Genomic DNA, 113,081 nt, shown 5'->3' with positions numbered 1-113,081 from the left:
CCACCGTGCAGAGCCTCGCCGACAGCGCGAGCCGCATCAGCGTCGTCGTCGACCTGATCCAGACCATCGCCTCGCAGACCAACCTGCTAGCGCTCAACGCGACCATCGAGGCCGCGCGCGCGGGCGAGGCCGGCCGCGGTTTCGCGGTGGTTGCCTCCGAAGTGAAGAGCCTGGCGAGCCAGACTGCCAAGGCGACAGACGAGATCCGCACCCAGATCGCCAGCATGCAAGAGGTCACGACCTCCGCGGTCGGCGCCATCCAGGGCATCGGCCGGATCATCGGCGAGATCAACGACGTCACCACGACGATCGCAGCCGCGGTCGAGGAACAGGGCGCCGCCACCCGCGAAATCGCCCGCAACATCCAGCATGCGGCCGGTGGCACCAGCGAAGTCTCCAGCAACATCGTCGGCGTCTCCACCGCGTCCGCCGAAGCGGGCGCTGCGGCGAGCGACGTGCTGAGCGCCTCGGACGCGCTCCGGCGCGAGGCCGATATGCTGCGCGGGGAAATCGACGCGTTCCTCAACGACATGCGGGCGGCCTGATCGTCAATCCGGGGCCCTCGAAGAGGCGACCCCGGAATCCCGCCCCACGATCTCCGGATTCTCAGGTGCGCAACCGCGCACCAGAGCTCGCGCTCACGCGCGCCCGGAATGACGGCGTTTTTTGGCGACTTCAAACCGAGAGGCGGAAAATCACGGCCGGTATGACGGCCATGCGGCGGCCGCCAGGCGTCCTTTTTCGGCTGGCGCCCTGCGCGCGCTGGGTTTAAGCGGGTAGCATGAGCTCAAAAACCGACATCGCACAGTCCTCGGCCGAGGCCCTGCGCTACCCTTGGGAACAGCACCCCGGCCCCGAAGAGGTCGTGGAGGTGCGGCCCGGCGTGTTGTGGGCGCGGCTGAAACTGCCGTTCCGCCTCAACCACGTGAACATCTACCTGCTCGCCGACGGCGACGGTTATGCCATGGTCGATACCGGATTCGGCAACGAGGAGACGATCGAGGCCTGGACCAGGCTGTTCGACGGACCGCTGAAGGGCGTCAACATCACGCGCCTGATCGTCACCCACTCCCACCCCGACCATGTCGGCCTCGCCGGGTGGATCGTCGAGCGCTTCAACTGTCCGCTGGTGATGTCGCAGGTCGAATATCTGCAATCGGTCTATCACCAGAACCGCGGCACCGAAGAACGGCGCGAGGCGCAGCGGCTGTTCTTCCGCCGTCACGGCATGGACGAGTCGCTGACCGAGAAGCTGCTCGGGCGCGGCCAGGATTACCTCAAGCGCGTCTCGGTGCTGCCGCCGTCCTACCGCCGCATCTCGCATGGCGACGAGGTCGTGATCGGCACGCGCCGCTTCAAGGTGATCACCGGCGGCGGCCACGCGCTCGACCAGGTCATGCTGTATTGCGCCGACGACAAGCTGTTCCTCTCCGCCGACCAGGTGCTGAGCAAGATCTCGCCGAATGTCAGCGTCTGGGCGGTCGAGCCCGACCAGAACTCGCTCGGCGAATACCTGGCCTCGCTCGCGAGCCTCACCACCACCCTGCCCTATGATCTGCTGGTACTGCCCGGCCATGGCGTGCCGTTCTATGGACTGAAGACCCGCATCAAGCAGCTCGCCGACCATCACGAGGAGCGCTGCCGCCTGATCGCGGAAGCCTGCCGCGAGATGCCGCAAACCTCGCGCGCCTTGGTGCCTGTCGTGTTCAACAAGCACGTGCTGGACGAGCACCAGATGGGCTTTGCCGCCGGCGAACTCGTCGCCCACGTCAACTACATGATCGTCGAGGGCCGGCTGACGGCCGAGATGCAAGACGGCGTGCTGCAGTTTCGGACGACGTGAGGGCGCCAGCTCACTTCATGTTCGCGATCGCGTGCAGCGCCGCGACGTAGCCGAACGGTCCCAGCCCGCAGATCACGCCGGTCGCCACGAACGAGATCCTGGAGTGCCGGTGATATTCGTCGCGGGCGTGGATGTTGGAGATGTGGACCTCCAGCACCGGGCCCTCGAATGTCTTGATCGCGTCCATGATCGAAACCGAGGTGAAGGAGAGACCGGCCGGGTTGATGACGATGGCATCGGCATCCTGCCGCGCCGACTGGATCAGATCGACGAGCACGCCCTCATGGTTGGACTGGTGGAAGGCGAGCTTGAGCCCGAGCTTGGCGGCGGCGTCCTCGCAGCTCGCGTTGACCTCAGCGAGCGTCGTCGTGCCGTAGATGTGCGGCTCGCGGATGCCTAGCATGTTGAGGTTGGGACCGTTGAGGATCATGACACGTTTCATCGGGGCTTCCTTTCGCATGGGCTGACCGGCGTGCCGCCCCAGCCGGGCAAGGCTACGGCATCGGTGCCGCCAGTTTGGCCATCGTGGATGGAGCGCACGCGATGGACAAAATGTCCACGGCAGCCCTGCCTCCCCCGGTCACTCCGGTCGCGGCCGGCAGTCCCGTGTTAGGCGCTTGATCCAAATCAACAATCGCCGCCGGACCGGCGGTTATCAATTGGCACGCTCGCCTTGCCTCAAATGTGTGCTGGCGCATAGACATTGGAGCTCGAAAAGCTCTAAAAAATGAGCGGCCGTCATGGCCGGGTTCCGTTGCGGGTTTTGCCGATGGATTACAACCAGTTCTTCAATTCCGCTCTCGATCGTCTCCACACTGAGCGGCGCTATCGCGTGTTCGCCGACCTCGAACGCACGGCCGGCCGGTTCCCGCACGCGGTGTGGCACTCGCCCAAGGGCAAGCGCGACGTCGTGATCTGGTGCTCCAACGACTATCTCGGCATGGGCCAGCACCCGAAGGTGGTCGGCGCCATGGTCGAGACCGCGACGCGCGTCGGCACCGGTGCCGGCGGTACCCGCAACATTGCCGGCACGCACCATCCGCTCATCCAGCTCGAAGCCGAGCTCGCCGATCTCCACGGCAAGGAAGCCGCGCTGCTGTTCACCTCGGGCTATGTCTCGAATCAGACCGGCATCCCGACCATCGCAAAGCTGATTCCGAATTGCCTGATCCTGTCGGACGAGCTCAACCACAATTCGATGATCGAGGGCATCCGGCAGTCCGGCTGCGAGCGGGTCGTGTTCCGCCACAACGACGTTGCGCATCTCGAAGAGCTGTTGAAAGCGGCCGGCCCGAATCGGCCGAAGCTGATCGTCTGCGAGAGCCTCTATTCCATGGACGGCGATGTCGCGCCGCTCGCCAGGATCTGCGATCTCGCCGAAAAGTATGGCGCGATGACCTATGTCGACGAAGTCCACGCCGTCGGCATGTACGGCCCGCGCGGCGGCGGCATCGCCGAGCGTGACGGCGTCATGCATCGCATCGACGTTCTCGAGGGCACGCTGGCAAAGGCGTTCGGCTGTCTCGGCGGCTATATCGCCGCTAGTGGCCAGATCATCGACGCCGTGCGCTCCTACGCGCCGGGCTTCATCTTCACCACCGCGCTGCCGCCGGCGGTCTGCTCGGCTGCAACTGCCGCGATCAGGCACCTGAAGAGCTCGAACTGGGAGCGCGAGCGCCACCAGGACCGCGCCGCCCGCGTCAAGGCGATCCTCAATGCCGCCGGCCTGCCTGTCATGTCGAGCGACACCCATATCGTACCGCTGTTCGTGGGCGATCCCGAGAAGTGCAAGCAGGCCTCCGACCTCCTGCTCGAAGAACACGGTATCTACATCCAGCCGATCAACTATCCGACCGTCGCCAAGGGCAGCGAGCGCCTGCGCATCACGCCCTCGCCCTATCACGACGACGGCCTGATCGATCAGCTCGCCGAAGCGCTGCTCCAGGTGTGGGACCGCCTCGGCCTGCCGCTGCGCGAGAAGTCGCTGGCAGCGGAGTAGGCCCCCTGCCACCCTCCTCTGGATGGCGGGGCGGACCGCATTTGAGATTTTGCAGAGGTCGTCATGCCCGGGCTTGTCCCGGCCATGACGCTGTGGAGGCCGTCGGTGCTCCACAAGCCCGCATGTAGCGTCCCCCTGTCCTCCAGTAAGTAAGGGCCACCTCCCGGCCGCACCTTAACGACAATCCCGGTTCCTCCCCCGGCGCGGCATTTCGCTGTCGCTTGCGACCGCCCAACGCGCTAGGTTTGCAGGGAAAATGAGCTCGGGCGCCGCCAGCGCCCAGGGAGAAGCACGCTCACCATGCTGCACGACTGGGGCGTGATCGCCGCCGCGTTCGGTTATATCGGCTTTCTGTTCCTGGTGGCGAGCCATGGCGACCGCCGCTCGCCGGCCGGGCGCGGGCGCGGTCGCGCCTCCGGGCTGATCTATCCGCTGTCGCTGGCGATTTACTGCACCTCCTGGACCTTCTTCGGCTCGGTCGGCTTCGCCACCCGCACCTCGACCGACTTCCTCGCGATCTATCTCGGCCCGATCCTGATGATCGGGCTCGGCGCCGGCGTGTTGCGCCGCGTGATCCAGCTCGCCAAAACCCACAACATCACCTCGATCGCCGACTTCATCGGGGCCCGCTACGGCAAGAGCCAGGCGGTGGCGGCGACCGTCGCGCTGATGGCGATCATCGGCTCGGTGCCCTACATCGCGCTCCAGCTCAAGGCGGTTGCCTCGTCGCTCGAAACGATCCTGAGCGAGGACCAGGCCTTCTCCCACATCCCGATCGTCGGCGACGTGGCGCTGATGGTGACGCTGTCGATGGCGGCCTTCGCGGTGCTGTTCGGCACGCGGCAGACCGACGCCACCGAGCACCAGCACGGCCTGATGCTGGCGGTCGCGACCGAATCCATCATCAAGCTGATCGCCTTTCTCGCCGCCGGCATCTTCGTCACCTTCTGGATGTTCTCGCCACATGAGCTGATCGAGCGCGCGATGAAGACGCCGGAGGCGGTGCGCGCGATCAACTACTCGCCGTCGATCGGCAACTTCCTGACCATGACGCTGCTGTCGCTGTGCGCGATCATGCTGCTGCCGCGCCAGTTCCACGTCAGCGTGGTGGAGAATTCCTCCGATGCCGAGGTCGGCCGCGCGCGATGGCTGTTCCCGCTCTACCTCGTCGCCATCAATCTCTTCGTGATCCCGATCGCGATCGCCGGCCTCGTGACCTTCCCATTCGGCGCCGCCGACCCCGACATGTACGTGCTGGCGCTGCCGATGGAAGGCGGCGCCGATCTGCTCAGCGTCGTCATCTTCGTCGGCGGCCTGTCGGCGGCGACCGCGATGGTGATCGTCGAATGCGTCGCGCTCTCGATCATGGTCTCGAACGACCTCGTGGTGCCGCTGGTGCTGCAGCGTCGGCCGGAGGGGCGCGCCGGCGGTGCCGATTTCAGCGACTTCCTGCTGCGCTCGCGGCGGCTCGCGATCTTCGCCATCATGGTGATGGCCTATTTCTACTATCGCGCGCTCGGCAATACCCAGCTCGCGGCCATTGGTCTGCTCTCCTTTGCCGCCATCGCCCAGCTTGCGCCGAGCTTCTTCGGCGGGTTGCTTTGGCGGCGCGCGACCGCGCGCGGCGCCATCGGCGGCATGCTGGTGGGCTTTGTGGTGTGGCTCTACACGCTGTTCATGCCGAGCTTCATGGATTCCTCGACATCAGGCATCATGCTGCTCCAGCACGGCCCGTTCGGCATCGAGGCGCTGCGGCCGCAGGCACTGTTCGGCGCCGACCTGCCGCCGCTGATGCACGGCGTCATCTGGTCGCTGTCGCTCAACATCCTGACCTATGTGCTGCTGTCGCTGGCGCGCCAACCGTCGTCCATCGAGCTGTTGCAGGCCGATCTGTTCGTGCCCAATACGCTCGCACCGATCTCCCCGAGCTTCCGGCGCTGGCGCACCAGCATCACCGTGCAGGACATCCAGACCACGGTGGCGCAATATCTCGGACCCGACCGCGCGCGGCATTCCTTCGAGGCATTCTCGGCGCGGCGAAACGTGCGGCTGGAGCCCGGAGCACCTGCCGATTTCGAGCTGCTGCAGCACGCCGAGCACCTGATCGCGTCCTCGATCGGCGCGGCCTCCTCCCGCCTCGTGATGTCGCTGCTGCTGCGCAAGCGGACGGTCTCCGCCAAGGCCGCGCTGAAGCTGCTCGACGACTCGCACGCGGCGCTGCATTTCAACCGCGAGATCCTCCAGACCGCGCTCAACCACGTGCGCCAGGGCATCGCCGTGTTCGATGCCGATCTGCAACTGATCTGCTCCAACCGGCAGTTCGGCGATCTCCTCAACGTTCCCCCGCATCTGATCCAGTTCGGCACGCCCCTGCGCGAAATCCTGGAATTCATCGGCGTCGGCGATCCGGACCATCCGCTCGAGAGCGAGGCCCTGCTGGAGCGGCGCCTCGCCGCCTACACCACCGACAGCGAGCCTTATCTCGAACGCCTGCCGGAACGCCACATGGTGATCGAAGTGCTCACCAACCACATGCCCGGCGGCGGCTTCGTCATCACTTTCACTGACGTCACGCCCACTTTCGAAGCCGCGGAAGCGCTGGAGCGCGCCAATGCGACGCTAGAAAAGCGCGTGCGCGACCGCACCGAGGAGCTGACGCGGCTGAACTCCGAGCTGGCACTGGCCAAGAGCGCGGCGGAAGACGCCAGCATCTCCAAGACGCGTTTCCTCGCCGCCGCCAGCCACGACATCCTCCAGCCGCTGAACGCGGCGCGGCTCTATGTCACGAGCCTGGTCGAGCGCCAGCACGAAGGCGAAGAGACGCGGCTGGTCGAGAACATCGACGAATCGCTGCAGGCCATCGAGGAGATCCTCGGCGCGCTGCTCGACATCTCCAGGCTCGATGCCGGCGCGATGACGACCTCGATATCGAGCTTCAAGATGGCCGATCTGATGCGCTCGCTGGAGATCGAGTTCGCGCCGATCGCGCGCGCCAAGGGCCTGGAGCTCGCCTTCGTGCCCTGCTCGCTGCCGGTCGAGTCGGACCGGCTCTTGCTGCGGCGCCTGCTCCAGAACCTGATCTCGAACGCGATCAAGTACACCCCGCGCGGCCGCGTGCTGGTCGGCTGCCGCCGCCGCGGCAGCTCGCTCAAGATCTGCGTCTACGACACCGGCGTCGGCATCCCCCCGGTCAAGCGCGGCGAGATCTTCAAGGAATTCCATCGCCTGGAGCAGGGGGCGCGGATCGCGCGCGGCCTGGGGCTGGGACTATCGATCGTCGAACGGCTGGCACGCGTGCTCAAGCACGGCATCGCCATCGACTCCAATGCCAGCGGCGGCTCGGTCTTCTCCGTGACGGTGCCGACGGCGAAGGCGATCACCCATACCGCGGCCGTGACCAGCGCGACGCCGTTGGCGCGCACCCCGATCTCGGGCGCGCTGATCGTCTGCATCGAGAACGATGCGGCGATCCTCGACGGCATGCGCACGCTGCTCAAGGCCTGGGACGCCGAGGTGATCGCGGTCGCCGACCCAGAAGGCGCGATCGCCGCAATCGAAACAGCCGGACGACGCGTCACCGGCCTGCTCGTCGACTATCACCTCGATCGCGGCAACGGCATCGCCGCCATCCGCGAGATCCGCCGCCGCTTCGGCGACACCATCCCCGCGATCCTGATCACCGCCGATCGCAGCCCCGCCGTGCAGGTCGCCGCGCGGGACGAGAAGATTGCGGTGCTCAACAAGCCCGTGAAGCCGGCTTCGCTCCGTGCCCTGCTGGGTCAGTGGCGCACACAGCAGATGGTGGCGGCGGAGTGAGTCGCGCGGGTCAGTAGTCGGTCGATAGGCCGAGCGCGCGCCACCTCTCCAATTCCTCGAGACGAAGCCTGTCCGCCGCCGCAATGGCGTTCACGGCGTCGCTGCCGAGCGCAATCCGCAAGGGGTGGGCGATCCATGTCGACGAGCTTCAACATGACGGCTGCAGCCTTGGCCGGGTCGCCGGGCTGGCGGCCATCGTAATCGCGCTGCATCCTGCCGCTGATGACCCACGTCTTCGACATGACGGTCTCCGGATGGCCTCAGGGCGCCAGGCGCGTGAAGACGTAGTCGCGGCTCCTGGCGCGAGCCTCGTGGCAGGCGAAGCAGGTGCGGTGCTGGGCCTCGTCCACCGGCCTGCCGTTGATGAAGCGGCCGAAACCCCAGCCGCCGGTGGCAGCGTATTTCTTGGAATCCTTGACCATCACCTGGACCGTGGTGGCGGCGCCGGGAATGGTTGCGGATGCGAACTCCGGCGATTGCTTCCGCTTCCAGGCGCGCTTGACCAGAATGGTGCCGTCCGGGAACGGGAGTTTCCCGGCCTGATAGGCGTCGATTGCGGTCTGGTTGCCGACCACAGCGCGAAGCTCGTCGAGCGGCGCCGCCTCCTCGGCCGGCGCGACCAGCTCCCACTGCTTGTAGCCCGACGGAATCGTGACTCCGAAGATCGGCGACGCATCCGCCGCGCTCTGATCCGCCGGCCCCTCTGCGGAGGCGATCGTGACCAGATACGGCACGCAGGTCAGGAGCACGACAAGCAGGACCACCGTCAGCACGATCATCGTGGCATAGAAGGACTTCTTTTTTTCAGGTTCGGTTGACGACATGACGTTCTTGAAGCAGGGATCAACGGGGCGATCCTCGATCCAGACGGGCTGGACCGAGGGGGCTGACAGATGCTCAGGCGCCGTCGGCCTCGATGACGGCCTTGGCAAAGGCTTGTGGCGCTTCCTGCGGCAGATTGTGGCCGATGCCGCCGGTGATCAGGCGAAACTCGTAACGGCCCGAGAATTTCCTGGCATAGGCGCTCGGGTCGGGATGCGGCGCGCCGTTGGCGTCGCCTTCCATCGTGATCGTCGGCACCTCAATCTGCGGAGCCGCCGCGAGCTTCCTTTCGAGATGCTCGTACTTCGCCTCGCCCTGGGCGAGCCCGAGCCGCCAGCGGTAATTGTGGATCGTGATCGCGACATGATCCTTGTTGTCGAGCGCCGCCGCGCTGCGATTGAAGGTGGCATCGTCGAACTTCCACTGCGGCGAGGCGAGCTTCCAGATCAGCTTGGCGAAATCGTGCGTGTACTTCTCGTATCCGGCGCGGCCGCGCTCGGTGGCGAAGTAGAACTGGTACCACCATTGCAGCTCCGCCTGCGGCGGCAACGGCGCACTGCCGGCAGCCTGGCTGGAAATCAGATAGCCGCTGACCGACACCAGTGCGCGGCAGCGGTCGGGCCACAGCGCGGCGATGACGTCCGCGGTGCGCGCGCCCCAGTCGAACCCGGCGACGACGGCTTTCTTGATATCGAGCTTGTCCATCAGCGCGATGATGTCGACGGCCATCGCCGCAGGCTCGCCGTTGCGCGGCGTCTCACTCGAGAGGAAGTGCGTCGTGCCGTAGCCGCGCAAATAAGGGACGATCACGCGATAGCCGGCCTTCGCCAGGATCGGCGCGACATCGACAAAGGCGTGAATGTCGTAGGGCCAGCCGTGCAGCAGGATCGCGACGGGACCGTTCGAGGGCCCCACCTCCGCATAACCGACGTTGAGAACGCCGGCGTCGATCTGCTTGATCGCGCCGAAGGACGCATTCGATGCGGAGGATCGCAGCGGTTCCGTCTCGGCACGTGCGAGATCGATCACGCCGAGACCGACGGCGACGGCTCCTGTGGCGATGCCGAGAAACTGGCGGCGGTGCTCATCGATGATCTGCTTCATGGTGTTGCTACCTCGTGGTGGTTGATGATGCTGCGTCAGACCAGCGCGACCTTGACTTCGATGTTGCCGCGGACGGCCTTGGAGTAGGGGCAGGATTGATGCGCTTCATCGACGATGCCCTGTGCGGTCTCGCGATCGAGACCCGGCAGGCTGACATTGAGGCGCGCCCGGAGGGCATAAGTGCCTTCATCGAGAAGAAGATCGATTTCCGCATCGATCGCACTTTTCCCAGGAAGCACGATTTTCCGCTTGCGGGCTGCCGTTTCCATCGCGCCTTCGACGCAGGCCGACCAGCCGGCTGCGTACAATTGCTCGGGATTGGTGCCGATGCCTGCGCCACCTGGGGGCGAGAGCTTGACGTCGAGCGACCGTCGGAACTGCGCGACATGCCGTCGTGCCGCCCGCCGCTGGTGTGCGTCCTGGCCGTGTAGAGCAGTTTTGCCGCTTGCGTCATGAAGGTCTCCTTGCCGTCGCACAACTGACTATCAGCGGTGCGCCCGGGAGACGCGTTTAGACTTGTGAGAAGTTGTGAGGCCGGCGGAGAACCTGTTACGAGGCCTACCCCGCACTTCAACTCTTCCTCGAACGTGCCGCGGCCGGCGGCGCGCAGATCGCGCTCGACGATGCCAACGCCGCGATCATCGCGCGGAGAGCTGTTGCGGATGAAGGGCAAGGTCCTCCTGTCGTCGCCGCAGCCCGGGGCTGAGCAAGCAGAGGTCTACCTGATGCAATCCCTTGGTTTGAGCCGCCGCCAAGGCGCCACAGCCTGGGAGCTGCACGCCGCGATCGATCTCGGCGGACTATTTGCCGAACGCGGGCAGCGCGAGGATGCGAGGCGATTGCTCCAATCGTCCCTCGAGGACTTTGCCGAGGGCTCCGAAACGGCGGATATCAGAGCGGCCAACGTGCTTCTGACCACACTGTAGGGGCCTCACCCCGTCGGCGTGCCCTGCGTCCACTGGCCGCCGGCGATCTTTGCGGCGGCAATCACGGCCTGGGTGCGGCTCTCGACGCCGAGCTTTTGCAGGATGGCCGAGACATGCGCCTTGATCGTGGCCTCGGAGACACCGAGCTCGTAGGCGATCTGCTTGTTGAGAAGGCCCTCCGACAGCATCATGAGGACCCGGACCTGCTGCGGCGTCAGCGTCACCAGGCGGTCGCGCAGGCGCGTCATGTCGGGGTCGGCCGCGGCGGACAGATCGGTGTCGGCGGGAACCCAGACGTCGCCTTCCATCACCTTGAGGATGGCGTCACGCAATGTGTCGACGCCGAAACGCTTTGGAATGAAGCCGGACGCACCGAAATCGAGCGAGCGGCGGATCGTGGCGCTGTCGTCAGACGCCGAGACGATCACGACCGGAATCGCCGGATATTGCGCGCGCAGATAGATCAGACCGGAAAAGCCGGAGATCCCGGGCATCGAGAGGTCGAGCAGGATCAGGTCGACCTCGGAGGTCTGTTCCAGCAGCCCGGTCAGGTCCTCGAAGGATCCGGCCTCGTCGATCCTGGCCGACGGGAGAACACCTGCCACCGCCTGTCGCAGCGCATCGCGGAACAAGGGATGGTCATCGGCGATGACGAGATGGGTGTTTGCATTGGCTGTTGCAGTCATCTGTTCCGCAGGCCGACGAAAGATCGGGAAAGAATATCAACTCGTTGCTGATCAAGCAGCAATTGACGATTGTTCACTGACTGGAGCCGTCTTGCAAGGCAACCTTCCGCCCGCAGTCGCAAGGCAGTTAATCACAGGCGCGAACCGGTTGATGCTGCAGCGCAAAAAGCCGCTGACAGGTCTCATCAATCCCTGAACAGCAGGTCTCGGGTCAAATCATCGATCACGGTGACCGCTTGAAGCGCTGCCCTCAATCGCTCGTGGTCACGGGCCGACAATCGCTTGACCAACACCGCATTGGAGGGCGGCGTTCCCTGCGCCACATCCGCGATCTGTTGCGACACGATCAGCTCCAGAAAGACACCATGGGCCTCGTCGAGCGCATCGAGATCGGTCTCGCCACGGCCAACCACGGCCTTCACACCCGCGAGTCGCTGCGATGTCGACCGGCCCATCACATGGTAGCGAATCGCCATCGCACGCGCTGCAGCGACCAGGCCGAACAGCCCTGCCGCCTTGAGGTCAATGCGACCGCCTTCAGTGCGGATGCCGCCGAAGAATTTCAGGCTCGCGGGGACGCTGATCCCTTCGACCAGAAGCTTGGCGAATGCGACCTGCCCCTCGGCTGCCGCGAAGGCCGCCTGCCTGACGGAGACGGCGAGGCTGCCGTCGCCATGAACGGCCCGGAGATCGAAGAAGATATCCACCGACAGCAGATCCTTTGGACTGGAGCGCCAGACCCAGTGCTCGATGCGGTCCCGCCACGTTGCAACAGAGCCGCGCCAGGGCGGGTTTTTCGCCATGACGCCTCCCCTGCAATAGGGCACACCGGCCTCGTGCAGAATATCTGCAACGTGCGCTCCGAACGCCTCAAACCAGCGATCCTCGTCGCCTCCCGGCTCGCCTTGCTCGAAGATCACGGCATTGTCCTGATCCATCGCCAGCAGGCTTTCGCCGCGTCCGGCAGACCCGAGCACGATCAGCGTGTATGGCGTTGGGGGGTCGCCCTCGCCGCGTTCCCGCATGAGCCGCTCGGCAATCACAGCGGCCTGACGGGTGAGGGCGCAGAGCTCGCTGGAAATCACGTCCGCAACCTGGCGGCCGGACAATCCTTCCGCCAGGAGCACCTCAGCAACCCGCGGCAGCTTCGCCCAGGCCAGCGCCAATGCCTGCGTATCCGCGGCATCCTCGATCTCGTCCCCGAGCGATATGGCCTCCCCTGCCCGCAGACGCAGCAGGTCCCGCGCAGACAACGCACCAACCACCCGGCCGGCCTCATCGATAACGCCGAGATGACGGGTCTTGAGGCGATTCATCCGGCCAATCGCGCGATAGACGAGCGCGTCCTCGGGAATCGACGCCAGCGGCCTGCTCATGATCCGGTGCACCGGCAGCTCCAGCGCCGGGGCACCGAGCCGGGCGATCGCCCGCAGCACGTCGCGCTCGGTAACGATCCCGGCCTCGACGGCCTTGACGTCGTCTGCGGCCGCATCCGGCGCGCCGACGTACACAGCCGATATTCTATCGCTCGTCATTCGCGCCAGGGCGTCGCCTACCGAAACGTCCGCACCGACGAAAATGGCGGGATATCGCATGATGTCGCGGTTGCGGTGGCGATAGGCATAGGCGTCGAACCGCTTCAGCGTTTGTTCTGCATCGATGCGGGCTGTCGCTTCGACCGCCTCGATCCAACCCATCCGCACCTGATCGTCGAGCACAGCGGTGAGCGCGCGACAGACCCGCTCGGCCTCGGCAACGGTCCGGATGCCGTGCTCGCGCAGCCTCGGCAGCAGCGCCAGGAAGATCCGCGCCGTCGTGATCGCATCGCCGAGGGCGGAGTGCCGACCGACCACGTCGATACCAAGCCAGCTTGCGAGATTCCCCAGCTCGTATCCGCCAAGGTCCGGCGCAACGATCTCCGCGAGCAGTCTGGTATCGAGCGTTCGAGGCCGGGTCCATGGCAATCCCGCCAGATCGCATTCGCGCTTCAGGACCGCCAGATCGAAACCGATCATGTGCCCGATGACGACCGCCTGGCCGAGGAACGCCTCGAAACGCGGCCAGACATCCACGAACAGCGGCGATTCAGCGACCGTGGCATCATCGATGCCGTGAATGCGCGTCGTCTCGGCGGGGATCGGTTGATCGGCCGGCCGCAGCAATTGAACGAACGAACCGCCGTCCACCAGCTTTCCGGCCGACAGACGCACGCCGGCAAGCTCGATCACCCGCGCCTTGCGCGGATCGAGCCCGGTCGTTTCGGCATCGATGACAACGGCGTCGAGCGACAAAAGCGGGGCAGCACCACTTGTCGTATCCATTGTCCTCCCTCGGAAGGCCCGGACGGTGCGATGCCGGCCGGCAAGCCGGGCATTGGCAGAGGCCGGGCGATCCTACGCCAGCAGCGTGTTGGTCACCGCAGCCGCATCGATGCGATCGACCAATTCGTCATGGATGTTGCACAGGCTGACGCGCAGGTAATTGCGTATCGTCTCGAAATCCCGTCCGCGCAGTTTTTCGTGGATCGGCATCATCGCAAAATAGGTTTCCGCCAGCGGCTCGGGAATGTCCATCACGCGCTTGGGCGCATGCCCGCCAACGAGGTCGAGCCGCTGCTCCAGCTCGCGCCGGGCCTGAAACCAGCCATCCTCGCCGATCGACGGCGGCACTGGATAACGGTCGAAAACCGAGAGGACGACGAGGATCATCTGGTCGAGAACCGCCCGGCGCTGCATGCCGGCATGTGGGCGCAATACCCCCTCGACCATCTCGCCGACCATCGCAAGCCCGAGCGGATAAGCCTGCCAGCGCGAGCGTTCGACGGCTAGTGCAAACCCTTCCTCGGCAAACAGCACCTTGGCGTAGTGGCCGGCGCGGGCACGCGAATACTCGTAGATGCCCTTTTGCACGATGAACGCCGACTGCGCATCGATGAAGTCCGCAAGCGCCTCGCGGTCGCCAATCGGCGGCCGGGGACGAAAGAATTTTTGCAGCAGCTTCATCGCAGTCCGATCCTGCCAGACGGAATCGCCGTGCTATCCCGCGCTCGCAGCGCCCGAATTGTCAACGGCCGCAACGCTGTTCGCATCCGCAGCATCGGTTCCCTCCGAAAGTATTATAAAGGCCTCGGCACTCCTGATGTTAGCCTCCGACATTCCAAATTGGCGAAAGACCGGTTGGAAGGCGGCACGGGGGGGCCGCAGCGACGGGTATGCAACCCCTCGATTCCTCCGGCTCGCATGCCGGAGTGCTGACAGAGGAAATGCAGCCCATGCCTGACTCCCACAATCTCAGAGAACGCGAAGAAGCCCACTGGCGGAAGACCTCGCGCCTGATGCTGATCAACCTCGGCATCTGGTTCTTCTTCGGATACGTCATCCACATGTTCGTGGTTCCGCTCAACACCATCCAGTTGCCGATCCTTGGCTTCCCGCTCGGCTTCTATATGGCCGCGCAGGGTTCGCTGATTGCCTTCGTGGTCATCCTGTTCGTGTTCGCCAGACAGCAGGACAAGATCGACCGAGAATTCGGCTTTGCAGAAGACGACTAGGGGGGATTGAACATGGCTACGCAGGCCTCAACCGGCGGCTCCGACTTTCTCAGCAACCTTGGGCGGATCTACGGCTTCTACACCGGTGGATTCGTCGCGTTTGTCCTTCTGCTCGCCGTCCTCGAGATGATCGGGGTGCCGAACAAGGTTCTAGGCTACCTGTTCGTGTTCTTCACGCTCGCGGTCTACGCCATCATCGGCATTCTGTCGCGAACGGCACAAGTTTCGGAATACTACGTGGCGGGCCGCAGCGTGCCGGCGTTCTACAACGGCATGGCAACCGGTGCCGACTGGATGTCGGCAGCGTCCTTCGTCGGCATGGCGGGCACGCTGTTCCTGCTCGGCTATGACGGACTTGCCTGGGTGCTCGGATGGACCGGCGGCTTCGTGCTGGTCTCCATCCTGATCGGGCCCTATCTGCGCAAATTCGGCGCCTATACGGTGCCCGACTTTCTGTCCTTCCGTTATGGCGGCAATTTCGCCCGGGGGCTGGGCGTTATCGTGCTCGTCGCCTGCTCGTTCACCTATGTGACGGCGCAGATCTACGGCACGGGCATCATTGCCTCGCGCTTCCTTGGAATGCAGTTCGAGCTCGCAGTTTTCGCGGGACTGGTCGGCATCCTGGTCTGCTCGATGCTGGGCGGCATGCGCGCGGTGACCTGGACGCAGGTGGCCCAATACATCGTGCTGATCATAGCCTACCTGACACCGATCGTGATCCTGTCGACCAAGATCTACGGGATACCGATTCCCCAGCTGACCTATGGACACGCGATCGCGGACATCACGGCACGCGAACAGGAGATGCTCGCCAACGGACTAGCGGCGGCGGCAAGCCTCAAGCCGCACATTCAGCCGTTCCTCAGCTATAGTCCGCTGAACTTCTTTGCGATCATCCTTTGCATGATGGTCGGCACGGCCTCGCTGCCGCACATCCTGATGCGCTACTTCACGACACCGTCGGTGCGTGAGGCGCGGCAATCCGTGGCCTGGTCGCTGCTGTTCATCTTCCTCCTGTACTTCTCGGCGCCTGCCTACGCGGCGTTCTCGAAGCTGGAGGTGTACACGAACATCATCGGGCGCGATCTGTCCGCGATCAGACCCTGGCTGTTCAGCTGGGGCGAGCTCGGGCTGATCCAGATCTGTGGCAAGAACGCCGTCAACATCGACGCCGTCATTGCCGCGTGCAAGGCCGTTGCCGGTCACCCCGGTGTGGTCCGGCTGCAGGACTTCGTCATCAACACGGACGTGATCGTGCTCTCGACACCGGAGATCGCTGGGCTTCCCTACGTGATCTCCGGCCTCGTCGCGGCCGGCGGCCTGGCTGCGGCTCTGTCCACCGCCGACGGACTGCTGCTCGCGATCGCCAATGCATTGTCGCATGACGTCTACTACAAGATGATAGATCCGAACGCGCCGACGGCACGCCGGTTGATCATCGCGCGCGTGCTGCTGCTGGCGGTCGCCGTCGTTGCTGCGGCGACGGCCGCCACCAAGCCCGGGGATATCCTGGCCATGGTCGGCTGGGCGTTCTCCCTGGCGATGGCCGGCAACTTCCCGGCGCTCGTGATGGGCGTCTGGTGGAAGCGCACGACGTCCGCGGGCGCGGTCTGCGGCATCATCGCCGGGTTCGGGCTCTGCCTGTTCTACCTCGTGACCACGCGCTATTTCCCGGGCGCGGGCGTCAAGTACTTCGGCATGACGTCGCTGCTCAATCCGGCCACCGGCGCACCACTCGTCGACATCGCCAAGGCCATGGCGTTGCCCAACGCGATGGAGAGTTGGCCGACACTGGCCCACCCGCTGGCCAACAAGGTGGGGTGGTTCAACCTCAGCAACATCGCCTGCGGCTTGCTGGGTGCGCCCTTCGGCTTCGCCGTGATCATCATCGTGAGCCTGCTGGGACGGGCGCCGTCGCGGGAAATGCAGGCCTATGTCGACGAGATTCGCAAGCCGCGAGGCCGCACGGTGCTCGAAGAGAAAACGACCTGAGCGGATCGGATAGATTGCGACAAACGGGGCCTTGCGAGGCCCCGTTTTTGTTTGCGACCGGTGGCGCTCGCTTGCCCCGAACCGCCTGCCTTGACATTGTTGCGTGCGAAGGCTGGTGCAGAATGCCCGATGGCCCGGGCGGAGCGAGCGGCCCTCGCAAGACCATACTGCTTCCAGAGCGACGCCCGGAGGAGGACAGATTTTGGACATTGCCGACTCGTTCGCCAGATACTGGTATTTTCACCTGCCGAACTTCGTTCTGGCTGCTCTGATGTACACCATGCTCGGCCGCTTCCTGCTTGGCCTCTTCGTCGACGCCGACTCGCCAAACTATATCTGGCGCTTCTTCTGCCGCTTCACCGATCCGGTGCTCACCGCTATCGCAACCGTCACGCCGAAGGCAGTTCCTCCAGCCGTCGTGTGGCTGTTCGGTTTTGTCTGGATGTTCTGGTTGCGGATCGCGCTCCACTACACATTGCTCGCGCTCAATCTCGCGCCGCGGCTTGCGGGAGGAGGATCATGAGCCGCAACTTCTACCTGATCGGTATTTCCTTCTTCGGAATGATCAATGGCCTCTTCAACCAGCTTTGGCTGATCTTCGCCTTGCTCTATGTCCAGCCGCTTGCAGGCCCGCTTCTGTTCGGAAGCGTGTCGCTGATGCTGATGTTCGCCTCGCTGATGGTCTCGACCGCTACCGTCATCCTGGGCGGCATTCCCGCCGCCATCTACGAACGCGTCACCGGCGCCCAGGAGTCCAACAACGTCTCTCTTTGGATCTGGCTGGCCGGCACGGCGATTCTGGCGCTACCGGCCGCCGGTAATTTCATCAGCATCGGCCTCTGAACCGGGGGCAGGAACCATTGAAGGCAGGCCCCGCAGGGACTACCCTAAGCCGCATCTCAATCATCTCGATCTCAATGAGCCAGGTGACGGAGTCCCTCCTCATGGAAGAAATGCGCCGCATCGCCTTTGAAACGGTCCTGCGCGCGTGCGGATTTGCCTCCCTCGCCATATTCTGCGTCATGATCGGCCTTTCGTTTCTGCCGGGCTCCGCGTTTCAGGCGGGAGGCTTTCTGAGCCTGATCATGACACTGGTGCTTCTCCTGAAGGCGGAGGAAGCGCGGACCAAAGACCACCGCCGCACCGAGATGTGGCTGTATCTTCCAAAAGACAGGCGCCCGCCTCAGCCGCATGCACAAAAAACAGTCTCAGCGGTGATGCGCGAGACCTATCTGGTGTTTGCATACTGGTCTGCGCTGGTGTCCGTTGTGATGTGGATTGTCGCGGTGGGCTTTTCCGTCCTTGGACTTTAGTTTGAGGCTGCAGACCCCACGGTATTTCGTTCCCGCGGCTCCGCGATTTCCCGTCCGATATCTCCACGGCGCCCCCGATTCGCGTCGAAAGTACTATTGGGCCGGATGCGGTAGGCATGTAATTGCTCGCCCTCGATTGGTGGCGCGCCCGCGTGGCGCGGATCGGTTCTTGAAAAGAAAACAAGCGGGAGCGAATCGGATGACGACAGTAACTGCAACATCGGCACCATCTGCCGGGGCCGGCATGACGAAGGACGAACGGTTCGTCATTCTCGCCTCCTCGCTCGGTACCGTGTTCGAGTGGTACGACTTCTATCTCTACGGTTCGCTGGCAAGCATCATCGGCGCGCAGTTCTTCTCGGCCTATCCGCCCGCAACCCGCGACATCTTCGCGTTGCTGGCATTCGCCGCCGGCTTCCTGGTCCGCCCCTTCGGCGCCATCGTGTTCGGCCGCATCGGCGACATCGTCGGCCGCAAATACACCTTCCTCGTCACCATCCTGATCATGGGTCTGTCGACCTTCATCGTCGGTCTGCTGCCCAACGCCGCGACCATCGGCATCGCGGCGCCGATCATCCTGATCATCTTGCGTCTTGCCCAGGGTCTGGCGCTCGGCGGCGAATACGGCGGTGCTGCGACCTACGTCGCGGAGCATGCGCCGAACGGCAAGCGCGGCTACTACACCTCCTTCATCCAGACCACCGCGACGCTCGGCCTGTTCCTGTCGCTGCTGGTGATCCTGTTCACTCGTTCCGCGCTCGGCGAAGCGGACTTCGCGGCCTGGGGGTGGCGCATTCCGTTCCTGGTGTCGGTGCTGCTGCTCGGCGTCTCGGTCTGGATCCGGCTTCGCCTCAACGAATCGCCGATCTTCCAGAAGATGAAGGACGAAGGGAAGGGTTCGAAGGCGCCGCTGACGGAAGCCTTCGGCAACTGGCAGAACGGCAAGCTCGTGCTGCTCGCCCTGCTCGGCGGCGTGATGGGCCAGGGCGTGGTCTGGTACACCGGCCAGTTCTACGCGCTGTTCTTCCTGCAATCGATCCTGAAGGTTGACGGCTATACCGCCAACCTGCTGATCGCCTGGTCGCTGCTGCTCGGCACCGGCTTCTTCATCGTGTTCGGCGCGCTCTCCGACAAGATTGGCCGCAAGCCGATCATTCTCGGCGGCTGCCTGATCGCGGCGCTGACCTTCTTCCCGATCTTCAAGATGATCACCACCAACGCCAACCCGGCGCTGGAAAAGGCGATCGAGCAGACCAAGGTCGAGGTGGTGGCCGATCCCGCAGGATGCGGCGACCTGTTCAACCCGGTCGGCACCCGCGTGTTCAGCGCACCTTGCGACACCGCGCGCGCCTTCCTGTCGCAGTCGTCGGTCAAGTACTCGACAACCTCCGGCGCGGCCGGGTCAGGCGTAAAGGTCGTGATCAACGGCAAGGAGCTGCCCTATACCAACGCCAAGGACAGCAACCCGGCGGTTCTCGCCGCGGTGCAGGCGGCTGGCTATCCGAAGGCGGGCGACGCCGGCATCGTGAAGATGGCGCATCCGTTCGACATCTTCCGTCCGCAGGTGGCAGCGATCGTCGGCCTGCTGTTCATCCTGGTGCTGTTCGTCACCATGGTGTACGGCCCGATCGCGGCGATGCTGGTCGAACTGTTCCCGACCCGCATCCGCTACACCTCGATGTCGCTGCCCTACCACATCGGCAACGGCTGGTTCGGCGGCCTCTTGCCGGCGACCGCCTTCGCCATCGTGGCCTCGACCGGCGACATCTATGCCGGCCTCTGGTATCCGATCATCTTCGCGTCCATCACCGTCGTGATCGGTTTCTTCTTCCTGCCCGAGACCAAGGACGTCGACATCAAGGCGACCTGATCGAGGCAGCGCTCGACGACACGAACCGGCCGCGGTCTCCGCGGCCGGTTTTGTCTTGTGCGCCTACTGATTGCTGCCGATGAATTGCAGCACGATCTCGCGGCGGTGCGGGCGGCTGCGATGCTCGACCAGATAGATCGCCTGCCAGGTGCCGAGCGCGAGCTTGCCGTTCAGGACCGGCACATGAAGCGAAGTCTGCGTCAGCATGGTCTTGATGTGCGCGGGCATGTCGTCGGGTCCCTCGGTGTCATGGGTCCACCCGGCGTTCTCCGGTGCGAGCCGTGACAGCGCCGTGGTGAGATCGACCAGCACGGAGGGATCGGCGTTCTCCTGAATCGTGAGCGAGGCCGAGGTGTGGCGGACGAACAGCGTCAGCGCGCCATCGCGCGCGTGAACGTCCTTGACGAACTTCGTCGCTTCCGCGGTGATATCGACGAAGGTTCGCCCGGGCGTCGGCACCGTCAACAGGGCGGTACTAATGGCCGTGGCCTGCACGGTCGATGGCACCGAACGCGTCAGCTGTTTCTCGGACATCATTCAAACTCTCAAATCTTGCCCGACACGTCCTTCTGCACGCGGTTGGCCATGTCGATCAGCCGCCGCCAGGCCCTTTCCAGGAACGACATCACGCGATCGACGTCCTGGTCGCTCGGCAGCGGGATCTCGATTTTGCGCTCGCCCGGGGCAACCTTGGGTTCCGCCTTCTTCAGCGGGTCGGATTTTGGCAAAGCCTCGTCGATCTTGCCCGACACCGTCGGTCCGGCCGCGAGCTGTCCCTTCAGCCTCTCGACCTCGGCCTGGAGCCTGCCGATCTCGGCGTCGAGTGCGGTCCGCTCGTCGGGCACCGCGTAGCAGGCCCAGCCGGCGTCGTTCTTGGTGCAGGTCGATACCGTGCCGGTGCGAGTGTCGAGCCGCAGCACGCCCTCGGCGATGGGCGTCATGCTGTAGCGACCATTTTCGCCGTCGGGCGCGGATTGCGCGGCCACGAGGCCGCCGCTGACGACCATCACCGCGACGGCCGCGGCAAGCCATGATGCTGTGGATGACGTCGCTGGTCTCATCGCCCTCTCCGCCACGGTGCAGATGCCGCTTCAATTCTACACCCGCGCCAGGCAATCCGCCGCCAAAACCCGCCCCCGAAATCAACGAACGCGATGGCTTCTTTGATCCAGGCAGCAGGGCGAAAGGACAGCTGCATCCGCCGATCGTGAGGAGACCTGCTGCGGTGCGGCGTCACGCTGTGTGCAGCGCTGCCGCGCACGCCGATATCATCAAATAAATCAGCCACATAACCGAAAGCGACGCAATCGTGACTTGGCTTGACTTGATTATGGGCCATCAGTATGGTCCGCGCGGCTTTTGAGGGTGACGGGCGCAATTTCCATTCAGCCGCAGCGTTTCGGGTCTTCGTTGCATGACACAGGGCACGGGACACGGCGAGGATGGAGATCGCGATAAATCGTCCGAGGAAGCCGCGCTTTCCGAACGGCTCGGAAGTCTTGATCAGCGGTTGTCCGAATTTCGCGACCGCCGGACCAGGACCGAGCAACCCGCAGGTGACGGTGGAGACAGAGCGGCCAGAGCCTCGGCGATGGCGCTTGGTTTCCGGTTATCCTCGGAGTTGATCGCCGGCGTCGCTGTCGGAGCGGGGATTGGCTGGGGGTTCGACCGCTTGCTGTCGACGTCGCCCTTCGGATTTATCGTGTTCCTGCTGCTGGGCTTCGTGGCTGGCGTGGTGAATGTGGTGAGAACGGCGGGCGCGGGTCAAAACAGGCGCGGCGATTCGCAGCGGATCCCACCAGGAGAGGAATGATCGTGCCGGCCTCGCCGGCACGGGCCGGCCCGGCCGGCAGACCGAGACCCGCCGGCATTGCCCGGCAGACCAAGAGATGCCGCGCTGATGAAAATCGATCCGATCCACCAGTTCAACATCGAGCCTCTCTTCACCCTGGGCCACATCGGCAATCACACGATCGCCTTCACCAATTCGTCGCTCTACATGCTGGTGGCGGTGGCGATCATCTCGATCCTGATGCTCGCCAGCGGCACGCGGCTGGTTCCCGGGCGCCTGCAGTCGGTCGCCGAAATCTCCTACGAATTCGTCGCCTCGACCATCCGTTCGACGGCCGGCGCGGAAGGCATGAAATTCTTCCCGCTGATCTTCTCGCTGTTCATGTTCATCTGCGTCTCGAATCTGGTCGGCATCATCCCCTACACCTTCACGGTGTCGAGCCACCTGATCGTCACCGCGGCGCTCGCGCTCCTGGTCTTCTTCACCGTCCTGATCTACGGCCTCTACAAGAACGGCCTGAAATTCTTCAAGATCTTCGTTCCCCACGGCGTCCCCATCTACATCCTGCCGCTGGTCATGTTCATCGAGATCCTGTCGTTCTTCCTGCGGCCGGTCTCCCACAGCGTTCGTCTCTTCGCCAACATGCTGGCCGGCCACATCGCGCTGAAGGTGTTCGCGGGCTTCGTCGCCATGCTCGGCTTCTCGCTCGGCGCCATCGGCTGGATCGGCGGCGTGCTGCCGCTGGCGCTCACGGTCGCGCTGACCTCGCTCGAGATCCTGGTCGCGTTCCTCCAGGCCTATGTGTTCGCGATCCTGACCTGCATCTACCTCAACGACGCCATTCATCCGGGACACTGAGCGGTCCGGGGAATTTCCACCCACAACCCCATCTTTCTTCCAAGGAGTCTAAAATGGATCCGGCAGCAGCAAAACTTATCGGCGCGGGCATCGCGTGCATCGGCATGGGCGGTGCGGGCGTCGGCGTGGGCGTGATCTTCGGCAACTACCTCGCCGCAGCGGTGCGCAATCCGTCGGCCGCTCAGGGCCAGTTCGGCAACCTGATCTTCGGCTTCGCCGTGACCGAAGCGCTCGGCATCTTCTCGCTGCTGATCGCGCTGCTGCTGCTGTTCGTTCCGCTCTGAGGACGACGTTTTTCGCGCCGTTCCAGTCCTTGGAACGGCGCGTGTGACAGCAACAGGAGAACTCCATGGCTGAGAGTCATGGCGGCGCGAAAGGTCCGGCGGCGGGCGCTCACACCGAGGCTGACGGTGGTCACCACGGTGGCGGTTTTCCGCCGTTCGAGAGCAGCAGCTTTGCTTCACAGCTGGTGTCGCTCGCGATCTTCTTCGTCCTGCTTTACGTGATCGTGTCCAAGCTCGCCCTGCCGCGCATCGGCGGTGCGATCGAGGCGCGTCAGAACAAGATCGAGGGCGACCTCGCCGAAGCGCAGAAGCTGAAGGACCAGTCCGACGCAGCGCTGAAGGCCTATGAAAGCGAGCTCGCTTCGGCGCGCACGCGGGCGCAGGCGATCGGCAACGAATCCCGCGACAAGGCGAATGCGCAGTCGGAAGCCGAGCGCAAGGTGCTGGAAGAACAGTTGGCGGCCAAGCTCGCCGGGGCGGAGAAGACCATCGCCTCGACCCGCGCAGCCGCCATGAGCAACGTCCGCGGCATCGCGGCCGATGCGGCAGGTCAGATCGTGCAACAGCTCACCGGCGTCGTTCCGGACGCCGCGTCGGTCAATGCCGCGGTCGATGCGTCCTTGAAGGGTTAGTCGAGATGTTCTTCGAACCTGAATTTTGGGTCGCCGTCGCCTTCGTGATCCTGATGGTCGTGTTCGGCTATCTCGGGGTCTTCAAGACGGCGATGACGGCGCTGGATCATCGCGCCGAACGCATCAAGGCCGAGCTCGACGACGCCGCGCGCCTCAAGCAGGAGGCGGCCAAGGTGCTCGCCGACTACAAGTCGCGCAGTGCCATGGCCGAGCGCGAGGCAGCCGACATCATCGCCAACGCCAGGGCCGAAGCCGAGCGCATCGCGACCGAGGCCAAGGCGAAGATGGAAGACTTCGTGGCCCGCCGGACCAAGACCGCGGAGAGCAAGATCGCGCTCGCCGAGGCCCAGGCGCTGGCCGACGTCCGCGCCGCAGCCGCGGAAGCCGCTGTCCAGGCCGCTTCCACGATCCTGTCGCAGTCGGTCAGAGGCCAGGTCGCCGACGACCTGCTCGCCAAGGGCATCAACGAGGTTCGGCAGAAGCTGAACTGAGGGGTGCGCTCTCATCAATCAAAAAGCCGGCGCGATGAGCGCCGGCTTTTTGTTGTCTGAACGACCTCGTGTCCCGGACGCGGCGCGGCATGCAATGACGCGACGCTGAGCCGGGACCCAGTTATGTCGCGGCGTGGGCCCCGGCTCGCAGCGCACCGCTGAAGAAGCGCTGCGCTGCGTCCGGGGCAAGAAGCCTCACCCTACTTCTTCTTCCGCGCCTTCGGCTCGGGCGAGAGCGCCTGCGGGTCGAAGCCGACATAGAAGATGTAGGAATCGGCATCCTTGGCCGAGGGCACCGGATAGCTCAGATCCTCGGCGACAAAGGTGAAGGGCACGCTGCCGCCCTCCGACATCGCGACCGTGGTCCGGTAGGCCTTCGAGGCGATCACCTTCTCGCCGACGCCGCCCTGCACCACCGCGATGCGCAATGGGACGTCGACCGTAGCAGGCGCACCGGCGGGACCTGCGATGACGCGGCCCTGGATTCCGATCCGGGCGGTGATGTCGCCGCCGCTCCGGGCGCATTCGCGCGCCATTTTGGTGATCGTGGCCTGGAAGCGGATGTCGTTACCGACGGCCTGCTTGCCGTTCGCACCGACGGCATAGGTAGAAGCGCCGGCGCGCACGGTGACCTGCGGGCAATCGACTTCGTCGTCGGCTGGCTGGCCGGGCGCGGGCGCCGGATTGGGCTGCGCCGGCTCGTCCGACTTGCCGCCGAACAGGCTCTTGAAGCGGTCGCTCAAGGATTGGGCCGCCACCGGCGAGACGCACACGAGCGCAACTGACAGGGCCAACGCGACCGCTGTCCCCCGCCGCAGCGCCTTCCGCGATGACCGAAGCTCCTTCACCATCGACACCCATACTCCATCACGAGATCCGGACCCAACCACCGGCCGGCCCGCGCCGTTATATCGTCAAAATCGGCGAACCCAAGGCAGCAAAAAGGTGGCAAGCAGGGAGACCTTGCCCTCACGGAATGGCAGCTCAGCCGCGGAAATCCTCGTGCAGCAGGCCGAACAGCAGGTGGTCCTGCCAGACCCCGTTGATGCAGAGATAACGGCGTGCGAGGCCCTCGCGCGAGAAGCCGCACTTCTCCAGCACCCGGATCGACGGCGCATTGGTGGGGATGCAGGCGGCCTCGACCCGGTGCAGATTGAGCTCGCCGAACAGCGTCGGCAGCAGCACCCGCAGCGCGGCCGTCATGTAGCCGCGATGGGCATGAGGCTGGCCGACCCAATAGCCGATGGTGCCGGCCTGCACGATGCCGCGCCGGACATTGGCAAGAGTGATGCCGCCGACCAGGGCGCCGTCGAGCTCACGGAAGATCAGAAAGGGATAGGAGCGGTCCGCGGCAATGTCCTCGGAATAGCGGCGCAGGCGGCGCCGGAAGCCGGACCGGGTGAGATCGTCGGACGGCCAGATCGGCTCCCAGGGCGTGAGATAGTCGCGGCTGGTTTCGCGCAAATGAGCCCATTGCAGGAAGTCCGACATTTGCGGCGCGCGCAGCAGCAGCCCGTTGCCGCGCGGCGCGAGGGTGGCGGGTCCACTGGATGGCAGGCGAAAGAGGGCCATGGTGATGCTTTCCGGGGCTGGGCTCCCTAGCACAGCTCCTAATGCAGCCGCGCCTTGGCGCGCGCCCGGGTCAATCCTTCCGCAAAAGATACTGCCGTGTCCAGACCCCTGCCACTGCCCAATGCGACAACGGCGGGCCGGCTCCGCGACAGCAGCGCACGCGCCGCGTCCCTCGTCGATTCGATGCTGACGGCATCGATCCGGGCCACCAGTTCCTGCGCCGTCTGCGGCCGCCCATAGGCGAGCACATGCCGGGCAAGCTGCTCGGCACGGGAGGAGCAGCTCTCCAGGGCCATCAGCAGGCCCGCCTTCATCTGCGCCTTGGCCCGGGCGATCTCGGCCTCGGTCAGCGTCTCCACCGAATCATTCATGATATCGACCACGACCTCCATCATCTCCGGCGCGTCGGCCGGGTCGGTGCCGGTGTAGAGGCCGAAGAAGCCGGTGTCGGTATAGGGCGCGTGGAAGGTGTAGATGGAGTAGCAGAGGCCGCGCTTCTCGCGCACCTCCTGGAACAGTCGCGACGACATTCCGCCGCCGAGGATGTTGGTGAAGACCTGGAGCGAGAACAGCGACGGGTCGCTCTGCGGCACGCCTTCCAGCGCCAGCGTCAGGTGCGCCTGCTCGAGCTCGCGATGCACCACCTTGTTACCGCCCTTGCCGAATTGAGCGGTTTGCGGCTTCGGCCCCGGCGTCCCCTCGAAGCTGGCAAAGCGTCTCTCGACCTCGGCGACCACCTGGCTGTGATCGACCGCGCCGGCCGCCGCCACCACCATATCGGGCCCGCGATAATGCGTCGAGAGATAGCCGCGCAGCATGTCGCGGTTGAAGGCGCGCAGCGTCTTGGCCGTGCCGAGCAGGGAACGGCCCATCGGCTGGTCGGGATAACAGAGCTCGTTCAGATGCTCGAACACGACGTCATCGGGCGTATCCTGCGCGGCACCGATCTCCTGCACGATGACGTTCTTCTCGCGCTCCAGCTCGTCGGGCTCGAAGGCGGGATTGGCGAGGATGTCGGCGAGCACGTCGAGCGCGAGCGGCACGTCGGCCTTCAGCACCCGCGCGTAATAGGACGTGGTCTCGGTCGAGGTGCCGGCATTGAGGTCGCCGCCGACCGCCTCGATCTCCTCGACGATCTCGCGCGAGGAACGCTTGGTCGTGCCCTTGAACGCCATGTGCTCGAGCAGGTGCGAGATGCCATGCTCGTTCGGCTTCTCGTCGCGTCCGCCGACGCCGGCCCAGACGCCGAGCGCCGCAGTCTCGAGATGGGGCATCTCGTCGGTGACGACGGTCAGGCCGGAGGCAAGTTTGGTCATCTCGACGCTCATCCGGCAACTCCTTGCTTTGCGGCGCGGCTGACCGACAGCACGAACCGCTCGACCTCGGCCTGATCGTTCTTCATCACCCTCATGTGTTCGGATTTGGTCATCAAGCCGTCGAGCCAGGCCGGCAATTGCGGCCGCTGGCCGCAGGCCGCCTCGACAGCGTCGGGGAATTTGGCCGGATGGGCGGTGGAGAGCACGATGCTCGGCACCCTCGTGTCGGTGGTGTCGCGGTCCGCGACGGCGAGCGCCACCGCCGTGTGGGGATCGACCAGTTCGCCTGCTTCGCGCCAGGCGGCGCGGATCGCAGCCGCAGTCTCGGTCTCGTCGGCGCGCCCCGCATCGAACTCCTCGCGGATCGCGGCGAGCGTCGCATCGGGCAGCACGAAACGTCCGGATTGTTTCAGCGACTCCATCAGACGACGCACGCCTGCCGCATCGCGCCGGCTCGCCTCGAACAGCAGCCGCTCGAAATTGGACGAGATCTGGATGTCCATCGACGGCGACGCCGTCGCGTGCACCTCGCGCACCTCGTAGATTCCGGTCTTCAGCGTCCGCGCCAGGATGTCGTTGACGTTGGCGGCGATGCGCAGGGTCCGCACCGGCAGCCCCATGCGCTTGGCGACGTAGCCGGCGAAGATGTCGCCGAAATTGCCTGTCGGCACGACGAAATCGACCGCGCGCGCCGGCGCCCCAACGGCAACGGCGGAGGTGAAATAGTAAACCACCTGGGCGACGATGCGCGCCCAATTGATGGAATTGACGCCGGATAGCGAGGTCGCGTCGCGGAAGCGGTGGTTGTTGAACATCCCCTTCACGATCGCCTGGCAATCGTCGAAGGTGCCCTCGATGGCGAGCGCATGGACGTTGGCCGCGCCTGTCGAAGTCATCATGCGCCGCTGCACCTCGGAGATGCGGCCGTGCGGAAACAGCACGATGAGATCGACATTCTCGAGTCCCGCAAAGGCTTCGACCGCGGCGCCGCCGGTGTCGCCGGAGGTGGCGACCACGATGGTGGTGCGCTGGCCGCGCTTGGCGAGCACATGGTCCATCAGCCGCGAGATCAGCTGCATCGCGACGTCCTTGAAGGCGAGCGTCGGACCGTGGAACAGCTCCAGCACGAACTGGTGCGGCGACATCTGGCGCAGCGGCACCACCGCGGGATGGCGGAAGGTGGCATAGGCCTCGTTCGCCATACGACCAAGCTCGGCATCCGCTATCTCGCCGCCGGCGAAGGGACGAATCACATCGACCGCGACCTCCCAATAGGGGCGGCCGAAGAAGCCGGCGATCGTCTCGGTCGGGAGCTGCGGCCACGTCGCCGGCACATACAGGCCCCCGTCGCGGGCAAGCCCGGTCAGCATCACGTCACAGAAGCCGAGTTCGGGGGCCTCGCCCCGGGTCGAGATATAACGAGTCAAACTGCCCTCCAAAGGCCGGGCCGAACCGAGGCTCGGCCCTTAAGCCTTTGATTTTACGAAATTACTTGATAACAGCCAGAGGCTTTGGGCCACCATAAAGTGTTTTGCGGCATCGGGAAACCGCTTCCGACGCTCCCCCCGCCCAATGAAAAAGGGCTGCGGCATTGCCGCAGCCCTTCTCTTGGAAGGTCTGTCGTTGTGTGCAGACCGGTTTGCTTCGTCGGGGTCGCGCCCGTCAAAACTGTTCTGGCAAGCTTTCGTCGCCTGTCACGAAATCGTCAAGGGGCAAAACCGTGCCGGCCGAAAAGTTCCTGTTTTTCCCGACTCGCTTCGGGCGCCCGCTGGTACAATGCAGCCGGAGACATAGTTCGAACTGCTACTTTTTCCCTAAATATTGTCTGATGCAGGAACGAATACTGGCCCGGCCCATTGTGTCCGCGGATGGGCGTCAGCCCGTTGCCCATGCATTGCCCGGCCAACGGCGGCGTCGATCCGTCGACCGAACCGCTGCATTCTGGAGCAGCCGGTTCGGTCGCTGGCAGAAGGTCAGTTCATCCCGATTTCCACTGCGATCCGGATCAAGTCGGAGTGGTTCTTGGCGCCCAGCTTCTGCTTGAGCAGGGATGTGGTGTTGGCCACGGTCTTGTAAGAGATGCCGAGCGCCTCGGCGACCTCGACGATCTTGTCGCCGCGTCCAAGCAGGCGCAGGATTTCGAGCTCCCGCGGCGTCATCTGCGAGGCCGGATTGGCTTTGATGGCCGCACCGGAAAACGTCACGGCCTCGGCGAGTTGCGGCGAGATGAAATTGTCGCCCGCAACCACCTTGCGCACCGCTTTCAGCAGGATCCGGGGATCGTCGCCCTTGGAGACATAGCCCTGCGCCCCGAGCTCGACTGCCCGCACCACGAAGGCCGGATCGTCGTTCATGCTGAACATGATGATCTTGGCGTCGGGATCGTCCTTGCGGATGCGTCGCATCAGCTCGAACCCGGAGACATCGGGCAGGCTGATGTCGATCACGGTGACGTCGGGCCGCTTGTTGACATAGGCGCGATGCCCGGATTTGGCGTCGCTCGCCTCGTCAATGCGAATTGAATGGTCGGATGCGAACAGGGTGCGGCAACCGGACAGCACCACGGGATGGTCGTCGACGATCAGGACCCTGGTCGCCAGCTTGGCGGTATCTTGCATCGCGCACTCTCTCGTTTTTCGACTCATAGACCGGCGGGAATAAATGGAAAGGGTAAATCCCGCCGATGCGCGTTAGAATTGGCCTAATGTGGCAACGACTTTCGTTCAGGACGCAACTGTTTCTTCCGCTCGGCGCCAGCTTTCTGGCGGCGCTGATCCTGGCGGGCGTGCTGCTCCAGATATTCGCAACGGACCAGTTGGCGGCGGAGAACGAGCCGAGACGGCGTTCGACTGAGGCCATCGCCGCCGCGCTCAACGACACGCTGCGCACATCGGACAATCCACGGCGGACGCTCGACGCCTTTGTCCACTCTTTGGACACCTCCTCCGATATCCAATTCCACGCCTTGGATGCGGGTCCCGCGCCGTCACCGAAGGACGGCCTGCACAAGCCGCATGGCGTGCCGCAATGGTTCATCGACCTTCTCGCCACCCCCGACATGGACGCGGCATCCCCGGTGATGATCGACGGCAGACGTATCGGCGATATCGTATTCCTGCAGGACATGTCGGCCGATCTGTTCGAGAAATGGATCGGCTTTCTCGCGCTCACCAGCCTGGTCGCCGTGCTGATGGTCCTTACCGGCACGATCGCCTATGTCTTGGCGGGATCGGTCCTGCGCCCCCTGCAAGATCTCGGCCAAGGTCTCACGCGGATACGACGGGGCGATTACACAACACCGATTCCGGTCGCGGGTCCGCCGGAAATCCGGCAAGGCTGCGAAGAGGCGAATGCGCTGGCCGTAACACTGGCGCAACTGAGTCAGGACAATCGCGATCTGATGCACCGGCTGGTTTCGCTCCAGGACGACGAGCGGCGCGATCTCGCCCGCGAATTGCACGACGAACTCGGACCGCTGCTGTTCAGCATCCGTGCCGGCACGATCGCGCTGGTCGAGGCGGCACCGCCGGTGGGACATTTCGGTAATTCCGCACAGGACCTGCTGCAATCGGCCGAGGCGCTCCAGCAGACCAATCGCCGTATCCTCGACAGGCTGCGGCCGCTCTATATCGAGGAGCTCGGCCTTTCGACCAGCGTGCAGACGCTGCTCCGGACTTTTCGCAATCAGGCACCGCACATCATCCTGACGGACACGATCGACGCCGATCTGAACGTGATCGACGGGCCGTTGGCCCAAACCGTGTATCGGCTGATCCAGGAGGCGCTGACCAACGTGCTGCGCCATGCCAACGCCAGCAACGCCCATGTAAGGGCGACGGTCGCCGGCGAGACGCTCGCGATCGAGATCTCCGACGACGGCGGCGGCTTTCCTGCGGCCAACGTCTTCGGCCGGGGCTTGACCGGCATGCATGAGCGCGTGCGCGCGCTCAGCGGATCGCTGTCCCTGTTGCGCCTGGATGAGCGAACTTACGTCCGCTGCCGTCTTCCTGTCGAGACGGCGCGGGACGCGCCGTCAGCAGGCTAAAGCGTGATCCAGAAGAATACGCAGCGGCTTTCCGAAAAGATCATGCTTGAACGACAACCTAAAGCGCGATGACGATTCATCCCAATCGCTTCGCGCTTTAGCATACGCAGCCATCATGCGCGTTCTGGCGCGCGGGCTCGCATACCGTGCTGCGGATCTTGCCTTCCGGGCTGAAACGAAACGAGGCCTGAATGCGCAGCGCGCCGGCGACGGAATATTCGAGATCGACGCCGTGGGGCGCCGGATGGATTTCCTCCAGCCCGAAACCTACCGACGAGAAGGCGCTGAGCCGCGGCTGCCAATAGGCTTCGAGCTCGCTCCGTCCCTGATATCGCTGCGTGCCGTTGCACATGCATTCGAGCTGGGCGTCGTCGGCATAGAGATCGAGCAGCGCCGTGAGGTCGCCCTTCCGGCAGGCGTCCACCCAATCGACGATAATTCCCATCTGGTCGAAATCGCTCACGCCGCAATCCTGTCTGCCGCGGAAAGTACCAGCGGCTTAGGACCACACTCGTGAATATGCGCTGAATAATAAACCCCGGGCGATACCGGGTTCCCTCAAGCTGGTTCCGGATAAGCTCAGCTCTGCCGCCGGCCTCTTGCCCACACGGCGAAGGCGATCAGAACGGCGCCGGCAAGCGTGAACCAGGTCATGGCATATTGCAGGTGATCGTCCTTCAGATTCACGTCGAGCGGTCCCGGGCGCGGAATGCCATTCGCGGGCGCGGGATGCTCGAGATCGACATAGAAGGGCGCGACCGTCCCCCAGCCGAGCGCGCTTGCGATTCCCAGGTGATCGCGCACGAACCAGAGCCGCTTGTCGCGATTCTCCGCCGGCGTCAGCCAGCCTGGCGCCTCGGGAAAGCGCAGATAGCCGGTGAGCGCCACCGGCTGGCCCGTGACGAGCTTCTTCACCGCGCGATCCTCGACACCACGATCCTGCATCGTGTTCTCGACGAAGCCCGCATCGATCACGACCGTCTCGCCCGTGGGTAGCCGCGCCGGCAGAAACGCCCAGGTGCCGGGGCCGGAGGCGTCCTTGCGCACCGCGGAGCCGGAGGAATAGACCATCGCATCGGGCAGGGCCGCGTAGGTGGCGGTGAAGCTGACGCGGCGGAATTCATCGCGAGCAGGATTCAGCGCGGTCCACAGCGCCGGCGGCGGCAGTGCGACGGGCGCCGCCGCAAGCCGCTCGGTGAGTGCCGCGATCAGCTCGTGCTTGGCGGTCCGGCGCTGCAACTGCCAGACACCGAGCGCGACGAACGCAGCCGTCAGGAACAGCGTGAACAGCGCGAAGCCGCCCACGCGGGCCCTGCGGGCCTTGCGCGCGGGCTCGCTCATTTCGCGCGGTCGACCAACCGGCCCGGCGCCGCCTTGTGGTGGAACTGCAGCGCGATCAGCAGCGATTTCATCGCACGCAGCGGCAACAGCGTGGTGGCGAGGATCAGCGGCAGCCAGAGCGCCGCATGGAGCCAGAACGGCGGCTGGTACTTGACCTCGACGACGAGCGCGCAGCCGACCACGATGGCGCCGGCAAGCATGATGATGAAGATCGCCGGACCGTCGCCGGTATCGATGAAGGCGTAGTCGAGGCCGCAACGGTCGCACGCGGGCGCGAGCGTCAGAAAGCCCGCATAAAGCTTGCCCTTGCCGCAGCGGGGGCATTTGCAGGCAAGCCCGCGCATCGCGCTTTGCAGGACGGTGGTTTCGGGCTGGGGTGTGCCGGCGGTGTCGTTCATGATGGCGGACCCTATCACAGTTTTCGCCGAACTTTCGGCGGCCGGCAAGCGAAAGGGCGGCCCTGCGGCCGCCCTTTCTGATCGGTTCGATGCGACTTAGAGCATGATCCGGAAATGTGCGAAGCGGTTTTCCGAAAAGATCATGCTCAAACAAGGACCTAAGGCGCGATGACGATTCATCCAAATCTCATCGCGCTTTAGTGCGCTGCGTGGGCCATGGTCTCGGCGCCGCGTCCCCAGACGTAAATGCAGAGGAACAGGAACAGCCAGACCACGTCGACGAAGTGCCAGTACCAGGCGGCGAATTCGAAGCCGAGATGCTGCTTCGGCGTGAAATGGCCGGCATAGGCGCGGAACAGGCAGACCAGCAGGAAGATGGTGCCGACCAGCACGTGGAAGCCGTGGAAGCCGGTCGCCATGAAGAAGGTCGCGCCGTAGACATTGCCGGCGAAGGAGAACGCCGCGTGGCTGTACTCATAGGCCTGCACGCAGGTGAAGAGCGCACCGAGCACGACGGTGAGGATCAGGCCGTACTTCAGGCCCTGGCGGTCGTTCTCGAGCAGCGCGTGGTGCGCCCAGGTCACGGTGGTGCCGGAGGTGAGCAGGATCAGCGTGTTCAGGAGCGGCAGATGCCAGGGATCGAAAGTCTCGATGCCCTTCGGCGGCCAGGTGCCGGGGACCGAGCAGGCGCCGGGCTGCGTGCCGAGGCCGCAGCCGAACACCGCATCGCGCGTGGCATGGACGGCGTCGGCCGGAAACAGCGCGGCGTTGAAATAGGCCCAGAACCAGGCGACGAAGAACATCACCTCGGAGGCGATGAACAGGATCATGCCGTAACGGTGGTGCAGCTGCACGACGCGGGTGTGGTCGCCCTTGTACTGGGCTTCCTTGATCACGTCGCCCCACCAGCTCGCCATGGTGTAGAGCACGCCCACGGTGCCGACGCCGAACACGATCGGCGCGGCGGAGAACATGTGATGCATCCAGGCGATCGCGCCGACCGCCATGATGAAGGCCGAGAGCGAGCCGACGGCCGGCCAGGGAGAGGGATCGACCAGGTGATAGTCGTGATGCTTGGTGTGCGCCGTAGCCATTCCGTCTCTCTCCTCAATCCCGTGCCTGTCAGGCACTTATCCCCTTGTTTCCAACCGCCTGGGCGCGAACCCGGCGGTCAAAGATTTCCCTTGCGTTTGTCGTCCTCGCTGGCGGCGAGCGGCTTCACCGCGGGGTCGCGCACCGGATAGAACGTGTAGGACAGCGTGATCGAGCTCAGCCCGTCATTCTCGTGGTCGTCGACGATCGAGGGATCGACGTAGAACACGACCGGCATCTCGCGCTTCTCGCCGGGCGCCATGGTCTGCTCGGTGAAGCAGAAGCAGTTGATCTTCTGGAAATAGGAGCCGACCGTCAGCGGCGCGACGTTGTACGCAGCCTGGCCCGCGGTGGTGCGCGCGGCCTGGTTGGTCACGGTGTAGAAGACGGTCACGACCTGGCCGATATTGACCTCGATCTCGTCCTGCTCCGGCTCGAACTTCCAGGGCAGGCCGGGCGCGACGTTGGAATCGAAGCGTACCGATATCCTCCGCGCGATCGGGCCGGTGGCCGGCGCAGAGGTCGCGACCTGCGTCGTGCCGTTGAAGCCCGTGGCACGGCAGAACCAGTTGTAGAACGGCACCGCTGCGTAGGACGCGCCGACCATCAGCGCGACCACGCCGCCGCAGATCGAGGCGACCAGCGCGTCGCGGCCAAGACCACTGAAACCAAGGCCGCCGAGACGGCCCTTCGTGGCCGTCCGGTTCTGATCCCGCGATATGGTCGGCTCGTGATCCATGTTACCTACATCGGCCGCACTAGCACTGCCGGTCCCTTGACCATGGTGACGGCGAAGAACAGCACCACGAGCACACCGAGCGCGAGCGCGATTGCGATCGAACGCTGACGACGGCTCTTCTTCTGCGCCTCGGTGAGGACGATTCCATCTGGCTCGGGTTTGTCAGCCATTCCCGCCTCATGCGCCCCCAACCATCGGAGCAAGCGCCCGGTACACGACCTCGGCCAGCAGGGTCGCGAACAGCGCGAACAGATACAGGATCGAGAAAGCAAACAGCTTGCGGGTCGCGCGCAGCGACTGGCTGCGTTCGCGACGCATATAGACGTTGATCGCGAGCGCCAGCATGCCGGCGCCGAGGATCAGCGAGACGATGCCGTAGACGGCATCGAAATAGCCGAGCGCCCAGGGCGCCGCGGCGACCGCGATCAGCACGATGGTGTAGAGCAGGATCTGGAGGCGGGTCGCGTCGGGGCCGGCGACGTTGGGCAGCATCGGAATGCCGGCCCGCGCGTAGTCGTCGGAGCGAAACAGCGCCAGCGCCCAGAAATGCGGCGGGGTCCAGAAGAAGATGATGGCGAACAGCAGCAGCGGCTCGACGTCAACCGTGCCTGTCACCGCAGCCCAAGCCACCACCGGCGGCAGCGCGCCGGCGGCGCCGCCGATCACGATGTTCTGCGCGGTCCAGCGCTTCAGGCACATCGTATAGATCACGACGTAGAAGAAGATGGTGAAGGCAAGCAGCGCGCCGGCGATCCAGTTGACGAGGATGCCGAGTGTCATCACCGAGAAGAAGGCGAGGGTCATGCCGAACGCCATGGCTTCGGGACGGGTGATGCGGCCGCGCGGGAGCGGCCGGTTCGCCGTGCGCGACATCTTGGCGTCGATATCGCCTTCGAGCGCCATGTTGAGCGCCCCGGAGGCGCCGGCACCGACCGCGATGCAGAGCAGCGAGGTGATCGCCAGCACGGGGTGGAAATGCCCGGGCGCCATCGCCATCCCGACCAGCGCGGTGAAGATGACCAGCGACATCACCCGGGGCTTGAGCAGTGCCAGATAATCGCCAACCTCCGCTTCGGAGATGCGGGGATTGATGTCGATGGCGTTTTGATCGAGGACGGACACTTAGATCTACTCGCTTCGTTTCTAGCGCCGCGGCGCCCGTCTCGGGCGCCGCGGGGGATTGCTTACTGCACGCGCGGCAGCACTTCGAACTGGTGGAAGGGCGGGGGCGAGGACAGCGTCCACTCCAGCGTGGTCGCGCCGGCACCCCAGGGATTGTCGCCCGCCGGCACCTTCTTCATGAAGGCGTCGATCACGCAGTAGAGGAAGATCAGGACGCCGAAGCCGGAGATGTAGGAGCCGAGCGACGAGATCAGGTTCCAGCCCGCGAACGCGTCGGGATAGTCGATATAGCGGCGCGGCATGCCCGACAGGCCGAGGAAGTGCTGCGGGAAGAACACCAGGTTGACGCCGATGAAGGTGACCCAGAAGTGCGCTTTCGCGAGCCCCTCATTATACATGTAGCCCGACATCTTCGGGAACCAGTAGTACCAGCCCGCGAAGATCGCGAACACGGCGCCGAGCGACAGCACGTAATGGAAGTGCGCAACGACGTAGTAGGTCTCCTGGAGCACGCGATCGACACCGGCGTTCGCCAGCACGACGCCGGTGACGCCGCCGATCGTGAACAGGAAGATGAAGCCGACCGCCCAGATCATCGGCGCCCGGAATTCGATCGAGCCGCCCCACATCGTGGCGATCCAGGAGAAGATCTTCACGCCGGTCGGAACCGCGATGACCATCGTGGCCGCGACGAAGTAGGCCTGCGTCGCCGAGGACATGCCGACCGTGTACATGTGGTGCGCCCAGACCACGAAGCCGATGCCGCCGATCGCGACCATGGCGTAGGCCATGCCGAGATAGCCGAACACGGGCTTGCGCGAGAAGGTCGAGACGATCTGGCTGATCATGCCGAAGCCGGGCAGGATCAGGATGTACACCTCGGGGTGACCGAAGAACCAGAACAGATGCTGGAACAGCACGGGGTCGCCGCCGCCGTCGGGCGCGAAGAACGTCGTGCCGAAATTGCGGTCGGTGAGCAGCATGGTGATCGCACCGGCGAGCACCGGCAGCGACAGCAGCAGCAGGAACACAGTCACCAGGATCGACCACACGAACAGCGGCATCTTGTGCAGGGTCATGCCCGGCGCGCGCATGTTGAAGATCGTGGTGATGAAATTGATGGCACCAAGGATCGACGAGGCGCCGGCCAGATGCAGCGACAGGATCGCGAAGTCGACGGCGGGGCCCGGATGGCCGGAGCTCGACAGCGGCACGTACATGGTCCAGCCGGCACCGACGCCGTTGGCGCCCGGCTCGCCCTCCACGAAGGTCGACATCAGGAGCAGCGCGAACGACGCCGGCAGCAGCCAGAACGAGATGTTGTTCATGCGCGGGAACGCCATGTCGGGCGCGCCGATCATCAGCGGCACGAACCAGTTGCCGAAGCCGCCGATCATCGCGGGCATGACCATGAAGAAGATCATGATCAGGCCGTGCGAGGTCACGAACACATTGTAGGTATGTGCCTCGTGGAAGATCTGCACTCCCGGGTACATCAGCTCGGCACGGATCGCGATCGACATCGCGGCGCCGATGACGCCGGCGATGACCGCGAAGACGAGGTACATCGTGCCGATGTCCTTGTGGTTGGTCGAGTAGACGTAGCGCCGCCACCCGGTCGGATGGGCGTGCTCGTCATGTCCGTGGTCTTGCGCGTGATCGCCGTGTGCCGCTGCGCTCGTTGCCATATTCAAATCCTGCCTTGCGTCCCATTCGGACCTTTGGAGGTCCCGCCCTCTTATCGCTTTCAGTCCCTCAAGCCGTCACCCGACGCTCACTGCGTCGGGCCGGCCGCGGAGGCGTAGGTGCTGGTGCCGCCGCTCGCAAATTTCTTCTTGGCCGCCTCGACCCAGGAGGCGAACTCCTGGTCGTCGACCACGCGGATCGCAATCGGCATGAAGGCGTGATCCTTGCCGCACAATTCCGAGCACTGGCCGTAATACATGCCGGTCTTGGTGGCCTTGAACCAGGTCTCGTTCAGTCGGCCCGGAATGGCGTCGATCTTGACGCCGAAAGCCGGCAGCGCGAAGGCGTGGATGACGTCCGCGCCCGTGGTCTGGACCCGAATCACCTTGTTGACCGGAACCACCATCTCGTTGTCGACGCCGAGCAGGCGAGGCTGCTTGTCCTGGGCCATCAGCGAGTCGAACTCGAACTTGCCGTTGTCGGGATAGGCGTAGGACCAGTACCACTGCTTGCCCGTCGCCTTGACGGTCAGGTCCGCCTTCGGAATGTCGAGCTGGAGGAACAGAAGCCGGAACGACGGCACCGAGATGCCGACCAGGATCAGCACCGGAACCAGCGTCCAGGCCACCTCGATCAGCGTGTTGTGGGTGGTCCGCGACGGCACCGGATTGGCCCTCGCGTTGAACTTGATGACCACGATCACCAGCAGCGCCAGAACGAACAGCGTGATCAGGGTGATCAGCACGAACAGGAAATTGTGGAACCAGACGATATTGTCCATCACCGGGGAACCGGACTGCTGCAGCGTCCACTCCCACGGCGCCGGCTGTCCGAGCTCGGCGAATGCCGCACCACCCGTCCCCAGCGTGATGCCAGCCGCCACCAAGGCGATGGTGGCCAATCCCAGCAATTGCCGGCCCACCCGACCCATCGACATCCTCATGCCGTTCGCGCTCCCCTTAACGAAATCACCCCAAGTGCATTCCCCTATTTCCGGGAAACGCTTATTCGATCCGCCAGTCCGACAAACCGCCACGCAAGAATACCTCTAAGAGGAATTGGGGCCAGATCGCTAGAACGCGAAATCAAGCCTCTCAAACCATAATTCTTGATCTATCGCAATGCAGTCTTGAGCTCGGTCTGTCAGCCATCACCGGCAAGATATTTCCTAGCAACATCAAACAAAAATACCGTTTCCCGGGATGCCGCGGCTTGACAGCGGAATTGCCCGCGGTAGGCACTGGCGGATGGCTGCGCAGAAGCCTGATTCGTGCCGGCGGCGGCGGCGCGAGGCGGCGCGGAATTTGCTTGGGAATCGCCTTCAAGACGCCGTCATTCCCGTATCAGTCCGCCAGATTGGCCTGCCAAGCGCGAGCGACCCAGGCGAGCAGAGGGACCGACCCGATGGGGCTTTCGAGATCGATGGCAAAGCCGGCTAGCGGCCTCCCGGCGCTGACCGCCCTCCTGACTGCGATCGTCCTCCTGGCGCTCCCCGGCCTCGCCCATGCGCAGGGCGCGGTCCGCTCCGTCCATGGCGACTGGCAGATCCGCTGCGATACCCCGCCCGGCGCTCAAACCGAGCAATGCGCCCTGATCCAGAGCGTGGTGGCGGAAGACCGCTCCAATGCCGGCCTGACCGTGATCGTGCTCAAGACGGCCGACCAGAAGAGCCGCCTGATGCGCGTGGTCGCCCCGCTCGGGGTCCTCCTGCCCTCCGGCCTCGGACTCAAGCTCGACAACCAGGACGTCGGCCGCGCCGGTTTTGTCAGATGCCTGCCCAACGGCTGCGTGGCGGAAGTGGTGATGGACGACAAGCTGCTCGGCCAGCTGCGCAGCGCCAAGACCGCGACCTTCATCATCTTCGAGACCCCCGAAGAAGGCATCGGATTCCCGCTCAGCCTGAACGGGCTCGGCGAGGGCTACGACAAGCTGCCGTAGCGGCCGATGGGGCACCGGTGAGCGATCCTATTGTTTCCGTAATGTGAGGCTTGGCGCCCTCGCGGAACCGGTCCGAAACCACTATCTTGCCCCACAGCCCCCGATAATGGACGGACGCATGACCAACCCTGCAACAACTTCCCTGCTCGACCGTGCCAATCTCGACCGCGACCAGGTTCGCAGTGAGGTCGCGCGCGGGCTTTCGGGCGCCGACGACGGCGAATTGTTCCTGGAATACAGCCAGACCGAAGCGCTGATGTTCGACAATGGGCGGCTGAAGCAGGCGACCTACGACACCTCGCAGGGTTTTGGCTTACGCGCGGTCAAGGACGACGCGGTTGGCTACGCCCATTCCTCCGACGTGTCGCTGCCGGCGCTGATTCGCGCCGCCGACGCGGTCGCCGCCGTGCGCGGCGGCTACTCCGGCAGCTTCGCCGCGCCGCCTCCGCACACCAATGTGCGGCTCTATGGCGATGACAATCCACTCGATGCGCCCGGCTTCGAGACCAAGGTCAAGCTGCTCGCCGAGATCGACGCTTACCTGCGCGACAAGGATCCGCGGGTGCGGCAGGTCAGCGTCAGCCTGGGCGCGACCTGGCAGGTCGTCGAGATCCTGCGCCCCGACGGCGAGAGCTATCGCGACATCCGTCCGCTGGTGCGCGTGAACATTTCCGTCGTCGCCGGCCAGGGTGACCGCCAGGAGAGCGGCAGCAAGGGCTATGGCGGCCGTGCCGGCTATGCCGAATTCATCGAGAGCAGATCCTGGCGCGAGGCCGCCGACGGCGCGCTACGCGAGGCGCTGGTCAATCTGGAATCGATTCCGGCGCCGGCCGGCGAGATGGACGTCGTGCTGGGCGCCGGCTGGCCCGGCGTGATGCTGCATGAAGCGGTCGGCCATGGCCTGGAGGGCGACTTCAACCGCAAGAAGACCTCCGCCTTTGCCGGACTGATGGGCCAACAGGTCGCGGCCAAAGGCGTCACCGTGGTCGACGACGGCACCATCGTCTCGCGGCGCGGCTCGTTGTCGATCGACGACGAGGGCACGCCGACCAACCGCACCGTGCTGATCGAGGATGGCATTCTGGTCGGCTACATGCAGGACCGCCAGAACGCGCGGCTGATGAACATGAAGCCGACCGGGAACGGCCGTCGCCAGGGTTACGCCCACGTGCCGATGCCGCGCATGACCAACACTTACATGCTCGCGGGCGACCGCGATCCGGCCGAGATCCTCGCCTCCGTGAAGAACGGCGTGTTCGCCGCGAATTTCGGTGGCGGCCAGGTCGACATCACCTCGGGCAAATACGTGTTCCAGTGCACCGAGGCCTACAAGATCGAGAACGGCAAGATCGGCGCACCGCTGAAGGGCGCCATGCTGATCGGCAACGGGCCGACCGACCTGCATCGCATCCGCATGATCGGCAACGACCTCGCGCTCGATACCGGCATCGGGACCTGCGGCAAGAACGGCCAGGGCGTGCCGGTCGGTGTCGGCCAGCCATCGCTGCTGATGGAGCGCATCACGGTGGGTGGAACGGGCGCATGAGCGTGGAAGACAAAGTGACTGTCACCCCCAAGCGGAAAAGCAGCGGCTGGGGTGGGCAACTCGTGCAGCTCGCCGGCATCGTCGCCGCGGTCTTCATCGCCAAGGGCGCGCTCGCCGAGCCGTTCTACGTGCCGTCGGGCTCGATGGAGCCGACGCTGCTGATCGGCGATGCGCTGCTCGCCTCGAAATTCCCCTATGGCTACGGCACCTCGTCGCTGCCGATTCAGATCAGCCTGCCCGAGAGCGGCCGGGTGTTCGCGGAGACGCCAAAGCTCGGCGACGTCGTCGTGTTCCGCTGGCCCGGCGATCGCTCGCAAGCCTGGGTCAAACGCGTCGTGGGGCTGCCCGGCGATCGCATCCAGATGCGGCAGGGCCAGCTCTTCATCAACGACCGTCCCGCCGAGCTGAAGCCCGACGGCGTCGGCGCCGCCGAGGACGACCATGGCGGCAGCGAGCCTGCCTATCGCTACGTCGAGACGCTGCCGAACGGCGTCTCGCATCTGATCTTCAAGATGCGCGACAACGGCCCGCTCGACAACACACCCGAAGTGACGGTGCCGGCCGGGCATCTCTTCGTGCTCGGAGACAACCGCGACAATTCCGCCGACAGCCGCGTGCCGCTGCGCGCCGGCGGCGTCGGCCTGTTGCCGATCGACAATCTGATCGGCCGTGCCGATGCCGTGCTCGGCTCCTGGGATCTCGGCATGCGCGGTCAGCCGGTATGGACCTGGCTGTCCGGGTTCAGGCTGGCACGGTTCTTCACCGCCGTGCATTGAGCGGAAGTCTCTCCCCTTCACGATGAACCGTGACGAATTCCTCACGCTTGCCCTGAGAAATCCCGTCAACGCTGCGATCATCGAAGAACTGGCGGCATTCGATCTGCCCGATGCATGGCTGGTCTCGGGATGCCTGGTGCAGACGGCGTGGAACGTCCTCACCGGTCGAACCGTCGACTACGGCATCGCCGACTACGACGTGTTCTATTTCGACGCCGATACCTCATGGGAGGCGGAGGACGCGGTGATCCACGCGCTGCATGCGCGGCTCGGTCATCACGGCGTGAAGATCGAGGCCCGCAACCAGGCGCGCGTGCATCTTTGGTATCCCGGCAAGCACGGCCTGCCCTATCCGCCCCTGACGCGCGCGATAGATGGCATCAACCGCTTCCTCACGCGGAATACGCAGATCGGAGTGAGATGCGCGGGCGGGGATTTCGACGTCTATGCGCCTCACGGATTCGACGACGTCGCGCGGCTGATCGTAAGGCCCAACCGCGCGCCGAATTTTTCCGCCGCCAATTACGGGGCGAAAGCCGCGCGATGGAAGGCACTGTGGCCCGAGCTCACGGTGATTGCGGCAGAGTGAGCAAAACTCGCCTGTCCCGGACGAGGCGCGTCGCGAAGCGGCGCGGCGCAGAGCCGGAGATTGCGGGACCGCAACGGCCCCGGTTCAGTAGCGCATCACCCTGTGCTGCGCTACGCCCGGGGCACGACTACGAGCATCACCGCACCACGCCCGACGTGAATCCGGCCTTGCGGCGCGGCGGCTTGATCTCCTTCTTCAGGAAACAGCGCGCCTCGCGCCCGGTGTAGCCGGGGCGGGCATAGGTGAAGGCACGGCATTTGTTGTCGGCGGTGCAGGCGGCCTTGCAGGCCTCTACGCTTTCGCCGTCCTTGAGCTCGAAATTGCGCAAATCACCACCCGGGCGGTCGATCGACGTCTCGACGCCCTCGACGCGCGGCTCGATCACGCCGGCGCCGCGCACCCCGGAGATGCAGCAACTTCCCGGCACGCGCGGCGGCACGGTGTTCTTCAGCCAGCAGACCGCCGAGCCGCCTTCGACGTCGGGATAGCTGAAGCTCCAGGAGCGGCAGCGGCGATCACGCTCGCAGAGCAACGCGCAATCCTCGGGATCGCCCGACGTGACCGGCGTGCTGAAGTAGTCGCCGCCGGGGCGATCGAACGCCGTCTGGGCAGGCGCCGGCACGCTCGCAAATGCAAGCGAAAGCAGCGTCACACATGCCGCGACGCTGGCCATGACGGCCCCGGACAGGCGGCCCTTCCTCATCGGAACAGCTTTCGAGTTATTGACGACGCTCAGGTTTTTTCGGCCGGCCATTTGATCGCCGCAAACCTGTATGGGCGATGAACGGCTCAAATCCCGATCGTTGGCTTAAAGGTCTAAAGCATGATCCGGAAAAGTGCGCAGCGGTTTTCCGAAAAGATCATGCTCAAACAATAACCTAAAGCGCGATGACGATTCGTCCTCATCTCATCGCGCTTTAGAACGCATACTCCGCGTAGACCGGTTCCACGGAGCCCTTCCAGGGACCGTTGAACTTCTCCAGCATCTCCTCCGCCGGCGTCCGGCCGGAATCGATGATGCGATCGAGCGGCTCGAGGTGTCGGGTCTCGTCGCGGCCAAGCTGGTCGATCCGGCCGCGCCGGCGCAGGCCGGCATGTGCCAGAACGAGGCACTCCTTGGCGATCTCGAACAGGTAGCGGTCCTTGATCCGCGCCTTGAAGCCGAAGCGCGGCACGTCATCGCGCAAGGCCTGACGCTCATGCGCGGTCCAGTGCTTCACCATGTCCCAGGCGGCGTCGAGCGAAACGTCGTCGTAGAGCAGCCCCACCCAGAACGCTGGCAGCGCCGGCAGGCGGCCCCACGGACCGCCGTCGGAGCCGCGCATCTCGAGATAGCGCTTGAGCCGCACTTCCGGGAAGATCGTCGAGAGATGGTTGGCCCAGTCCGACAGCGTCGGACGCTCGCCGGGAAGATTGTTGTTGCGGCCGTCGAAGAACGCGCGGAACGAGGAGCCCGACACGTCGATGTACTCCTCGCCGCGCTTGACGAAATACATGGGCACGTCGAGCGCGTAGTCAACATAGCGTTCGAACCCCATGCCGTCCTCGAAGGCCCACGGCATCATGCCCGCGCGCGCGTTGTCGGTGTCGCGCCAGATCTCGGACCGGAAAGAGAGGAAGCCGTTCGGCTTGCCCTCGGTGAACGGCGAATTGGCGAACAGCGCAGTCGCGACCGGCTGGAGCGCGAGCGAGACGCGCAGCTTCTTGACCATGTCGGCTTCGGAGGAGAAGTCGAGATTGGTCTGCACGGTACAGGTCCGGTACATCATGTCGAGGCCGTACTGACCGACCTTCGGCATGTAATTGGTCATGATCTTGTAGCGGCCCTTGGGCATCATCGGGATTTCGGCGCGCGACCAGGACGGCGTCATGCCGAGCCCGAGGAAGCCGATACCGAGCGGCGTTGCGATCTCGCGCACCTGTGCCAGATGCGCCATCAACTCGCCCTGGGTCTGGTGCACGTTCTCGACCGGCGCACCGGACAGCTCGAACTGTCCGCCGGGCTCGAGCGAGATCGCGCCGCCACCGGTGACGTCGTAGAGGCCGATGATGTTGCCCTTCTCCATGATCGGCTCCCAGCCGAGCAGGAGCTTCATGCCTTCGAGCAGCGCGCCGATGCCGCGTGCACCTTCGTACGGCACCGGACGGTGGCCTTCGAGCGTGAACGGCGTCTTCTCGTGCTCGGTGCCCATGCGGAACTCGGACGGGTCCTTGCAGCCGGCCTCGAACCACGCGACGAGTTCGTCGCGTGACTGCAGCGGCGTCATATCGATCTGGTCTCGCGCCATATCAAACTCTAATCAAAAGGCGCTTCGACCGAACGCGCGCGGTGACAGGGATGGCCCGCGAACCCACCGGTTGCGCGGACGAGCGGTTTGCCGCGCGATCATCGCGACGGCATGCTTTCGTTGACGCCCGCGGGCGGCAGTTTCACCTCGCCGCACGAGCAGCCCAGGCGATCGAGCAGATTGCTGAGCTTGACGGCGTCGGCATCGGACAGTTTCGAGCCGACATATTTCTCGATCGCAGCCGAATAGGCGCCCCACATCCGCTTCTGCAACTCGCGGCCGGCTTCCGTGATCTCGACGAACTGGCCGCGCTTGTCGACCTTGCATTCGCGCCGCGAGGCCAGGCCCTCGTCGACCAGGCGGTCGATCAGCCGCGAGGTGGAATATTGCGGGATCAGCATCTGCCGCTCGAGTTCGACCGGCCGCAGCTCGCCCGAGGGCGCCCGCGACAATTCGAGCAGCGCATCATACCAGGCCAGCGGTGGGAAGCCGGCCTTCTTCAAGTCCTGCTCGACGCAATCGAGCACGCGGCTCTGCACCCGCATCAGGCGGATCCAGGCAGCCGTTGCCTCGGTCGATGGTTTGCGTTTCATGGTCCCGCTCAAGTTCGTCGCCCGTCTCTTACTCCATTTGATGCACCTGCATCAATCTTGACTATTTCAAGCAGGTGCATGTAGTTGCTCTTTCGGCCGAACCAAGCATCAGGCGGAATTCCGCGAAACCGCAGGATTCGACCGGTGCCTGCTCGCCGTCCCCCTCATGGCCCTCCCGTCAGCCGGCCTGCCCTATGAGATGGTCGAGGTCGAATCGGCGCCAAGAAGCTCGAAATGGGCGAGGACTGTCTGAAGCTGACCCCTGGGGGCCAAGTCCTGCGCCGGGCCTCGACAGCGGTGAGATCGTGACCGAAGGCCCGGTGATTGTCCAGAAGATCGCCGTCAGGCCTCGGCCGAGGCGCTGGCGCCGGCCCGCGACAGTTCCGGGCACCACAAGCTGAAATCCCTCACCTCCGAGCTGCGCGGAAGCATTGGTCCGCCGCTCGCAGAGAAGGACAGGCGAGGCGACGAAGACTCGGATCGATGATTCGGCTCACTGCCTGCACCATTCGCTGAATCCGAATATTTCGCGATGCACTGACTTCAATTTTACGAGCATTGTCTGGGTTAACAATAACTCTGCGTTGTGCACTCAGCGGCCCTCGCCATCCTTGTGAGAGCACGCCACTTGGCTCAGCTTCAGCGCGGGAACACGACGCGGACCACTGGACCGGGAAGCAATTGTGACGGCTGTACTCCTTCTCCTGCTCGCGAGCGCAATCATTGGCCTGGCGACGGGGCTCATCTTCCGAGTCTGGACCCTGTTGCTGGTCTCGCCGGCGACCGCGATCGTTACAGCAACGGTCCTTCAGACCTCAGGCTTTGGATTTTGGACGGGCGTTCCAATCGTCGTCGGCTGCCTGGTTGCCGGCCAGCTCGCCTATTTGGCGGCGACGTTCTACCTGTACAGAGGCGAGCTCTCAATGCAGGACGACATCGACGGCGAGCCAGGCGAGCACGGCCATCGCGATATCAAGAAGGAGAACGAGTAGGACCAGGCCGAACCACGAGGGAATTTTCCTGCGCCGCCGGAGGAGCCCGCGGCGTCGCCACGACCGACCCAGAAGCAGCAGGGGGGCGTATCTTACCGCAACGCCGGCTGCGCTGTCTTGAGACACCGTGGGGATCATTGCGGGACACCTTCAATGCCAATGGGCCATCCGGGGGAACATCAGCAAGAGCGATGCCAGGGCGGAGCGTGGCTGCGGCAGGAATTTGGCGTGGATGATCCAGCCCTTCTTCATCGTGAACCATGCGATCGGCGACGACGTCGAAGGATCATCTCCAAGAGACAGTTGCCTCATGAATATGATCGTCCTCATGACCGCTGGTGCGCCGCTCGCGATTCTCGGCCTGTCGACGCCGGTCGCGCCGCAGCGCGATTGCATCTTCATGATCCATCCGCAGATCACCTCGGCCGCGTTCGAGAGCAAGGAAGGAAAGATCGTCTTTCCGGACCGGCCGACCGAATATCGGTGCAGCTACGCCAAGACGAAGCGCGGCGCAGACATCGCTTTCACCAACCAGAACGGCTGGCGTTTTGAAGTGCGCATCGGCCGCGGCGACGAAGGCAGCTGGAAGGCCAGTCTCGCCGGCGAGACCGTATCGGGGCGTGCATTCTCGCCGTCCGGCGACGGAAAATAAAAAGGCCGGCAATGAGCCGGCCTTTTGTCTCTGCGTGCCCGGATGGAGCGAAGCGCAGTCCGGGCAACTGCATCCGGAGACGATCTGTCCCGGATTTCGCTCACGCGTCATCCGGGGCTACAGGTCTCTCTCAGGCCGCCGCCTTCTTCGGCGCGAAGCGGCCGTAGAAGGTCTCGCCCTTCGCAGCCATCTCCTCGAGCAGCTTCGGCGGCGTGAAGCGCGAGCCGTATTTCGCCTCGAGCTTGCGGCAGAGCTCGACGAATTTCTTCGTGCCCATGAAGTCGATGTAGGACAGCGTGCCGCCGGTGAACGGCGCAAAACCGAACCCGAGGATCGAGCCGACATCCGCCTCGCGCGGATCGGTGATGACGTGGTCCTCCACCGTCCGCGCGGCCTCGACCGCCTGCACCACCAGGAAGCGCTGCTTCAGCTCCTCGATGTCGAGCGTATCGGGGTCGAGCTGCTTCGGCTGCAGCGCTGACAAGCCCGGCCACAGGCTCTTCTGGCCTTTGCCCTTCTCGGGGTAATCGTAGAAGCCCTTGCCGTTCTTGCGGCCGAGGCGGCCCTGCTTCTCGACCATCTCCACCATCAGCTTCTTCTGATCGGGATTGATGGCGTTGGGACCGAGATCAGCCTCCGTCGCCTTCATGATCTTGAGGCCGAGGTCGAGCGCGACTTCGTCCGACAACGAGAGCGGGCCGACCGGCATGCCGGCCATCTTGGCGCAGTTCTCGATCATCGCCGGCGGCACGCCTTCCAGGAACATCTCGTTGCCTTCGGCGACGTAGCGGCCGACGCAGCGGTTGGCGAAGAAGCCGCGAGAGTCGTTCACGACGATCGGCGTCTTGCCGATCTGGCGGACGTAGTCGAGCGCGGTCGCAAGCGCGACATCGCCGGTGTTCTTGCCGAGAATGATCTCGACCAGCATCATCTTCTCGACCGGCGAGAAGAAATGGATGCCGATGAACTTGCCCTGGTCCTTGAAGCCCTCGGCCAGCGAGGTGATCGGCAGCGTCGAGGTGTTCGACGCGAAGATCACGTCCGGCTTCAGATATTGCTGCGCCTTGGCGAAGGTGTCCGCCTTCACCTTGCGGTCCTCGAACACGGCCTCGATGACGAGGTCGACATCCTTCAGCGCGGCGTAGTCCGCGGTCGGCGTGATGCGCGCGAGCAGCGCCTCGGCGTCACCAGGCTTGGCGCGGCCCTTCTTGATCTGCTCTTCGATCACCTTCTGCGCATGCGCCTTGCCCTTGTCGGCGCTCTCCTGGTCGCGGTCGATCAGGACGACGTCGAGGCCGGCGCGGGCCGAGACATAGCCGACGCTGGCGCCCATGAAGCCGGCGCCGATCACCGCGATCTTCTTCACCTTGGTCGGCGGCACGTCCTTGGGACGGCGCGCGCCCTTGTTGAGCTCCTGCATCGACAGGAACAGGCTGCGGATCATCGCCGCCGCTTCCTTCGAGCGCAGCACCGAGGCGAAGTAGCGCGACTCCACCCGCAGCGCGGCGTCGATCGGCAGCTGCAGGCCCTCATAGACGCAGCTCATGATGGCGCGCGCGGCCGGATAATTGTCGTAGGTCTCGCGGCGGTAGATCGCATTGCCGGCGGGGAACATCATCATGCCGGCCTTGGAGAACACCGGGCCGCCAGGCAGCTTGAAGCCCTTCTCGTCCCACGGCGCGACGGCCTTGCCGCCGCCCTTGATCCAGTCCTTGGCGGCCTTGATGAGATCGGCAGCGGGAACCACGGCGTGGATCAGGTTCAACGCCTTGGCCTTCTCGACCGTGACGGGATCGCCCTTGAGCAGGATCGTCATCGCGTCCTGCGGCGGCACCAGGCGCGGCACACGCTGCGTCCCGCCGGCACCGGGGAACAGGCCGACCTTGACCTCGGGCAGGCCGAGCCGCGTCTTGGGATTCTCGGCGGCCACGCGATAATGGCAGCACAGCGTGATCTCGAAGCCGCCGCCGAGCGCGAGGCCGTTGATCGCGGCCGCCCACGGCTTGCCCGACGTCTCGATCGAGCGCAGCACCAGCGAGAAGCGGCGGCTCTGGTCGAACAGCATCTGGTTCGCCGCGGTCTCGCCCTGCTCCTTGAACACCTTGGCGTAGGCCTGGTTCATGCCTTCAAGCATGGAGAGGTCGGCGCCGGCGCAGAACGCTTCCTTGGCGGAGGTGATGACGACGCCCTTCACTGCCGCATCGGCGGTGGTCGCCTTGACGATCGCCTCGAGCTCATTGGTCGAGGTCTCGTCGAGCACGTTCATCGAGCGGCCCGGGATATCCCAGGTGACGAGCGCGATGCCGTCGGAATCGGTTTCAACCTTGAAATTCTTGTATGACATGCTGGTTGCTCCCTACCCTTAGACGCGCTCGATGATGGTCGCGGTGCCCATGCCGCCGCCGATGCACAGCGTGACCAGGGCGGTGGACTTGTTGGTGCGCTCGAGCTCGTCGAGCACGGTGCCGAGGATCATCGCACCGGTCGCGCCGAGCGGATGGCCGAGCGCGATGGCACCGCCATTGACGTTGATCTTGGCGCTGTCGATGTCGAAAGCCTGGATGTAGCGCAGCACGACGGAGGCGAAGGCCTCGTTGAGCTCGAACAGGTCGATGTCGGACTTCTTCATGCCCGAGCGCGCGAACAGCTTTTCGGTGACGTCGACCGGACCGGTCAACATCATCGCGGGCTCGGAGCCGATATTGGCAAACGCGCGGATTTTCGCTCGCGGCTTCATGCCGTACTTCGCGCCCGCTTCCTTGCTGCCGAGCAGCACGGCGCCGGCGCCGTCGACGATGCCCGATGAATTGCCGGCGTGGTGCACGTAGTTGACGCGCTCGATCTCGGGATGCGACTGCACCGCGACGCCGTCGAAGCCGCCCATCTGCGCCATCATGGTGAACGACGGCTGCAGCTGCGCCAGCGACTGCATCGTGGTCGACGGACGCATGTGCTCGTCCTTGGCGAGGATCGTGAGGCCGTTGATATCCTTCACCGGCACCACCGACTTGTCGAAGCGCCCCTCGTCCCAGGCCTTGGCCGCGCGCTGCTGGCTCTGCACGGCGTAGGCGTCGACGTCGTCACGCGAGAAGCCGTATTTGGTCGCGATCAAATCGGCCGAGACGCCCTGCGGCATGAAATAGGCCGGCACCGCGATCGAGGGATCCATCGGCCATGCGCCGCCGGAAGCGCCGATGCCGATGCGGCTCATGGATTCGGCCCCGCCGCCGATCACCAGCTCATGCTGACCGCTCATGATCTGCGCGGCGGCGAAGTTCACGGCATCGAGGCCGGAGGCGCAGAACCGGCTGATCTGCACGCCGGGCACGGCATCGCCGAGACCGGCCTTGAGCGCGGCGAAGCGCGCGATGTCGGAACCGGCTTCACCGACGGGATCGACCACGCCGAGCACGACGTCGTCGACCGAATCTTCGGGAAGGTTGTTGCGGTCCTTCAGCGCCTTCAGCGGCACGGTGGCGAGCGCGAGCGCCGTGACCTCGTGCAGCGCGCCGTCCGCCTTGCCGCGGCCGCGTGGGGTGCGAACGTGGTCGTAGATGAATGCCTCAGGCATGACGCCCTCCTGATGTGATGTTTGAAAGCTATTGGGAAACGGCGGCGGGAGCAGGCCTCAGAAGGCTTCCGCCGGCAATTCCATGATGGTGGCGCAGCCGGCCTGGATGCGCGCGAGATTGGCCGCGGTCTCCGGCAGCATCCGCTCCATGAAGAAGCGGCCGGTGACGAGCTTGGTCGAGAGATAGGGCGTCGCCCCGCTCTCGGCAATCTTGGCCTGCGTCACCTTGGCCATCTTCGCCCACATATAGCCGAGCGCGACGAAGCCGAAGAGATGCAGGTAGTCGGTTGCGGCAGCGCCGGCATTGTCCGGCTTCGCCATCGCATTCTGCATCAGCCAGGTGGTGGCCTGCTGGAGGTGGCCGAGCGAGGTGGAGAGCGGCGTGATGAAGGGCTTGAGCGCCTCGTCGCCGCCATTCTCCTTGGCGAAGGCCATGACCTCGCCGAAGAAGGCCATGATGGCGCGGCCGCCGTCGCGCGGCAGCTTGCGGCCGACGAGGTCGAGCGCCTGGATGCCGTTGGCGCCCTCATAGATCATCGCGATGCGCGCATCGCGCACGAACTGCTCCATGCCCTGCTCGGCGATGTAGCCGTGGCCGCCATACATCTGCTGCGCCTGCACCGCGTTGGCGAAGCCGTAGTCGGTGAGGAAGCCCTTCAGCACCGGCGTCATCAGGCCCATGTGGTCGTCGGCGGCCTGGCGGTCCTTGGGATCCTCGGAGCGGTGGGCGACGTCGCTCTTCAGCGCGGTCCAGATCACGAAGGCACGTGCGGCCTCATTGAAGGCGCGAATCGACAGCAGCGTGCGGCGCACGTCGGGATGCACGATGATCGGATCGGCCGGCTTGTCCGGCGCCTTGGCGCCGGTGAGGGAACGGCCCTGGATGCGCTCGCGGGCATAGGCGACGGCGTTCTGATAGGCGACCTCGGACTGCGCGAGGCCCTGCACGGCGACGCCGAGACGGGCCTCGTTCATCATCACGAACATGCCCTGCATGCCCTTGTTCTCTTCGCCGATCAGCCAGCCGGTGGCGTTGTCGTAGTTCATCACGCAGGTCGAATTGCCGTGGATGCCCATCTTGTGCTCGATCGAGCCGCAGACGACGCCGTTGCGGGCGCCCACCGAGCCATCGGCGTTCACCAGGAATTTCGGCACCACGAACAGCGACACGCCCTTGATGCCTGCGGGTGCACCCTCGATGCGGGCGAGCACGAGGTGGATGATGTTGTCGGCGAGATCGTGCTCGCCGGCCGAGATGAAGATCTTGGTGCCCGTGATCCTGAAGCTGCCGTCGGGCTGGCGCACCGCCTTGGTGCGGAGCATGCCGAGGTCGGTGCCGCAATGCGGCTCGGTGAGGTTCATGGTGCCGGTCCATTCGCCGGACACCATCTTCGGGACGTAGGTCTTCTTCTGCTCGGGCGTGCCGTGCACCAGCAGCGCCGCGGTCGCGCCCATGGTCAGGCCGCCATACATCGAGAACGCCATGTTGGCGGAAATCTGGAATTCGTTGACCGCCTGGCTCAGCGTCACCGGCAGGCCCTGGCCGCCGTATTCGGTCGGCGCCGACAGGCCGAGCCAGCCGCCCTCGACGACCTGCTTGAACGCTTCCTTGAAGCCTTTCGGCGTGGTGACGCTGCCGTCGTCGGCGCGCTTGCAGCCTTCGAGATCGCCCACACGATTCAGCGGCTGCAGCACCTCTTCGGCGAGCTTGGCGGCTTCGCCGAGGATCGCCTCGCGCACGTCGCTCGACGCGTCGGAGAAGCCCGGCAGATTGTCGTAGCGGTCGATCTGGAAGACGTCGTTCAGCAGGAAGTTCACGTCTTCGACGGGGGCTTTATAGATCGGCATGGGGTTCTCCCGGCATGGGCCTTGAAATGATGTTCGTGCGGTTCCCGCGGCGCGTTTGCCCGCGAGCTTAGCGGGTTCGGCAACTCAGGGCAGTGTCATGATTGGGCAGCCAGCTGCTCGGCCATCAGACGGTGCAGCATGTTGATCGCCTTGAGCGGACGCACCATCACCTTGAAGTGCGTGATGCGTCCCTCGCCGTCGAAGCTGATGATGTCGACGCCGTTGATCTCGATGCCGTCGATCATGGTCTTGAATTCGAGCACGGCGCCGCGCTCGTTCCTCCACTCACCCACATAGGTGAAGGTCGGACCGCCGAGCACCTGTTCGGCACTGGAGAGATATTTGAAGGTGATGTCGCGCCCGCGCTGGGGCGTGTGAACGACGGGACTTTCGAACACGGCATCGGGGTGCAGAAGATCCCAGAGCGCGGTGCGGTCATGAGACTTCATGTAGGCGTACCAGGAATCGAGGCCGGTCATTCTCGGGTGCCTCCCTAAAGGGCTTCTCCAGGAGCCTTGGCAAAAAACGCGAAAACAACCCCATGCACAGTAGCGAGAAGGTTGATTCCGCTGGGTTTTCGGGACGGATCTTTCGCCCGGCCCTTCAGCCGCCTCATATGCACATTGACGCATATGCGCCGATGCGCATAAAGTCAAGCCATAAGGTCGAGAGAACAGGAGGCCGGTCATGGCACTGGGCGACGCGATCCTCGCATGCCTGACGGAACGTCCGATGACGGGCTACGAGCTCGCCAAGACGTTCGATTCCTCGATCGGCTTCTTCTGGAAGGCCGACCACCAGCAGATCTACCGCGAGCTCTCCAAGCTGCGCGACCGCGGCTACATCCAGGGACGCGAGGTCGTGCAATCGGGCAAGCCCAACAAGCTGGTTTATACGCTCACTCCGGAGGGTCGAACAGCGCTGCGGCACTGGGCCGCGCGGCCAAGTACACCGGCCTCGACCAAGGACGACCTCCTGGTCCGCCTCCACGCGCTCGACAGCATCGACATCGAGCCGCTGCGCGCCGATTTGATGGCCCGGCTCGAGCACCACCGCGACCGCCACGCCAATTACGAGCGTATCCTGAAGAAGCGTTTTCCGGACGGCACGGCGGAGGGCAAGCTCGATCTTGGAAACCTGCTCCTGCTCCGCTTAGGGGCCCGGCACGAGCAGATGGTGGCCGACTTCTGCGAGGAAGCGCTCGAGGCGCTGTCGGCGATGAGCGGCAAGGCCACGGTGGTGCCGATCGAGGATGGCAAGCGCGAAGGGAAGGGGTGAGGAGCCGGGATTGCTGCGTCATGGCCGGGCTCGTCCCGGCCATGACGACCAGCGGTGCTAGTCACCCCGAGTTCCCCGCCCAACTTTAAGACAGCGGCGACGCGTTCCTTAACTCGTTATTTACCGTAACAGGAAAAAGTCGGTTTTCGAGGCAGACGACCCGCGCCAAATTCGATTGTCTTTGCAACCGGGGCGCGTGGGGAGGCTGGAGGCGCCGGGTGGGGCGCCGGAGTCGGAACCGGACAGAGTCATGAATTCGCGCGTATCGTGGAGTGTTGACGGCATCGACCCATCCGTCCGGGAGCGGGCCGAAGCTGCTGCGCACAGAGCCGGCATGTCACTCAACGATTGGCTGAACTCCACGCTCGGCGAGGCTGCCCCGCCGAACTTTCGCGGACCCTACGACCAGCGTCCGCAGCACATGCCGAGCCAAGGACCCAGTCAGGAGAGCCGCGAAGTCGCGGACATCCACCAACGGCTCGACGCGATCACCCAGCAGATCGAACGGATTTCCAAGCCGGCCCCGCGTCAGGACGTCTCGCGCGAGCAGGGCGTCGCGCGTCAGCTCAACGATGCGATCTCGCGGCTCGATGCGCGCCTGTCGCAAATCTCCCGCCCGCAGCGGCAACCGCAGCAGCCGCAGGCCCCACGCCCCGCCCCGGTCGACACGCGCCAGCGCCAGGCCGACGCGGTCGAGCGCGCGGCCGCGCAGGTCTATCGCAGCTCACCGCCCCTGAGCCCGGCTTCGTTCGACGTCGCGGTCGCCGAGATCACCGCGCGCCAGAGCGAGCTCGACGGCTTTGCGCCCAGGCAGATGCCGCCGCGTGCCGCGCCGCCGCTTGCGCCTGCCGCTCCTTACGCGCCGCCCCTGGCGCCGCCGGCGCCTGCCTACGCGCCGCCGCCACCGCAGCCTGGACCGGATTTTTCGTCGCTTGAGCGCCACCTGCTCAAGATCACGAGCCAGATCGAGTCGTTGCAGCGTCCCGACAATACCGAGCAGGCGATCAACGCCTTCCGCAGCGAGCTTGCCGAAATCCGTGCCGCCATCACCGAGGCGATGCCGCGGCGCGCGATCGAATCGATCGAGAACGAGATCCGCTCGCTGCACCGTCGCATCGACGAGACCCGGTCCAACGGCACCGACGGCCAGGTCCTGTCAGGCATCGAGCATGCGCTGTCCGACATCAAGCAGGTGCTGCGCACGCTGACGCCGGCCGAGCAGCTCACCGGCTACGACGAGGCGATCCGCAATCTCGGCGCCAAGCTCGATCTGATCCTGCGCGCCAATGACGATCCCTCGACTGTGCAGCAGCTCGAAGGCGCGATCTCGGCGCTGCGCGGCATCGTCTCCAACGTGGCTTCCAACGAGGCGCTGGCACGGCTTTCCGAGGACGTGCAGCTGCTGTCGTCCAAGGTCGACCAGATCACCCGCGCCTCCGGCCACGGCGACAGCTTCGCGGTGCTGGAGCAGCGCATCGCCGCGCTCACCGCCGCGCTCGAAACCCGCGAACGGCCTCAGCCATCCGAGAGCACCGAGCACCTCGAAGCCGCGATCCGCGCGCTGTCGGACCGTTTCGACCGCATGCAGGTCGGCAGCGATTCCGCGTCCACCTTCGCGCATCTCGAACAGCGCGTCTCCTATCTGCTGGAACGGATCGAAGCCGCCTCCGATCCGCACAACGGCAATTTGAGCCGCGTCGAGGACGGGCTGCACGACATCCTGCGGCATCTCGAGCGGCAGCAGGCGACCTATGCCGCGCTGGCCGAGAGCCGCAACTCCGCACCGCCCGCAGATTCCGGCATGGTCGATCTCGTCAAGCGCGAGCTCTCCGACATCCGCTTCAGCCAGGCCGAAACCAACCGGCACACCCAGGACTCGCTCGAGGCCGTCCACAGCGCGCTCGGCCACGTCGTCGATCGCCTCTCGATGATCGAGGGCGATCTGCGCGCGGTGCGCACCGTGCCGGCGCCGCAGCCGATGCCGATGGCCGCTCCGATGGAGTCGGCGCCGCTGGCGCGCGAGCCGCGGCCACAACCGCAGCAGCCGAAATACGATCCGAAGCCCGAGCTGCCCAATCCCGCCGCCGCGCAGGGTGCGCAAGCCTCCTTCGTCGCCGCGCCGCGCGAATTCCACGCGGCCGCGCCGGTTGCGCCGCCGCCGGTGCCCGCAGCACCGCAAGTCGCCCCACCCTTGCCGCCGCGTGCGATCAGCGAAATCCTGGAGCCACACACCGCGCCCGCGAGGGCCGCGCTCGCGCCGGAATTGCCGCCGGATCATCCGCTCGAGCCGGGCACGCGGCCGGGCGGACGCCTCGCCACGCCGTCGGAGCGCATCGCCGCCTCCGAGAGCGCGATCAGCGGAATTGCCACCGCGCCGAAAGAGCCGGTGTCGTCGTCGAGCTTCATCGCGGCCGCACGCCGCGCCGCGCAAGCCGCCGCGGCGCAGCCGGAAAAGACCGGCCGCGCCGCCAAGGCAGGGGCTGACCGGTCCAAGGGCAAGGACGGCGGTTCGACCATCACCTCGAAGATCCGCTCGCTGCTGGTCGGCGCGAGCGTGGTCGTGATCGTGCTCGGCACCTTCAAGATGGCGATGAACCTGCTCGAAGGCGGCAGCCCGCCGCAGGCGCCGCAGGCCATGGACGATACGTCCACCCCGCCCGCGCCGCTGGCCCCGCCGCCCCCGGTCGAGACCAAGCCCGCCACGCCCGAGCAGATCACGCCGTCGATGACGTCGCCGACGCCGATCGGACGGCAATCCCAGAACAATGCCGCGCCGGCGCAAACCGCCATTCCGGGCAACTCGGCCTCGGTCGAGATCCCGCCGGCCCCTGCCGCGGCCCCGCCGGCCTCCAGCGACGTCACCGGCGCGCTGTCGGGCACGAGCCGCACCAGGCTCGGCCTCGTCCAGGTGCCGCCGAGCGAGAGACTGCCTGACGGCATCGGCGGCCCGGCCTTGCGCACCGCCGCGATGAAAGGCGATGCAACCGCGGCCTACGAGATCGGCGTGCGCTTTGCCGAAGGAAAGGGCGTCGCCACGAATTACGACGAAGCGGCGAAGTGGTACGACCGCGCGGCGCAGGCCGGCGTGGTGCCCGCGATCTTCCGCCTCGGCACGCTCTACGAAAAGGGCCTTGGCGTGAAGAAGGACGCCGACATCGCCCGCCGCTACTACACCCAGGCCGCCGAGCGCGGCAACGCCAAGGCGATGCACAATCTCGCGGTGCTCGACGCCGACGGCGGTGGGCGCGGCGCCAACTACAAGAGCGCGGCGCAGTGGTTCCGCAAGGCGGCCGACCGCGGCGTCGCCGACAGCCAGTTCAACCTCGGCATCCTCTATGCCCGCGGCATCGGCGTCGAGCAGAACCTCGCCGAATCCTACAAATGGTTCAGCCTGGCGGCCGCGCAGGGCGATGCGGACGCAGCCGGCAAGCGCGACGACGTCGCCAAGCGCCTCGACCCGCAGTCGCTCGCCGCCGCCAAGCTCGCGATCCAGACTTTCAGCGCCGAGCCGCAGCCTGACGATGCCGTCAATGTCTCAGCGCCCGCCGGCGGCTGGGACACCGCGCCGCAGGCAAGCGCCAAGCCGGCGCCGAAGGCCGTCGCGACCAAGCGCTCGGCTTCGGCGGCGAATTAGGTTTTAGATCCGATCAACGTGCCGCGGACTCGGTACACCTCTCCCGCTCGCGGGGGAGGTCGACGCGCGAAGCGCGGCGGGTGGGGGTTCTCTCCTCTTGGGGAATCTGTCTGCGGAGACACCCTCTCCCCAACCCTCCCCCGCAGGCGGGGGAGGGAGCGCACCTTCGGTGCCGCAACCATCGTGTCTCCTTCAGGCTCTCTCCATCACCATTCACCACGCGCGAAGTTCCCGGTCCCTCCCCGCTCCGAATTCCGCTATTGAGGGGCGCGGCAATCGTTCCGTCCTTTCCGCGAGCATTCCGCGTTCGTCGATCCGTCTCGCCGGTGCGTGGTTCAATGCAGCTCTACCTTCCGATCGCCGATCTGCCGGTCAACGTCTTCCTGGTGCTCGCCATGGGCGCCGCGGTCGGCTTCGTCTCGGGCATGTTCGGAATTGGCGGCGGCTTCCTGATGACGCCGCTGCTGATCTTCATCGGCATCACGCCGGCGGTGGCGGTCGCTTCCGTCGCGAGCCACATCGCGGCCTCGTCGTTTTCCGGCGCGCTGTCCTACTGGCGGCGGCGCGCGATCGATCCGGCGCTGGCAAGCGTCCTGCTCTGCGGCGGCGTGACCGGCACGGCACTCGGCGTCTGGACGTTCACGCAGCTGCGCGCGCTCGGCCAGCTCGACCTGATGATCGCGCTGTCCTACGTCGTGCTGCTCACCACCGTCGGCAGCCTGATGTTCTCCGAAGGCCTGCGCGCGTTGATGCGGACCCGGCGCGGCGCGCTGCCGCCGCGACGCACGCACAACTGGATCCATGGCCTGCCGCTGAAGATGCGGTTCAAGCGCTCGAAGATCTATCTCTCGGTGATACCGGTCGTGGTGGTCGGCATCGTGATCGGCTTCATCGGCGCCATCATGGGCATCGGCGGCGGCTTCATCCTGGTGCCGATCATGATCTATCTGCTCAGGGTGCCGACCTCGACGGTGATCGGGACCTCGATGGTGCTGACGCTCGTCACGATGCTGTTCGCGACCATGCTGCACGCCGTGACCAACCACCTCGTCGACGCCGTGCTGGCGCTGATCCTGATGGTCGGCGGCGTCACCGGCGCGCAGTTCGGCGCCCGCGCCGGCCAGAAGATCCGCGGCGAGCAGCTGCGGTTGCTGCTCGGCCTCTTGATCCTCTCGGTCGGCGTCCGCTTCGCGATCGAGCTGGTGATCCAGCCCTCGGATCTCTTCACCATTCGCGAGCTGGGAGTGAGCGGATGACGCGCACGCTTCTCGCCATCGTTCTCGTCCTGCTGCTCGGCGACGCTGCGCGGGGCGAGCGGCTGATCGTGTCGGTCTCCAACCACCGCGTCACGGTGACACCGAACTATTCCGGCGAGGAGCTGGTGCTGTTCGGCTCGGTCGAGAGGGACGCCACGACGCCGGCCGACCGCACGGCTTACGATCTCGTCGTCACCGTGAGGGGCCCGCGCGCCGACATGGTGACACGGCGCAAGGAGCGCACCTTCGGCATCTGGATCAACACCGACTACCGGCAGTTCCTGCAGGTGCCGAGCTATCTCGCACTGTTCGCCAACCGCCCCTTCGACGCGATCACCTCGCCCGAGATCGCACGGCGGCAGCAGATCGGGCTCAACAACGTGCTGCTGACGCAGCGGGTCGGCGGCGACTACGCCGACGTGGTGCCGAACGATGCGTTCCGCTCGGCCTTCATTCGCTTGCGCACCCAGCGCGGCCTCTATCGCGAGGATCCGGGCGCGGTGACGTTCCTGACACCAACGCTGTTCCGCACCGGCATTCCACTGCCCGCGGAGGTGCCGATCGGGACCTATGAGATCGAGATCAAGCTGTTTGCGAACGGCGCATTCATCGGCAAGACCGAGACCGCGTTCGAGATCGTCAAGGTCGGCTTCGAGCAGTTCGTCGCGACCACCGCACGGCACAACGGGTTTCTGTACGGTCTGGCCACGGTGGCGATGGCGCTGATGACGGGCTGGATGGCGTCGATCGTGTTCAGGAAGGATTGATGGGCGCATACTGCCTCGTCGCCGTCATGCCCGGGCTTGTCCCGGGCATCCACGTTCTTGCGCACGGCAACGAAGACGTGGATGGCCGGGTCAAGCCCGGCCATGACGAAGACCGGGCTCACGACGCCGCCTTGGCCGGCCGCGTCACCAGATAGATCCCGAGCGCGACCGGAATGATGCCGAGCAGGTCCCGCGCCTCGACGTGCTCGCCGAGCACGAGGAACGCGAACAGCATGCCGAGCGGCGGCATCAGGAAATGATAGGCGCTGGCGGCGGTGGCGCCGCACACCTTCAGCAGATGAAACCAGAGCCAATAGGCCAGGATCGAGCCGCCGAGCACCAGGAACGCGAAGGCGCCGATCAGGCTCGGCGTATAGTCGATCGCATGGATATCGGCGAAGGTGAGCGCGACCGGCGCGAGCACGATGCCGGCGGCGAGGTTCTGCACGCCGTTGCCGATCCACAACGACCCCTTCGGCGCCAGCAGCTTGAACAGGATGGTGCCGGCCACGAGCGAGGCCAGCGAGGCCAGCGTGAAGACGATGCCCTGCAGGGAATCGGTGCCTACCGACAGGCGGTGCCAGACGATCGCCGTCACGCCGATCACGCCGAGCAGGAGGCCGCTCGCCTTGCGCCAGGTCATGCCTTCGCCGAGCAGCATCGCGGCGAGCGCCGCCGTGAACACCGGATTGGCCGAGACGATCAGGCCGCCGAGGCCGGCGGAGACCGATTGCAGCCCGGTATAGCCGAGGCTGAGATAGAGCGCGTTGTTGGCGATGCCGAGCACGGCGAAGATGGCGGCGTCGCGCCAGGACAATGACCAGCCGTCGCTGCGGATCAGCGTGGCGCCCAGGATCAAGATGCCGGCGAGCGAGAAACGCGCGGCGAGCAGGATCAGCGGCGGGCAATGGGTAACGCCGATCTTGCCGGCGATGAAGGCGTAACTCCAGAGCAGGCAGAACAGGCCGATGGCGAACGGCAACGTGTTGAAGCGGCTGCGGGGCGCGGGAAGCGAGGTGGCGAGCGACATGAGGGCATTCTCCAGAATGCCCTCGATCTAGAGAGGCGGCTTGTCATTTGGAAATTAAATGATTAACTCCACGCCAGTTGAATTTCGAATGGATGCCGCCCATGCTCGATCTGGAGCTCCTGCGCAGCTTCGTCTCGGTGGTCGAGGCCGGCGGCTTCACCCGCGCCGGCGCCCGCGTCCACCGCACGCAGTCGACCGTGAGCCAGCAGATCAAGCGGCTGGAGGAGGATGTCGGCCAGCTGCTGCTGCACCGCGACGGCAAGGACGTGCGGCCGACCGAGGCCGGCGAGCGGCTGCTCTCCTATGCGCGCCGATTGCTCTCGCTCGCCGAGGAGGCGCGGGACGTGCTGCGCCAGCCTGATAGCGAAGGCGCGATCCGGCTCGGCATCCCCGAGGATTTCGCGGCGTACCGGCTGCCCAAATTGTTGGGTGCGTTCTCGCGCTCGCATCCGGGCCTGCGGCTCGACGTGCGCGCCGACCAGAGCAAGCACCTGGCCCGCGATCTCGAACGCGGCGAGCTCGATCTTGCGCTCTACAAGCGCGAGGCCGGCGGAAAGGACGCGATCGCGGTGTGGCCCGAGCGGGTGCACTGGGTCACCAGCAAGAGCCATCCGGTCGACGTCAACGTGTCGTCGGTGCCGCTGATCGGCTTTCCGCTCGGCTGCATCTATCGTGCTGGCGCCATCCACGCGCTGGAAAGCGCTGGCCGCGCCTGGCACACCGCCTATACGTCATCGAATCTCGCCGGCATCCAGGCCGCCGTCGCCGCCGGCATGGGCTTGAGTATCCTGTCGGAGATGTCGATCCAGTCCGAGCACCGCGTGCTGACGGCGAAGGAGGGCTTTGCGCCGATCAACAAGACCGAGCTCGCACTGATGGCTTCGCCGGATGCGAGCCCGGCAGCGCTGCGGCTTGCCGATCGTCTCGCGGAGTTTTGCGACACGGTGCAGACCAAGGCGGCTTGAGTTCGCTGGTCCTCCGGCGTCTCTCAATTGGCCGCGGACAGCAGCTTGTCGCCGCACGCATTTGCGTAGAACTTGCCGCCGCATTGGCGCTTGATCGCAGCGCAGCGGGCTGCGGGCGACGCATTCTGCGGGACCGTGAATCCGCAACTGAGACCGTCGGCGCTGCGACCGGATTTGCCGGCGGCAAAGGCCGCGCCGGAGGCGCTGATGCAGGCGACGAGCAGGGCCGCAGCGGCGATTTCGATCGGCAGTCGCGTCAGCAGTCTCATGGGGGTCTCCTCCACACTGATGGCTGAATCTTTCGTAATCTAGCACCGAATCCCGGTTTCTCCGTGCTCGCCCGGGTTCCCTACTCGGCCCGTTCCTTGCATAAATTTGCGCCAGCGCAGTGCACGCGCGCACGGGCGACAGTTCCGGTGCAAGGGCAGGACGCGTAGATTGGTAAGAGTTCTTTCGACCCAGGAAGTGACGGCTTTGCAGGATTCATCGTTCCAACCCAGTTTTCCGGCCCCCGGACAGCCCATCGACGAACTCGCGCTGGCTGAGATCAAGGGCGCGATCCTGGCAAAGCTGCGCCTTGCCATCGGCAAGGACGCGGGCATGGCGACGAAACACGACTGGTACCAGGCCGCAGCGCTCGCGCTGCGCGACCGCATCGTGCATCGCTGGCTAACGGCCGAGAAGCACAGCTACGACGCGGGACGCAAGCGGGTCTATTATCTCTCGCTCGAATTCCTGATCGGCCGCCTGTTCACCGACGCGCTCAACAACATGGGGCTGCTGAAGATCTTCGAGGTCGCGCTCGGCGATCTCGGCGTCTCGCTGCCGGAGCTGCGCAAATGCGAGCCGGACGCCGCGCTCGGCAATGGCGGCCTCGGCCGCCTCGCCGCCTGCTTCATGGAGAGCATGGCGACACTGTCGATTCCCGCGATCGGCTACGGCATCCGCTACGATTACGGCCTGTTCCGCCAGATCATCAATCAGGGCTGGCAGCAGGAATATCCCGATGAATGGCTGAGCTTCGGCAACCCCTGGGAATTGCAGCGGCCCGAGGTGATCTACGACGTCAATTTCGGCGGCGGCGTCGAGCATGTCGAGGACAAGGGCCGCGACCGCGCGATCTGGCATCCGGGTGAGACCGTGCAGGCGATCGCCTATGACACGCCGATCGTCGGCTGGCGCGGCCATCACGTCAATGCGCTGCGCCTGTGGTCGGCGCGCTCGCCCGATCCGTTGAAGCTCGATGCCTTCAACAAGGGCGACTATGTCAGCGCCAGCGCCGAGCAGGCGCGCGCGGAGGCGATCTGCAAGTTCCTCTATCCGAACGACGAAAGCCCGGCGGGCCGCGAGCTGCGGCTGCGCCAGGAATATTTCTTCGTGTCGGCCTCGCTCCAGGACCTGGTGAAACGGCATCTCGCCTCCGACGGCCAGCTGCGCAGCCTCGCAGGCAAGGTCGCGGTGCAGCTCAACGACACCCATCCGAGCCTTGCCGTCACCGAGCTGATGCGGATCCTCGTCGACCTCCACAATTTCCGCTGGGACGAGGCCTGGAAGATCACGGTCGCCACCCTCTCCTACACCAACCACACGCTGCTGCCCGAGGCGCTGGAGACCTGGCCGGTCGAGCTGTTCGAACGGCTGTTGCCGCGGCATCTGGAGATCATCTACCGGATCAACGTGCAGCATCTGGCCCTTGCGGAGGCGCGTTGCCCCGGCGACATCGACTTCCGCGCCTCGGTCTCGCTGATCGACGAGAAGAGCGGCCGCCGGGTGCGCATGGGCCAGCTCGCCTTCGTCGGCTCGCACCGCATCAACGGCGTCTCGGCGATGCATTCCGACCTGATGCGCGAGACCGTGTTCCACGATCTCAACCATCTCTATCCCGGCCGTATCACCAACAAGACCAACGGCATCACCTTCCGCCGCTGGCTGATGCTGGCGAACCCGAAGCTGACCGACCTGTTGCGCGAGACCTGCGGCGATGCCGTGCTCGACGACCCCACCCAGCTCAGCCTGATCGAGGCGCGCGCCAGCGACGTCGAGTTCCAGAAGGCATTCCGCAGCGTCAAGCACCACAACAAGACGGCCCTGGCGCGCCTGATCGGCGAGCGGCTCGGCATCAAGGTCGATCCGGGCGCGCTGTTCGACGTGCAGATCAAGCGCATCCACGAGTACAAGCGCCAGCTGCTCAACGTCATCGAGACGGTCGCGCTGTACCAGGCGATCAAGGACGACCCCAGCGGCAATTGGGTGCCGCGGGTGAAGATCTTCGCCGGCAAGGCGGCGGCGAGCTATCGCTACGCCAAGCTGATCATCAAGCTGATCAACGACGTCGCCGAAATCGTCAACAACGATCCCGCGATCGACGGCAAGCTCAAGGTCGTGTTCCTGCCCGACTACAATGTCAGCCTCGCCGAGGTGATCATTCCCGCGGCCGATCTCTCCGAGCAGATCTCCACCGCCGGCATGGAAGCCTCGGGCACCGGCAATATGAAGCTGGCGCTCAACGGCGCCATCACCATCGGCACGCTCGACGGCGCCAATATCGAGATCCGCGACCATGTCGGAGCTGAGAACATCGCGATCTTCGGCATGGAGGCCGGCGACGTGATGATCCGGCGCAAGCAGGGGCTCGACGCCTCCGACGTGATCCGCAATTCGCCGAAGCTGCAGCGCGCCATCAACGCGATCGGCGCCGGCGAGTTCTCGCCCGGCGAGCCCGGCCGCTTCGAATCGATCGCGCATGCGCTGCGCTATCTCGACCATTACATGGTCAGCGCCGATTTCGATTCCTACTACGAGGCGCAGCGCGCGGTCGACGCGCGCTGGCTGGTCTCGTCGGCCTGGACACGCGCCTCCATCCTCAACGTTGCGCGCATGGCGTGGTTCTCCTCCGACCGCACCATCCGCGAATATGCCGAGGAAATCTGGAACGTGCCGGTCAACCCGACCACGCCGGTGCTGCCGGATCTGCGCAACGCCGCAGGCTGATTTTCCGCGGCGTGAAATCGGCGTTACCTGCGAGGTTATTGCATCTCGCAGGGCGGATGATGATATGATTGTCATCATCCCCAGAGCGGGGTCGGCACTATCGACGCCGCAACCTCAAACCCCGTCATTGCGAGCGCAGCGAAGCAGTCCAGTTTCTTTCCGCGGAGGCAGTCCGGATTGCTTCGCAGCGCTCGCAATGACGGCGGGGAGACACCGAGGACTCCGATGCACGCCAAGCTCCCGCACCCGTTCGACGATGCCACCCGCGTCACCGCCGGCGACTCCAGCTGGCAGGGACACACCAGCGACGATTACTGGGCCTTCGTCGGCCCGTTCGGCGGCGCCACCGCCGCGACCATTTTGCGCGCGCTGATCGAGCATCCGCAAGCCGCCGGCGATCCGCTGGCGCTGACCGTCAATTACTGCGCGCCGATCGCGAGGGGTCCGTTCGATCTCGACGTGCGGCTGGTGAAGGCCAATCGCTCCAGCCAGCATTGGAGCGTCGAGCTCAGCCAGGGCGGCGGCGAGGTCGCAACGCTCGCGACCGCGGTGTTCGCCGAGCGGCGGCCGTCCTGGGAGCACCGCGTGGCGCAATACCCGGATGCAAAGCCGTTCGAAGAGACGATGCCGTTTCCGAAAATCTCGGCGTCCTGGGCCAACCAGTACGAGTTCCGCTTCGTCGAGGGCGAGATGCGGATCGGCCCGCAGCAGGCCGAGCCCGCCAGCACCTACTCGAAGATCTGGATCAGCGACCGTACGCCGCGCAAGCTCGACATGCTGTCGCTGACGTCGATGTCCGATGCCTTCTTCGGCCGCATCTTCCACGCGCGCCGCGAGCTGGTGCCGTTCGGCACGGTGTCGCTGACGACCTATTTCCACACCGACAGCGCAGAGCTCGCGACTGAAGACATCACGCGCGTGCTCGCGACGGCCGATTCGAAGATCATGCACAAGAGCTACGCCGACCAGAACGCCGAGCTGTGGTCGCCGAACGGCAGGCTGCTCGCGACCACGACGCAGATCGCGTATTTCAAGGCCTGAGGTCTCGCACCGATGTCGTCCCCGCGAACGCGGGGACCCATAACCACAGGGAGTAATTTGGCGAAGACTCATAGTGACCCTTTCTTCGCCGGCACTTGCACTGCACTCCCTCGATAGATCACGCGGTATGGGTCCCCGCATACGCGGGGACGACACTGAGTGTGTGGTTCGCGCAAGTGCCCATAAACAAAAAGGGCGGCCTCACGGCCGCCCTTTTGCAATCTCAAATTATGCGAGCCTACTCCGCCGCGAGCTTCACATCCGGCGCGGCGGCGCGCACCTCGGCGTCGACCTGGGCTTCGAACTTGGCAAAGTTCTTCTGGAACATGCCGACCAGGGCACGGGCGGTCTTGTCGAACTCGTCCTTGTCCTTCCACGTGTTGACCGGGTTGAGGATCTCGCTCGGCACGCCCGGCAGCGCGGTCGGGACCGCGAAGCCGAAATATCTGTCGGTGCGGAATTCGACGTTGCGCAAGCTTCCGTCGAGCGCGGCGGTGAGCAGCGCGCGCGTCACCTTGATCGGCATGCGCGAGCCGACGCCGTATTTGCCGCCGGTCCAGCCGGTGTTGACCAGCCAGCAGTCGACATTGTGCTGGGCGATGAGGTCGCGCAGCATGTTGCCGTAGACCGAGGGGTCGAGTGGCAGGAAGGGCGATCCGAAGCAGGTCGAGAATTCGGGCTGCGGCTCGTTGCCGAGGCCGCGCTCGGTGCCGGCGACCTTGGCGGTGTAGCCGGAGAGGAAGTGATACATCGCCTGCGCCGGCGACAGCTTTGCGATCGGAGGAAGCACGCCGAAGGCGTCGGCGGCGAGCATCACCACGTTCTTCGGCTGCGGCGCGCGGCCGGTGCGCGAGGCGTTCGGGATGAACTCGAGCGGGTACGCCGAACGCGTGTTCTCGGTCTTGGAGCCGTCGTCGAAATCGACCACGCGGGTGTCTTCGTCGAGCACGCAGTTCTCGAGCACCGCGCCGAAGCGGGTCGAGGCCGCATAGATCTCCGGCTCGGCCTCCTTCGAGAGCTTGATGCACTTGGCGTAGCAGCCGCCCTCGAAATTGAAGACGCCGTTCGGGCCCCAGCCGTGCTCGTCGTCGCCGATCAGCGTGCGGTTGGGATCGGCCGACAGCGTGGTCTTGCCGGTGCCCGACAGGCCGAAGAAGATCGCGGTGTCGCCCTTGGCGCCGACATTGGCCGAGCAGTGCATCGGCATCACGCCGCGCTCGGGCAGATAGTAGTTCAGCGTGGTGAAGACCGACTTCTTCATCTCGCCGGCATAATAAGACCCGCCGATCAGGACGATCTTGCGGGTGAAATCGATCGCGACCACGTTCTCCGAGCGAACGCCGTGGCGTTTAGGATCGGCGCGGAAGCTCGGCATGTCGATGATGGTAAGCTCCGGCACGAAGGTCGACAGCTCGATCGCCTCGGGGCGGATCAACAGCGTGCGGATGAACAGCGAGTGCCAGGCGAGCTCGGTGAAGACGCGCGTCTTGATCCGGTAGGCCGGATCGGCACCACCGTAGAGATCCTGTGCAAACAGCTTCTTGCCTTCGGCGTGCTTGAGGAAGTCCTGGTAAAGCGTTTCGAACTGCTCCGCGGTGATCGACTGGTTGCCGGCCCACCACATCTTCTTGTCGGTGGTGGCGTCACGGACCGTGAACTTGTCCTTCGGGCTGCGGCCGGTGAACTCGCCCGTGTCGGCGCAGAGCGCACCGTCAGCGGACAGCACCGCCTCGCCCGCCGCGAGCGAGTATTGATAGAGTTGCGGCGCACCGAGATTCCAGTGCACCTGCTTGAGATTCTTTAAGCCGAATTTGTCGGCGCCGAAGGCACCGTTGCGCACGCCCGTCTCTTGCACGAAAGAATCCTCCTAGAACCCGCGACACTCAGCGCGACCAAGTTTGGCGCCCGCGGTCATCTTGATCAATGGGCCGTTCGGCCTCGGCTGAACGACCTAATAATCATGAACGCTCGCCTTGCCAAGCTGATCCCGCAGGATTTGGTTTATTCAAGGACCGCGCCAAACGTCGCGCATGTCAGCTCTGAGCAGCCGCGGCAAAAAAGTACGGATGATCGCGCAACCAAATGCGCGTTTGCGCGTTACTCGGGGTTATTGCGATGCACAATCGCCGCAGCGCAATCTTACCTGACCTCACCTTCGCCGATCAGTGCGAACGGCCCCCACATCGCGGGATAGGCATTGCGCGGCGATGAGGCGTCGTCGAGATAGGCTAACATCGCACGGCGCAAGGCTTCGGCGCGACCGAGCCTTGGTTCGTTCTTGAGCAGCGCGAACGTCGATGTGGTCAGGCGGGTGGCAGCTTCCGAATCCACGGCCCAATGCGAAACCAGCAGCGCGCGGGCACCTGCGTAGAAGAACGAGCGCGCCAATCCCGACAGCGCCTCGGCGCCGGGCTTGTCGCCCGCGATGGTGTTGCAGGCCGACAGCACCACCCAATCGGCGTTGAGCTTGAGCTGGGCCACTTCGCTCGCGGTGAGAAGACCGTCGTCGAGCTCCGACGGCTGATCCGGAATGGAGAGTGCAAGCGAGGGCTCGCCCAGTCCCTTGACGTCGCCGGCAACGAGGCCGTGGGTGGCAAAGTAGATGATGCCGTATTGGGCAAGCGCTGCACGCTTCAGCGTCGTTTCGCTGGCATCGCGTCCGAGATGGATATCGGCCGCGGCGGCACCGACGTCCCTCGCCACCGCATTCAACTCGTCGGCGGTGTCGGGCAGCTGCGGCAGCGCCTGCGCCAGCCGCGCGCGATCGACGCCTGCGCCGCGCCAGAACTCGGCATAGGCCATCGTCGCAATGCTGCGCGCGGCGATCTTGCCGCTCGCGGCGCGCCGGTCGGCAGGACCTTCGGCTGCAGGATTGAACACGGGATCGCCGAAACCGGTCATCGGCTTGACGCCGTGGTCCCTGCGGGCAAAGGCGCGCAGCGATTTCAGGCTGATCACCGACGGCAGCACCGAGACGGCCTGACGCCGCAGCAGCCAGGCGGCATCGCGATAGCCTTCGGGCCTGTCCGGGATCGCCGCTTGCGGCTTCTCCGTGACCAGCAGATGAAACGGCAATGCGGTCAGCGCGGCCGACGGCACGACCAGCAGGTTGCGCTTGTCCTTCGTCAGCGCCTCGACCGGGCCGAGCAGCGCGGCATAGAGCTCGTTCGCGAGCGCAAGATCGAACAGTCCCGATTTGCCGGAGGCATCAAGCGCCTTGCCGACATCCAGCCCCCTGCGGAAGGCGGCCACCTTCTGCGCCAGCGCATCCGCTCCGAGAGAAACCTCCTTCCAGTCGACGCCCTCGCGCGTGATCGCGACGACATAGCTCTGACTGTCGACGACGGAATAGATCACCATCGCCTCGTCGGCCGAGAGCAGCGGCTGGATCTCCTTCACCGTCAGCGGCAGCGGGTTGGAGAGCGAGGCGTAGTCGGGAAACTCGACGGCAAGCGTCTTCTGCAATCCATTGCGCGCGCTCGCGATCGCCGCGATCCGCGCGCGGCTGCGCTGCTCGGCCGCGACGTCGCGCTGCGCGGGCGGCTTCGACACCGCGGCCACGATCGCCTTGTCGAGCGCGTCGGATTCGGCCACAAGATCCTGATCCTTGCGCACGAGCTCGGCGAGCCGGTCGCTGCCGGCGGCTAGCCGCACTGCGAGCTTGTTCACGGCGGAGGCGGCGGACGATTGCGTGCCGCGCTGGATCGCACCGAGTGCGTCATCGAGCGCCCTGCCGTTCGTCAGCAGCGATTGCTGCCGCGCAGCGAACAGGATCGGCAGCACCACGCGCAGCTGGGCACGATTGGCGGCGAGCGTCTTCTGCGCGAATGGCAGAGCGTCCGCGGTTCGTCCCGTCGCCTGTAGGAAATGTGCGAGATTGCCCGCAGAAGTCGCGACATCGGGATGATCCGGTCCGAGTGCACGCTCGCGGATCGCCAGGGCGCGACGATAAAGCGGCTCGGCCTCGGCATGGCGCTTCTGGTGCTGGTAGAGCCCGGCGAGATTGTTGAGCGAGCGCGCGACATCGGGGTGTTCCGGCCCCAGCACCTTTTCGCGGATCGCGAGCGAGCGCTTGATCGGAGCTTCGGCATCGGCGTCGCGATTGAGGTCGCGGTCGACCTGACCGATGTTGTTGAGGACGGTCGCGACCGCGGGATGCTCGGGCCCGGCTGCTTTCTGATAGATCGCGAGCGCACGCCGGAACAGCGGCTCGGCCTCGGCAAAGCGCTCCTGCTTCACATAAAGCGTGGCGAGATTGTTCAGAGCTCGGCCGACATCGGGATGCTCGCGCGACAGGCTCTTTTCGCTGACCGCGAGCGCGCGCTTGAACAGCGGCTCGGCTTCAGTGAAGCGGCCCTGCCGTTGATACAGCGCGGCGAGATTGTTCAGCTCGGGCGCGATCAAGCCGGTGTCGAGGCCGAGCGACTTCTCCATCAGCGCGATGGCGCGCTTGTAGACCGGCTCGGCCAGATCGTCGCGGCCCTGGCCGGCATGGACCTGGCCGAGATTGTTGAGCGCGGCGGACAGCTCGCGACCGTCGTTGGCCTTCTCCAGGCTCGCGACCATGGCCTGCGCCAGGGGCAACGCTTCGGTATATTTGCCGGCCTGATTGAGTGCGTTGATCCGCGCCCCCTGTGCGGCGAGATCGCCCTTCTGGGCGAGGGCCGGGGTGGCAAGCAACGTGATGATCGCGAGCGCCAGACCCGCGGCCGATGCCATACAATGACGCGTCATGACCCCTCTCGTTGCGAGCCCGAATACCATCACGGTCATGGGTCGCAGCGACGGGTCGCGGCGTTCAAGTCGTTGCGCTCTGGTCCATCTTCATGCGCGCTTCGCCGGCGAGGCGAACCAGCATCTTGCGCAGCGCCGTGCCGTCCGTGACCCGCTCCGGGAAGTCCAGCCGCAGTGTGGTCTGGCCGTCCTGCATGTCGAGGCCCTCAGGGTCGCAGCCGGTGCAGCGCCAGTCGCCCTCGGCGGCACCGAGGAGCTGCGTTGCGTAGAGGTTCATGGTGTCGCGATGGTCGGCATTCATGTGCTCGACGGCGCCCTCTTCCGCCGCCAGCAGGTCCTCGGCGCCGGTGAGATCCGTGAGAAACTGATCGGGCCTGAGGTCGACGATCCGGCCGAAGCCGGCGACCAGATGGGTCCCCGTGGGACGGATCCGGAAGAAGGAGAAATCCTTGAACGAAACAAAGCCCTCCGCCGATGGATGGGCACTGAGATACCGTCGCTGCAGCAGAGCCTTGTCGGCTTCGGCCTCCTCCGCCCGGCCGGAGAGCATGATCCGGGCGCCTTCCAGGGGATCGCCGGCCACGCGCTCGTCCAGCATCAGCGAGACCCGGCTGTCGGCGAGGATGTTCCTTGTGTGCACGGCCAGGCGCGAGATCAGCAGGATCGGCGAGCCATCGGGGTGGCTGGCGAGATTGACCAGGGAACAATAGGGATCGCCGCTGCCGGTCATCAGCGTCGCCAGGGCCCCCTGCCGGGACCGCCGCAGCAGCGATTTGGCGAGCTTTCCGGGGTCGAAATCGGGAGTCGGCTGCATCGGCTTTCTCTGGTCAGGTGGTTGCATGGAGGGCCTTCTTTCGGGTAAACGAGAGCCCGGTTATGGGTCGAGATGCGGCGAATCTGCCGTGTTTCGTGGAACTTGGTCACACTTCAGCCCAGCTTGCATTGCTCGGTGACAAGGTTCGAACGCCACTTCGGCACCCATGTATGTATGCGGCGCATCACTGGATTGCTCGCCGTTTCAAGCCACGACCCAAACGGAAAGCAGAAAGCAGAGGCTCATGCCCACAATCGCTTTGGTCGACGACGACCGCAACATTCTCACATCCGTCTCGATCGCGCTGGAAGCCGAAGGCTACCGCATCATGACTTACACCGACGGCGCCTCCGCGCTCGACGGTTTCCGCACCACCCAGCCCGATCTCGCCATCCTCGACATCAAGATGCCGCGCATGGACGGCATGGAGACGCTGCGCCGCCTGCGGCAGAAATCCGACCTGCCGGTGATCTTCCTCACCTCCAAGGACGAGGAGATCGACGAGCTGTTCGGCCTCAAGATGGGCGCCGACGACTTCATCCGCAAACCGTTCTCGCAGCGCCTGCTGGTCGAGCGCGTCAAGGCGGTGCTGCGCCGCTCGGCGCCGAAGGACCCGACCGTCGCGCCGAAGGAGAACGACGCCAAGGCGCTCGACCGCGGCCTGCTGCGCATGGACCCGGAGCGCCACACCTGCACCTGGAAGAACGAGCCGGTGACGCTGACCGTCACCGAATTCCTGATCCTGCAGGCGCTCGCGACCCGGCCCGGCGTGGTGAAGAGCCGCAACGCGCTGATGGACGCCGCCTACGACGACCAGGTCTATGTCGACGACCGCACCATCGACAGCCACATCAAGCGGCTGCGCAAGAAGTTCAAGGTGGTCGACAATGAGTTCGAGATGATCGAGACGCTCTACGGCGTCGGCTACCGTTTCAAGGAAGCCTGAGGCGGCGGGCGCCCTTCACGAAGATCGATGTCATCTCCGGTTCTCGTTCCATCGGGACCAGGATCGCTCTAGGATGCGGGGACCTTCGCACGAGCTGTCCTAACGCGGGCGTGAGCATTGCTTGACCGAACGCAGCCTGACTCAGACCAGAGCGCCGGGGATCTTGCATCCAACGGCGTTCCGGAGCACGTCACTGATGAAAAGCCGCAGGGCTGGCGACCGCTGAACTGGCTGAAGCGCGCCGGGCAGTTCTTCTTCGCGCTGTCCTTCTCGAGCCTGACCCGGCGCATCGTCTCGCTCAACCTCGCCGGCCTCGTCGCGCTGGTGGCGAGCATCCTGTACCTGTCGCAATTCCGCGCCGGGCTGATCGACGCGCGCGCGCAGAGCCTTTTGGTGCAGGCCGAGATCATCGCCGGCGCGATCGCGGCCTCCGCGACCGTGCAGACCAACGCCATCACCATCGACCCCGACCGGCTGCTCGACCTCAAGCCGGGCGAGACCTATGGCGGCTCGGACGAGTATTCGCCGCTGGACTTCCCGATCAATCCGGAGCGCGTGGCACCGGTGCTGCGCACGCTGATCTCGCCGACCAAGACGCGCGCCCGCATCTACGATCCGAACGGCAGCCTGCTGCTCGACAGCCGCAACTTGGAAAACGTGCTGCGCTTCGATCTGCCGCCTCCGGCCGAGAAGCCCGGTTTCGTCGAGCGCGGCATGGTCGCGGTGCGCACCTGGCTGAACCGCGGCGACCTGCCGCTCTATCGCGAGCTCGGGCCCGAGAACGGCAATGGCTATGCGGAGGTGGGCGACGCGCTGCAGGGCCAGAAACGCTCGATGGTGCGGGTCAATGCGCGCGGCGAAGTGATCGTGTCGGTCGCTGTCCCGGTGCTGCGCTCGCGCGCGATCCACGGTGCGCTGATGCTGTCGACGCAAGGCGACGACATCGACCAGATGGTCACCGCCGAGCGCCTCGCCATCCTGAAGGTCGGCGGCGTCGCCGCCGCCGTCATGATCATGCTGTCGCTGCTGCTCGCGAGCACGATCGCCGGGCCCGTGCGCCGGCTCGCCGACAGCGCCGAGCGCGTCCGCCGCCGCATCAAGGCCCGCATCGAAATTCCCGACTTCACGCGCCGCCGCGACGAGATCGGCCATCTCTCCGGCGCGCTGCGCGACATGACCAGCGCGCTCTACAGCCGCATCGAGGCGATCGAGATGTTCGCCGCCGACGTCGCCCATGAATTGAAGAACCCGCTGACTTCGCTGCGCTCGGCGGTCGAGACGCTGCCGCTGGCGCGCAACGAGACCAGCCGCGCGCGCCTGCTCGAGGTGATCGAGCACGACGTCAAGCGGCTGGACCGGCTGATCTCCGACATCTCCGACGCCAGCCGCCTCGACGCCGAATTGCAGCGCCAGGATGCGATCCCGGTCGACCTGCGGCGCCTGCTGACGACGCTCGTATCGGTCGCCAATGAAACCAAGCTCGGCCACGACGTCGCGGTCGAGATGCGCTTCGAGGGCCGCAGCCCGACCGATACCTTCGCCGTGAGCGGCCACGATTCACGGCTCGGGCAGGTGGTCTCAAACCTGCTCTCCAACGCGCAGTCGTTCTCGGAAGCCGGCAGCAAGGTGCGCCTCACCTGCCGCCGCGTCCGCGGCGAGATCGAGATCGTGGTCGACGACGACGGCCCCGGCATTCGCGACGACGCGCTGGAGCGCATCTTCGAGCGCTTCTACACCGACCGTCCGCATCAGGGTTTCGGCCAGAACTCCGGCCTCGGCCTGTCGATCTCCAAGCAGATCATCGACGCCCATGGCGGACGCATCTGGGCGGAGAACCGTCCTGGCCCGCTGGATGCCGAAGGGGCTCCGACGGTTGCCGGCGCGCGCTTCGTGGTCAGGCTGCCGGCCCTATGAGCGAATGCGGGCCCAGCGTTCACGCCTCCGCCGTCAAGGTCGGATCTCTGGCGGTGCTGATCCGCGGACCCTCGGGCTCCGGCAAGTCGCGCCTTGCCTTTGATTTGATCATGGCGGGACGCTCGGGCGTGGTCGAAAGGGCCGTTCTGGTCGGCGATGACCGTGTCCATCTGGCGACAGTCGGCCATGAAATTGAGGTGCGGCCCGCGCCGGTCTTGGCTGGCCTGATCGAGATCCGGGGCTTGGGAATCCGTCGCTGCGACTTCGTGGAGCATGCGACTGTCGGTCTCGTGGTCGATCTGGACGCGGCGGACGCGGAGCGCCTGCCTGCGGCGGAATCGTTGAAAACCAGCATTTCTGGTGTCGAAATACCGCGAGTCCCGGTCGGCCGCGACCATTCGCCCCTCCTCCTGGTTGTTGCGGCCTTGACCACTACCAAGAGTTCATCTTCCGTTAACCCTACCGGCGATTGTTCGAAGGGAAATTGTAACCATATGAACCCCAGTATCGCGACCGAATAGACCGGCGCAGCTCCCATTATCCATCCGTCTATATTCAGGGAGATACGCAACATCCCCTCTTGCGCGGGGGCTCTGGATGGTCAAAGTGGCGCGTTCGTGCGGTGCACCAAAAGCGCCCGCGAGGAGTTTTCCGATGATTGGTCTAGTACTTGTGACCCACGGGCGCCTTGCCGACGAATTCAAGGCAGCGCTTGAGCATGTCATGGGTCCACAAAAGCAAATCGAAGCGATCACGATCGGTGCCGAAGACGATTCCGATCTCTGCCGAAGCGACATCATCGAGGCGGTCAATCGCGTCGATTCCGGCGACGGCGTTGCGATCCTCACCGACATGTTCGGCGGCACGCCATCCAACCTTGCAATATCCTGCATGAGCCGGCCCAAGGTCGAGGTGCTCGCAGGGATCAACCTTCCCATGCTGGTGAAGCTCGCCAAGGTGCGCGAGGAGCGTTCGCTGCCTGACGCGATCGCGATGGCTCAGGAAGCGGGCCGCAAATACGTCACCATCGCCAGCCGCGTGCTCGCCGGCAAATGAGCGGGGAGGCGTCACAAGCGGGGACAGGCGTGCCCGCGGGCGCGATCTCCAAGGATCTCCTGATCATCAACAAGCGCGGCCTGCACGCCCGCGCCTCCGCGAAATTCGTCCAGGCGGTCGAGCGCTTCGACGCGCAGGTGTGGGTGACGCGCGGCGGCGAGACCGTCGGCGGCACCTCGATCATGGGCCTGATGATGCTCGCCGCCGGTCCCGGCACGACGATCACGGTATCCGCCGCCGGCACGGATGCCGAAGCCGCGCTCGCGGCGATCACCGAGCTCGTCGAGAGCAAGTTCAACGAGGAAGGGATCTGAGCCACGCGCTCGGTCCGTAGGGTGGGCAAAAGCGAAGCGTGCCCACCACTTCCATCGCGATTACCGAGAGATGGTGGGCGCGGCGCTTCGCGCCTTTGCCCACCCTACGAGACCGACAACGCCGCGGTCACTTCGCTGGCGCTGCGATATAGATGTTCCAGGTCACCGACGGGCCCGCCCTCCCGTGGGTGAAGCGGCGCGTCGTCATCACGATGCGCTCGGCGTTCGGCGCGGTCTCGGACATCCATTTCTCGAACTTGGGCAGGCGTTCGTCGGTCGCATCGAACACGCCGATGAAGCCGTATCTCTTGATGTCGTCGAGCGAGGTCAGCCCGGAAGCCCAGGCTTCGTTGGGCGTGAACGGGCTGGGGTGATCGGGGCTGTAGAACACCATCGGCTGAATCGTTTCCATCGTTCCCGCGACGACGGCCCAGCGCGAAGCGAAGCGCGCGTGCCAGGCCTGGGTCAGCTCGCGCGCCAGCTCCGAGCGCGCGCCATAGGTCGCGGTGTTGCCGGCATTGGCCGCCATCTCGCGCGCGGCGATCCAGGGCGAAGCGGCGAGCGTCGCAGCGCTGAGCACGAGCCAGATCGCGGCGATGTTGAACAGCACGGCGCCCTGCACCCGCAACGCAGGAATCGCGACCAGCGCGAGCGGGACCAGGAAGAACAGCGAGATGCCCCAATCGGTCTTCATGTAGATGCTGAAGACCAGGGCGCCGAGCGGCGGGCCGAAGGCGACGATGATCTGGATCATCCAGACGTTCAGCGCCTGCGAAAGATTGACGCCGGAATTGCCGCCGCGCGCCCAGGCGCGTGTGACGATGCGCGCGGGGGCGCGCAGCAGCAACCTGACCCAGGGCGGCACCAGCGCCATGGCCAGCGCCGCGAGCGCCACCGGCAATGCCAGTAGCCCGAGATTATGCAGCACGTAGCCGGCGACGAGCTGATGCACCTGACCGCTGTCCTCGAGGCTGTAGGTGTCGCCGGCATAGGTCAGCGGCACGAAATGCGCGTCCGCCAGCCAGACGATGTGCGGGATCATCGCCGCGACCATGGTCACGATCGCCACCCACGGCGCGGGCGACGACAGGAATCGCAACCGGTCGGGATGGATCAGCGCGGCGAGGCCGATGGCGCCGATCATGGTCAGCACCCAATATTTGGTCATCAGCGCCAGCGCGCCGGCAAGGCCGAGCAAGATTCCGGATTGCCAGGTCCGCTTCTCGAATGAGTTGAGATAAGCGAGCACCAGGAGCGGCAGCGTGACGAGCTGGAGCAGGTCCGGGTTGTACTTGAAGCCCTTGAAATTGAAGATCGGGTAGAGTGCGATCATCACCACGACGAGGAACGCGCGTCGCGCATCGACCACACGCAAGGCAACCAGCCAGCAGATCACCATGCCGACGCTCACCGTCGCCATCGCGAGCGCATAGGTCGCCCAGTCCGCCGCCGGGAACGCCTTGAACCAGAGGCCGGCCACCCAGCCCGACAGCGGCGGGTGCTTGCCATAACCCCAGAGGAATTTCTGGCCCCAGCCATAGGCTTCTGCGACGTCCATGTGAACGTCCTGCGCCGCCTTGAGATTGATCAGGATGAAGGTCCAGAGCACCGCATGCAGGATGGCGAGCTGGATCACCAGCCACAGGCGCGCCTCGGGACGGACCGCGCAGGCAACCAGCCAGGCCCGGAAGCGGTTGTAACTCAAGCGGGTCTTCGCCCGCGCTCTGGCGGATGGGATCGAAGTGGTGGACATGGGCCGTGCGTAGCGCGTTTTGGCCTGCCGTGGAATCAGCTTGGCGTGAAGAAAGGCCCTGAAAATACAGCAATATGGTTGCCGCACGGGGATGTGAGTGGTATCCCGCGCCCATGACGACCGTCCCCATTTCCAACATCCGCAATTTCTCCATCGTCGCCCATATCGACCATGGCAAATCGACGCTGGCCGACCGCCTGATCCAGATGACCGGCGGCCTTTCCGACCGCGAGATGGCGGGCAAGGAGCAGGTGCTCGATTCCATGGACATCGAGCGCGAGCGCGGCATCACCATCAAGGCGCAGACGGTGCGCCTCCAGTACCGCGCCAAGGACGGCAAGGATTACATCTTCAACCTGATGGACACGCCCGGCCATGTCGACTTCGCCTACGAAGTCTCGCGGTCGCTGGCGGCGTGCGAAGGTTCCCTCCTGGTGGTCGACGCCAGCCAGGGCGTCGAGGCGCAGACGCTCGCCAACGTCTACCAGGCGCTCGACAACAATCACGAGATCGTTCCGGTCCTGAACAAGGTCGACCTGCCCGCCGCCGAGCCCGAGAAGGTCAAGCAGCAGATCGAGGACGTCATCGGCATCGACGCTTCGGATGCGGTGATGATCTCTGCCAAGACCGGCCTCGGCGTCCCCGACGTGCTGGAGGCCATCGTCACGCGCCTGCCGCCGCCGAAGGGCGATCGCGACGCCACGCTGAAGGCGCTGCTGGTCGACAGCTGGTACGACGTCTATCTCGGCGTCGTCGTCTTGGTGCGCATCGTCGACGGCACCATGAAGAAGGGCCAGCGCGTGCGCATGATGGGCACGGGCGCGGCCTACGACGTCGAGCGCGTCGGCTTCTTCACGCCGAAGATGACGCAGGTCGACGAGCTCGGCCCCGGCGAGATCGGCTTCATCACCGCCGCGATCAAGGAAGTCGCCGACACTCGCGTCGGCGACACCATCACCGACGACAGGAAGCCGGTCACGGAGATGCTGCCGGGCTTCAAGCCCGCGATCCCCGTGGTGTTCTGCGGCCTGTTCCCGGTCGACGCCGACGACTTCGAAACGCTGCGCGCCGCGATGGGCAAGCTGCGCCTCAACGACGCCAGCTTCTCCTTCGAGATGGAGACATCGGCCGCGCTCGGCTTCGGCTTCCGCTGCGGCTTTCTCGGCCTGTTGCACCTCGAGATCATCCAGGAGCGGCTGTCGCGCGAGTTCGACCTGAACCTGATCGCGACCGCGCCGAGCGTCATCTACAAGATGAAGCTCACCGACGGCAGCGAACTCGAGATCCACAATCCCGTCGACATGCCCGACGTGGTCAAGATCGCCGAGATCCAGGAGCCCTGGATCGAGGCGACGATCCTGACGCCCGACGAATATCTCGGCAGCGTGCTGAAGCTGTGCCAGGACCGCCGCGGCGCGCAGAAGGAGCTGACCTATGTCGGCTCCCGCGCCATGGTGAAATACGACCTGCCGCTCAACGAGGTCGTGTTCGACTTCTACGACCGGCTGAAGTCGGTCTCCAAGGGCTACGCCTCGTTCGACTATCACCTGACCGACTACAAGCCGGCCGATCTCGTCAAGATGCAGATCCTGGTCAATGGCGAGCCGGTCGACGCGCTCTCGATGCTGGTCCACCGCACCCGTGCCGAGGGGCGCGGCCGCGCCATGGTCGAGAAGATGAAGGAGCTGATCCCGCCGCACATGTTCCAGATCCCGATCCAGGCGGCGATCGGCGGCAAGGTGATCGCCCGCGAGACGGTGCGCGCGCTGCGCAAGGACGTCACCGCAAAATGCTATGGCGGCGACATCACGCGCAAGCGCAAGCTTCTGGAGAAGCAGAAGGAAGGCAAGAAGAAGATGCGGCAGTTCGGCAAGGTCGACATCCCGCAGGAAGCCTTCATCGCCGCGCTGAAGGTGGATAGCTGAAGGTGCCGTCGCCCGCTTCCCTCTGCCCGCGCGAGCCCCGCCTCAAACAAAAAATGCGAAAACAACCCCATGCACAGTAGCAAGGGGCTTATAAGAATTGCATTTTTTGTTTTTACGAAATTGCACTTGAAGCGTCGGGCAAAACACCGGCATAATGGCATCATCGCAGCTGAAGCGACCGGCGGGCTAGGAAGCCACGCGGCAGTCAGTTTCCAACCTTTCTGAATTGGACGAGGCTGAACGAGCCAATATTGCTGGTTCCGGCGAAGGCGAAGCCGGCCAGGACGCCGAGCCTGCGGTACTCGGCTTCCGTCCGCTCGCGGCCGCCAGGTCCCCTCAGCATATTAAGATCGCTCATGGCGCAGGAGCGATCCTGGGGCTCGGTCGTGGCAAGCTCCGGCATGATCCGCTCGATCACGATCAACGTTCCGGTGGCCGGCAGTGCGTCCCGGCAGTTCCGCAGAATGACCTCGCAACGATCATCTTTCCAATTGTGCAGGATGCTCTTCATCAGGATCGTGTCGGCACCGCCCGGGACCTTCTCGAAGAAACTACCGGCGACGAACCGGCAGCGATCGGCAATGCCAAGCCGATCAAAACGCGCCTGCGCTCCTGCCTCGCAGCGCGCCAGGTCGAAGGCGATGCCCTCAAGATGCGGGTTGTGCTGGAGCAGGCCGCCGATCAATTCGCCGGTGCCGCCGCCGACATCCATGACAACGCGCGCACCTACGAAGTCATGGGCCACAACGATCCTTGGAACGATGCTCCGCGTCAGGCTGACCATCGCAGCGTTGAACCGGCGGGTGAACTCCGGCGCATTGCTTGTGGCGGCATAGCGATCGTCGCCATCGCCGCGCAACTCGCCCGCGCTCTTCCCGGAACGAACCGACTCGACCAGTCCGCTCCAGGCTTGCACGAGCATCTCGCCCTCGAAGAGAACCCAATCCTTGAAGGACGGGTCGGCGGTCTCGTCAAGCTGCCGGCCGAGGTCGGTCATGGCAAACCGATCCCGGTCGGCCTGCCTGCACAGGCCAATTGTCGTCAGGCCGACGAGCAGCCTGCGGAGCGCATTTTCGTCGGCGGACACCAGCCGGGCGAGTTCGGCCACCGATTTCGCCTCATCGCCGATGGCCTCGGCGAGATTGAGCTTGGCCGCGGCATAGATCACCGCGGTGATGCGATGCGACTGCACGAGATCATGTACGGATGCCGGCCCGCTCATGTGTTGCCTCCTGTCAATGCCGGGTTCAATCGGTCGGGACGAACCCCGTTGCCTCCACGATCGCCTTCCGGTCGGATTCGGATGCGATCAGCCTGGCGAAGTCTTCCATGGCGATCGCGTCGGGCTCGACGGCCAGCTTTGCCATGCCGGCCTTGACTTCGTCGGTGCGCAAGGCCGCCTGGATCGCGGCGTTGAGCTTATCGACGATCGGCGCCGGTGTCTTGGCCGAAACGAAAAACGCAAACCATGTGAGGTCCTCGAGCGACGGATATCCGGCCTCCCGCACCGTTGGCGCCGCCGGAACAAACGGGCAGCGGCGCGGCCCGATGGTGACCAGCGCGCGGAGATCACCGGACTGGACGAGCCCGAGCGAGCTGCCGATCGGCATGACGCTCGCAGCAATCACGCCCTTGACCAGATCCTGAATCGCGCCACCGCCCTGATAAGGGCGCGTGAAGAAAATCGAAGCTGGCGGTACGGCCCAGCATCGCACCGAGAAAATGCAAGGTGGTACCGGCGCCCGGCGTGCCAAAGGTGGCGTGCTTCGGATTGACGCGGCACCAGGCCACGAAATCCGCCAGCGTCGTGACGTCGGCCGGCACCTTGGGACCGACCGTCAGCAAGGTCGGAGTCGAGGCGACGGTCGACACTGGCGTGAAATCCCGCGGCTGGTATCTCAGCGTCTTGTAGGCTTCTCTGCGTCGCACACTTGCACCTCCGTCAGTATGAAGAAGCCCTCCAACAGTGCAGCCGCTCCCTCAATATGACCGGCACGGATTTTCAGGCTTACATGAGTCTGATCTCGGCTTGCGGGTGGACGTGGCAAACGGAACGGACACGCGGAGGTAACGTAACCGCGGCACAGGACACATCCTAACCAGGCGCGCCGACGCCAGATCATTGCAGTTGCAAGATAGCAAGCTCTGTGCCCGCGTATTGCGAGCAACCTTGCCCTCCGCCTGCGGATAGGCCACCATCCCCGCGCGCACCACCAACAAAACCAAAAGCGCGAGGAAACGAATGAGCAAGCCGTCAGGCTTCGATTATGGCTGGGTCGTTGTCGCCGCGGGTGCGCTGATGACCTGTGTCGGGTTCGGCACGATGCTGTCGCTGGCGGTGTTCCTGCAGCCGATCTCGGAAGCGATGGGCTGGTCGCGCGCCGGCGTGTCTGCAGCGGCGACGCTGGATTTTCTCTGCATGGGCCTGGCCGCTTTCCTCTGGGGCACGCTGTCGGACCGCTTCGGCACCCGCATCGTGGTGCTCTCGGGAAGCCTGCTGCTGGGGCTCGGTCTCGTGACGGCGAGCCAGGCGGCAACCCTGTGGCAATTCCAGCTTTGCTTCGGCGTGCTGATCGGCATTGCCGCCGGCAGCTTCTATGCACCGATGATGGCGCTCGCGAGCGCCTGGATCGAGAAGAACCGCAGCCTTGCGGTGGCGCTGGTCTCCGCCGGCATGGGCGTGTCGCCGGTGACGATCGCGCCGGCCGCGAGCTGGCTGATCACGGCCTATGACTGGCGCACCGCGATGCTGGTGATCGGCATCACCGCCTGGGCGCTCTTGATCCCCGCCTGCTTCCTGGTGCGTCCGGCACCGCTCGCTGCCGGTCCCGCAACGACGGACGCTGTGCCTGATGTCGAGCTGACCGCGGCGCAGGCGCTGCGCACGCCGCAGTTCATCGCGCTTGCCGCGGCGCATTTCGCCTGTTGCGCCGCGCATTCCGGCCCGATCTTCCACATGGTGTCCTATGCGATGGTCTGCGGCATCGCCCCGCTCACGGCGGTGACGGTCTATAGCGTCGCCGGCGTGTCAGGCCTCGGCGGCCGCCTGCTGCTGGGCGCGCTGGCCGATCGCGTCGGCGCAAAGCCCGTGCTGGTCGGCGGCCTGTTGGTGCAGGCGATGTGCATCGCGACCTATCTGGCGGTGGCGCAGCTCGGCGAATTCTACGCCCTCTCGGTCGTGTTCGGCCTCGCCTATGGCGGGGTGATGCCGCTCTATGCGGTGCTCGTCCGCGAATTCTTCGGCGCGCGCATCATGGGCACGGTGTTCGGCGCGGTATCGGCCTTCGCCAGCCTCGGGATGGCGCTCGGTCCCTGGGCCGGCGGGCTCGTGTTCGACAATTTCCAGCGCTACACATGGTTGCACGCCGGCTCGTTCGCGATCGGGCTCGCCGCCGTCGCGGTGGCGCTGAACTTCCCGACCAGGCGCCGGCCATCGCTCGATCTCGGCCGCATCGCGGCCTGACATCGGAACAAGGCGCCTGCGCATTTCGTGTTCGAAACTACAACGGCCTGAGATTGGGAAACATGCCGCGATCGATTGCGGCGAGCAATATCGCCATCGCGCTCATCAGGCCCAGGCCCAGGAGAGTGACCAGCGTCTGCCATGCCAGGCTGTTCCAGCCCAGGCTGAGCAGTGCATGAGCTGCAAAGGACAGCAGAACACTGGCGCAATAGATCGCGAGCGAATACTCGCCGCATCGTATCAGCGGCAGCAATGCTCTGGCTTTCAAGATGCTGGCATTGCTTGGAAGAAGGCGCCAACAGAGCAGTGCGAGCGCAGCAAAATGCAACAATCGCAGGATGTCGAGATTGGTCTTGTCGACCGGATAGATCAAACGCGACAACCACTCCGGCACATAGGCTTCGATCGCGTGGATCTGCCAGCCCAGGGTGATCACGAACGAGAACAGCACGTAGCCCGCCGCCAGAACGGCAAGAGCCCGGGAATTGAGAACGGCAAGCTGCCAATCGCCGCGGTTTGCTCCCCACCAGATGCCGATCACGAACAGCAGCTGCCAGTTCAGCGGATTGAAATAGAGTTGCCCCCTTGGATAGGCCGGGATGTACCAGTCGAACTGATGGGCGAGAACATAGAGAGCGACGGATCCGGCCAGGGCCAGCGGCCAAGCGCGTATCGTCAGCGGCACGATGAGAATGAGCGCGAAGTGGAGTATGACCATCAAGAGCAGAGGGTCCAGATTGACCGGGGAATAGCGCAGCAGTGCCACCTGAAGCAGTGTCTCTGCGGGCTCCTGCAGCAGGATGGCCAGATTGGCGTGATCGAACATGCCGGGCTGCCATGCCGCGATGTACGCCACCTCCGCCAGCAACAGGACGACCGTCATGATTTGCGCGACATAGATCTCGAACGAACGCCGCAACATGCGCAAGCTCGCGGCCGCAAAGCCGGACTGACGCAAGAGGTCGCCGTAGACGATACCGGACGCAAGGCCCGACAGGAATACGAGAATCTCTGCCGCATCGCTGAAGCCGAAATTCTTGGGCGTGAGCCGGTTCAGATAGCTTTCCGGGATGTGATTGATATAGATCCACCACAGGGAAAGGCCCCGAAAGAAATCGATCCGAAGATCGCGCTTCGCCAGGGGTGGCGGTATGGTCGCAGTCCACTTCACTCCAGCGCACTGCCTCTCTTGATCAGAACGTCTCGCCACGGCGAGCGCTTACCGGGCCAGCGCGGTGATGTCGTGGACGCCGGCTCATCACTTCAATCAACCGCTGACGGTACATTGCCACGCCGCTACGGTCCAGAAAGCACACCGCACTTGCCAGCATTGTCGAGACATGGCGAGGATGCGAGTGAGGCCCTCATTTTCCGCCCTGCATCGGCATGGCGCCCATCCGGCCACCCTGCATCATCGGCATCATGCCCATGTTGGGCGCGAGCAATTCGTCGGCGGTCTTTTTCTGCTCGTCGGAGAGGGTGCCGACGAGGTTGGTCAGCGCCGATTTCATCGCACGGGTGGCCTCCAGCCGCGCCGACAGCCATTTTTCCTGCCAGGTCACGCGATCCAGCAAGGTCTCTGACCCGGAGCCGGCCATCGACCCGCGGAGCTCTCCGAGAGCCTTGGCATTCGCACGCAACGCTTCGGCGAACGCGTTCCAGGCCGGCGCCTGAGCATCGGTGATCTTGAGCTCGGTGCGCAGAAAGGCAATCCGGCCTTCCACGCGATCGACGGTCTCCATCCCGCTCATGCAGTCACCGCCGGACTGACGCATCATGCCCATCATCCGCATCATGTCGGACATCGGCATGTTGCCGCCCATCATGTTCATCATGCCGCCGCCCATCCTGCCCTGAGATGGGGCGGTGCCGCGCGGCGCCTCCGGCGGCGTCGCCGGACCGGCTGCAGGCGCGTCCTTCTGATCCGGATGATGGGCCTGGTGGTCGGCAGGCGATTGCGCGAGTGAGGAATTGCCGAGGAGGGGGAGCAGCAGGGCTGCCGCAAGCATCTGATGTCGCATCGTGGACCTCCCGAGGTTCCGCCTTTGTTGCAATTGTGGGCTCGCCCGCCGAGTTCGACTTGACCCAAGTCAACAGAACCGCCGCGGCAGGCCATGACGCGCTCGTTCCGCCCGACGGCGTCGCCTTGATCCCATCAGCCAAATGGACCACCATCGCGCCTCTACTGCTCACGGCAGGGGCGAGACGACGCGAATGTCCGAGCTTTCCGGATTTGGCCTGGTCGAGCGGGCGCGAGCCATCGCCCCCTTGATCGCACGCGAGGCCGACGAGATCGAGCGGACGCGGCGGCTGACGCCGGGCGTCGTTTCTGCACTGACCGAGAACGGGCTCTACCGGGCACTGTTGCCGCAGAGCCTCGGCGGCGCGCAAGCCGCGCCGGAGGCCTTCATGCAGATGCTGGAGGAAATCGCCAGGGCGGATGCTTCGACGGCCTGGTGCCTCGGCCAGTGCGGCGTCTGCGCGATGATCGCGGCCTGGCTCGACCACGACACCGCGCAGGAAATATTCAGCACGCCGCCCGGCATCCTCGCCTGGGGCGCGATCGCGCATGAGGCGCGCATCGTCGAGGGCGGCTATCGCGTCACCGCGCGCTGGGACTTCGCCTCAGGCTCGCGGCAGGCGAGCTGGCTGGGCGCGCATGTCCGCATCGTCGGGGCTGACGGCGTGCCGCGCAAGAATGCCGATGGATCGCCGGAGGTACGCACCATCCTGTTTCCGGTTGCGCGCGCGACCTTGCACGACGTCTGGCAGGCGATCGGGCTCGCCGGCACCGGCACGGATTCTTACGAGGTCAACGACCTCTTCATCCCCGAGCGCTTCACGGCGTTTCGCGACGTGCCGTCGGCGCTGCGCGAGCCGAGCCCGCTCTACAGGATCGGCACCGGCTCGACCTTCAGCCTCGGCTTTGCCGCGGTGTCGCTCGGCGTCGCGCGCGCCACGCTGGATGCGGCGATCGCGCTGGCACGGGCAAAGCACCAATCGCTGGCGGTTAGCGCCATGCGCGACTCCGGAGCGGTCCAGGGGCTGATCGGCCGCACCGAGGGTGATTTGCGCGCCGCCCGCGCCTATCTCTATGCGGCTGCGAACGCGATGTGGCGCGATCTGTCTGCGACCGGCGAATTCAGCGCGGCGCATCGGAACGCGGTCCGCCTCGCCGCGACCTGGACCATCCATCAATCCGCACGCGTGGTCGACGCCGCCTATCACATGGCCGGCGCGACCGCGGTGTTCCGCAGCAATCCGTTCGAGCGACGGTTCCGCGACATGCACGCCATCGCGCAGCAGATCCAGGCGCGGGATAGCCACTACGAGGATGTCGGGAAGGCGATCTTGGCGGAACGCTGATGGCAGCCGCAACGCCGGTCTGCTCCCTCCCCCGCTTGGGGAGAGGGTTTATCCGCAACGAGGCAATCCCCCAGAGGAAAGAACCCTCACCCGCGCCACCGGCGCGACCTCTCCCGCAAGCGGGAGAGGTTAACCGAGAGAGCGGCGCGTCCCTTACGCACCAAAGGTACGAGAGATCACGCCACCAGCGCAGCGTCCTCGTCATCGGCGGCATCAATCCCGCGCTGTGCGGCAAGCAGGCCGATGATCTCCGCATTCGGCCGGGCCTTGCTGAACAGAAAGCCCTGGCCCTCGTGGCAGCCTTCGGCGCGAAGACAGCTCAGCTCGGCTTCGGTCTCGACACCTTCGGCGGTGATGGTGACGCCGAGACCCTTGCCGAGGCTGACGATGGAGCGGATGATCGCCTGCGCCTCGCGGTTGGCGCCGAGATCGCGCACGAAGGACTGGTCGATCTTGATCTTGTCGAAGGGGAAGCTGCGCAGATAGCTGAGGCTGGAATAGCCAGTGCCGAAATCGTCCATGGAGATGCGCACGCCGAGCGCGCGCAGCGCGTGCAGCGTCGCCAGCACCTGCGCGCTCTTCTCCAGGAGCAGCGTCTCGGTGATCTCGAGCTCGAGCCGCCGCGGCGGCAGGCCGGAATGTTTCAGCGCGTCCGTCACCACTGAGAGCAGATTGCCGCTGCGGAACTGGAGCGGCGACAGGTTGACGGCGACGCGAACGTCGTCGGGCCAGGCCGCGGCATCCAGGCAGGCGCGGCGCAGCATCTGCCCGCCGAGCGGATTGATCAGGCCGGTGTCCTCGGCGACCGGAATGAACTCGGCCGGCGAGACCATGCCCCGCTCGGCATGCGGCCAGCGCACCAGCGCCTCGAAGCCGGTGATGCGGCCGCTCTGGAGATCGATCAGCGGCTGGTAATAGGGACGGAGCACGTCGTTCTGGATCGCGTCGCGCAGCTCGACCTCGATCTTGCGGCGGCTCTGCGCCTTCGCATCGAGCGCGGCCTCGAAGAAGGCGAAGGTGCCGCGCGCGTCGAGCTTGGCGCGCGACAGCGCCATGTCGGCGCTCTTGAGCAGCTTCTCGGAATCGTCGCCGTCGCCGGGCGACATGGCGATGCCGATCGAGGCGCCGATCACCACGGAATGGCCGTCGAGCAGATAGGGATCGGCGATGGCTTCCAGGAGGCGCTTGGCCAGCATCACCGCGTCCTCGGGACGGGTCAGTCCGCCTTGCACGATCGCGAACTCGTCGGAATTGAGCCGCGCCAGCGCGTCCTCCTCGCGCAGGGTCGAGCGCAACCGCTTGGCGACACCGCGCAGGAGCTTGTCGCCGACCGCATGCCCCAGCGTATCGTTGACCGCCTTGAAATTGTCGAGCCCCAGCATCAGGAGCGCGACCTTCTCGGCGCTGCGCCGCGTGTGCAGCAGCATTTCGTCCATCTGCTGCCGCAGCAGGCTGCGATTGGGCAGGCCGGTCAGCCCGTCATGCTGGGCCATGAAGGCGAGCCGCGCCTCGGCGCGCTTGCGCTCGGTGATGTCCATCAGCGCGAGCAGCACCGCGGGCCGTTCGGCATAGGTCAGTTCGCGGGAGTAGATCGCAAGGTCGATCAGCGTCCCATCGGCCTTGACATGTTTCCAGGTGCGGCCGGCCTGTTCCTCGCCGGAGCGCTCGGCGGTCCAGGGCGGCTCGCTGTCGAAGGCCTGCAGGGAGCGGATCTTCAGCCTCTCGAACTCGGCCCGGCTGTAGCCGTAATGCGCCACCGCGGCGTCGTTGACGCCGATGATGCGCTCGTCATCCAGCGCGCAGACGATCATGGGCACGGGATTGCCGTCGAACAGCAGGCGGAACGAAGCCTCGCGCTGCTTCAACTCGGTGATGTCGACGCGCAGACCGACGACCCCGCCGTCGTCGGTCAGGCGCTCGTCGATCAGGATGACGCGACCATCCGACAGCTTCTGCTCGTGGCGCGCACCGGGCTGATAGAGCTTTTGCAGACGTTCGGCGATCCATTCGTCCTCATGACCGATGGCCTCGGGATAGTCGCCGCGCGCGACGCCGATGCGCAGCGTGTCTTCGAGGCGCGCGCCTTCCTCGAACAGATCGGCGGTCTTGCTGTAGATCTCGGCGTATTTCTTGTTCCAGAGGACGTAACGGCCTTCGGCATCCAGGAACACGATGCCCTGCGGCAGGATATCGATGGCCTGGCGCAGGCGTTCATGGGATTTGCGCGCTTCCGCAATCGCCGCTTCCGCCTCGGCACGGCTGCGCAGGACTTCGTCGCGCTCGGCAAGGTCTCGCGGCGCGCACGCGAAACGCGGCTTGCGCGCCTTTCTGCCGGCGCGGGCAAGCACGTTTTGCTTTCGCTTTTTCGTTTTTCGAGACCCCAAACTCAACTTCACTCGTCCCAGTCGCGCGCCCGGTGGCCGCAAGTCTTGAGGCAAGTGTCTGAAAAAAAAGTAATCTTGCCCGGCCGCGGTCCGCGCGAAGCGGACCTTGCTGCCTGTTTGCGCGGCGCGGCCGCGGCGGCAAGCGCCTTCGAACTGAGTCCGGCACCGCAATCAAAGGGCGATCTGGCGCAAAACTGCGCGTGCACCTGAATCAGTTCCGAAATCGCACGCGATTGCATGCGAGCCGCCGGCTTTTCCTCCGTCCACGCACGAATTTTGGTCAATGCGGGATACGGTTATTGCGGCGTTAAAAAGCGGCAATTTGAGACGCGAATTTGGGTCCGTGCGCCGCGACGTTGCGGCCAGCTCAAAGCCTCGTCCTTAACCCTGGTGCCGCATTGGGCTATAAGGACGTCAGCATGAGTCGCCGCTGCAGCACCCTCCTCCTGCTCTCGCTTGCTCTCCTGGCTGCCGGCGGCGTGCTGGCCCAGGACAAGGGCAGCATCACCCCGAAGCCGCTGCCGCCGCTCGCCAATCCGAACGACCCCGATCTCCCCGCCAAGGAGCTGTTCGCGCGAAAGCTGCTGCCGTCGAAGGGGCCGGCCCATGTCATCGGCTCCTACGCCAAGGGCTGCATCGGCGGCGCCGTGCAGATTCCGGTCAACGGCGACCATTGGCAGGTGATGCGGCTGTCGCGCAATCGCAGCTACGGCCACCCGGACATGATCGCACTGATCAAGCGGCTCGCGGCGAGGGCGCACAAGGACGCGGGATGGCCCGGCATCCTGGTCGGCGACATCGCCCAGCCGCGCGGCGGGCCGGCGCTGTCCGGCCATGCCAGCCACCAGATCGGTCTCGACGCCGACATCTGGCTGACGCCGATGCCGGACCGCCGGCTCTCGCGCGAGGAGCGCGAGGACATGTCGGCCGTGATGATGGTGCGCCAGGATCGGCTCGACGTCGATCCCAAGGTGTTCACGCCTGGTCATGTGCTAGTGCTGCGCGATGCCGCGCGGGAGCCCGGCGTGCAGCGCATCTTCGTCAACGCCGCGATCAAGAAGGCGTTGTGCCGCGAGGCCAAGGGCGACCGCGCATGGCTGTCGAAGATCCGGCCGTGGTGGGGCCACGACTACCACTTCCACATCCGCATGCGCTGCCCGGCGGGCGCCGGCGAATGCGAGGGCCAGCCGTCACAGGCCGAGGACGAAGGCTGCAAACCCGCCGATCTCGCCTACTGGTTCTCCGACGCGGTGCTGCACCCCAAGCCGCCGCCGGAGCCGCCAAAGCCGAAGCCGCCGATGACGCTGGCGCAGATGCCGGCGGCGTGCAAGGCGGTGCTGCACGCGGCGGATGCGAAACCGTAAGCTACGCTGCCGCCTCACCCACCAGTGTCATCCCGGACAAGCATCAGCGCGGATCCGGGGCCCCTAAAGCGCGATGAGATGAAAAACGAATCGTCATCGCGCCTTAGGGGATCACCGCCGGCCGAGAACATGGAGCGGGCCGTCGACCGCGCTCGTCGTCGCGCGAAGTGTCGCCAGCGCCTGTCTGCCGATTCCGGGGGCGGCCGCTGCCAGCTCGCTCATATGTGCTTCGTCCGCATCGCTGCTCAACGCGGCAAGGTCGCGTGGCCTTGTCTGCTGGTGCTCCGGCCGGGCGCCAACCTCGTTGTTCATCTGTACTCAGCCGCACAGCGACACGCAACCGACGAGGGAGTGGCGGCGGCCGTCCGCTGCCGGTGATTGTGTCGTTTCGGCACCAGCATTCGTCCGAGATGTGAACCTGAGATTCTGGGCACATTGCCCCACTGAGCTGCCTGCTATGCAGCGGGATCGGACTTGCGGCACGTCTGCCGCGCCTCTGGCGCGACAGACCGGGGGACTGGAATGCGGATTGTTCGGAAGGCGTTGGTGGCGCTGGCATCGCTGTGCGCGGCGTTTGGCTGGCTGGATGCCGCAATGGCTTCGCCGGGCTGTGATGCGATCAGCATCACACCCCTCGGCGTGACCACGCCGGGGACAGGATTTGTCCGAGGCGATACGATCACGCTCATCCTTACGAACAATTCCGGGAACAGTTTCATGTCTCTGATAGATGGTACGGCGTTCGCGGTCTTGGCGGGTCCGACCACAACGGCTTTCACCTACGTCGTGCCGGCGGATACATCGGACACGTTGCATTTTGGCGGCACGCTCTATCCGGGGGATAGTGTCGCCAGCCTCTGCGTCAATGCGCCGGCGCCGACCGTCTCCTCGGTCAGCCCGAACACCGGTGCGGCGCTGGGCGGCACGTCAGTCGTCATCACCGGCACTGGATTCACTTTTGCCACGGCCGTGGCGTTCGGCAGCAGCGCAGCGACCTCCTTCACCGTCAACAGCGGCACGCAGATCACCGCCGTCGTCCCGGCGCATGCCGCGGGGGCGGTCGATGTGGTCGTCACGAACAATGTCGGCAGCAGCACGCTCTCCGCCGGCTTCACCTATACCAACGCCAGCACGTCGGTGACCCTGACGTCGTCGCCGAACCCGAGCCAGTCCGGGCAGGCCGTGGCATTCAGTGCATCCGTGGCAAGCAGCGGCGGTTCTCCGTCCGGCACGATGACCTTCAGCGACGGCGGCATCGTGTTCGGTACCGTTGCCCTGAGCGGGGGCGTTGCCACCCTGACGACGGCATCGCTCTCGGTCGGGACGCACAACATCACGGCGACATATCATGCCGGCCCCGGATTCTCCGGGTCTGCGTCCGCAGCGCTTGCCCAGATGGTGAACGTGCCGGCCGACAGCAGCAAGCTGCGGTCGATGCAGATCGTCGCGACCAGGACTGTGGCGCAGATTTCGGGCCAAGCCATCTCCGGCGCCATCGACGGCGCGATCGCGGACGGCTTCTCCGACAATCCATCGCCGGTGATGTCGAACGGTGACGGCATGCGGTTCAACTTCGCCGCGGCCGACGATGACGGTGGCAGACAAGGACCGTTCGGGGCCATGCGGTCGCCGACAAACGACCGGGTCGACGATGCCTTCTCGGCGCTCGCTTACGCGGGTAGCGCCCGGCCGGTGACGAAAGCGTCGCCGCGCGTCGCGCAGCGCGACTGGCAAGCCTGGATCGATGTGCGCGGAGGGGGCATTCGCAACAACTCCGGCACCGCGAACGATCTCTCCGGCGGTCAGATCAATGTGACGGCCGGCCTGACCCGCAGGCTGACGCCCGACGTTCTGATCGGCATGCTCGTTGGTTACGAGAACTTCCGATATGACTCGACCTTTCTCACCGCCCGGCTCCGCGGCGACGGCTGGACTGGCGGCGCCTATCTCGGCTGGCGGTTCTGGAATCGTCTCCGCCTCGATGTCGCCGTGGCCTATACCGGGCTCGACTATTCGCTGACGGCCGGGACGGCCGCGGCTTCGTTGCCCGGCCGGCGCGTGCTCGTGTCGGCGGGCCTGACCGGCAACTACCGGCTGGCCGATGTCGACCTCGAACCGTCCGCGCGCCTCTACGCGCTGTGGGAGCATCAGGATGGCTATACGGACAGCCTTGGTACTGCGCAGACCGACCGAAATTTCTCCTCCGGTCGCGCGAGCACTGGCCTGAAGGCCGCGCGGCCCTGGATGATCGGGTCCGATCTCACCCTCGCGCCCTATGTCGGCATCTACGCCGACTACTATTTCAGCCAGGACGGGACCGATACCAACGGGCTTTCCTCGATCGCCACGGTTCCGCTCGTCGTCCTCCAGTCATGGTCGGCGCGCGTCACCACGGGCGCGGCGATGACATTCGCAGGAGGACCGCGGGTCTCGCTCGGTGGTGAAGTCGGCGGGTTGGGCCGCGATTACACACTCTGGAGTGCCAAGGCGCAGGCCGCCTTCCCCTTCTAGGACAAATCCACAGTCGAAGGAGCCATGCAGATTGCGGCGCGGGAGCCGGCGGTTGCAAGGTCGTGCTGCACGCGGCGGATGCGAGGCCGTAAGCAGTGGCATGCGGGCTGGCGTCCCCCACCGCCGTCGTCCCCGACAAGCGTCAGCGCAGATCCGGGATGACGAACTCGTTGGTTGGTGCGCGCCACCCAGGTACGCTAGAATGCCTTGCCGCTGTGTCGTAAGCTCGCGGCCCTCTCGGGACGCGCCTCCCTGACCAACAAGCCTGACAGCAAGCCTCGCGCCGTCGCGTGGCCAACGATGGGATTTCACATGCGCGTCCTCTCCCTGCTCGCTGCGCTCACGATCAGTACGACCTCCGCTTTCGCCGCCGAAGAACCCAGCGGCTGCGACAAGTTCAAATGGCCGATCGAGCGCGAGCGCGCCGCGCTCACGGCACCGGACCGCACCAGGCTCGCCTCGGGAAGCGAGCAGGCGGCATTGCCGTCCTCGGCCATCACGCTGGAGTTGGTTGTCCCGAGTGAAGCAAGGCTGCCGACGACGCCGGAGCGCGCGTCAAAGGACGGCACCTTTGCCGGATTTACCAGCGTCAAGTCCGCCAAGGCCGGGCTGTACACGATCAGCCTGTCCACTGGCGCCTGGGTCGACGTGGTCCAAGATGGGCATGCCCTCACGCCCGTGGCCTTCAGCGGCGCGACCGATTGCGAGGGCATCCGCGAGACCATGAAATACCAGCTTTCAGCGCAGCCCTTCGTGCTCCAGGTCAGCGGCGCCAAGGACAATTCGGTCTCGATCGCGATCCTGCCGGCACAATAGGGCGTTTGGTCGGACAAACGGTCGCCCTTTGACCTGACGCCTCGGCCTGCTATGTTTGCCCGGAGCGATATCCCTGCCGGTCGTAAGCCGCTGCCGGGCCCCGTGGAGCAGCGCTTCCACCCGTCGCATCAACCCACCCAACGCCGGACTTGCGCGTGCATTTTGCGCGCGCGGACTCGCACGGAGCGCTCCCCATGTTACGCATTTCAGGACTTTTCACCGCCTTCGTGATCCTCGCTGGCGCGGCCCTCTCGCCCGCCGCCGCCGAGGACAAGACCATCACCGTGTTCGCCGCCGCTTCGATGAAGAACGCGCTGGACGAGATCGACGCCGCCTACACCGCCAAGACCGGCGTCAAGTTCAGCGTCAGCTATGCGGCAAGCTCGGTGCTCGCCAAGCAGATCGAGCAGGGCGCGCCGGCCGACGTGTTCGTCTCAGCCGACACCGACTGGATGGACTACGCGATCGCCAAGAAGACCATCAACGAACCTTCCAGAGTCAACCTGCTCGGCAACAGCATCGTGCTGATCGCGCCGAAGGATGCCAAGATCGACAACGTCAACATCGCGCAAGGCTTCGATCTCGCCAAGCTCGCGGGCGACGGCAGGATCGCGACCGGCGACGTCAAGTCCGTGCCAGTTGGCAAATATGCCAAGGCCGCGCTGGAGAAACTCGGCGCCTGGCAGGCCGCGGAGCCGAAATTCGCCATGGCCGAGAGCGTCCGCGCCGCGCTGACGCTGGTCGCCCGCGGCGAAGCCAATCTCGGCATCGTCTACTCGACCGACGCAAAGGTCGAGCCCGGCGTGAAAACCATCGGCACCTTCCCGGCGGCTTCGCATCCCGCGATCGTCTATCCCGTCGCCGCGACCACGACCGCGAAGGGTGAGACCAGCGACTATCTGTCCTTCCTGCGCTCCTCGGCGGCCAAGTCCATTTTCGAGAAGTACGGCTTCAAGTTCCTGGTCAGTCCCACGACTTGATGTCTGCGGCTTGATGTCGGACCTCTCTCCCGCCGAATGGACGGCGATCCTGCTCTCGCTCAGGGTCGCCGTCATCGCAACGCTGGTGGCGACGCCATTCGGCATCGCGCTGGCGTGGCTGCTCGCGCGGCGTGATTTCTGGGGCAAGTCGCTGCTCGACGCCGTCGTGCATCTGCCTCTGGTGTTGCCGCCTGTCGTCACCGGCTATCTGCTCCTGCTGACGTTCGGCCGCCGCGGCCTCGTCGGCGGCTTCCTCGCCGACCATCTCGGCATCGTCTTTTCATTCCGCTGGACCGGCGCGGCGCTGGCCTGCGGCGTGATGGCGTTTCCGCTGCTGGTCCGCCCGATGCGGCTGTCGATCGAGGCGATCGATCGCCGGCTCGAGCAGGCGGCCGAGACGCTCGGCGCCGCGCCGTGGAAAGTGTTCTTCACGGTGACGCTGCCCCTGGCGCTGCCCGGCGTGCTCGCCGGCATGGTGCTCGGCTTCGCCAAGGCGATCGGCGAGTTCGGCGCGACGATCACCTTCGTCTCCAACATTCCCGGCGAGACCCAGACGATATCCTCGGCGATCTATTCGCTGATCCAGACCCCGGACGGCGATGCCGCGGCGGGACGGCTGGTGGTCGTCTCGATCGTGCTGGCGCTGGGCGCGTTGATCGCCGCCGAGTGGTTCGCCCGCCGCGCCACCGCGCGGCTGCACGGAAACTGACCATGCTGCGCGTCGACGTCGAAAAGCAGCTCGGCGAATTCTCGCTGCATGCATCCTTCGCCAGCGAAGGCCGTGCCATCGGGCTGTTCGGCGCCTCGGGCGCCGGCAAGACGTCTCTGGTCAACATGATCGCAGGGTTGTTGCGGCCCGACCGCGGCACCATCGTGATCGACGGCGAAACCGTCGACGACACCGCGGCCGGCATCCATGTCCCGACCTGGCGCCGCCGCATCGGCTATGTGTTCCAGGACGCGCGGCTGTTTCCGCATCTCAACGTCGCGCAGAATCTCGACTATGGACGGCGGATGAACCGCCTGCCGCCCGATCCCTCCCAGCACAAGCGCATCGTCGACCTGCTCGACATCGGCGCGCTGCTCGATCGCCGTCCCGGAAAGCTCTCGGGCGGCGAGCGCCAGCGCGTCGCGCTCGGACGCGCGCTGCTCTCGAAGCCGCGGCTGCTGCTGCTCGACGAGCCGCTCGGCGCGCTCGACGAGGGCCGCAAGCTCGAGATCCTGCCTTATCTGGTGCGGCTGCGGGATGAAGCCAACGTGCCGATGGTCTATGTCAGCCACGACGCCGCCGAGCTGCGCCAGCTCGCGACGCAGATCGTCTTGCTGAAGCAGGGCCGCGTGACGTCGTTCGGCGGGGTCAAGGTGCTGACGTGAGGCGGCGGTAGCCCGGATTTCGCCAGCACTCCATCCGGGCCACAGTGTTCCTTTCAGCTACCAGCCGCGATCGACGTTGCGGACCTCGCCCGTTCGGGCATCGACGTCCACCTCCATCCAGCGACCGGCGCGGTCGCGACCCTCGATCTGCCATTCATCGCCAAGGAGGTTCGTGTGCGAGACCGTCACGACGCCAAGATCGCTCGCGACATCGAGCGCGACCTGCATCGAGATCTGATCGCCGGTGCCATAGGCCATCGCCGGCGCAGCCGTGCCGAGCGCAAGGGCCATGGCGATCGGAAGGATGAACTTTCGCATTGGCATACTCCTGTCATTCCAAGCTGTTACGCGGCTTAGAACGAGCGACGCCGCCGGGCGTTCCGGGTTTCGCGCTCACGAAGCGGCGCAAATCTTCGGCGGTTGCGGCGATTTGGTGGCGGTTCCCCATCCTCGTCATTCCGGGTTCGCGCTGACGCGCGCCCCGGAATGACGAGAGGAGGCTAGACCCCTGCCACCGAGGTCCACAGCTCCGCGAGCTTCTTCCGCAGCGCCTGCGCGCGCGTCAGCGGCTCGGGCGTCTCGTCTTCTTCCGGCAGACGCAAGCCGACGAGATTGACGCGGCCGCCGGAGATCGAGCGCGCGACAAGGACGATCTCGTCCAGGGCGAGCTCGGCGCCCTCCTTCGGCGCGCGGTCGAGATGGACGTCGAAATAGTCGGCCAGGGTCAGGTTGCCTTCGTCTTCACCGACCTTGACGCCGTAGATCTCGGCGAGCTCGGCGAGCGTGTGGTCGCCGGAGACCATGAAGTCGCCGAGCAGATGCGGATCGGGCGCCGTGCCCGGCTGCATGTCGACGAAGAAGCGGTCGAGCGACTCGGCCTTTTCCGGTGGGGCCAGCAGGTAGATGTAGTCGCCGGGCGCGATCGGGTCGGCTTCCACCGGCGTCAGGATGTTCTCGTTGCGGATCACCAGCGTCGGCTTGGACCAGGACGGGATCAGGCCGCGGCGGAAATACAGGCTCTTGGGCCGCACCGGATAGCCGACCAGCTGCTGCTCGAGCTGGCCGGGCAGGTCGAGTTCGACGCGCCGCGGGCCGCGCTCGGCGCGCGGCAGCGCCACGTGCAGCTTGCGTGCGGCGGGCGCCAGCGTCCAGCCTTGCAGCAGCAGCGAGATGATGACGACGACGAAGGCGACGTCGAAGTAGAGATAGGCCTTGGACAGCCCGACCAGCATCGGGATCGAGGCCAGGAAGATCGCGACCGCGCCACGCAGGCCGGTCCAGGCGATGAAGATCTTCTCGCGCCAGTTGAAGCGGAACGGCGAAAGGCACACGAACACCGCGAGCGGCCGCGCCACCAGCATCAGCACGAGCGCGACGGCGACGGCCGGCAACACGGTGGTGCCGAGCCGGCTCGGCGAGACCAAGAGGCCGAGCAGCACGAACATCACGATCTGCGCCAGCCAGGTCGCGGCATCGAGGAACGTCACCACCGAATTATGCGCGCGCGTCGGCCGGTTGCCGATGATGATGCCGGCGAGATAGACCGCGAGGAAGCCGGAGGCGTGCATGATCTGCGAGCCGCCGAAGATCACGAGCGCAGCTGTGGCCACGAACGGGGCGTGCAGGCCCTGCGGCAAAGCCACCTGGTTGAGGGCGATCACGACCAGGCGTCCGCCGATGACACCGACGATGGCTCCCAGGACCGCCTCCTGAATGAACTCCACCAGCACATGGCCGGGCGAGCTCGAGCCGACCGAGATGTATTCCACCAGCATGAGCGTGAGGAAGATCGCGAACGGGTCGTTGGTGCCGGATTCCGCCTCCAGCGTCGCGCCGACGCGCGGGCGCAGGCGCAGGCCCTGGGTGTGCACCAGCAGGAACACGGCGGCCGCGTCGGTCGAGGCCACCACGGCACCGACCAGCAGCGATTCCGACCAGTTGAGATCGAGCGCGTATTTCGCGAATGGCGCCGTGACGAGCGCGGTCAGCAGCACGCCGACGGTCGCGAGCACCACGGACGGCGCGAGCACGGTGCGGATGCTGGCAAAGCGCGTGCGCAGGCCGCCGTCGAACAGGATCAAGGCGAGCGCGACGGAGCCGACCAGATAGGTGGTGCGGACGTCGTCGAACTGGAGCTGGCCAGGGCCGGAATCGCCGGCGAGCATGCCGATCCCAAGGAAGACGAGCAGCAACGGCGCGCCGAAGCGCAGCGCGAGCAAGCTCGAGAGGATGCCGGCCATGATGAGGACGGCGCCGAGCAATATGGCGATGCTGACGGAGTCGAGGGAAGCCATCCACCTTCCGGGTAAAAATCGCTGGGATTGCATCCTTATCGTCGGCGGACTCGCGCGCCAACCCATTTTCCATGGTTCGCGGCAATCTGCCCGCATTTTGCGGCCTTAACGCGCTTCACTTGACGGTGTATCGATGGTCCGGCCGCGTCCTTTGTGGGATTCTGCGCCTCCCTCGAATCAATTCCTCCCCCGCTTGCCGACGAGACCGATGGACATGGACCTCAAAGACTTCCTGGAGTTCGTGCAGACGACCGCACGCAGCGTCGGGGCGGAAATCTCCTCACCCTGGTTCTACCTGCAATTCGGTCTCATGCTGGCCGCGGCCGGCATCGCCTATGCCGCGGAGGCCGCGATTCGCAGCCGCGTCGACATGACCTCGCTGGCGATGCGCTGGCCGCTGCCGCTCCGCCACTTCGCCCGGGTGATGGTCTCCAGCGCCTCGACGGCGGTGTTCACGCTGCTCGTGATCATCTCGCGCGTGGTGATGTACCACGCGACCTGGCCGAGCCGCAGCTATCTCCTGATGGTCGCGGCCAAGCTGGGCTTCGCCTGGCTCGTGATCCGGCTCGTGACCTCGGTGCTGCGCAACGCCTTCATCGTCAAGCTGGTGTCGATCACGGCGTGGCTCATCGCCGCGCTCTCCATCCTCGGCCAGCTCGATGCGACGGTCGACCTGCTGGATTCCTTTGCGATCGTGCTCGGCGGCCTCCGGCTGACCCCGCTGCTGGCGCTCAAGGCCGGCGCGCTGCTGCTGATCGCGCTATGGCTCACCAACATTGCGAGCAATTTCGCCGAGAGCCGGATCAATGCGACCACCGATCTGACGCCGTCGGTGCAGGTGCTGCTGGTCAAGATCATCCGTATCGGGCTGCTTGCCGTCGCGATCGTGATCGCGCTCGGCGCCGTCGGGATCGACCTGTCGGCGATCGCGGTGTTCTCCGGCGCGGTCGGCGTCGGCATCGGTATCGGCCTGCAGAAGATCGTGGCCAATTTCATCTCGGGCATCATCCTGCTCGCCGACAAGTCGGTGAAGCCCGGCGATCTCGTCACCATCGGCGACAATACCGGTCGCATCAGCGCGATGAAGACGCGCTATATTTCCGTCGCCGCCGGCGACGGCCGCGAATTCCTGGTGCCGAACGAGGATCTGGTGACGCAGAAGGTCGTCAACTGGACCTATACCGACAAGAACACGCTGGTGAAGATCGCCTTCGGCACCAATTACGATGCCGACCCCCGCCTTGTCTGCACGCTCGCCGCCGAGACCGCCGCCGCCCACCCGCGCGCGCAGAAGGGCAAGCCGCCGACCTGCGTCCTGACCGAGTTCGCGGAAGCCGGCATGAAGTTCTCGCTGACCTTCTGGATCGCCGACCCCGACGGCATGGACAAGGTCAAGAGCGACGTGATGCTGGAGCTGTGGGACGCGTTCAAGCGCGAGGGCATCCGGGTTCCCTATCCCGTCCGCGAAATCCGCATCCGCGGCGGCGCCCTGCCGGTGGAAACCACCGTAGAAGTGCCGAATTAGGGCCGCTTTCGCACCCGGGGCCGGCAGGGCTCTTGTTTTGACGCGTTTTCTTCACCCGAACCGGTAGCCACTTCGCTCGAAAACGCTCTGCCTCGGCTTGCATGAAGGCCGGCAATCATTAAATTGGGGCCTGAAATCAAGCCTTTCCGCCGATATCGAGACCAGCCCCGAGAAGACCTGACACGCATGAGCTACGTCGAAGCCACCGATACCTCCCTGCGCAAGACCGGACAGATCAAGCTGCATGGGCCGAGCGCCTTCGCCGGCATGCGCAAGGCGGGCGCGCTGGTGGCAAAATGCCTCGACGAGCTCACTGACATCGTCGGGCCGGGTGTGCCGACTTCGAAGATCGACGAGTTCGTCCGCGATTTCGCCTTCAGCCATGGCGCCTATCCGGCGACGCTGATGTATCGCGGCTACCGCTACTCGACCTGCACCTCGCTCAACCACGTGGTCTGCCACGGCATGCCCGGCGACCGCCCGCTGAAGGAAGGCGACATCGTCAACATCGACGTCACCTTCATCGTCGACGGCTGGTATGGCGATTCCAGCCGGATGTATGCGATCGGCCCGATCGCGCGCAAGGCCGAGCGGCTGATCGAGGTCACCTATGAAGCGATGATGCGCGGCATTGCCGCCGTGAAGCCCGGCGCAACCACCGGCGACATCGGCCACGCCATCCAGAGCTTCGTCGAGCCGCAGGGCATGAGCGTGGTGCGCGATTTCTGCGGCCATGGGCTCGGGCGCATGTTCCACGACGAGCCGAACATCATCCATGTCGGCCGGCCCGGCGAGGGTGTGCAGCTCAAGCCCGGCATGTTCTTCACCATCGAGCCGATGATCAATCTCGGCAAGCCGCACGTGAAGATTCTCTCCGACGGCTGGACCGCGGTCACCCGCGACCGCTCGCTGTCGGCGCAGTTCGAGCACTCCGTCGGCGTCACCGCGACGGGCGTCGAGATCTTCACGCTGTCGGAGCGGCACGGCGAGAAGCAGATCGGGTGATTGCCCTGGGACTGCGGCCCGGCATGAACCGCCTCTGCCGCGGCAATTGACGGTTGCAAAAGCGCAGTTCCCCGGCAATGCTGGCGGCCGATGCCCGCCAAGTCCGACCACGACAAGAGCAAGCCTGAGGACGCGCCGCACTATCACGGCCATCGCGAGCGGCTGCGCGAGCGTTTCTACAGTGCCGGCGCGGATGCGCTCAACGACTACGAGCTGCTGGAGATGGCACTGTTTCCGGCGCTGCCCCGGCGCGACACCAAGCCGCTGGCGAAGACGCTGATCAAGACGTTCGGCTCCTTCGCCGAGGTCGTCCATGCCCCGGTGGCGCGGCTGCGCGAGGTCGACGGCATCGGCGAGTCCGCCATCAACCAGCTGAAGCTGATCGCCGCGGCGGCGCATCGCATCGCCAAGGGCGGGGTCAACAGCCGCAACGCGCTGTCGTCCTGGAACGAGGTGATCGACTATTGCCGCACCAGCATGGCGTTCGCCGACAAGGAGCAATTCCGCCTGCTCTTCCTCGACAAGCGCAACCAGCTGATCGCCGACGAGGTGCAGCAGACCGGGACCGTCGACCACACCCCGGTCTATCCGCGCGAGGTGATCAAGCGCGCGCTCGAACTCTCCGCCACCGCGCTGATCCTGGTGCACAACCACCCCTCAGGCGATCCCTCGCCCTCGCAGGCCGACATCCAGATGACGAAAGCGATCATCGACATCGCAAAGCCGCTTGGCATTGCCGTGCACGACCACATCATCGTCGGCAGGAACGGCCACGCCAGCTTGCGCGGGCTGCGGTTGATCTAAAGCGCGACGCGGTTGGTATGAATCGTCATCGCGCTTTGGGTTGTTGTTCAAGCATGATCTTTCCGGAAAACCACTGCGCACTTTTACGGATCATGCTTCAGGGCAAAATCAGAACACCTTGTTCTTGGCGACCTTCAAGTGCTCTTCTGCCGCCCTGATGCCGCTCAATGCCTTGAGCGTCAAAGCAGTCGGTTGCGGCTTCCATTCGGACACCAATTTTTCGGCCTTCTCGAGCTCTGGCCTGGACAACATGGAAGCCATCTCGTTCACGTTCTTTGCCGGCGCCAGTTGCGAGAGCTTGAAATACGCATACGACAGAGACAGGTCCCTCGGCGTTCCCTTTCCGGCGGAATACGCGCGGGACAGGCTGAAGAGGGCGCCAGGAAGTCCCTGATCGCCGGCCATCTTCCACCATTTCAGCGCTTCTTCCGAATCTCCTCGTCTGTCATACAGAAGAGCGACATCATGCTGGGCACGCGCATAACCCGCTTTGGCGGAAACAAGCTTGTATTTCAACGCTTGATCCGGGTCGGTTGCGACGATGCCCACGCCTTGCCCATCGTAGTAGCAGCCGAGCTTGTAGGCTCCCAGCGGATCGTCGGCCGCAGCCGATTTCTGAAACCATTCGAACGCCCGGCTGCGATCCTGTTGTGTGCCGATGCCGTTATTATACATCATGCCGACATGGTATTGCGCCTCGGCGTCTCCTCGATCGGCCAAGGCCACCATCGCATTGAAGGTGCCCGCTTCACTTGCATTGGCGGGCATCGAGAACACTAGAAGGCACGAAAAAGCCAAAGCAGCAAATTTCATGTCAGATCCCGATCCGCTTCGAAACCAATATGCCTTGGTCGCTCAAGAGGGAGACAAAGTTCGAACATGGCGGAGATCTCGACAATCGGAAACCGCCATGCCCGCATTGCCTGGTTCAATGCCGATCGCGATGACCCGCCTGGCCATGCAGGACTCCTTGCCGGACCGTCTCGCCCGCTAGCCGATGGACGGGCGAGCTGGTTCCCCCGAACGGTGGTCGCGCCGTGCGCTCCCGGTTCTACCGATGATTTCCCGCCGAAGCTGTAAGCCATTTCACATGCGCCGGGCCGGCGACCTGCCAGATTTCGGGAGATCACGCTGGAGTCACGCGCTGATCACGGCACCTGGTTCACTTTGGCTTGCACGGAGAGTCGATCATTCAGTCAATTTGCGGGAGCGGAAAATGATCTCATTCGAAAGATTGAAAAACGAGTATGAGCGGAATTGGGCCGGTCTCGAGATCCGGGCCGGACGCCTGGCCGAGGCGAATGCAGTCGCCCGCAAGGCCCTCAACGGCAAGGCGACGTATCAGCAGATCGAGCGGTTGACGGGCGTCCCCTGGTTCTTCACCGCGCTCTGCCACTACCGCGAGTCCAACTTCGATTTCGACACGTATCTCGGCAATGGCGAGTCGCTTCATCGCGTGACGAAGCTCGTTCCGAAAGGGCGCGGCCCCTTTGCCACGTTCGTGGACGGCGCCGTGGACGCATTCAGAATCCAGAACTTCATTGGCGCGAACGATTGGAGCATTGCGCGGATGATGTTCCGGCTCGAGGCGTTCAACGGCTTCGGCTATCACGCCAAGGGAGTCAACTCGCCCTATCTCTATGGCGGCTCGACGCTGTACGGCCCGCCGGAGGCACGGGCGGGAAAATTCGTTCGCGACCATGTGTTCGACTCCGATCACGTCGATTCGCAGCTCGGCACGGCGGTGATCCTGCATGCGATGATGTCACTCGACTCCTCGATCACGCTCGACGGCAGCCCGCAATTCGCCGGCCGCAGCGAGCCCGAGGACGACGTGGCCTCGACGGTCATTCTCATGCAGCAGGCGCTCAACAAGCTCGGTGCCAATCCGCCGCTCGCCGAGGACGGCATCAGCGGACCAAAGACCAGGGCCGCCGTCTCGCAGTTTCAGGAACAGAACGGCCTGAGGGATACCGGGCTTCTCGATGCGGCCACGGTCGCCGCGATCACACGTGCGACGCAGCCTGGAGGCCCGGTGCAGGCGATCGACCTGTCGCAGATCCTGAAGCGGCTGGAGGACCTCGCGCAATTGCTGCGACCGTCAGCCGGCGGCGCCACGCTGCCGGCAACCGTGCCGAGCAGGACATTGCCTGCCACGAATGACCCGATCAGCCTGTTCGAGCGGCTTTTCTCGCTCATCAACAGGACGGCGCCCGTGCCGGGACCCGTCGCCCCGGCGAGCCCCGCCCCCGTCGATCAGCTGAAGCAGGTCGTCGACCTGCTCAGCACTCTCCTCAACACGAGCAGAGGCAAGCCCATGCTGGGCCAGGTCAATGGCGCGCTCGGCGAGACCGTCGGCAAGCTGCTCGACGGCAAGAAGACCGCGCTCGGCATCGGCGGCTCGCTGCTCACCGCGCTGCTCTCGTCGGTGACGGCGAGCCCCAACGCCGGCGGCCTCGCCGGACTGCTCGGAACGATCGTGACCGCCGTGCCCGGCATCAGCCAGTTCGCGATGCCGATCTCGCTCGCGCTCGCCGTCTGGGGCGTGCTCGGCAAGATGGAGAAATGGTCGCAAGGCACCGCACCGCCGCCGAAGGTGACGACGTAACCTGCGGCCATCCTTCGAGACGCCCGCCTCCGGCGGGCCCCCGGGATGAGGTCGCGTTACGCGGCGAGATATCGGACCCTCATGGTGAGGAGCCCGCCAAAGCGGGCGTCTCGAACCATGCAGGCCGAGTACGCCCGCGGCGCCTACTGACGCAGCATGATCAGGGGATCGGCGGTGTCGGGGACGCGCCGCCACTGCGCGTGGTCGTCGGCCTCGAACTGCCAGGCCTCGCCTGATTTCGACATCAGGATGATCTGGCCGCGCTCGAGGCGCCATTGCGTCGGATTGAACTGCGCAATCGTCGCGTCGCATTTCGGCTTGAGGAAGACCTGGAAATTGTCCGGATCCGCCTCGGTGTTGGTCAGCGTCAGCCCGCAGACCGGCTGGCCATTGCCGCGCACCATCGACCAGTCGCCGATCATCTGGTCCATCGACTTGGCCATTGAACGCGCGGCAGCGAGATCCTGCAGGATGTAGACGCCCTCGCCCTGGCGCAGGCCCTCGAAGATGCCGGCCTCGACCTCGGTGAAGTCGATCACGGCTTCGCCGGCCGCATCCTGCAAGCGGACGATGTCGAGGCCCCTGACGTTCCAGGCGACGATGTCTTTCGTGAAAGGCAGCGCCGTCTTGCAGGCCGGCTCCAACTCCAGCTTGAAGCCTTGCGCCGCCGCATCGCTCTTGAGCGTGACGACGCAGGTCTTGCTGCGCTCGGTGGTCGAGAGCTCCCACTGTCCGGGCATCTGCTTCTTCAGGCTCGTCGCATCCTGTGCATGCGCAAGGCCGATCGTGGCCAAGGAGGCCGCGACGGTGAAAGCAACGACCCGAAGAGCTCTCATCAGCGCCCCTTGACCGGCGTTTCCGCAACCGGCGTCAGCGGCGCCTTGCCGGCAAACCAGGCCTTGAGATTGTCGACCACGAGCTGGTCCATCGCGTTGCGCGTCACCACCGAAGCCGAACCGATATGCGGCAGCAGCACGACGTTCTGCATGGTCTTGAGCTCGTCCGGCACGTTCGGCTCGGCCGCGAACACGTCGAGGCCGGCGGCGAGGATGGTGCCTGATTTCAGCGCCTGGATCAGCGCCGGCTCGTCCACCACCGAGCCGCGCGCCACGTTGACCAGCACGCCGCGCGGACCGAGCGCCTTCAGCACCTCGGCATTGATCATCTTGTTTGTCGCAGCGCCGCCCGGCACGATCACCATCAGCGTGTCCACCGCCTTCGCCATCTCGAGCAGGTCGGGGTAGTGCTTGTAGGAGACGTCCTTGGACGGATTGCGCGAATGGTAGACCACCGGCACCAGCGAGGCGTCGAGCCGGCGCGCGATGGCCTGGCCGATCCGGCCCATGCCGACGATGCCGACCTTGCGGTCGCGCAGCGAGCCGACGCTGAGCGGATAGTTCTGCGTCTGCCAGAGGCCGGAGCGGACATAACGGTCGGCCTTGATGAATTCGCGCAAGGTCGCGATCAGAAGGCCCATCGCGACGTCGGCGACCTCCTCGGTGAGCACGTCGGGCGTGTTGGTGACGACAATATTGTTCTCGGCCGCGTATTTGGCGTCGACATGGTCGTAGCCGACGCCGAAGCTCGCCACCATCTCCAGCTTCGGCAGCTGTGACAGCGAATCCCTGTCCGCGCGCACGGTGTGATAGGTCACCGCGACGCCGCGGATCTTGTCGCGGACCGCCGGCGTCAGGCGCTCGAGATCGCCGCGTGTCTCCGCCTTGTGCACGACGAAATGATCGGAAAAGCCGTTCTCGAGAATCGGCCGCACCGGCCCATAGATCAGAAGGTCGATCTTCTCGGACGAAATCGAACCGGCAGCCATCAGTTTTCCTTTCCAAGCGCGCTCTCATGCCAGCGCCGTAAAACGAGGTGCGAAACTAGCGCCAGCACCCCATAGATGACAATCCCGGCCAGCGACAACAGAAGCAGCGCTGCGAACATGCGGGGTATGTTCAAGCGATAGCCGGACTCGGCGATTCTGTAGGCCAGCCCGGAGCCGGCACCGGCTGTTCCCGCCGCGATCTCGGCCACGACCGCGCCGATCAGCGACAGGCCGCCGGCGATGCGCAGCCCTCCGAGAATGTAGGGCAGTGCCGCGGGCAGCTTGAGAAAGCGCAGCGCTTGCTGTGGCGAGGCACCATAGAGCTGGAACAGGCCGGCGAGATTGCGATCCACCGAATTCAGCCCGAGCGTGGTGTTGGACAGCACCGGAAAGAAGGCGACGATGAAGGCGCAGACCACGACCGCGGTCTGCTGCTCCAGATAGATCAGCAGCAGCGGCGCGATCGCGATGACAGGCGTCACCTGCAGGACCACGGCATAGGGGAACAGCGAATATTCCACCCATTTCGACTGGTTGAACAGCAGCGCCAGCGCGATGCCGCCGATGCTCGCCGCGAGGAACCCCTCGAGCGTGGTCAGAAGCGTGGTCGCGAGCGATTGTGACAGAACCGCCCAGTCCTTGATCAGCGTCAGGACGATGACGGACGGCGCCGGCAGCACGTAAGGCGGGATCCCTTTGACGCGGACCACGAGTTCCCAGGCGACGAGGCCGGCGGCGAACACGATGACGGGAAGCACGAAGCGCATCGCGCGCTGCGCGCGGGACGATCCCGCGGTGATGGGAGCTTGCGCGCTCATAGCGTCGACTGTCCCGAATACGACGGTGCCAGCGCGGCCGACACTCTCCGGCAGTAGTCGGAATAGGCGGCCGAGGTACGAAACTCCTCCCCGCGCGGCTCGACCGTCTCGATGCGGATGTCAGCCTGGATGCGGCCGGGCCGGGCCGTCATCACCACCACGCGCTGCGACAGATAGACGGACTCGAACACCGAATGGGTGACGAAGATGACGGTCTTGCCAAGGCGGCGCCACAGCACGAGCAGATCGTTGTTGAGGCGGAAGCGCGTGATCTCGTCGAGCGCTGCGAACGGCTCATCCATCAGCAGAATGTCGGGATCGGTGACGAGCGCGCGCGCGAGCGACACCCGCATCTTCATGCCGCCGGAGAGCTCGCGCGGATAGGCACCGGCGAAATCGGCGAGCCCGACACTGGCGAGCGCCGCGTCGGCACGCGCACGGGCGTCCGCCTTCGGCACGCCTGCGAGCCTCAAGGGCAACCGCACGTTCTCGCGGACGCTGGTCCAGGGCATCAGGGTCGGTTCCTGAAACACGAAGCCGATGCCGTGACCTGGTTGGCCTGGCTGCACCTCGCCCTCGTGACGTGCCACCCGCACAGTGCCCGATGACGGCGCACTGAGCCCTGCGATGATGCGCAGTGCAGTGGACTTGCCGCAACCGGACGGGCCGAGCAGCGAGATGAACTCGCCCTTGCGGACGGTGAGGTCGAACGGGCCGAGTGCCATGACGCCGTTGTCATAGGCCTTCGTCACGCCGCGCAGACTGACGGCAAGAGCCGTCAGGCTGGCCTCGACGGCGGGCGAGGTTTTGCGCTCTACCATTGATCGTCGGTTGTCACATGGTGCGGCCGGTCCTTCACCTCTCCCCGACGGGGAGAGGTCGCACCGCAGGCGCGGATAAGGGGGAAAAGGTCCCACGAGGGAGCGTAACCCCTCACCCGCATCGCATCTTGCGATGCGATGCGGCCTCTCCCTTCGGGAGAGGTGCAGGACGCCGGGCCACCTTCGCCGAATCTCAGCATGCGCTACGGCTTGTTCGGGCGCAGCTCGATGCCGACGCCCTTGTTGATGAAGCGCAGCGTATAGGACTTGCGGAAGTCGAGATCCGCCTTCACGACGCCGGCCTTCACCATCTTGTTGAAGAAGGAGGCGTAACGCTCGTCGCTCATCGCGCCGATGCCGTTCTTCAAGCTGTCGCCGGAATCGACGATACCGTGTTCCTTCATCTTGGCGACGGAATAGGCGAGCAGATCGTCCGTCATCTCCGGATTGAGGCTCTTGATAAGGGCATTGCCGGCGGAATTGTCGCGGTAGATGTAGTTGTACCAGCCGATCATGGAGGCATCGACGAAGCGCTGAACCAGGTCGGGCTTCTTCTCGACGATGTCGCGGCGCGTCTCGATCAGCGTCGAATAAGTGTTGAAGCCGTAATCGGCGAGCAGCAGCACGTTGGGCTTGAAGCCGGCGGCCTTCTCCACCGCGAAGGGCTCGGAAGTGACGTAACCCTGCATCGCGCTCTTGGGATTGGCGATGAAGGGCTGCGGATTGAAATTGTAGGGACGGACGTTCTTCTCGCTGAAACCGTATTCGGACTTCAGCCACTGGAAGTAGCTGGTCATGCCCTCCTTGGAGACGAACAGCGTCAGCGGCTTGAGATCCTCGATCTTCGTGACCTTGGCGTCGGGATGCGTCAGCATCACCTGCGGATCCTTCTGGAAGATGGCGGCGATGGTCACGACCGGGACGTTGTTGGCGACGGCGTCGAACGACATCAGCGTGTTCGCAGCCATGAAGAAATCGATCTTGCCGGCGATCAGCAGCATGCGGTTGTTCTCGTTGGGACCGCCGGGGACGATGGTGACGTCCAGCCCGTATTTCCTGTAGGTGCCGTCGGCGACCGCCTGGAAGAAGCCGCCATGCTCGGCCTCGGCGACCCAGTTGGTGCCGAAGGTGACCTTGTCGAGCGTTTCCGCGCGCGCCGGCACAAAGGACGCGATAGCGGCCAACAAACCCGCAATTAACGCTCGCCGCAGATGAGAGGGGGTCATGATGGCACTCCGTCGATCGTGGCTGGCCGATGTGAAGGCAACGCGATAAAACCGCATGACATTCGGGGACGCGAACCGGCCAGGCCCGCGTCCCCTCATACCCCAAATTACGTGACAAATTCGGGCAAAGAAACCTTGAAGACGCCCCCCCGCGACTGGATCGATATCGACTGGGCCGATGCGGGCCCTGCGGAGGTGTCGCGCTGGATCGCGGTGCTGCCGCTGGCGGCGACCGAGCAGCACGGTCCGCATCTGCCGCTCACGACCGACGTGCTGATCGCGGAGGCCTATCTCGCGCGCGTGCGCGAGCTGCTGCCTGAGAGCATTCCCGCCGGATTTCTCCCGGTTGAACCGGTCGGGATTTCCACCGAGCATATCGACTATCCGGGCACGCAGACGCTGCCGACCGAAATTGCGCTGAAGAAATGGACAGGGATCGGCGAGGACGTTGCACGCCGCGGCGTGAAGAAGCTCGTCATCGTCACCAGCCATGGCGGCAATAGCGCGGCCATGATGCTGGTCGCGCAAGACCTGCGCGCGCACCAAAAATTGTTCGTAGTGACGACGTCATGGTCGCGGCTGTCGGGCGCGGACAGATTGTTCCCGGCCGAGGAAGTGCGCCACGGCATTCACGGCGGCGCGGTCGAGACCTCGATCATGCTGGCGCGCTATCCCGATCAGGTGCGCATGGATGCGATCGCGGATTTCCCTGCGAGCAGCGTCGCGATGGAGAAGCAGTATCGCTGGCTCTCGACGCAGCGGCCCGCGCCGTTCGCCTGGCAGACGCAGGATCTCAACCCGAGCGGCGCGGTCGGCAATGCGACGCTGGCCGTGGCCGAGAAGGGCGAGCGGCTGATCGACCAAGGTGCGCGCGCCTTCTGCGAGCTGCTGAGCGAAGTCGATAACTTCGACGTGAACAGGCTCGCCAAGGGCCCCCTCGGCTAGCCGGCATCCTCCTGGATTCATTCGGGAAAGGTCGAGTCTTCGCGGCCACATTCGCAGTCTTCGAACCGGACGCGACGAGCCTCCGTCCAACTGGGCATGCGGGCCACAACGGACCGCCTCAACCCGGATGGAGTTTCACGTGTCGATCAAGACCAAGATTGCCGCCGCAGCCCTCGCTGCCCTCGCCGTCACCGGCAGCATCGTGTCCACCACCTCTTCTGCCGAGGCCAAGCAGCCCGGCTGGGTCTGGGGTGTCGGCGCCGGCATCGCCACCGCCGCTGTCGTCGGCTCCGCGATCGCCGCCAGCAACGACCCCTATTACCACGGCTATCACCGCTGCGGCTGGGTCGCCCAGTACAACGCCTTCGGCCAATACGTCGCCCGCGTTCGTACCTGCTACTGATTTGGGTATCTGAGGCCGATCTCTCGTGAATCCTGCGTCCGACACGGGCGCCTCATCCACCCCGTGTCGTGCCCCCGACCCCGCCCGGCTGTCCCCCCGGGCGGGGTCATTCGTTTTGAGCCCAGGGCATTGTTGCATCTCCGTCACAAAGCAGTGCGAAGCATCCACCTGCAACGAACCACCTTAGTTGCAATTAAGAATTAATTGCAATAAAGTTGCCAAGGGCACTTGGACTAAGTCGCGCCGGATCGCGTGGACGACCGAGGCCTGATGACAGGGCGCCGCGAATCGGCAGGGATAATCGCGGCAGGTGGAATACATTCGCGTTGGGGGCGTGCGTTTTGACGTTGAGAGGTCACCGTTACAGGTACTTGCGGACGGCTGCGGCGATTGCCTCGGGCGTGATGGCTCTTCCCGCCGCCAGCCACGCGGCCGATCTGCCGCTGAAGGCCCCGGCCTTGAAGGCGGTCTACGACTGGACCGGACTCTATATCGGCGCGCATGCCGGCTTCACCCGCGGCACATCCGCGGCAACGCTGGCCGATCCCACCGTCGCGACCGACAATCACGTGTTCAACGGCATGACCGGAGGCGTCCAGGCCGGCTACAATTGGCGCCTCAACTCAGGTTTCCTGCTCGGCGTCGAAGGCGATATCTCCTTCCCGAACTACCTCCCCTCCAATCACGTCGTGTCATCGGCGGCGACCGCGCTGTCGAGCGCGGAGGAGCGCTGGGACTATGTCGCGAGCCTGCGCGCGCGGCTCGGCTATGCCAGCGGAAACTGGTTGTTTTACGCGACCGGCGGCGCAGCCTTCGCCGGCGAGCGCTTTCTCTCGACGCCGACCGGCGGGAACGAGGAGAAAGTGTTGCACACGCGCTTCGGCTGGACTGCCGGCGGCGGCGTCGAATACGCCTTCGCGCCGCACTGGAGCGCGCGGCTCGAATATCTCTACAGCAAGTTCGAGAACGCCAGCGTCACCTTCCCCTCCGGCGGGCAATATTCGTCGTCGATGGATTTTCACAGCCTGCGCATCGGCCTCAATCGCAAGATCGACTGGCCGGGCGTGCCGACCTACGACCCGAAATCCGACGTCACCGACACCGAGTCCAGCCGCTGGGAGATTCACGGCCAGTCGACCGTGCTCGGGCAGGGCTACCCCGCGTTCCGCGCGCCTTATACCGGACCGAACAGCCTGCTCCCGTCGCCGGATTTTCAGCAGACCTGGAGCAATTCGCTCTATCTGAACGCACGGCTATGGGACGGCGGCGAGGTCTACTTCAATCCCGAGCTGCTCCAGGGCTTCGGTTTCAACAACACGACGGGCGCGGCGGGCTTCCCCAACGGCGAAGCGCAGAAGTCCGGCTTTCCCTATCCGCACTTCAACGCCTCGCGGCTGTTCGTGCGACACACCTTCGGCTTCGGCGGCGAGCAGGAGCAGCTGGCCAGCGGCCAGCTTCAGCTCGCCGGCAAGGTCGACGTCTCGCGCCTGACCTTGCAGGTCGGCAAGTTCTCCGTGGTCGACGTGTTCGACGGCAATGCCTACGCCCACGATCCGCGCAAGGATTTCATGAACTGGTCGATCTGGGCGTCCGGCGCCTTCGACTATGCCGCCGACAAGCTCGGCCTCGGCTATGGCGCCACCGCCGAATTGAACCAGAAGCAATGGGCGTTGCGCGGCGGCTACTTCCTGATGGATGCCGTCTCCAACTCCAACAATTTCGACATGAATATCGGCCGTCGCGGCGAGTACGTCGCGGAACTCGAGTTGCGTTATTCGCTGTTCGGCCAGCCCGGCAAGCTGCGCACGCTCGGTTTCGTCAACAGCGCTTTCTCCGGCAGCTATCGCGAGACGCTGGACAATCCCGCGTTCGGCGTGGACATCAGCCAGACCCGCCGCGGTCGCCTCAAATACGGTTATGCGTTCAACCTCGAACAGGCCATCACCGGCGACATCGGCGTGTTCGGCCGCTGGAGCTGGAACGACGGCCGCAACGAGATCATGGCCTTCACCGACATCGATCGCAGCCTGTCCGGTGGCGTCTCGGTCAAAGGCACGACATGGGGCCGGCCGGACGACGTGGTCGCCATTGCCGGCGCCGTCAACGCCCTGTCGCAGGATCATCGCGACTTCATCGCCGCCGGCGGTCTCGGCCCGCTGATCGGCGATGGCCGGCTCAACTACCGCCGCGAACGCGTGCTGGAGACCTACTACGCCTACGCGCTGAACAAGGCGCTGACCTTCACCGCCGACTACCAGCTCATCGTCAATCCCGCCTACAACGCCGATCGCGGACCGGTGTCGGTGTTTTCGGGGCGGCTGCACGGGGAGTTCTGAGCGCAACGCGAGTGCGGTGAGATCGAGATTTCGCCAGCGGGCTTGCTACACCTCTCCCCGGCGGGGAGAGGTCGGATTGCGCAGCAATCCGGGTGAGGGGCTGCGGCATTCGGTGAGAGCGTAGGCCCTCACCCGGATCGCATCTTCGATGCGATCCGACCTCTCCCTACGGGGAGAGGTGTTCTTTCCTTCGGCTGGAATCGATTCGACCAATTGCGCCGTCTACGCGGCCCGGATCGCGTCCAGGAATTTTCCGACCTCGACCTTGAGACGGCTGCTCTCGCCGGACAGCGATCTGGCCGACGCGAGCACATTGGAGGAAGCCGATCCGGTCTGGCTCGCGCCGCGCTGCACGTCGACGATGCTGGCGGAGACCTGCTGGGTGCCGCGCGCGGCCTGCTGCACGTTGCGGGAGATCTCCCGCGTTGCCGCACCCTGCTCCTCGACCGCCGAGGCGATTGCGGACGCAATCTCGGACATGCGCGTGATGGTGTCGCCGATCGCCTTGATGGCGCCGACCGAATCCTCCGTTGCGCTCTGGATCCCCGCGATCTGCTGACTGATCTCGCCGGTGGCCTTGGCGGTCTGCTCGGCCAGCGCCTTGACCTCGGAGGCGACGACGGCAAAGCCGCGCCCGGCCTCGCCGGCGCGCGCCGCCTCGATGGTGGCGTTGAGGGCAAGAAGATTGGTCTGGCCCGCGATCTGGCTGATGAGCTCGACGACGTCGCCGATCCGGCCCGCGGCCCTGGCGAGCTCGCCGACATGGTCGTTGGTGCGCCCGGCCTGCTGCACCGCCTCGCCGGCGATGCGCGCGGAATCCTGGACCTGACGGCTGATCTCGTCGACCGACGAGGCCATCTCCTCCGCCGCCGCGGCAACGGTCTGCACGTTCGTGGAAGCCTGTTCGGAGGCGGCCGCAACGGTCGCGGTGACATTTTCCGATTGCGCGGCGGTGCTCGTCAGCGTCCCCGCGGACGCTTCCAGCTCCGAGGAGGCCGACGAGACGGTGTTGATCACGTCGCCGATCATGGTTTCGAACTCGCGCGCGATCTGATCCACGCGCTGGCTGCGCTTGAGCTTCGCTTCCGCTTCGACCGCGGCAGCCTCGTCGGCGGCCTTCTTGGCGAGCAGCGAGTCCTTGAAGTGCTGGAGCGAGCCCGCGACCTGGCCGATCTCGTCGTTGCGGCCCGTCGCCGGGATCTCGACCTCATGCTGTCCGGCGGCAAGCGCGCCGATCACGTCGGCGATCCGGCCGAGCGGCGTCACCACGCGCCTGCGCAGCATCACGGTCACGCCGCCGAGCGTTCCGAGCAACGCCAACACGGCGACAGCGGCCAGCGCGAGCATTGCCAGCGCGCCGTCGCGCGCGGCCGAGGCGCGCTCGGCTGCTTCCGCCAGCGCGGCGTCGCGCACGCCGTAGAACATCTGGATGGCCGGCACGATGACCTTCGCCAGCTCGTCGGCGGTGGCGCCGTACTTGCCGTCGCTCCGGGCTGCAGGAAGCTCCTTGTCCACGGCAACGGCTGCCTGTCCAAAATAGGATTCCGTTGCCGCCTTCAGCGCGGCAGCGATGCGGGAGGGATTTCCGAGCTGGTCGATCCCGGCCTCGATGCGCTCGCGGTCGGCCTCCACGCGCCCCTGCATGCGGTCCATCAGCGACAATTCGGCCGGGGTGAGCGGGCGGCGTGCGGAGAGCGCCGGGGACAGCGTGGC

General features: G+C 65.2%; 103 protein-coding genes and 1 pseudogene (2 of these 104 only partly in view). 51 read left to right on the top strand and 53 right to left on the bottom strand.

Going from position 1 to position 113,081, the window contains the following annotated elements; translation table 11 throughout:
* Positions 1-545, top strand: the 3' portion of a protein-coding gene (locus tag ACM42_RS31045; protein ID WP_271531448.1) for a methyl-accepting chemotaxis protein. Its footprint begins 1,612 nt before the window's first position; the window shows 545 of its 2,157 coding nt (coding positions 1,613-2,157); the start codon falls outside the window, past its left edge; the stop codon is at positions 543-545.
* A gap of 236 nt (positions 546-781) precedes the next feature.
* Entirely contained in the window at positions 782-1,843 is a 1,062-nt protein-coding gene (locus tag ACM42_RS31040) for an MBL fold metallo-hydrolase (protein WP_271531446.1), read from the top strand.
* 10 nt (positions 1,844-1,853) lie between these two features.
* Here ACM42_RS31040 and aroQ read toward each other — a convergent pair whose 3' ends face one another.
* A complete protein-coding gene (aroQ, locus tag ACM42_RS31035) occupies positions 1,854-2,285 on the bottom strand; it encodes a type II 3-dehydroquinate dehydratase (protein WP_271531445.1) in 432 nt (143 codons plus the stop codon).
* Between the two features lie 327 nt (positions 2,286-2,612).
* Between aroQ and hemA the strand changes: the two genes are divergently transcribed.
* Positions 2,613-3,842: a 5-aminolevulinate synthase gene (gene hemA / locus ACM42_RS31030; protein WP_271531443.1), complete on the top strand. Its 1,230-nt coding sequence runs from the start codon at positions 2,613-2,615 to the stop codon at positions 3,840-3,842.
* A 300-nt stretch (positions 3,843-4,142) separates the two neighbouring features.
* Complete coding sequence (locus ACM42_RS31025) at positions 4,143-7,658, top strand: PAS domain-containing hybrid sensor histidine kinase/response regulator (protein ID WP_271531441.1); 3,516 nt, start codon at positions 4,143-4,145, stop codon at positions 7,656-7,658.
* 260 nt (positions 7,659-7,918) lie between these two features.
* Here ACM42_RS31025 and ACM42_RS31020 read toward each other — a convergent pair whose 3' ends face one another.
* From ACM42_RS31020 to ACM42_RS31010, 3 genes and pseudogenes are all read right to left on the bottom strand, one after another.
* The gene (locus ACM42_RS31020) at positions 7,919-8,482 is read right to left on the bottom strand and encodes a cytochrome P460 family protein (RefSeq protein ID WP_271531439.1); all 564 of its coding nucleotides are present in this window, start codon (positions 8,480-8,482) and stop codon (positions 7,919-7,921) included.
* A 73-nt stretch (positions 8,483-8,555) separates the two neighbouring features.
* Positions 8,556-9,584 carry an alpha/beta fold hydrolase gene (locus ACM42_RS31015; protein WP_271531437.1) on the bottom strand — a complete coding sequence of 343 codons (1,029 nt, stop codon included), beginning with the start codon at positions 9,582-9,584 and terminating at the stop codon, positions 8,556-8,558.
* A gap of 35 nt (positions 9,585-9,619) precedes the next feature.
* Positions 9,620-10,038, bottom strand: a pseudogene (locus tag ACM42_RS31010) (organic hydroperoxide resistance protein).
* Positions 10,039-10,246: 208 nt separating this feature from the next.
* Between ACM42_RS31010 and ACM42_RS31005 the strand changes: the two are divergent.
* Positions 10,247-10,510, top strand: a complete 264-nt coding sequence (locus ACM42_RS31005; protein ID WP_271531435.1) for a hypothetical protein — start codon at positions 10,247-10,249, stop codon at positions 10,508-10,510.
* A 5-nt stretch (positions 10,511-10,515) separates the two neighbouring features.
* Here the strand turns inward: ACM42_RS31005 and ACM42_RS31000 are convergent, their stop codons facing one another.
* From ACM42_RS31000 to ACM42_RS30990, 3 genes are all read right to left on the bottom strand, one after another.
* The gene (locus tag ACM42_RS31000; RefSeq protein WP_271531433.1) at positions 10,516-11,196 is read right to left on the bottom strand and encodes a response regulator transcription factor; all 681 of its coding nucleotides are present in this window, start codon (positions 11,194-11,196) and stop codon (positions 10,516-10,518) included.
* Positions 11,197-11,381: 185 nt separating this feature from the next.
* Positions 11,382-13,487 (bottom strand): DUF294 nucleotidyltransferase-like domain-containing protein, encoded by a 2,106-nt coding sequence (locus tag ACM42_RS30995; RefSeq protein ID WP_271531431.1) that lies wholly within the window; start codon positions 13,485-13,487, stop codon positions 11,382-11,384.
* A gap of 102 nt (positions 13,488-13,589) precedes the next feature.
* A complete protein-coding gene (locus ACM42_RS30990; protein WP_271531429.1) occupies positions 13,590-14,198 on the bottom strand; it encodes a hypothetical protein in 609 nt (202 codons plus the stop codon).
* A gap of 269 nt (positions 14,199-14,467) precedes the next feature.
* Between ACM42_RS30990 and ACM42_RS30985 the strand changes: the two genes are divergently transcribed.
* The 6 genes from ACM42_RS30985 (at position 14,468) to ACM42_RS30960 (ending at position 19,921) form a co-directional block, all read left to right on the top strand.
* Positions 14,468-14,746: a DUF4212 domain-containing protein gene (locus ACM42_RS30985; RefSeq protein WP_028178150.1), complete on the top strand. Its 279-nt coding sequence runs from the start codon at positions 14,468-14,470 to the stop codon at positions 14,744-14,746.
* Positions 14,747-14,758: 12 nt separating this feature from the next.
* Positions 14,759-16,738 carry a sodium:solute symporter family protein gene (locus ACM42_RS30980; RefSeq protein WP_271531427.1) on the top strand — a complete coding sequence of 660 codons (1,980 nt, stop codon included), beginning with the start codon at positions 14,759-14,761 and terminating at the stop codon, positions 16,736-16,738.
* Positions 16,739-16,940: 202 nt separating this feature from the next.
* Entirely contained in the window at positions 16,941-17,261 is a 321-nt protein-coding gene (locus tag ACM42_RS30975; RefSeq protein ID WP_271531425.1) for a hypothetical protein, read from the top strand.
* A complete protein-coding gene (locus ACM42_RS30970) occupies positions 17,258-17,581 on the top strand; it encodes a hypothetical protein (RefSeq protein ID WP_271531423.1) in 324 nt (107 codons plus the stop codon). Before ACM42_RS30975 ends, ACM42_RS30970 begins: the two co-directional genes overlap by 4 nt.
* Positions 17,582-17,682: 101 nt before the next feature.
* Positions 17,683-18,051 (top strand): hypothetical protein, encoded by a 369-nt coding sequence (locus tag ACM42_RS30965; RefSeq protein WP_155251832.1) that lies wholly within the window; start codon positions 17,683-17,685, stop codon positions 18,049-18,051.
* Between the two features lie 244 nt (positions 18,052-18,295).
* Complete coding sequence (locus tag ACM42_RS30960; RefSeq protein WP_271532252.1) at positions 18,296-19,921, top strand: MFS transporter; 1,626 nt, start codon at positions 18,296-18,298, stop codon at positions 19,919-19,921.
* Between the two features lie 63 nt (positions 19,922-19,984).
* Here ACM42_RS30960 and ACM42_RS30955 read toward each other — a convergent pair whose 3' ends face one another.
* The 3 genes from ACM42_RS30955 to ACM42_RS30945 are packed head-to-tail and all read right to left on the bottom strand — an operon-like array spanning position 19,985 to position 21,260.
* On the bottom strand, positions 19,985-20,458 hold the full coding sequence (locus tag ACM42_RS30955) for a secondary thiamine-phosphate synthase enzyme YjbQ (RefSeq protein ID WP_271531421.1): 474 nt from the start codon (positions 20,456-20,458) through the stop codon (positions 19,985-19,987).
* 8 nt (positions 20,459-20,466) lie between these two features.
* On the bottom strand, positions 20,467-20,982 hold the full coding sequence (locus tag ACM42_RS30950; protein WP_271531419.1) for a hypothetical protein: 516 nt from the start codon (positions 20,980-20,982) through the stop codon (positions 20,467-20,469).
* A complete protein-coding gene (locus tag ACM42_RS30945; protein ID WP_271531417.1) occupies positions 20,979-21,260 on the bottom strand; it encodes a hypothetical protein in 282 nt (93 codons plus the stop codon). Before ACM42_RS30945 ends, ACM42_RS30950 begins: the two co-directional genes overlap by 4 nt.
* A gap of 75 nt (positions 21,261-21,335) precedes the next feature.
* Here ACM42_RS30945 and ACM42_RS30940 point away from each other — a divergent pair, with 75 nt between their 5' ends.
* From ACM42_RS30940 to ACM42_RS30920, 5 genes are all read left to right on the top strand, one after another.
* On the top strand, positions 21,336-21,734 hold the full coding sequence (locus tag ACM42_RS30940; protein WP_271531415.1) for an AtpZ/AtpI family protein: 399 nt from the start codon (positions 21,336-21,338) through the stop codon (positions 21,732-21,734).
* Positions 21,735-21,821: 87 nt separating this feature from the next.
* The gene (locus ACM42_RS30935) at positions 21,822-22,571 is read left to right on the top strand and encodes a F0F1 ATP synthase subunit A (RefSeq protein WP_271531413.1); all 750 of its coding nucleotides are present in this window, start codon (positions 21,822-21,824) and stop codon (positions 22,569-22,571) included.
* 53 nt (positions 22,572-22,624) lie between these two features.
* Entirely contained in the window at positions 22,625-22,855 is a 231-nt protein-coding gene (locus tag ACM42_RS30930) for a F0F1 ATP synthase subunit C (protein WP_007599451.1), read from the top strand.
* 65 nt (positions 22,856-22,920) lie between these two features.
* Positions 22,921-23,487, top strand: coding sequence for a F0F1 ATP synthase subunit B (locus tag ACM42_RS30925; RefSeq protein ID WP_271531411.1), 567 nt, complete (start codon positions 22,921-22,923; stop codon positions 23,485-23,487).
* A 5-nt stretch (positions 23,488-23,492) separates the two neighbouring features.
* Positions 23,493-23,978, top strand: a complete 486-nt coding sequence (locus ACM42_RS30920) for a F0F1 ATP synthase subunit B family protein (protein WP_028178160.1) — start codon at positions 23,493-23,495, stop codon at positions 23,976-23,978.
* Positions 23,979-24,178: 200 nt separating this feature from the next.
* Here the strand turns inward: ACM42_RS30920 and ACM42_RS30915 are convergent, their stop codons facing one another.
* From ACM42_RS30915 to ACM42_RS30895, 5 genes are all read right to left on the bottom strand, one after another.
* A complete protein-coding gene (locus tag ACM42_RS30915) occupies positions 24,179-24,829 on the bottom strand; it encodes a hypothetical protein (RefSeq protein ID WP_271531409.1) in 651 nt (216 codons plus the stop codon).
* Positions 24,830-24,962: 133 nt separating this feature from the next.
* Complete coding sequence (locus ACM42_RS30910) at positions 24,963-25,550, bottom strand: GNAT family N-acetyltransferase (protein ID WP_028178162.1); 588 nt, start codon at positions 25,548-25,550, stop codon at positions 24,963-24,965.
* A 38-nt stretch (positions 25,551-25,588) separates the two neighbouring features.
* Positions 25,589-26,878, bottom strand: a complete 1,290-nt coding sequence (locus tag ACM42_RS30905) for a M16 family metallopeptidase (RefSeq protein WP_271531407.1) — start codon at positions 26,876-26,878, stop codon at positions 25,589-25,591.
* Positions 26,875-28,293, bottom strand: coding sequence for a threonine synthase (gene thrC, locus ACM42_RS30900; protein ID WP_271531405.1), 1,419 nt, complete (start codon positions 28,291-28,293; stop codon positions 26,875-26,877). Before thrC ends, ACM42_RS30905 begins: the two co-directional genes overlap by 4 nt.
* Positions 28,294-28,839: 546 nt before the next feature.
* Complete coding sequence (locus ACM42_RS30895) at positions 28,840-29,484, bottom strand: response regulator transcription factor (RefSeq protein WP_271531403.1); 645 nt, start codon at positions 29,482-29,484, stop codon at positions 28,840-28,842.
* Positions 29,485-29,570: 86 nt separating this feature from the next.
* Between ACM42_RS30895 and ACM42_RS30890 the strand changes: the two genes are divergently transcribed.
* Positions 29,571-30,911, top strand: a complete 1,341-nt coding sequence (locus tag ACM42_RS30890) for a histidine kinase (RefSeq protein WP_271531401.1) — start codon at positions 29,571-29,573, stop codon at positions 30,909-30,911.
* Positions 30,912-31,008: 97 nt separating this feature from the next.
* Here ACM42_RS30890 and ACM42_RS30885 read toward each other — a convergent pair whose 3' ends face one another.
* The 9 genes from ACM42_RS30885 to coxB all read right to left on the bottom strand — a co-directional run bounded on the left by ACM42_RS30885 (position 31,009) and on the right by coxB (position 38,232).
* On the bottom strand, positions 31,009-31,374 hold the full coding sequence (locus ACM42_RS30885; RefSeq protein WP_271531399.1) for a nuclear transport factor 2 family protein: 366 nt from the start codon (positions 31,372-31,374) through the stop codon (positions 31,009-31,011).
* A gap of 116 nt (positions 31,375-31,490) precedes the next feature.
* On the bottom strand, positions 31,491-32,252 hold the full coding sequence (locus ACM42_RS30880; RefSeq protein WP_271531396.1) for an SURF1 family protein: 762 nt from the start codon (positions 32,250-32,252) through the stop codon (positions 31,491-31,493).
* Complete coding sequence (locus tag ACM42_RS30875) at positions 32,249-32,650, bottom strand: DUF983 domain-containing protein (RefSeq protein ID WP_271531394.1); 402 nt, start codon at positions 32,648-32,650, stop codon at positions 32,249-32,251. Before ACM42_RS30875 ends, ACM42_RS30880 begins: the two co-directional genes overlap by 4 nt.
* Positions 32,651-32,847: 197 nt before the next feature.
* Positions 32,848-33,744 (bottom strand): cytochrome c oxidase subunit 3, encoded by an 897-nt coding sequence (locus tag ACM42_RS30870; RefSeq protein ID WP_197968579.1) that lies wholly within the window; start codon positions 33,742-33,744, stop codon positions 32,848-32,850.
* A 77-nt stretch (positions 33,745-33,821) separates the two neighbouring features.
* Complete coding sequence (locus tag ACM42_RS30865; RefSeq protein ID WP_271531392.1) at positions 33,822-34,481, bottom strand: cytochrome c oxidase assembly protein; 660 nt, start codon at positions 34,479-34,481, stop codon at positions 33,822-33,824.
* Between the two features lie 5 nt (positions 34,482-34,486).
* The gene (locus tag ACM42_RS30860; RefSeq protein ID WP_018644977.1) at positions 34,487-34,651 is read right to left on the bottom strand and encodes a hypothetical protein; all 165 of its coding nucleotides are present in this window, start codon (positions 34,649-34,651) and stop codon (positions 34,487-34,489) included.
* A 7-nt stretch (positions 34,652-34,658) separates the two neighbouring features.
* Complete coding sequence (locus ACM42_RS30855) at positions 34,659-35,603, bottom strand: heme o synthase (protein WP_271531388.1); 945 nt, start codon at positions 35,601-35,603, stop codon at positions 34,659-34,661.
* A 62-nt stretch (positions 35,604-35,665) separates the two neighbouring features.
* Positions 35,666-37,291: a cytochrome c oxidase subunit I gene (gene ctaD / locus ACM42_RS30850; protein WP_271531387.1), complete on the bottom strand. Its 1,626-nt coding sequence runs from the start codon at positions 37,289-37,291 to the stop codon at positions 35,666-35,668.
* Positions 37,292-37,377: 86 nt separating this feature from the next.
* Entirely contained in the window at positions 37,378-38,232 is an 855-nt protein-coding gene (gene coxB, locus ACM42_RS30845) for a cytochrome c oxidase subunit II (RefSeq protein ID WP_271531386.1), read from the bottom strand.
* Positions 38,233-38,693: 461 nt separating this feature from the next.
* On the opposite strand from coxB, the gene ACM42_RS30840 reads away from it, so the two are divergent.
* The 4 genes from ACM42_RS30840 to ACM42_RS30825 all read left to right on the top strand — a co-directional run bounded on the left by ACM42_RS30840 (position 38,694) and on the right by ACM42_RS30825 (position 42,138).
* A complete protein-coding gene (locus ACM42_RS30840; RefSeq protein WP_028179828.1) occupies positions 38,694-39,227 on the top strand; it encodes an invasion associated locus B family protein in 534 nt (177 codons plus the stop codon).
* Between the two features lie 118 nt (positions 39,228-39,345).
* On the top strand, positions 39,346-40,773 hold the full coding sequence (gene tldD, locus ACM42_RS30835) for a metalloprotease TldD (RefSeq protein ID WP_271531385.1): 1,428 nt from the start codon (positions 39,346-39,348) through the stop codon (positions 40,771-40,773).
* Entirely contained in the window at positions 40,770-41,549 is a 780-nt protein-coding gene (lepB, locus tag ACM42_RS30830) for a signal peptidase I (RefSeq protein WP_271531384.1), read from the top strand. Before tldD ends, lepB begins: the two co-directional genes overlap by 4 nt.
* Before the next feature lie 22 nt (positions 41,550-41,571).
* Positions 41,572-42,138, top strand: coding sequence for a nucleotidyltransferase family protein (locus ACM42_RS30825; protein WP_271531383.1), 567 nt, complete (start codon positions 41,572-41,574; stop codon positions 42,136-42,138).
* A gap of 136 nt (positions 42,139-42,274) precedes the next feature.
* Here ACM42_RS30825 and ACM42_RS30820 read toward each other — a convergent pair whose 3' ends face one another.
* From ACM42_RS30820 to ACM42_RS30810, 3 genes are all read right to left on the bottom strand, one after another.
* Entirely contained in the window at positions 42,275-42,841 is a 567-nt protein-coding gene (locus tag ACM42_RS30820) for a PAN domain-containing protein (protein WP_271532250.1), read from the bottom strand.
* A 214-nt stretch (positions 42,842-43,055) separates the two neighbouring features.
* Positions 43,056-44,426 (bottom strand): glutamate--cysteine ligase, encoded by a 1,371-nt coding sequence (locus tag ACM42_RS30815; RefSeq protein ID WP_271531382.1) that lies wholly within the window; start codon positions 44,424-44,426, stop codon positions 43,056-43,058.
* A gap of 98 nt (positions 44,427-44,524) precedes the next feature.
* Positions 44,525-45,019, bottom strand: coding sequence for a MarR family winged helix-turn-helix transcriptional regulator (locus tag ACM42_RS30810; RefSeq protein WP_028179834.1), 495 nt, complete (start codon positions 45,017-45,019; stop codon positions 44,525-44,527).
* A gap of 683 nt (positions 45,020-45,702) precedes the next feature.
* On the opposite strand from ACM42_RS30810, the gene ACM42_RS30800 reads away from it, so the two are divergent.
* A complete protein-coding gene (locus tag ACM42_RS30800; RefSeq protein ID WP_271531381.1) occupies positions 45,703-46,011 on the top strand; it encodes a hypothetical protein in 309 nt (102 codons plus the stop codon).
* Positions 46,012-46,321: 310 nt separating this feature from the next.
* Positions 46,322-46,663, top strand: coding sequence for a hypothetical protein (locus ACM42_RS30795; protein WP_271531380.1), 342 nt, complete (start codon positions 46,322-46,324; stop codon positions 46,661-46,663).
* A 130-nt stretch (positions 46,664-46,793) separates the two neighbouring features.
* Here ACM42_RS30795 and ACM42_RS30790 read toward each other — a convergent pair whose 3' ends face one another.
* The 4 genes from ACM42_RS30790 to ACM42_RS30775 all read right to left on the bottom strand — a co-directional run bounded on the left by ACM42_RS30790 (position 46,794) and on the right by ACM42_RS30775 (position 52,561).
* Complete coding sequence (locus ACM42_RS30790) at positions 46,794-49,007, bottom strand: FAD-dependent oxidoreductase (RefSeq protein ID WP_271531379.1); 2,214 nt, start codon at positions 49,005-49,007, stop codon at positions 46,794-46,796.
* 18 nt (positions 49,008-49,025) lie between these two features.
* Entirely contained in the window at positions 49,026-50,234 is a 1,209-nt protein-coding gene (locus ACM42_RS30785) for an acetyl-CoA C-acetyltransferase (RefSeq protein WP_271531377.1), read from the bottom strand.
* A gap of 57 nt (positions 50,235-50,291) precedes the next feature.
* Positions 50,292-52,082 (bottom strand): acyl-CoA dehydrogenase C-terminal domain-containing protein, encoded by a 1,791-nt coding sequence (locus ACM42_RS30780; RefSeq protein ID WP_271531375.1) that lies wholly within the window; start codon positions 52,080-52,082, stop codon positions 50,292-50,294.
* Positions 52,083-52,177: 95 nt separating this feature from the next.
* Positions 52,178-52,561: a nuclear transport factor 2 family protein gene (locus ACM42_RS30775; RefSeq protein ID WP_028179840.1), complete on the bottom strand. Its 384-nt coding sequence runs from the start codon at positions 52,559-52,561 to the stop codon at positions 52,178-52,180.
* Positions 52,562-52,769: 208 nt separating this feature from the next.
* Here ACM42_RS30775 and ACM42_RS30770 point away from each other — a divergent pair, with 208 nt between their 5' ends.
* The 4 genes from ACM42_RS30770 to ACM42_RS30755 all read left to right on the top strand — a co-directional run bounded on the left by ACM42_RS30770 (position 52,770) and on the right by ACM42_RS30755 (position 59,017).
* Positions 52,770-53,360, top strand: a complete 591-nt coding sequence (locus ACM42_RS30770; protein WP_271531372.1) for a PadR family transcriptional regulator — start codon at positions 52,770-52,772, stop codon at positions 53,358-53,360.
* Between the two features lie 250 nt (positions 53,361-53,610).
* Positions 53,611-56,994 carry a hypothetical protein gene (locus tag ACM42_RS30765; RefSeq protein ID WP_271531371.1) on the top strand — a complete coding sequence of 1,128 codons (3,384 nt, stop codon included), beginning with the start codon at positions 53,611-53,613 and terminating at the stop codon, positions 56,992-56,994.
* Between the two features lie 338 nt (positions 56,995-57,332).
* Positions 57,333-58,250 (top strand): sulfite exporter TauE/SafE family protein, encoded by a 918-nt coding sequence (locus tag ACM42_RS30760; protein ID WP_271531369.1) that lies wholly within the window; start codon positions 57,333-57,335, stop codon positions 58,248-58,250.
* On the top strand, positions 58,247-59,017 hold the full coding sequence (locus tag ACM42_RS30755) for a TIGR02186 family protein (RefSeq protein WP_271531367.1): 771 nt from the start codon (positions 58,247-58,249) through the stop codon (positions 59,015-59,017). The genes ACM42_RS30760 and ACM42_RS30755 overlap by 4 nt, the downstream gene beginning before the upstream one ends.
* A gap of 118 nt (positions 59,018-59,135) precedes the next feature.
* Here the strand turns inward: ACM42_RS30755 and ACM42_RS30750 are convergent, their stop codons facing one another.
* Positions 59,136-60,047: a DMT family transporter gene (locus ACM42_RS30750; RefSeq protein WP_271531365.1), complete on the bottom strand. Its 912-nt coding sequence runs from the start codon at positions 60,045-60,047 to the stop codon at positions 59,136-59,138.
* A 101-nt stretch (positions 60,048-60,148) separates the two neighbouring features.
* Between ACM42_RS30750 and ACM42_RS30745 the strand changes: the two genes are divergently transcribed.
* Positions 60,149-61,012 carry a LysR family transcriptional regulator gene (locus ACM42_RS30745; protein ID WP_271531362.1) on the top strand — a complete coding sequence of 288 codons (864 nt, stop codon included), beginning with the start codon at positions 60,149-60,151 and terminating at the stop codon, positions 61,010-61,012.
* Positions 61,013-61,035: 23 nt separating this feature from the next.
* Here ACM42_RS30745 and ACM42_RS30740 read toward each other — a convergent pair whose 3' ends face one another.
* Positions 61,036-61,281, bottom strand: a complete 246-nt coding sequence (locus tag ACM42_RS30740) for a hypothetical protein (protein WP_271531360.1) — start codon at positions 61,279-61,281, stop codon at positions 61,036-61,038.
* A 205-nt stretch (positions 61,282-61,486) separates the two neighbouring features.
* On the opposite strand from ACM42_RS30740, the gene ACM42_RS30735 reads away from it, so the two are divergent.
* Positions 61,487-64,003, top strand: a complete 2,517-nt coding sequence (locus ACM42_RS30735) for a glycogen/starch/alpha-glucan phosphorylase (protein WP_271532248.1) — start codon at positions 61,487-61,489, stop codon at positions 64,001-64,003.
* A gap of 225 nt (positions 64,004-64,228) precedes the next feature.
* Positions 64,229-65,044, top strand: a complete 816-nt coding sequence (locus ACM42_RS30730) for an acyl-CoA thioesterase (RefSeq protein ID WP_271531358.1) — start codon at positions 64,229-64,231, stop codon at positions 65,042-65,044.
* A 238-nt stretch (positions 65,045-65,282) separates the two neighbouring features.
* On the opposite strand, the gene ACM42_RS30725 is transcribed toward ACM42_RS30730, so the two are convergent.
* The 3 genes from ACM42_RS30725 to ACM42_RS30715 all read right to left on the bottom strand — a co-directional run bounded on the left by ACM42_RS30725 (position 65,283) and on the right by ACM42_RS30715 (position 70,592).
* Positions 65,283-66,899: a phosphoenolpyruvate carboxykinase gene (locus ACM42_RS30725; RefSeq protein ID WP_271531356.1), complete on the bottom strand. Its 1,617-nt coding sequence runs from the start codon at positions 66,897-66,899 to the stop codon at positions 65,283-65,285.
* A gap of 284 nt (positions 66,900-67,183) precedes the next feature.
* Entirely contained in the window at positions 67,184-69,778 is a 2,595-nt protein-coding gene (locus ACM42_RS30720) for a CHAT domain-containing tetratricopeptide repeat protein (protein ID WP_271531354.1), read from the bottom strand.
* Between the two features lie 64 nt (positions 69,779-69,842).
* On the bottom strand, positions 69,843-70,592 hold the full coding sequence (locus tag ACM42_RS30715) for a HugZ family pyridoxamine 5'-phosphate oxidase (protein ID WP_271532246.1): 750 nt from the start codon (positions 70,590-70,592) through the stop codon (positions 69,843-69,845).
* A gap of 244 nt (positions 70,593-70,836) precedes the next feature.
* Here ACM42_RS30715 and ACM42_RS30710 point away from each other — a divergent pair, with 244 nt between their 5' ends.
* From ACM42_RS30710 to ACM42_RS30690, 5 genes are all read left to right on the top strand, one after another.
* On the top strand, positions 70,837-71,538 hold the full coding sequence (locus ACM42_RS30710; RefSeq protein WP_008542552.1) for a response regulator transcription factor: 702 nt from the start codon (positions 70,837-70,839) through the stop codon (positions 71,536-71,538).
* A gap of 117 nt (positions 71,539-71,655) precedes the next feature.
* Positions 71,656-73,452, top strand: coding sequence for a sensor histidine kinase (locus ACM42_RS30705; RefSeq protein WP_271531352.1), 1,797 nt, complete (start codon positions 71,656-71,658; stop codon positions 73,450-73,452).
* A complete protein-coding gene (locus ACM42_RS30700) occupies positions 73,449-73,973 on the top strand; it encodes an HPr kinase/phosphorylase (RefSeq protein WP_271531351.1) in 525 nt (174 codons plus the stop codon). The genes ACM42_RS30705 and ACM42_RS30700 overlap by 4 nt, the downstream gene beginning before the upstream one ends.
* Before the next feature lie 133 nt (positions 73,974-74,106).
* Positions 74,107-74,508: a PTS sugar transporter subunit IIA gene (locus ACM42_RS30695; RefSeq protein WP_024339151.1), complete on the top strand. Its 402-nt coding sequence runs from the start codon at positions 74,107-74,109 to the stop codon at positions 74,506-74,508.
* Positions 74,505-74,822 (top strand): HPr family phosphocarrier protein, encoded by a 318-nt coding sequence (locus tag ACM42_RS30690; RefSeq protein ID WP_271531350.1) that lies wholly within the window; start codon positions 74,505-74,507, stop codon positions 74,820-74,822. Before ACM42_RS30695 ends, ACM42_RS30690 begins: the two co-directional genes overlap by 4 nt.
* 127 nt (positions 74,823-74,949) lie before the next feature.
* Here the strand turns inward: ACM42_RS30690 and ACM42_RS30685 are convergent, their stop codons facing one another.
* Positions 74,950-76,575: a glycosyltransferase family 39 protein gene (locus ACM42_RS30685; RefSeq protein WP_271531349.1), complete on the bottom strand. Its 1,626-nt coding sequence runs from the start codon at positions 76,573-76,575 to the stop codon at positions 74,950-74,952.
* Positions 76,576-76,688: 113 nt separating this feature from the next.
* Between ACM42_RS30685 and lepA the strand changes: the two genes are divergently transcribed.
* Positions 76,689-78,500: a translation elongation factor 4 gene (gene lepA, locus ACM42_RS30680; protein ID WP_028178572.1), complete on the top strand. Its 1,812-nt coding sequence runs from the start codon at positions 76,689-76,691 to the stop codon at positions 78,498-78,500.
* Between the two features lie 205 nt (positions 78,501-78,705).
* Here the strand turns inward: lepA and ACM42_RS30675 are convergent, their stop codons facing one another.
* From ACM42_RS30675 to ACM42_RS30665, 3 genes are read right to left on the bottom strand one after another with little or no spacing between them, the layout of a single operon-like run.
* Positions 78,706-79,722 (bottom strand): methyltransferase, encoded by a 1,017-nt coding sequence (locus tag ACM42_RS30675; protein WP_442868958.1) that lies wholly within the window; start codon positions 79,720-79,722, stop codon positions 78,706-78,708.
* A gap of 25 nt (positions 79,723-79,747) precedes the next feature.
* Positions 79,748-80,128 carry a Bug family tripartite tricarboxylate transporter substrate binding protein gene (locus ACM42_RS30670; RefSeq protein WP_271531347.1) on the bottom strand — a complete coding sequence of 127 codons (381 nt, stop codon included), beginning with the start codon at positions 80,126-80,128 and terminating at the stop codon, positions 79,748-79,750.
* Entirely contained in the window at positions 80,070-80,372 is a 303-nt protein-coding gene (locus ACM42_RS30665) for a tripartite tricarboxylate transporter substrate-binding protein (RefSeq protein WP_271531346.1), read from the bottom strand. The genes ACM42_RS30670 and ACM42_RS30665 overlap by 59 nt, the downstream gene beginning before the upstream one ends.
* Positions 80,373-80,742: 370 nt before the next feature.
* Between ACM42_RS30665 and ACM42_RS30660 the strand changes: the two genes are divergently transcribed.
* Positions 80,743-81,963: an MFS transporter gene (locus ACM42_RS30660; protein ID WP_271531345.1), complete on the top strand. Its 1,221-nt coding sequence runs from the start codon at positions 80,743-80,745 to the stop codon at positions 81,961-81,963.
* Between the two features lie 37 nt (positions 81,964-82,000).
* Here the strand turns inward: ACM42_RS30660 and ACM42_RS30655 are convergent, their stop codons facing one another.
* Together ACM42_RS30655 and ACM42_RS30650 are read right to left on the bottom strand one after the other, a co-directional pair.
* A complete protein-coding gene (locus ACM42_RS30655) occupies positions 82,001-83,134 on the bottom strand; it encodes an OpgC domain-containing protein (protein ID WP_271531344.1) in 1,134 nt (377 codons plus the stop codon).
* A 193-nt stretch (positions 83,135-83,327) separates the two neighbouring features.
* A complete protein-coding gene (locus tag ACM42_RS30650; RefSeq protein ID WP_271531343.1) occupies positions 83,328-83,810 on the bottom strand; it encodes a Spy/CpxP family protein refolding chaperone in 483 nt (160 codons plus the stop codon).
* A gap of 367 nt (positions 83,811-84,177) precedes the next feature.
* Between ACM42_RS30650 and ACM42_RS30645 the strand changes: the two genes are divergently transcribed.
* Positions 84,178-85,329, top strand: coding sequence for an acyl-CoA dehydrogenase family protein (locus ACM42_RS30645; protein WP_271531342.1), 1,152 nt, complete (start codon positions 84,178-84,180; stop codon positions 85,327-85,329).
* Positions 85,330-85,505: 176 nt separating this feature from the next.
* On the opposite strand, the gene ACM42_RS30640 is transcribed toward ACM42_RS30645, so the two are convergent.
* Positions 85,506-87,677: an EAL domain-containing protein gene (locus ACM42_RS30640; protein WP_271531341.1), complete on the bottom strand. Its 2,172-nt coding sequence runs from the start codon at positions 87,675-87,677 to the stop codon at positions 85,506-85,508.
* A gap of 455 nt (positions 87,678-88,132) precedes the next feature.
* Between ACM42_RS30640 and mepA the strand changes: the two genes are divergently transcribed.
* On the top strand, positions 88,133-89,077 hold the full coding sequence (gene mepA / locus ACM42_RS30635) for a penicillin-insensitive murein endopeptidase (protein ID WP_271531340.1): 945 nt from the start codon (positions 88,133-88,135) through the stop codon (positions 89,075-89,077).
* A gap of 111 nt (positions 89,078-89,188) precedes the next feature.
* On the opposite strand, the gene ACM42_RS30630 is transcribed toward mepA, so the two are convergent.
* Positions 89,189-89,389: a hypothetical protein gene (locus tag ACM42_RS30630; RefSeq protein ID WP_271531339.1), complete on the bottom strand. Its 201-nt coding sequence runs from the start codon at positions 89,387-89,389 to the stop codon at positions 89,189-89,191.
* A gap of 405 nt (positions 89,390-89,794) precedes the next feature.
* On the opposite strand from ACM42_RS30630, the gene ACM42_RS30625 reads away from it, so the two are divergent.
* From ACM42_RS30625 to modC, 5 genes are all read left to right on the top strand, one after another.
* Positions 89,795-91,588 (top strand): autotransporter domain-containing protein, encoded by a 1,794-nt coding sequence (locus ACM42_RS30625; protein ID WP_271531338.1) that lies wholly within the window; start codon positions 89,795-89,797, stop codon positions 91,586-91,588.
* A gap of 312 nt (positions 91,589-91,900) precedes the next feature.
* The gene (locus ACM42_RS30620) at positions 91,901-92,404 is read left to right on the top strand and encodes a hypothetical protein (RefSeq protein ID WP_271531337.1); all 504 of its coding nucleotides are present in this window, start codon (positions 91,901-91,903) and stop codon (positions 92,402-92,404) included.
* Between the two features lie 194 nt (positions 92,405-92,598).
* Complete coding sequence (gene modA, locus ACM42_RS30615) at positions 92,599-93,384, top strand: molybdate ABC transporter substrate-binding protein (RefSeq protein ID WP_271531336.1); 786 nt, start codon at positions 92,599-92,601, stop codon at positions 93,382-93,384.
* A gap of 13 nt (positions 93,385-93,397) precedes the next feature.
* The gene (gene modB, locus ACM42_RS30610; protein WP_271531335.1) at positions 93,398-94,093 is read left to right on the top strand and encodes a molybdate ABC transporter permease subunit; all 696 of its coding nucleotides are present in this window, start codon (positions 93,398-93,400) and stop codon (positions 94,091-94,093) included.
* Positions 94,094-94,095: 2 nt separating this feature from the next.
* Positions 94,096-94,758 (top strand): molybdenum ABC transporter ATP-binding protein, encoded by a 663-nt coding sequence (gene modC / locus ACM42_RS30605; RefSeq protein WP_271531334.1) that lies wholly within the window; start codon positions 94,096-94,098, stop codon positions 94,756-94,758.
* A gap of 57 nt (positions 94,759-94,815) precedes the next feature.
* Here modC and ACM42_RS30600 read toward each other — a convergent pair whose 3' ends face one another.
* Together ACM42_RS30600 and ACM42_RS30595 are read right to left on the bottom strand one after the other, a co-directional pair.
* Positions 94,816-95,076, bottom strand: a complete 261-nt coding sequence (locus ACM42_RS30600) for a hypothetical protein (protein WP_271531333.1) — start codon at positions 95,074-95,076, stop codon at positions 94,816-94,818.
* 182 nt (positions 95,077-95,258) lie between these two features.
* The gene (locus tag ACM42_RS30595) at positions 95,259-97,052 is read right to left on the bottom strand and encodes a potassium/proton antiporter (RefSeq protein WP_271531332.1); all 1,794 of its coding nucleotides are present in this window, start codon (positions 97,050-97,052) and stop codon (positions 95,259-95,261) included.
* Positions 97,053-97,260: 208 nt separating this feature from the next.
* Between ACM42_RS30595 and ACM42_RS30590 the strand changes: the two genes are divergently transcribed.
* The 3 genes from ACM42_RS30590 (at position 97,261) to radC (ending at position 100,386) form a co-directional block, all read left to right on the top strand.
* Positions 97,261-98,577 carry a mechanosensitive ion channel family protein gene (locus ACM42_RS30590; RefSeq protein ID WP_271531331.1) on the top strand — a complete coding sequence of 439 codons (1,317 nt, stop codon included), beginning with the start codon at positions 97,261-97,263 and terminating at the stop codon, positions 98,575-98,577.
* A 186-nt stretch (positions 98,578-98,763) separates the two neighbouring features.
* Entirely contained in the window at positions 98,764-99,582 is an 819-nt protein-coding gene (gene map / locus ACM42_RS30585) for a type I methionyl aminopeptidase (protein ID WP_271531330.1), read from the top strand.
* A gap of 90 nt (positions 99,583-99,672) precedes the next feature.
* Complete coding sequence (radC, locus tag ACM42_RS30580; protein ID WP_271531329.1) at positions 99,673-100,386, top strand: RadC family protein; 714 nt, start codon at positions 99,673-99,675, stop codon at positions 100,384-100,386.
* Positions 100,387-100,494: 108 nt separating this feature from the next.
* Here radC and ACM42_RS30575 read toward each other — a convergent pair whose 3' ends face one another.
* On the bottom strand, positions 100,495-101,199 hold the full coding sequence (locus ACM42_RS30575; RefSeq protein WP_271531328.1) for a tetratricopeptide repeat protein: 705 nt from the start codon (positions 101,197-101,199) through the stop codon (positions 100,495-100,497).
* Between the two features lie 403 nt (positions 101,200-101,602).
* Between ACM42_RS30575 and ACM42_RS30570 the strand changes: the two genes are divergently transcribed.
* Complete coding sequence (locus tag ACM42_RS30570) at positions 101,603-102,994, top strand: peptidoglycan-binding protein (RefSeq protein ID WP_271531327.1); 1,392 nt, start codon at positions 101,603-101,605, stop codon at positions 102,992-102,994.
* A gap of 143 nt (positions 102,995-103,137) precedes the next feature.
* Here ACM42_RS30570 and ACM42_RS30565 read toward each other — a convergent pair whose 3' ends face one another.
* The 5 genes from ACM42_RS30565 to ACM42_RS30545 all read right to left on the bottom strand — a co-directional run bounded on the left by ACM42_RS30565 (position 103,138) and on the right by ACM42_RS30545 (position 107,684).
* Positions 103,138-103,830 (bottom strand): AprI/Inh family metalloprotease inhibitor, encoded by a 693-nt coding sequence (locus ACM42_RS30565; RefSeq protein ID WP_271531326.1) that lies wholly within the window; start codon positions 103,828-103,830, stop codon positions 103,138-103,140.
* The gene (locus ACM42_RS30560; protein WP_028181650.1) at positions 103,830-104,819 is read right to left on the bottom strand and encodes a 2-hydroxyacid dehydrogenase; all 990 of its coding nucleotides are present in this window, start codon (positions 104,817-104,819) and stop codon (positions 103,830-103,832) included. The genes ACM42_RS30565 and ACM42_RS30560 overlap by 1 nt, the downstream gene beginning before the upstream one ends.
* Positions 104,819-105,637: an ABC transporter permease gene (locus ACM42_RS30555; RefSeq protein ID WP_271531325.1), complete on the bottom strand. Its 819-nt coding sequence runs from the start codon at positions 105,635-105,637 to the stop codon at positions 104,819-104,821. The genes ACM42_RS30560 and ACM42_RS30555 overlap by 1 nt, the downstream gene beginning before the upstream one ends.
* The gene (locus ACM42_RS30550; RefSeq protein ID WP_271531324.1) at positions 105,634-106,458 is read right to left on the bottom strand and encodes an ABC transporter ATP-binding protein; all 825 of its coding nucleotides are present in this window, start codon (positions 106,456-106,458) and stop codon (positions 105,634-105,636) included. The genes ACM42_RS30555 and ACM42_RS30550 overlap by 4 nt, the downstream gene beginning before the upstream one ends.
* Before the next feature lie 203 nt (positions 106,459-106,661).
* The gene (locus ACM42_RS30545) at positions 106,662-107,684 is read right to left on the bottom strand and encodes an ABC transporter substrate-binding protein (RefSeq protein ID WP_271531323.1); all 1,023 of its coding nucleotides are present in this window, start codon (positions 107,682-107,684) and stop codon (positions 106,662-106,664) included.
* 135 nt (positions 107,685-107,819) lie between these two features.
* On the opposite strand from ACM42_RS30545, the gene ACM42_RS30540 reads away from it, so the two are divergent.
* The 3 genes from ACM42_RS30540 (at position 107,820) to ACM42_RS30530 (ending at position 111,368) form a co-directional block, all read left to right on the top strand.
* On the top strand, positions 107,820-108,629 hold the full coding sequence (locus ACM42_RS30540) for a creatininase family protein (RefSeq protein WP_271531322.1): 810 nt from the start codon (positions 107,820-107,822) through the stop codon (positions 108,627-108,629).
* 127 nt (positions 108,630-108,756) lie between these two features.
* Positions 108,757-109,032 carry a hypothetical protein gene (locus tag ACM42_RS30535; RefSeq protein ID WP_271531321.1) on the top strand — a complete coding sequence of 92 codons (276 nt, stop codon included), beginning with the start codon at positions 108,757-108,759 and terminating at the stop codon, positions 109,030-109,032.
* A 404-nt stretch (positions 109,033-109,436) separates the two neighbouring features.
* On the top strand, positions 109,437-111,368 hold the full coding sequence (locus tag ACM42_RS30530; protein ID WP_271532244.1) for a carbohydrate porin: 1,932 nt from the start codon (positions 109,437-109,439) through the stop codon (positions 111,366-111,368).
* A gap of 222 nt (positions 111,369-111,590) precedes the next feature.
* On the opposite strand, the gene ACM42_RS30525 is transcribed toward ACM42_RS30530, so the two are convergent.
* Positions 111,591-113,081 carry the 3' portion of a methyl-accepting chemotaxis protein gene (locus ACM42_RS30525; RefSeq protein WP_271531320.1) on the bottom strand. 585 nt of this gene lie beyond the right edge of the window, so 1,491 of the gene's 2,076 nt are visible here — the last part of the coding sequence; its start codon lies beyond the right edge, outside the window; its stop codon occupies positions 111,591-111,593.

The sequence above is a fragment of the Bradyrhizobium sp. CCBAU 25338 genome (assembly GCF_028128965.1).
In the GTDB taxonomy this organism is placed as follows: domain Bacteria; phylum Pseudomonadota; class Alphaproteobacteria; order Rhizobiales; family Xanthobacteraceae; genus Bradyrhizobium; species Bradyrhizobium liaoningense.
Note: the sequence above shows the minus strand (reverse complement) of the source record. Positions and strands in the feature narration are given on the sequence as shown.

What these genes read in the sequence shown, in the direction of transcription:
- ACM42_RS30785 (WP_271531377.1), bottom strand. Translation starts at nt 50,234, where the DNA reads ATGCCTGAGGCATTCATCTACGACCACGTTCGCACCCCACGCGGCCGC.
- ACM42_RS30760 (WP_271531369.1), top strand. Translation starts at nt 57,333, where the DNA reads ATGCAGCTCTACCTTCCGATCGCCGATCTGCCGGTCAACGTCTTCCTG.
- ACM42_RS30565 (WP_271531326.1), bottom strand. Translation starts at nt 103,830, where the DNA reads ATGAGAGCTCTTCGGGTCGTTGCTTTCACCGTCGCGGCCTCCTTGGCC.
- ACM42_RS30770 (WP_271531372.1), top strand. Translation starts at nt 52,770, where the DNA reads ATGGCACTGGGCGACGCGATCCTCGCATGCCTGACGGAACGTCCGATG.
- ACM42_RS30980 (WP_271531427.1), top strand. Translation starts at nt 14,759, where the DNA reads ATGGCTACGCAGGCCTCAACCGGCGGCTCCGACTTTCTCAGCAACCTT.
- ACM42_RS30695 (WP_024339151.1), top strand. Translation starts at nt 74,107, where the DNA reads ATGATTGGTCTAGTACTTGTGACCCACGGGCGCCTTGCCGACGAATTC.
- tldD (WP_271531385.1), top strand. Translation starts at nt 39,346, where the DNA reads ATGACCAACCCTGCAACAACTTCCCTGCTCGACCGTGCCAATCTCGAC.
- ACM42_RS30750 (WP_271531365.1), bottom strand. Translation starts at nt 60,047, where the DNA reads ATGTCGCTCGCCACCTCGCTTCCCGCGCCCCGCAGCCGCTTCAACACG.
- ACM42_RS31025 (WP_271531441.1), top strand. Translation starts at nt 4,143, where the DNA reads ATGCTGCACGACTGGGGCGTGATCGCCGCCGCGTTCGGTTATATCGGC.
- ACM42_RS30875 (WP_271531394.1), bottom strand. Translation starts at nt 32,650, where the DNA reads ATGAACGACACCGCCGGCACACCCCAGCCCGAAACCACCGTCCTGCAA.
- ACM42_RS30765 (WP_271531371.1), top strand. Translation starts at nt 53,611, where the DNA reads ATGAATTCGCGCGTATCGTGGAGTGTTGACGGCATCGACCCATCCGTC.
- lepA (WP_028178572.1), top strand. Translation starts at nt 76,689, where the DNA reads ATGACGACCGTCCCCATTTCCAACATCCGCAATTTCTCCATCGTCGCC.
- ACM42_RS30600 (WP_271531333.1), bottom strand. Translation starts at nt 95,076, where the DNA reads ATGCGAAAGTTCATCCTTCCGATCGCCATGGCCCTTGCGCTCGGCACG.
- ACM42_RS30960 (WP_271532252.1), top strand. Translation starts at nt 18,296, where the DNA reads ATGACGAAGGACGAACGGTTCGTCATTCTCGCCTCCTCGCTCGGTACC.
- ctaD (WP_271531387.1), bottom strand. Translation starts at nt 37,291, where the DNA reads ATGGCAACGAGCGCAGCGGCACACGGCGATCACGCGCAAGACCACGGA.
- ACM42_RS30990 (WP_271531429.1), bottom strand. Translation starts at nt 14,198, where the DNA reads ATGAAGCTGCTGCAAAAATTCTTTCGTCCCCGGCCGCCGATTGGCGAC.
- ACM42_RS30910 (WP_028178162.1), bottom strand. Translation starts at nt 25,550, where the DNA reads ATGGCCCTCTTTCGCCTGCCATCCAGTGGACCCGCCACCCTCGCGCCG.
- ACM42_RS31020 (WP_271531439.1), bottom strand. Translation starts at nt 8,482, where the DNA reads ATGTCGTCAACCGAACCTGAAAAAAAGAAGTCCTTCTATGCCACGATG.
- ACM42_RS30685 (WP_271531349.1), bottom strand. Translation starts at nt 76,575, where the DNA reads ATGTCCACCACTTCGATCCCATCCGCCAGAGCGCGGGCGAAGACCCGC.
- modA (WP_271531336.1), top strand. Translation starts at nt 92,599, where the DNA reads ATGTTACGCATTTCAGGACTTTTCACCGCCTTCGTGATCCTCGCTGGC.
- ACM42_RS30715 (WP_271532246.1), bottom strand. Translation starts at nt 70,592, where the DNA reads ATGCAGCCGACTCCCGATTTCGACCCCGGAAAGCTCGCCAAATCGCTG.
- ACM42_RS30840 (WP_028179828.1), top strand. Translation starts at nt 38,694, where the DNA reads ATGGGGCTTTCGAGATCGATGGCAAAGCCGGCTAGCGGCCTCCCGGCG.
- ACM42_RS30940 (WP_271531415.1), top strand. Translation starts at nt 21,336, where the DNA reads ATGACACAGGGCACGGGACACGGCGAGGATGGAGATCGCGATAAATCG.
- ACM42_RS30955 (WP_271531421.1), bottom strand. Translation starts at nt 20,458, where the DNA reads ATGATGTCCGAGAAACAGCTGACGCGTTCGGTGCCATCGACCGTGCAG.
- ACM42_RS30575 (WP_271531328.1), bottom strand. Translation starts at nt 101,199, where the DNA reads ATGAAATTTGCTGCTTTGGCTTTTTCGTGCCTTCTAGTGTTCTCGATG.
- ACM42_RS31000 (WP_271531433.1), bottom strand. Translation starts at nt 11,196, where the DNA reads ATGACTGCAACAGCCAATGCAAACACCCATCTCGTCATCGCCGATGAC.
- modB (WP_271531335.1), top strand. Translation starts at nt 93,398, where the DNA reads ATGTCGGACCTCTCTCCCGCCGAATGGACGGCGATCCTGCTCTCGCTC.
- ACM42_RS30740 (WP_271531360.1), bottom strand. Translation starts at nt 61,281, where the DNA reads ATGAGACTGCTGACGCGACTGCCGATCGAAATCGCCGCTGCGGCCCTG.
- ACM42_RS30935 (WP_271531413.1), top strand. Translation starts at nt 21,822, where the DNA reads ATGAAAATCGATCCGATCCACCAGTTCAACATCGAGCCTCTCTTCACC.
- ACM42_RS31040 (WP_271531446.1), top strand. Translation starts at nt 782, where the DNA reads ATGAGCTCAAAAACCGACATCGCACAGTCCTCGGCCGAGGCCCTGCGC.
- ACM42_RS30925 (WP_271531411.1), top strand. Translation starts at nt 22,921, where the DNA reads ATGGCTGAGAGTCATGGCGGCGCGAAAGGTCCGGCGGCGGGCGCTCAC.
- ACM42_RS30820 (WP_271532250.1), bottom strand. Translation starts at nt 42,841, where the DNA reads ATGAGGAAGGGCCGCCTGTCCGGGGCCGTCATGGCCAGCGTCGCGGCA.
- ACM42_RS30720 (WP_271531354.1), bottom strand. Translation starts at nt 69,778, where the DNA reads ATGACGCGTCATTGTATGGCATCGGCCGCGGGTCTGGCGCTCGCGATC.
- ACM42_RS30710 (WP_008542552.1), top strand. Translation starts at nt 70,837, where the DNA reads ATGCCCACAATCGCTTTGGTCGACGACGACCGCAACATTCTCACATCC.
- ACM42_RS30545 (WP_271531323.1), bottom strand. Translation starts at nt 107,684, where the DNA reads ATGACCCCCTCTCATCTGCGGCGAGCGTTAATTGCGGGTTTGTTGGCC.
- hemA (WP_271531443.1), top strand. Translation starts at nt 2,613, where the DNA reads ATGGATTACAACCAGTTCTTCAATTCCGCTCTCGATCGTCTCCACACT.
- ACM42_RS30535 (WP_271531321.1), top strand. Translation starts at nt 108,757, where the DNA reads ATGGAGTTTCACGTGTCGATCAAGACCAAGATTGCCGCCGCAGCCCTC.
- ACM42_RS30775 (WP_028179840.1), bottom strand. Translation starts at nt 52,561, where the DNA reads ATGACCGGCCTCGATTCCTGGTACGCCTACATGAAGTCTCATGACCGC.
- ACM42_RS30625 (WP_271531338.1), top strand. Translation starts at nt 89,795, where the DNA reads ATGTCTCTGATAGATGGTACGGCGTTCGCGGTCTTGGCGGGTCCGACC.
- ACM42_RS30755 (WP_271531367.1), top strand. Translation starts at nt 58,247, where the DNA reads ATGACGCGCACGCTTCTCGCCATCGTTCTCGTCCTGCTGCTCGGCGAC.
- ACM42_RS30970 (WP_271531423.1), top strand. Translation starts at nt 17,258, where the DNA reads ATGAGCCGCAACTTCTACCTGATCGGTATTTCCTTCTTCGGAATGATC.
- ACM42_RS30555 (WP_271531325.1), bottom strand. Translation starts at nt 105,637, where the DNA reads ATGAGCGCGCAAGCTCCCATCACCGCGGGATCGTCCCGCGCGCAGCGC.
- ACM42_RS30890 (WP_271531401.1), top strand. Translation starts at nt 29,571, where the DNA reads ATGTGGCAACGACTTTCGTTCAGGACGCAACTGTTTCTTCCGCTCGGC.
- ACM42_RS30595 (WP_271531332.1), bottom strand. Translation starts at nt 97,052, where the DNA reads ATGGCTTCCCTCGACTCCGTCAGCATCGCCATATTGCTCGGCGCCGTC.
- ACM42_RS30895 (WP_271531403.1), bottom strand. Translation starts at nt 29,484, where the DNA reads ATGCAAGATACCGCCAAGCTGGCGACCAGGGTCCTGATCGTCGACGAC.
- ACM42_RS31005 (WP_271531435.1), top strand. Translation starts at nt 10,247, where the DNA reads ATGAAGGGCAAGGTCCTCCTGTCGTCGCCGCAGCCCGGGGCTGAGCAA.
- ACM42_RS30860 (WP_018644977.1), bottom strand. Translation starts at nt 34,651, where the DNA reads ATGGCTGACAAACCCGAGCCAGATGGAATCGTCCTCACCGAGGCGCAG.
- ACM42_RS30730 (WP_271531358.1), top strand. Translation starts at nt 64,229, where the DNA reads ATGCACGCCAAGCTCCCGCACCCGTTCGACGATGCCACCCGCGTCACC.
- ACM42_RS30675 (WP_442868958.1), bottom strand. Translation starts at nt 79,722, where the DNA reads ATGAGCGGGCCGGCATCCGTACATGATCTCGTGCAGTCGCATCGCATC.
- ACM42_RS30650 (WP_271531343.1), bottom strand. Translation starts at nt 83,810, where the DNA reads ATGGGCGGCGGCATGATGAACATGATGGGCGGCAACATGCCGATGTCC.
- map (WP_271531330.1), top strand. Translation starts at nt 98,764, where the DNA reads ATGAGCTACGTCGAAGCCACCGATACCTCCCTGCGCAAGACCGGACAG.
- ACM42_RS30930 (WP_007599451.1), top strand. Translation starts at nt 22,625, where the DNA reads ATGGATCCGGCAGCAGCAAAACTTATCGGCGCGGGCATCGCGTGCATC.
- ACM42_RS30945 (WP_271531417.1), bottom strand. Translation starts at nt 21,260, where the DNA reads ATGGCCCATAATCAAGTCAAGCCAAGTCACGATTGCGTCGCTTTCGGT.
- ACM42_RS30550 (WP_271531324.1), bottom strand. Translation starts at nt 106,458, where the DNA reads ATGGTAGAGCGCAAAACCTCGCCCGCCGTCGAGGCCAGCCTGACGGCT.
- modC (WP_271531334.1), top strand. Translation starts at nt 94,096, where the DNA reads ATGCTGCGCGTCGACGTCGAAAAGCAGCTCGGCGAATTCTCGCTGCAT.
- ACM42_RS30880 (WP_271531396.1), bottom strand. Translation starts at nt 32,252, where the DNA reads ATGAGCGAGCCCGCGCGCAAGGCCCGCAGGGCCCGCGTGGGCGGCTTC.
- coxB (WP_271531386.1), bottom strand. Translation starts at nt 38,232, where the DNA reads ATGAGGATGTCGATGGGTCGGGTGGGCCGGCAATTGCTGGGATTGGCC.
- ACM42_RS30660 (WP_271531345.1), top strand. Translation starts at nt 80,743, where the DNA reads ATGAGCAAGCCGTCAGGCTTCGATTATGGCTGGGTCGTTGTCGCCGCG.
- lepB (WP_271531384.1), top strand. Translation starts at nt 40,770, where the DNA reads ATGAGCGTGGAAGACAAAGTGACTGTCACCCCCAAGCGGAAAAGCAGC.
- ACM42_RS30915 (WP_271531409.1), bottom strand. Translation starts at nt 24,829, where the DNA reads ATGGTGAAGGAGCTTCGGTCATCGCGGAAGGCGCTGCGGCGGGGGACA.
- ACM42_RS30690 (WP_271531350.1), top strand. Translation starts at nt 74,505, where the DNA reads ATGAGCGGGGAGGCGTCACAAGCGGGGACAGGCGTGCCCGCGGGCGCG.
- ACM42_RS30950 (WP_271531419.1), bottom strand. Translation starts at nt 20,982, where the DNA reads ATGAGACCAGCGACGTCATCCACAGCATCATGGCTTGCCGCGGCCGTC.
- ACM42_RS30620 (WP_271531337.1), top strand. Translation starts at nt 91,901, where the DNA reads ATGCGCGTCCTCTCCCTGCTCGCTGCGCTCACGATCAGTACGACCTCC.
- ACM42_RS30865 (WP_271531392.1), bottom strand. Translation starts at nt 34,481, where the DNA reads ATGGATCACGAGCCGACCATATCGCGGGATCAGAACCGGACGGCCACG.
- radC (WP_271531329.1), top strand. Translation starts at nt 99,673, where the DNA reads ATGCCCGCCAAGTCCGACCACGACAAGAGCAAGCCTGAGGACGCGCCG.
- ACM42_RS30965 (WP_155251832.1), top strand. Translation starts at nt 17,683, where the DNA reads ATGGAAGAAATGCGCCGCATCGCCTTTGAAACGGTCCTGCGCGCGTGC.
- ACM42_RS30905 (WP_271531407.1), bottom strand. Translation starts at nt 26,878, where the DNA reads ATGAGCGTCGAGATGACCAAACTTGCCTCCGGCCTGACCGTCGTCACC.
- ACM42_RS30560 (WP_028181650.1), bottom strand. Translation starts at nt 104,819, where the DNA reads ATGGCTGCCGGTTCGATTTCGTCCGAGAAGATCGACCTTCTGATCTAT.
- ACM42_RS30870 (WP_197968579.1), bottom strand. Translation starts at nt 33,744, where the DNA reads ATGGCTACGGCGCACACCAAGCATCACGACTATCACCTGGTCGATCCC.
- ACM42_RS30790 (WP_271531379.1), bottom strand. Translation starts at nt 49,007, where the DNA reads ATGTCATACAAGAATTTCAAGGTTGAAACCGATTCCGACGGCATCGCG.
- ACM42_RS30825 (WP_271531383.1), top strand. Translation starts at nt 41,572, where the DNA reads ATGAACCGTGACGAATTCCTCACGCTTGCCCTGAGAAATCCCGTCAAC.
- ACM42_RS31015 (WP_271531437.1), bottom strand. Translation starts at nt 9,584, where the DNA reads ATGAAGCAGATCATCGATGAGCACCGCCGCCAGTTTCTCGGCATCGCC.
- ACM42_RS30815 (WP_271531382.1), bottom strand. Translation starts at nt 44,426, where the DNA reads ATGGCGCGAGACCAGATCGATATGACGCCGCTGCAGTCACGCGACGAA.
- aroQ (WP_271531445.1), bottom strand. Translation starts at nt 2,285, where the DNA reads ATGAAACGTGTCATGATCCTCAACGGTCCCAACCTCAACATGCTAGGC.
- mepA (WP_271531340.1), top strand. Translation starts at nt 88,133, where the DNA reads ATGAGTCGCCGCTGCAGCACCCTCCTCCTGCTCTCGCTTGCTCTCCTG.
- ACM42_RS30795 (WP_271531380.1), top strand. Translation starts at nt 46,322, where the DNA reads ATGAATATGATCGTCCTCATGACCGCTGGTGCGCCGCTCGCGATTCTC.
- ACM42_RS30920 (WP_028178160.1), top strand. Translation starts at nt 23,493, where the DNA reads ATGTTCTTCGAACCTGAATTTTGGGTCGCCGTCGCCTTCGTGATCCTG.
- ACM42_RS30745 (WP_271531362.1), top strand. Translation starts at nt 60,149, where the DNA reads ATGCTCGATCTGGAGCTCCTGCGCAGCTTCGTCTCGGTGGTCGAGGCC.
- ACM42_RS30780 (WP_271531375.1), bottom strand. Translation starts at nt 52,082, where the DNA reads ATGCCGATCTATAAAGCCCCCGTCGAAGACGTGAACTTCCTGCTGAAC.
- ACM42_RS30570 (WP_271531327.1), top strand. Translation starts at nt 101,603, where the DNA reads ATGATCTCATTCGAAAGATTGAAAAACGAGTATGAGCGGAATTGGGCC.
- ACM42_RS30630 (WP_271531339.1), bottom strand. Translation starts at nt 89,389, where the DNA reads ATGAACAACGAGGTTGGCGCCCGGCCGGAGCACCAGCAGACAAGGCCA.
- ACM42_RS30810 (WP_028179834.1), bottom strand. Translation starts at nt 45,019, where the DNA reads ATGAAACGCAAACCATCGACCGAGGCAACGGCTGCCTGGATCCGCCTG.
- ACM42_RS30530 (WP_271532244.1), top strand. Translation starts at nt 109,437, where the DNA reads ATGGCTCTTCCCGCCGCCAGCCACGCGGCCGATCTGCCGCTGAAGGCC.
- ACM42_RS30985 (WP_028178150.1), top strand. Translation starts at nt 14,468, where the DNA reads ATGCCTGACTCCCACAATCTCAGAGAACGCGAAGAAGCCCACTGGCGG.
- ACM42_RS30645 (WP_271531342.1), top strand. Translation starts at nt 84,178, where the DNA reads ATGTCCGAGCTTTCCGGATTTGGCCTGGTCGAGCGGGCGCGAGCCATC.
- ACM42_RS30700 (WP_271531351.1), top strand. Translation starts at nt 73,449, where the DNA reads ATGAGCGAATGCGGGCCCAGCGTTCACGCCTCCGCCGTCAAGGTCGGA.
- ACM42_RS30590 (WP_271531331.1), top strand. Translation starts at nt 97,261, where the DNA reads ATGGACATGGACCTCAAAGACTTCCTGGAGTTCGTGCAGACGACCGCA.